This window comes from Stutzerimonas xanthomarina DSM 18231 (genome assembly GCF_900129835.1).
Classification (GTDB): Bacteria; Pseudomonadota; Gammaproteobacteria; order Pseudomonadales; family Pseudomonadaceae; genus Stutzerimonas; species Stutzerimonas xanthomarina.
This window is the reverse complement of record NZ_FQXA01000003.1, coordinates 112447-226401: the sequence shown is the minus strand read 5'-3', so window position 1 is coordinate 226401 and position 113955 is coordinate 112447. Positions and strand designations below refer to the sequence as shown.

General features: G+C 60.9%; 97 protein-coding genes, 7 tRNA genes and 2 pseudogenes (1 of these 106 only partly in view). 61 read left to right on the top strand and 45 right to left on the bottom strand.

Annotated features, from left to right (window positions below):
• Nucleotides 1-79 carry the 3' end of a hypothetical protein gene (locus tag BUE09_RS20245; RefSeq protein ID WP_156889446.1) on the top strand. Its footprint begins 89 nt before the window's first position, so only the last 79 of its 168 coding nucleotides appear in the window; its start codon lies off the left edge, out of view; the stop codon is at nt 77-79.
• Between the two features lie 31 nt (nt 80-110).
• Here the strand turns inward: BUE09_RS20245 and BUE09_RS08985 are convergent, their stop codons facing one another.
• Both BUE09_RS08985 and BUE09_RS08980 read right to left on the bottom strand, forming a co-directional pair.
• Complete coding sequence (locus tag BUE09_RS08985) at nt 111-1142, bottom strand: AraC family transcriptional regulator (protein ID WP_073300670.1); 1032 nt, start codon at nt 1140-1142, stop codon at nt 111-113.
• 4 nt (nt 1143-1146) lie between these two features.
• On the bottom strand, nt 1147-2061 hold the full coding sequence (locus tag BUE09_RS08980) for a GGDEF domain-containing protein (RefSeq protein WP_073300669.1): 915 nt from the start codon (nt 2059-2061) through the stop codon (nt 1147-1149).
• 394 nt (nt 2062-2455) lie between these two features.
• On the opposite strand from BUE09_RS08980, the gene BUE09_RS08975 reads away from it, so the two are divergent.
• From BUE09_RS08975 to BUE09_RS08945, 7 genes are all read left to right on the top strand, one after another.
• Nucleotides 2456-4939, top strand: coding sequence for a TonB-dependent receptor (locus BUE09_RS08975; protein WP_073300668.1), 2484 nt, complete (start codon nt 2456-2458; stop codon nt 4937-4939).
• A gap of 84 nt (nt 4940-5023) precedes the next feature.
• A complete protein-coding gene (locus BUE09_RS08970) occupies nt 5024-6955 on the top strand; it encodes a phytase (protein WP_073300667.1) in 1932 nt (643 codons plus the stop codon).
• Between the two features lie 87 nt (nt 6956-7042).
• On the top strand, nt 7043-7756 hold the full coding sequence (gene tolQ / locus BUE09_RS08965) for a protein TolQ (RefSeq protein ID WP_073300666.1): 714 nt from the start codon (nt 7043-7045) through the stop codon (nt 7754-7756).
• Between the two features lie 12 nt (nt 7757-7768).
• Nucleotides 7769-8230 (top strand): protein TolR, encoded by a 462-nt coding sequence (gene tolR, locus BUE09_RS08960; protein ID WP_073300665.1) that lies wholly within the window; start codon nt 7769-7771, stop codon nt 8228-8230.
• Complete coding sequence (locus BUE09_RS08955) at nt 8227-9078, top strand: TonB family protein (RefSeq protein WP_073300664.1); 852 nt, start codon at nt 8227-8229, stop codon at nt 9076-9078. The genes tolR and BUE09_RS08955 overlap by 4 nt, the downstream gene beginning before the upstream one ends.
• Before the next feature lie 34 nt (nt 9079-9112).
• Entirely contained in the window at nt 9113-11074 is a 1962-nt protein-coding gene (locus tag BUE09_RS08950) for a PhoX family protein (protein WP_073300663.1), read from the top strand.
• Between the two features lie 101 nt (nt 11075-11175).
• Nucleotides 11176-12162 (top strand): lipid A deacylase LpxR family protein, encoded by a 987-nt coding sequence (locus tag BUE09_RS08945; RefSeq protein WP_083380705.1) that lies wholly within the window; start codon nt 11176-11178, stop codon nt 12160-12162.
• A 39-nt stretch (nt 12163-12201) separates the two neighbouring features.
• Here BUE09_RS08945 and BUE09_RS08940 read toward each other — a convergent pair whose 3' ends face one another.
• The 3 genes from BUE09_RS08940 to BUE09_RS08930 are packed head-to-tail and all read right to left on the bottom strand — an operon-like array spanning nt 12202 to nt 15345.
• Nucleotides 12202-12546, bottom strand: a complete 345-nt coding sequence (locus BUE09_RS08940; protein ID WP_073300662.1) for a YdbL family probable chaperone protein — start codon at nt 12544-12546, stop codon at nt 12202-12204.
• Between the two features lie 8 nt (nt 12547-12554).
• Nucleotides 12555-12746: a YnbE family lipoprotein gene (locus BUE09_RS08935; protein WP_073300661.1), complete on the bottom strand. Its 192-nt coding sequence runs from the start codon at nt 12744-12746 to the stop codon at nt 12555-12557.
• A gap of 37 nt (nt 12747-12783) precedes the next feature.
• Nucleotides 12784-15345, bottom strand: a complete 2562-nt coding sequence (locus BUE09_RS08930) for an intermembrane phospholipid transport YdbH family protein (RefSeq protein WP_073300660.1) — start codon at nt 15343-15345, stop codon at nt 12784-12786.
• Between the two features lie 557 nt (nt 15346-15902).
• Here BUE09_RS08930 and BUE09_RS08925 point away from each other — a divergent pair.
• Both BUE09_RS08925 and BUE09_RS08920 read left to right on the top strand, forming a co-directional pair.
• The gene (locus BUE09_RS08925; protein WP_029404874.1) at nt 15903-16256 is read left to right on the top strand and encodes a tetratricopeptide repeat protein; all 354 of its coding nucleotides are present in this window, start codon (nt 15903-15905) and stop codon (nt 16254-16256) included.
• Between the two features lie 79 nt (nt 16257-16335).
• The gene (locus tag BUE09_RS08920) at nt 16336-17808 is read left to right on the top strand and encodes a DNA recombination protein RmuC (RefSeq protein WP_073300659.1); all 1473 of its coding nucleotides are present in this window, start codon (nt 16336-16338) and stop codon (nt 17806-17808) included.
• A 13-nt stretch (nt 17809-17821) separates the two neighbouring features.
• Here BUE09_RS08920 and BUE09_RS08915 read toward each other — a convergent pair whose 3' ends face one another.
• A complete protein-coding gene (locus BUE09_RS08915; protein ID WP_073300658.1) occupies nt 17822-19069 on the bottom strand; it encodes an MgtC/SapB family protein in 1248 nt (415 codons plus the stop codon).
• An 82-nt stretch (nt 19070-19151) separates the two neighbouring features.
• Nucleotides 19152-22616 (bottom strand): hybrid sensor histidine kinase/response regulator, encoded by a 3465-nt coding sequence (locus BUE09_RS08910; protein WP_073300657.1) that lies wholly within the window; start codon nt 22614-22616, stop codon nt 19152-19154.
• Nucleotides 22617-23124: 508 nt separating this feature from the next.
• Between BUE09_RS08910 and BUE09_RS08900 the strand changes: the two genes are divergently transcribed.
• The 4 genes from BUE09_RS08900 (at nt 23125) to BUE09_RS08885 (ending at nt 26920) form a co-directional block, all read left to right on the top strand.
• Nucleotides 23125-23691 (top strand): GNAT family N-acetyltransferase, encoded by a 567-nt coding sequence (locus BUE09_RS08900; protein WP_073300655.1) that lies wholly within the window; start codon nt 23125-23127, stop codon nt 23689-23691.
• A gap of 214 nt (nt 23692-23905) precedes the next feature.
• The gene (locus BUE09_RS08895; protein WP_073300654.1) at nt 23906-24619 is read left to right on the top strand and encodes an AzlC family ABC transporter permease; all 714 of its coding nucleotides are present in this window, start codon (nt 23906-23908) and stop codon (nt 24617-24619) included.
• Nucleotides 24619-24945 (top strand): AzlD domain-containing protein, encoded by a 327-nt coding sequence (locus BUE09_RS08890; protein WP_073300653.1) that lies wholly within the window; start codon nt 24619-24621, stop codon nt 24943-24945. Before BUE09_RS08895 ends, BUE09_RS08890 begins: the two co-directional genes overlap by 1 nt.
• 97 nt (nt 24946-25042) lie before the next feature.
• Entirely contained in the window at nt 25043-26920 is a 1878-nt protein-coding gene (locus BUE09_RS08885; protein ID WP_073300652.1) for an MFS transporter, read from the top strand.
• 19 nt (nt 26921-26939) lie between these two features.
• Here BUE09_RS08885 and BUE09_RS08880 read toward each other — a convergent pair whose 3' ends face one another.
• The 3 genes from BUE09_RS08880 to BUE09_RS08870 form a co-directional block, all read right to left on the bottom strand.
• On the bottom strand, nt 26940-27863 hold the full coding sequence (locus tag BUE09_RS08880; protein WP_073300651.1) for a MalM family protein: 924 nt from the start codon (nt 27861-27863) through the stop codon (nt 26940-26942).
• Nucleotides 27864-28021: 158 nt separating this feature from the next.
• Nucleotides 28022-29311 carry a maltoporin gene (locus BUE09_RS08875; protein ID WP_073300650.1) on the bottom strand — a complete coding sequence of 430 codons (1290 nt, stop codon included), beginning with the start codon at nt 29309-29311 and terminating at the stop codon, nt 28022-28024.
• 348 nt (nt 29312-29659) lie between these two features.
• Nucleotides 29660-30751: a protein kinase family protein gene (locus tag BUE09_RS08870; protein ID WP_073300649.1), complete on the bottom strand. Its 1092-nt coding sequence runs from the start codon at nt 30749-30751 to the stop codon at nt 29660-29662.
• 94 nt (nt 30752-30845) lie between these two features.
• On the opposite strand from BUE09_RS08870, the gene BUE09_RS08865 reads away from it, so the two are divergent.
• Nucleotides 30846-31178 (top strand): thioredoxin family protein, encoded by a 333-nt coding sequence (locus tag BUE09_RS08865; protein ID WP_073301017.1) that lies wholly within the window; start codon nt 30846-30848, stop codon nt 31176-31178.
• Here BUE09_RS08865 and BUE09_RS08860 read toward each other — a convergent pair.
• On the bottom strand, nt 31168-33243 hold the full coding sequence (locus BUE09_RS08860; RefSeq protein WP_073300648.1) for an alpha-amylase: 2076 nt from the start codon (nt 33241-33243) through the stop codon (nt 31168-31170). The genes BUE09_RS08865 and BUE09_RS08860 overlap by 11 nt on opposite strands.
• Nucleotides 33244-33502: 259 nt before the next feature.
• Here BUE09_RS08860 and malE point away from each other — a divergent pair, with 259 nt between their 5' ends.
• From malE to BUE09_RS08835, 5 genes are all read left to right on the top strand, one after another.
• Complete coding sequence (gene malE / locus BUE09_RS08855; protein ID WP_073300647.1) at nt 33503-34690, top strand: maltose/maltodextrin ABC transporter substrate-binding protein MalE; 1188 nt, start codon at nt 33503-33505, stop codon at nt 34688-34690.
• A gap of 67 nt (nt 34691-34757) precedes the next feature.
• On the top strand, nt 34758-36323 hold the full coding sequence (malF, locus tag BUE09_RS08850) for a maltose ABC transporter permease MalF (protein ID WP_073300646.1): 1566 nt from the start codon (nt 34758-34760) through the stop codon (nt 36321-36323).
• A gap of 11 nt (nt 36324-36334) precedes the next feature.
• Nucleotides 36335-37225: a maltose ABC transporter permease MalG gene (malG, locus tag BUE09_RS08845; protein WP_073300645.1), complete on the top strand. Its 891-nt coding sequence runs from the start codon at nt 36335-36337 to the stop codon at nt 37223-37225.
• A gap of 63 nt (nt 37226-37288) precedes the next feature.
• On the top strand, nt 37289-40033 hold the full coding sequence (gene malT, locus BUE09_RS08840; protein ID WP_073300644.1) for an HTH-type transcriptional regulator MalT: 2745 nt from the start codon (nt 37289-37291) through the stop codon (nt 40031-40033).
• Between the two features lie 83 nt (nt 40034-40116).
• A complete protein-coding gene (locus tag BUE09_RS08835) occupies nt 40117-40659 on the top strand; it encodes a sugar O-acetyltransferase (RefSeq protein ID WP_073300643.1) in 543 nt (180 codons plus the stop codon).
• Between the two features lie 47 nt (nt 40660-40706).
• Here the strand turns inward: BUE09_RS08835 and BUE09_RS08830 are convergent, their stop codons facing one another.
• Nucleotides 40707-41984 carry a hypothetical protein gene (locus BUE09_RS08830; RefSeq protein ID WP_073300642.1) on the bottom strand — a complete coding sequence of 426 codons (1278 nt, stop codon included), beginning with the start codon at nt 41982-41984 and terminating at the stop codon, nt 40707-40709.
• 334 nt (nt 41985-42318) lie between these two features.
• On the opposite strand from BUE09_RS08830, the gene BUE09_RS08825 reads away from it, so the two are divergent.
• Both BUE09_RS08825 and malK read left to right on the top strand, forming a co-directional pair.
• Entirely contained in the window at nt 42319-43938 is a 1620-nt protein-coding gene (locus BUE09_RS08825; RefSeq protein ID WP_073300641.1) for an alpha-glucosidase family protein, read from the top strand.
• Between the two features lie 105 nt (nt 43939-44043).
• Nucleotides 44044-45159 carry a maltose/maltodextrin ABC transporter ATP-binding protein MalK gene (gene malK, locus BUE09_RS08820; RefSeq protein WP_073300640.1) on the top strand — a complete coding sequence of 372 codons (1116 nt, stop codon included), beginning with the start codon at nt 44044-44046 and terminating at the stop codon, nt 45157-45159.
• A gap of 60 nt (nt 45160-45219) precedes the next feature.
• On the opposite strand, the gene sugE is transcribed toward malK, so the two are convergent.
• From sugE to rdgC, 3 genes are all read right to left on the bottom strand, one after another.
• Entirely contained in the window at nt 45220-45534 is a 315-nt protein-coding gene (sugE, locus tag BUE09_RS08815; protein ID WP_073300639.1) for a quaternary ammonium compound efflux SMR transporter SugE, read from the bottom strand.
• 137 nt (nt 45535-45671) lie between these two features.
• The gene (locus tag BUE09_RS08810; RefSeq protein WP_073300638.1) at nt 45672-46616 is read right to left on the bottom strand and encodes a bile acid:sodium symporter family protein; all 945 of its coding nucleotides are present in this window, start codon (nt 46614-46616) and stop codon (nt 45672-45674) included.
• Nucleotides 46617-46675: 59 nt separating this feature from the next.
• Nucleotides 46676-47596: a recombination-associated protein RdgC gene (gene rdgC / locus BUE09_RS08805; protein WP_073300637.1), complete on the bottom strand. Its 921-nt coding sequence runs from the start codon at nt 47594-47596 to the stop codon at nt 46676-46678.
• Nucleotides 47597-47809: 213 nt separating this feature from the next.
• Here rdgC and BUE09_RS08800 point away from each other — a divergent pair.
• The 3 genes from BUE09_RS08800 (at nt 47810) to bamJ (ending at nt 48979) form a co-directional block, all read left to right on the top strand.
• Nucleotides 47810-47885 (top strand) — tRNA-Val (locus tag BUE09_RS08800).
• A gap of 13 nt (nt 47886-47898) precedes the next feature.
• A tRNA-Asp gene (locus BUE09_RS08795) sits at nt 47899-47975 on the top strand.
• Nucleotides 47976-48214: 239 nt separating this feature from the next.
• Entirely contained in the window at nt 48215-48979 is a 765-nt protein-coding gene (gene bamJ, locus BUE09_RS08790) for a BamJ family beta-barrel-assembly machinery protein (RefSeq protein ID WP_167369776.1), read from the top strand.
• Nucleotides 48980-49355: 376 nt separating this feature from the next.
• Here bamJ and BUE09_RS08785 read toward each other — a convergent pair.
• Both BUE09_RS08785 and BUE09_RS08780 read right to left on the bottom strand, forming a co-directional pair.
• Nucleotides 49356-49431 (bottom strand) — tRNA-Asn (locus BUE09_RS08785).
• A gap of 50 nt (nt 49432-49481) precedes the next feature.
• Nucleotides 49482-50678, bottom strand: coding sequence for an amino acid aminotransferase (locus tag BUE09_RS08780; RefSeq protein WP_073300636.1), 1197 nt, complete (start codon nt 50676-50678; stop codon nt 49482-49484).
• Nucleotides 50679-51013: 335 nt separating this feature from the next.
• Here BUE09_RS08780 and uvrB point away from each other — a divergent pair, with 335 nt between their 5' ends.
• The 8 genes and pseudogenes from uvrB (at nt 51014) to BUE09_RS08745 (ending at nt 56085) form a co-directional block, all read left to right on the top strand.
• A complete protein-coding gene (uvrB, locus tag BUE09_RS08775) occupies nt 51014-53029 on the top strand; it encodes an excinuclease ABC subunit UvrB (RefSeq protein ID WP_073300635.1) in 2016 nt (671 codons plus the stop codon).
• 43 nt (nt 53030-53072) lie between these two features.
• A pseudogene (locus BUE09_RS20820) lies at nt 53073-53200 on the top strand (LysR family transcriptional regulator); the annotation flags it as partial.
• A 123-nt stretch (nt 53201-53323) separates the two neighbouring features.
• Complete coding sequence (gltX, locus tag BUE09_RS08770; RefSeq protein WP_073300634.1) at nt 53324-54805, top strand: glutamate--tRNA ligase; 1482 nt, start codon at nt 53324-53326, stop codon at nt 54803-54805.
• 166 nt (nt 54806-54971) lie between these two features.
• Nucleotides 54972-55047, top strand: a tRNA-Ala gene (locus BUE09_RS08765).
• Nucleotides 55048-55096: 49 nt separating this feature from the next.
• A tRNA-Glu gene (locus BUE09_RS08760) sits at nt 55097-55172 on the top strand.
• A gap of 50 nt (nt 55173-55222) precedes the next feature.
• A tRNA-Ala gene (locus BUE09_RS08755) sits at nt 55223-55298 on the top strand.
• A gap of 47 nt (nt 55299-55345) precedes the next feature.
• Nucleotides 55346-55421 (top strand) — tRNA-Glu (locus BUE09_RS08750).
• A 214-nt stretch (nt 55422-55635) separates the two neighbouring features.
• Nucleotides 55636-56085 (top strand): acyl-CoA thioesterase, encoded by a 450-nt coding sequence (locus BUE09_RS08745; RefSeq protein WP_073300633.1) that lies wholly within the window; start codon nt 55636-55638, stop codon nt 56083-56085.
• 14 nt (nt 56086-56099) lie between these two features.
• On the opposite strand, the gene BUE09_RS08740 is transcribed toward BUE09_RS08745, so the two are convergent.
• Nucleotides 56100-56375: a hypothetical protein gene (locus BUE09_RS08740; protein ID WP_073300632.1), complete on the bottom strand. Its 276-nt coding sequence runs from the start codon at nt 56373-56375 to the stop codon at nt 56100-56102.
• 347 nt (nt 56376-56722) lie between these two features.
• Here BUE09_RS08740 and dinB point away from each other — a divergent pair, with 347 nt between their 5' ends.
• The 17 genes from dinB to BUE09_RS08655 all read left to right on the top strand — a co-directional run bounded on the left by dinB (nt 56723) and on the right by BUE09_RS08655 (nt 76062).
• The gene (dinB, locus tag BUE09_RS08735; protein ID WP_073300631.1) at nt 56723-57805 is read left to right on the top strand and encodes a DNA polymerase IV; all 1083 of its coding nucleotides are present in this window, start codon (nt 56723-56725) and stop codon (nt 57803-57805) included.
• Nucleotides 57806-58154: 349 nt separating this feature from the next.
• A complete protein-coding gene (locus BUE09_RS08730; protein ID WP_073300630.1) occupies nt 58155-59075 on the top strand; it encodes a type IV pilus biogenesis protein PilM in 921 nt (306 codons plus the stop codon).
• Nucleotides 59075-59680 carry a PilN domain-containing protein gene (locus BUE09_RS08725; protein ID WP_073300629.1) on the top strand — a complete coding sequence of 202 codons (606 nt, stop codon included), beginning with the start codon at nt 59075-59077 and terminating at the stop codon, nt 59678-59680. Before BUE09_RS08730 ends, BUE09_RS08725 begins: the two co-directional genes overlap by 1 nt.
• Nucleotides 59673-60338 (top strand): type II secretion system protein GspM, encoded by a 666-nt coding sequence (gene gspM, locus BUE09_RS08720; protein ID WP_073300628.1) that lies wholly within the window; start codon nt 59673-59675, stop codon nt 60336-60338. The genes BUE09_RS08725 and gspM overlap by 8 nt, the downstream gene beginning before the upstream one ends.
• Entirely contained in the window at nt 60331-60663 is a 333-nt protein-coding gene (locus tag BUE09_RS08715; RefSeq protein ID WP_231975579.1) for a Type II secretory pathway component, read from the top strand. Before gspM ends, BUE09_RS08715 begins: the two co-directional genes overlap by 8 nt.
• The gene (gene mshL / locus BUE09_RS08710; RefSeq protein ID WP_073300627.1) at nt 60660-62261 is read left to right on the top strand and encodes a pilus (MSHA type) biogenesis protein MshL; all 1602 of its coding nucleotides are present in this window, start codon (nt 60660-60662) and stop codon (nt 62259-62261) included. The genes BUE09_RS08715 and mshL overlap by 4 nt, the downstream gene beginning before the upstream one ends.
• An 8-nt stretch (nt 62262-62269) precedes the next feature.
• On the top strand, nt 62270-63202 hold the full coding sequence (locus tag BUE09_RS08705) for an ExeA family protein (protein WP_073300626.1): 933 nt from the start codon (nt 62270-62272) through the stop codon (nt 63200-63202).
• Nucleotides 63199-64605 carry a tetratricopeptide repeat protein gene (locus BUE09_RS08700; protein WP_073300625.1) on the top strand — a complete coding sequence of 469 codons (1407 nt, stop codon included), beginning with the start codon at nt 63199-63201 and terminating at the stop codon, nt 64603-64605. Before BUE09_RS08705 ends, BUE09_RS08700 begins: the two co-directional genes overlap by 4 nt.
• Entirely contained in the window at nt 64602-66326 is a 1725-nt protein-coding gene (locus BUE09_RS08695; protein WP_073300624.1) for a GspE/PulE family protein, read from the top strand. Before BUE09_RS08700 ends, BUE09_RS08695 begins: the two co-directional genes overlap by 4 nt.
• A 379-nt stretch (nt 66327-66705) precedes the next feature.
• On the top strand, nt 66706-67944 hold the full coding sequence (locus tag BUE09_RS08690; RefSeq protein WP_073300623.1) for a type II secretion system F family protein: 1239 nt from the start codon (nt 66706-66708) through the stop codon (nt 67942-67944).
• A gap of 257 nt (nt 67945-68201) precedes the next feature.
• Entirely contained in the window at nt 68202-68747 is a 546-nt protein-coding gene (locus tag BUE09_RS20750) for a prepilin-type N-terminal cleavage/methylation domain-containing protein (RefSeq protein WP_073300622.1), read from the top strand.
• Nucleotides 68748-68782: 35 nt separating this feature from the next.
• Complete coding sequence (locus tag BUE09_RS20745) at nt 68783-69235, top strand: type II secretion system protein (protein WP_073300621.1); 453 nt, start codon at nt 68783-68785, stop codon at nt 69233-69235.
• Between the two features lie 154 nt (nt 69236-69389).
• Nucleotides 69390-69905: a pilus assembly FimT family protein gene (locus tag BUE09_RS08675; protein ID WP_073300620.1), complete on the top strand. Its 516-nt coding sequence runs from the start codon at nt 69390-69392 to the stop codon at nt 69903-69905.
• Nucleotides 69902-70375 (top strand): prepilin-type N-terminal cleavage/methylation domain-containing protein, encoded by a 474-nt coding sequence (locus BUE09_RS08670; protein WP_073300619.1) that lies wholly within the window; start codon nt 69902-69904, stop codon nt 70373-70375. Before BUE09_RS08675 ends, BUE09_RS08670 begins: the two co-directional genes overlap by 4 nt.
• A complete protein-coding gene (locus tag BUE09_RS08665) occupies nt 70366-71247 on the top strand; it encodes a PilW family protein (protein WP_083380707.1) in 882 nt (293 codons plus the stop codon). The genes BUE09_RS08670 and BUE09_RS08665 overlap by 10 nt, the downstream gene beginning before the upstream one ends.
• Entirely contained in the window at nt 71237-71665 is a 429-nt protein-coding gene (locus tag BUE09_RS08660) for a pilus assembly PilX family protein (RefSeq protein WP_073300618.1), read from the top strand. Before BUE09_RS08665 ends, BUE09_RS08660 begins: the two co-directional genes overlap by 11 nt.
• On the top strand, nt 71665-76062 hold the full coding sequence (locus BUE09_RS08655) for a DUF6701 domain-containing protein (protein ID WP_073300617.1): 4398 nt from the start codon (nt 71665-71667) through the stop codon (nt 76060-76062). The genes BUE09_RS08660 and BUE09_RS08655 overlap by 1 nt, the downstream gene beginning before the upstream one ends.
• A 357-nt stretch (nt 76063-76419) precedes the next feature.
• Here BUE09_RS08655 and BUE09_RS08650 read toward each other — a convergent pair whose 3' ends face one another.
• The 8 genes from BUE09_RS08650 to BUE09_RS08615 form a co-directional block, all read right to left on the bottom strand.
• A complete protein-coding gene (locus tag BUE09_RS08650) occupies nt 76420-76821 on the bottom strand; it encodes an META domain-containing protein (protein ID WP_073300616.1) in 402 nt (133 codons plus the stop codon).
• A complete protein-coding gene (locus BUE09_RS08645) occupies nt 76818-77255 on the bottom strand; it encodes a hypothetical protein (RefSeq protein WP_073300615.1) in 438 nt (145 codons plus the stop codon). Before BUE09_RS08645 ends, BUE09_RS08650 begins: the two co-directional genes overlap by 4 nt.
• A 495-nt stretch (nt 77256-77750) precedes the next feature.
• The gene (locus tag BUE09_RS08640) at nt 77751-78548 is read right to left on the bottom strand and encodes a dienelactone hydrolase family protein (protein ID WP_073300614.1); all 798 of its coding nucleotides are present in this window, start codon (nt 78546-78548) and stop codon (nt 77751-77753) included.
• Between the two features lie 201 nt (nt 78549-78749).
• Nucleotides 78750-79346, bottom strand: a complete 597-nt coding sequence (locus BUE09_RS08635) for a cytochrome c3 family protein (protein WP_073300613.1) — start codon at nt 79344-79346, stop codon at nt 78750-78752.
• A 10-nt stretch (nt 79347-79356) separates the two neighbouring features.
• A complete protein-coding gene (locus BUE09_RS08630) occupies nt 79357-79839 on the bottom strand; it encodes a nitrate reductase cytochrome c-type subunit (protein ID WP_073300611.1) in 483 nt (160 codons plus the stop codon).
• A gap of 11 nt (nt 79840-79850) precedes the next feature.
• Nucleotides 79851-82355 (bottom strand): nitrate reductase catalytic subunit NapA, encoded by a 2505-nt coding sequence (gene napA, locus BUE09_RS08625; RefSeq protein ID WP_073300609.1) that lies wholly within the window; start codon nt 82353-82355, stop codon nt 79851-79853.
• Nucleotides 82352-82612 (bottom strand): chaperone NapD, encoded by a 261-nt coding sequence (locus BUE09_RS08620; protein WP_073300607.1) that lies wholly within the window; start codon nt 82610-82612, stop codon nt 82352-82354. Before BUE09_RS08620 ends, napA begins: the two co-directional genes overlap by 4 nt.
• A gap of 74 nt (nt 82613-82686) precedes the next feature.
• Nucleotides 82687-82857 (bottom strand): nitrate reductase, encoded by a 171-nt coding sequence (locus BUE09_RS08615; protein ID WP_083380709.1) that lies wholly within the window; start codon nt 82855-82857, stop codon nt 82687-82689.
• A 278-nt stretch (nt 82858-83135) separates the two neighbouring features.
• Here BUE09_RS08615 and BUE09_RS08610 point away from each other — a divergent pair, with 278 nt between their 5' ends.
• Complete coding sequence (locus BUE09_RS08610; protein WP_073300602.1) at nt 83136-84320, top strand: MFS transporter; 1185 nt, start codon at nt 83136-83138, stop codon at nt 84318-84320.
• 16 nt (nt 84321-84336) lie between these two features.
• Here BUE09_RS08610 and BUE09_RS08605 read toward each other — a convergent pair whose 3' ends face one another.
• From BUE09_RS08605 to BUE09_RS08590, 4 genes are all read right to left on the bottom strand, one after another.
• Entirely contained in the window at nt 84337-84831 is a 495-nt protein-coding gene (locus tag BUE09_RS08605; RefSeq protein WP_073300600.1) for a SprT family zinc-dependent metalloprotease, read from the bottom strand.
• Nucleotides 84832-84885: 54 nt separating this feature from the next.
• Entirely contained in the window at nt 84886-85551 is a 666-nt protein-coding gene (locus BUE09_RS08600) for a Yip1 family protein (RefSeq protein ID WP_073300598.1), read from the bottom strand.
• 140 nt (nt 85552-85691) lie between these two features.
• On the bottom strand, nt 85692-86291 hold the full coding sequence (locus tag BUE09_RS08595) for a Yip1 family protein (protein WP_073300596.1): 600 nt from the start codon (nt 86289-86291) through the stop codon (nt 85692-85694).
• Between the two features lie 136 nt (nt 86292-86427).
• Nucleotides 86428-87057 carry a DNA-J related domain-containing protein gene (locus BUE09_RS08590; protein ID WP_073300595.1) on the bottom strand — a complete coding sequence of 210 codons (630 nt, stop codon included), beginning with the start codon at nt 87055-87057 and terminating at the stop codon, nt 86428-86430.
• Nucleotides 87058-87169: 112 nt separating this feature from the next.
• On the opposite strand from BUE09_RS08590, the gene ttcA reads away from it, so the two are divergent.
• The gene (ttcA, locus tag BUE09_RS08585) at nt 87170-87994 is read left to right on the top strand and encodes a tRNA 2-thiocytidine(32) synthetase TtcA (protein ID WP_073301013.1); all 825 of its coding nucleotides are present in this window, start codon (nt 87170-87172) and stop codon (nt 87992-87994) included.
• Between the two features lie 208 nt (nt 87995-88202).
• Here ttcA and BUE09_RS08580 read toward each other — a convergent pair whose 3' ends face one another.
• Complete coding sequence (locus tag BUE09_RS08580; protein WP_073300593.1) at nt 88203-89552, bottom strand: class II 3-deoxy-7-phosphoheptulonate synthase; 1350 nt, start codon at nt 89550-89552, stop codon at nt 88203-88205.
• A 117-nt stretch (nt 89553-89669) separates the two neighbouring features.
• On the opposite strand from BUE09_RS08580, the gene BUE09_RS08575 reads away from it, so the two are divergent.
• The gene (locus BUE09_RS08575; protein ID WP_073300591.1) at nt 89670-90419 is read left to right on the top strand and encodes a spermidine synthase; all 750 of its coding nucleotides are present in this window, start codon (nt 89670-89672) and stop codon (nt 90417-90419) included.
• 455 nt (nt 90420-90874) lie between these two features.
• Nucleotides 90875-92536: a DEAD/DEAH box helicase gene (locus tag BUE09_RS08570; RefSeq protein WP_073300589.1), complete on the top strand. Its 1662-nt coding sequence runs from the start codon at nt 90875-90877 to the stop codon at nt 92534-92536.
• 145 nt (nt 92537-92681) lie between these two features.
• Here the strand turns inward: BUE09_RS08570 and BUE09_RS08565 are convergent, their stop codons facing one another.
• The 4 genes from BUE09_RS08565 to minC form a co-directional block, all read right to left on the bottom strand.
• Complete coding sequence (locus BUE09_RS08565; RefSeq protein WP_073300587.1) at nt 92682-93317, bottom strand: RluA family pseudouridine synthase; 636 nt, start codon at nt 93315-93317, stop codon at nt 92682-92684.
• Between the two features lie 84 nt (nt 93318-93401).
• On the bottom strand, nt 93402-93659 hold the full coding sequence (minE, locus tag BUE09_RS08560; RefSeq protein ID WP_019341568.1) for a cell division topological specificity factor MinE: 258 nt from the start codon (nt 93657-93659) through the stop codon (nt 93402-93404).
• Nucleotides 93656-94471 (bottom strand): septum site-determining protein MinD, encoded by an 816-nt coding sequence (gene minD, locus BUE09_RS08555; RefSeq protein WP_073300585.1) that lies wholly within the window; start codon nt 94469-94471, stop codon nt 93656-93658. The genes minE and minD overlap by 4 nt, the downstream gene beginning before the upstream one ends.
• Before the next feature lie 91 nt (nt 94472-94562).
• Nucleotides 94563-95294, bottom strand: coding sequence for a septum site-determining protein MinC (minC, locus tag BUE09_RS08550; protein WP_073300583.1), 732 nt, complete (start codon nt 95292-95294; stop codon nt 94563-94565).
• Between the two features lie 160 nt (nt 95295-95454).
• Between minC and BUE09_RS08545 the strand changes: the two genes are divergently transcribed.
• Nucleotides 95455-96405 (top strand): lipid A biosynthesis lauroyl acyltransferase, encoded by a 951-nt coding sequence (locus BUE09_RS08545; RefSeq protein WP_073300580.1) that lies wholly within the window; start codon nt 95455-95457, stop codon nt 96403-96405.
• Here the strand turns inward: BUE09_RS08545 and BUE09_RS08540 are convergent.
• The 4 genes and pseudogenes from BUE09_RS08540 to BUE09_RS08525 all read right to left on the bottom strand — a co-directional run.
• A pseudogene (locus BUE09_RS08540) lies at nt 96395-96514 on the bottom strand (pirin-like C-terminal cupin domain-containing protein); the annotation flags it as partial. The gene BUE09_RS08545 and the pseudogene BUE09_RS08540 sit on opposite strands and share 11 nt — an antisense overlap.
• A 32-nt stretch (nt 96515-96546) precedes the next feature.
• A complete protein-coding gene (locus BUE09_RS08535) occupies nt 96547-97290 on the bottom strand; it encodes an MlaA family lipoprotein (RefSeq protein WP_417801225.1) in 744 nt (247 codons plus the stop codon).
• A 19-nt stretch (nt 97291-97309) separates the two neighbouring features.
• Nucleotides 97310-98602 carry a serine/threonine protein kinase gene (locus BUE09_RS08530; RefSeq protein ID WP_073300579.1) on the bottom strand — a complete coding sequence of 431 codons (1293 nt, stop codon included), beginning with the start codon at nt 98600-98602 and terminating at the stop codon, nt 97310-97312.
• A 353-nt stretch (nt 98603-98955) separates the two neighbouring features.
• Nucleotides 98956-99180, bottom strand: coding sequence for a DUF2061 domain-containing protein (locus tag BUE09_RS08525; RefSeq protein WP_073300577.1), 225 nt, complete (start codon nt 99178-99180; stop codon nt 98956-98958).
• Between the two features lie 269 nt (nt 99181-99449).
• Between BUE09_RS08525 and BUE09_RS08520 the strand changes: the two genes are divergently transcribed.
• The 5 genes from BUE09_RS08520 to BUE09_RS08500 all read left to right on the top strand — a co-directional run bounded on the left by BUE09_RS08520 (nt 99450) and on the right by BUE09_RS08500 (nt 104215).
• Nucleotides 99450-99764, top strand: coding sequence for a DUF485 domain-containing protein (locus tag BUE09_RS08520; protein WP_073300575.1), 315 nt, complete (start codon nt 99450-99452; stop codon nt 99762-99764).
• Nucleotides 99764-101419, top strand: coding sequence for a cation acetate symporter (locus tag BUE09_RS08515; RefSeq protein WP_073300573.1), 1656 nt, complete (start codon nt 99764-99766; stop codon nt 101417-101419). The genes BUE09_RS08520 and BUE09_RS08515 overlap by 1 nt, the downstream gene beginning before the upstream one ends.
• 181 nt (nt 101420-101600) lie before the next feature.
• Nucleotides 101601-102407, top strand: coding sequence for an SDR family oxidoreductase (locus BUE09_RS08510; RefSeq protein WP_073300571.1), 807 nt, complete (start codon nt 101601-101603; stop codon nt 102405-102407).
• 108 nt (nt 102408-102515) lie between these two features.
• Nucleotides 102516-103661 (top strand): MFS transporter, encoded by a 1146-nt coding sequence (locus BUE09_RS08505; RefSeq protein WP_073300569.1) that lies wholly within the window; start codon nt 102516-102518, stop codon nt 103659-103661.
• Nucleotides 103662-103792: 131 nt separating this feature from the next.
• Nucleotides 103793-104215, top strand: coding sequence for a hypothetical protein (locus tag BUE09_RS08500; protein ID WP_073300567.1), 423 nt, complete (start codon nt 103793-103795; stop codon nt 104213-104215).
• A 2-nt stretch (nt 104216-104217) separates the two neighbouring features.
• Here BUE09_RS08500 and BUE09_RS08495 read toward each other — a convergent pair whose 3' ends face one another.
• From BUE09_RS08495 to BUE09_RS08475, 5 genes are all read right to left on the bottom strand, one after another.
• The gene (locus tag BUE09_RS08495) at nt 104218-104448 is read right to left on the bottom strand and encodes a YheU family protein (RefSeq protein WP_073300565.1); all 231 of its coding nucleotides are present in this window, start codon (nt 104446-104448) and stop codon (nt 104218-104220) included.
• Between the two features lie 10 nt (nt 104449-104458).
• A complete protein-coding gene (locus BUE09_RS08490) occupies nt 104459-107224 on the bottom strand; it encodes a hybrid sensor histidine kinase/response regulator (RefSeq protein ID WP_073301011.1) in 2766 nt (921 codons plus the stop codon).
• Nucleotides 107225-107404: 180 nt separating this feature from the next.
• A complete protein-coding gene (locus BUE09_RS08485; protein ID WP_073300563.1) occupies nt 107405-108610 on the bottom strand; it encodes an osmoprotectant NAGGN system M42 family peptidase in 1206 nt (401 codons plus the stop codon).
• A gap of 140 nt (nt 108611-108750) precedes the next feature.
• The gene (gene ngg, locus BUE09_RS08480; RefSeq protein WP_073300561.1) at nt 108751-110493 is read right to left on the bottom strand and encodes an N-acetylglutaminylglutamine synthetase; all 1743 of its coding nucleotides are present in this window, start codon (nt 110491-110493) and stop codon (nt 108751-108753) included.
• Nucleotides 110494-110576: 83 nt separating this feature from the next.
• Complete coding sequence (locus tag BUE09_RS08475) at nt 110577-112349, bottom strand: N-acetylglutaminylglutamine amidotransferase (protein WP_073300559.1); 1773 nt, start codon at nt 112347-112349, stop codon at nt 110577-110579.
• A gap of 221 nt (nt 112350-112570) precedes the next feature.
• On the opposite strand from BUE09_RS08475, the gene BUE09_RS08470 reads away from it, so the two are divergent.
• The gene (locus BUE09_RS08470; RefSeq protein WP_073300557.1) at nt 112571-113044 is read left to right on the top strand and encodes a MarR family winged helix-turn-helix transcriptional regulator; all 474 of its coding nucleotides are present in this window, start codon (nt 112571-112573) and stop codon (nt 113042-113044) included.
• Between the two features lie 28 nt (nt 113045-113072).
• On the opposite strand, the gene BUE09_RS08465 is transcribed toward BUE09_RS08470, so the two are convergent.
• Complete coding sequence (locus BUE09_RS08465; protein WP_073300555.1) at nt 113073-113927, bottom strand: LysR substrate-binding domain-containing protein; 855 nt, start codon at nt 113925-113927, stop codon at nt 113073-113075.
• Nucleotides 113928-113955 lie beyond the last annotated feature (28 nt).

Below are 113955 nucleotides of genomic sequence, written 5' to 3'. Positions count from 1 at the left end.
GAGGGATCAGCGCGACGCGAATGAAGCGCAACCAACCCAAGCTAAGATCGCAAATCCCGATCTTCGGTCCGACCGATAACGCGGCAACAGGGGCGACACGCCTGATGGGCTCAGCTCTGGAATAGCTGGCGCAGGCTACTCGGCGCTAGCCCGGTCCAGCGTTTGAACGAACGGCGGAAATTGGTGGTGTCGTTGAAGCGCAGGTAGCTCGCCACTTCATCATTGCTGTAGCCCTTCATTTGGTACAGGTACAGCGCTACATGCTTGCGTACCTGATCCAACTGTTCCTGAAAGCCGGTGCCATGCTTGTGCAGTTTGCGCTTGAGCGAGGCGGGACTCATCTCGAAGGACTGGGCGACACGCTCCAGATTCAGCGGCTCTCGGATGTTCGCGTAGAGATGGTCGTACAGCTGATCGATAAAGCTGCCAGCCCAGCCAAGGCTCTCCAGCTGCGCGCAACTCGCCTGCTGCGCGACCTGCCCGGCGGTCGCCGAGGCGCCTGGCCAAGGCTTGTGCAGATATTCCAGCGGCAGGCTCATCATGGTCATCTGACTGGCGAAGGTCAGCTGCTCGCTCAGATGCACCCAGTACTGCTCGACATGCCGCGGCTGCGGATAGGCGAGGTGGAAGCGCCAAGGGAGGCGCTCGCCGGATAGCCGTCTGCTCATCGCCACCACGGCGGTCAGGCTGGCCTCGGTGAGAAATTGCTGCTGATCGCCTGCGCCGCAGCTGTCGGTCCAATACAGGTAGGCCTGCTGTTTGTCGAGCAGCAACCGGGGGGTGAGTAGCGGACTGAACAGGGCGCGAAATTGCTGCAGTTGTTCTAATGCCTGTTGCAACGTGCAGGCATGGGTCAGTGCGTGGCTGACCTCGCCGTAGTGGCCGGGTAACAGGCGCTGGCCGAACAGAAAGCTGCTGTCGTCAGCCTCAAGCAAGCGCTGCGCGTTTCCAATCAGGATCAGGAACTGCAGGGGACTGATCCGCGCCTGGCCACCGATGACGTCTTCATAGAACAGCCCACTACCACGCAGTAGCTGGTGGTTGTCGATCCCGCGTGACAGCGCCAGATCGATCAGCACGGCCGGCTGGTGATGAGCGGCGATGAAACGCGTATCGCAATCGTAACCAGTGGGCATGGCCATTTCCTCAGGCGCAGCGCGGCAACTGCTGCTTGGTTTTGGCCAGGTTCAAATTGAGACGTTTGAGCAGCTGTTCAGCATCCTCGTCGAACGCCATCACGGTCCCTGTACTTGCACGGAGGTGCACCCGTTCGCCGTGCTGTGCTGTTTTGTGCGCCAGGCTGGCCACCGCCTGTTGCAGTTCATCTGCGATCATCCGGGCCTGGGTCTCGCCCGTGTTTGGCAACACCGCCACGAAGCGATCCCCGGCCAGGCGGCAGAGTAGATCCTGACGGCGCAGATTGAGCAGCAGCTGCTGCGCGATGGCCTGCAAAACCGCATCCCCCTCTGCCTGGCCGTAGCGCTGATTGATTGTGTTGAAATCGTCCAGGTCCACGACCACCAGTGACAGTGGCTGCTGTTCCGCCTGGGCGTGACCGAGCGCCAGCTGCACTTGCTGGCGCAGGTATTCCGCGGCGCCCAATGGGGTCAGCTTGTCGAACAGGCGGTGCTCGCGGAAGCCTTTCTCACGCTTGCTCATCTGCTGGCTGATGGCACGCTGTTCCTGGTTGAGGTGATAGATGCCCAGCGTCAACAGCAGCAAGCCGATGGGCATCGGCGCGGTCTCCAGCCAATTGTCCCAGACGGCCAGCTCCGGCAGCTGAATGAACTCGTCCAGGGTGTCCATCCACCAGGAAAAGAACACGCAGGCCAGGCCCAAGGCGAGCAACCGTGTCACTCGACCGGCTGGACGGCTGTGCAGCAGCATGATCAACCAGGCGAGCGCCAGCACGGCCGAGCCGCCTTCGCCGGTAACGTCCATCCAGTTGATCTCGGCCCAGGTCTTGAGCTGGCCGGTCGCCAGGTAGACCTGCAGACCAAGATTGGCGACGAAAGCGAGGCCGAGCAGCGTGAGGGTGTGGAGCTTGAGCAGGGATTTCATCGGGTCTCCGTGGCGAGCCGCGCCAGTGCGTGAGGGCACGGAAACAGATGGATGTGACGGTTGGATGAATGGGGTGGGGGTTGAATTGGCTCAGTGTTTTTTCACGGTGTTGTTCGTTTCTTGGGGTGTGGCGGATTAGCTGCGTAGGGTGGGCTTCAGCCCACCGTGACGGAGTGGCGCTGTGCTTGTGGTGGGCTAAAGCCCACCCTACGGGTTGAGCGCTGCGTCCCGAGCCGGAGGCGGGTCATATCGGCTCACCTCATACCCCAAACCACCCCAATAGCCCCACTCTGGCGCCCCAGCAAAACCCCTGTCACAGAACCGCCATATCCCCGACCTACCGTCCGCTGCAGTTCCGGGATGGACCCGGTAAACAGCGTTCGGGGGATTGTTCATGAGCACATACCGCAGCGGCATTCGTCATGCAGGATTTCGCATCAGCCTGCTGGCCCTGGCTATCAGTGCCGGTTCGGCCTGGGCCGAGGAGCCGCTTGTCATGGAGCACGTCGAAGTGATCGGCCAGGCCGTCAGCATCGACGAGGCATTGAGGGAACAGCGCAGCTCCGACAGCGTGAAAAGCGTGGTGCACGCCGACGGCATCGGCCAGCTTCCGGACGACAACGCCGCCGAAGCACTACAGCGTATCCCCGGCCTGTCGGTCGAACGCGACCAGGGTGAAGGCCGCTTCGTTAGCGTGCGCGGCATCGCGCCGGACCTTAACAGCGTCACCATCAATGGCACCCTGGTGCCTTCGCCGGAAAGTGGTCGTCGCGCCGTTGCGCTGGACGTGCTGCCTTCCGAGCTGGTGCAGTCGCTCTCGGTGGTCAAGACCCTCACGCCGGACATGGATGCCAACTCCCTGGGCGGCACCATCGAGGTGGAGAGCCTGTCCGCCTTCGATCACGACGCCCTGTTCTACAGCCTCAGCACCGAAGCCAGCTACGACGAGAACGTCGGCGAGACCAGCCCGAAATTCTCCGGTGCCATCAGCAACCGCTTCAGTCTGGGCGACGGTGTCGACAACTTCGGCGTGGCCGCAGCCTTGAGTTGGCAGGACCGCGACTTCGGTTCGGACAACGTGGAAACCGGCGGAAAGTGGGATTTTGAAGACGATGGCGCCCGGCTGCGGGAGTTCGAGCAGCGCGACTACGAGATCACCCGCGAGCGCACAGGCTTTGGCCTGAACTTCGATTACCAGCCAGACGACCTCAGCAGCTACTACCTGCGCACGCTGTACAGCCGCTTCAAGGATACCGAGACCCGCAACGCAGCCGGCGTCGAGTTCGAAGAGGCACAACGGGCCGGTGAACTGGGCGATGCCGAGGGCTGGCGTGAGCTGAAGTCCCGCGAGGAAACCCAGACCATCCAGTCCTACGTGTTCGGCGGTGAACGCATGATGGGCTTCTGGACCCTCAGCGGTCAGGTCGGCTACAGCGAGGCCCGCGAGCGCAACCCGGGCGGTATTTCCAGCGCGACCTTCGAGGGTGACTTCGCTGACGTCGGTTTCTCCAGCACGGGCAAACCGCGCCTTACCGTCGACCCGTCTTTCTACGATCCTGCGAGCTTCGAGCTGGACGAGGTGGAGTGGGAGAAGACCGATGCGCGTGACAAGGAAAAGAACATTCGCCTGGATCTGGCCCGTGATTTCGACATCCAGGGCTATGCCTCGCAGCTCAAGTTCGGTGGCAAGCTCAGCCGGCGCGACAAGACCAATGACGCCGAGATCTGGGCCTACGACGATTTCGACGACCTGACCTTGGCCGACTTCCAGAGTGGCAAGGTCGACTACGCGCTGGACCGCTTCGGTTCGGGCGTCAGTGCCGGCGGCCTGGAAGGCCTGATTGGCGGCCTCGATGCGAGCGAGTTCTACGATCAAGAGGAGTCGCGCATCGGCGACTTCGACATGAGCGAAGACATCAATGCGGCGTATTTCATGAACACCCTGGACTTGGACAAGTGGCGCATCATCGCCGGCCTGCGCTATGAGGGCACCGAGTTCAGCGCCAAGGGCACCGGCCTGCGCGACGGTGAGTTCGAAGCCGTATCCAGCGACAACCGTTATGAACATTGGCTGCCGGGCTTGCATGCGCGCTATGAGCTGACGCCCGATACCTTCGTTCGGGCGGCCTGGACCAATACCGTGGTGCGCCCGACGTTCGAGCAGCTGGCGCCTGGCTTCTTCATCGATGGCGAAGATGCGGAGTTTGGCAACCCTGACCTCAAGCCACTGGAGTCGATGAACTACGACCTCGGCATCGAGCACTACATGGGCCGCGCGGGCGCTGTGTCGGCCTATCTGTTCTACAAGGACATCGACAACTTCATCTACAACACCGATCTGGCCGGCACGGGCCAATGGACCGAATTCGACGAAGCGCTGAGCTTCGAGAACGGCAGCAGCGCCAAGCTCTATGGTATCGAGTTGGCCTATTCGCAGAAGCTGAACTGGCTACCGGCACCTTGGAATGGCGTGCTGCTGGGCGCCAATGCCACCTTCAGCAAATCCGATGCAGAGATCGAAGGGCAGGGCAGCAGTCGCAGCATCGACCTGCCAAACCACTCCGATAGCGTCGGCAACCTCATGGTCGGCTGGGAAAATGACGTGTTCAACATGCGTCTGGCGGCCAACTACAAATCCGAGTACCTGGCCGAAGTGGCCGGTATCGATGACGCAGCCCACGACCTCTACGCAGACGATCAGCTGTTCGTGGACTTCAAGGCAGGCTACTTCATCACGCCGAACCTGCAGGTGACCCTCGAAGCGCTGAACCTCACGGACGAGTCCTACTTCGTCTACACCGGGCGCAGCAACTTCAACGCCCAGTACGAGGAATACGGCCCGACCTACAAGCTTGGCCTGACCCTGACGCACTTCTGACCAACTTCGACTTTTTGCCGCCCCGCCTCTGCTCTGTTCCCCTTTTAGAACGGTGGCGGTCAGCGGCTGCTGATTGGATAAACCATGTATATGACTTTGCATAAACCCATGCTGCTGAGCCTCTGCATTGCGCTGGCGGCCTGTCAGTCCGGAGCGGGCGTCGACTCCGACAAGCAGCCGGCGCCGAACCTGAGCATCGTGGATGCCGCACCGCTGGAAGCCGTGAGCGCTCAGCTGATTTCAGATGCGGACTTATGGCCCGATGCTTCCCAGCTGATTGTTCGCCCGGATTCTCGCGGGCTGCAGATACTCGACGCCAAGGGCGCAGTGATCAGCGATTTCAAAGGCCGCTTTGAAGGCCTGGATCATCGTGTCGGTGCGCAGGGCATGTTGATCGCCACCCTCGACCGCAAGCGCCAGCAGGCCGTGTTGCTAGGGCTTGACCGTCAGCATCGCTGGAGCCAGCCGCTGTACATCCCGCGAACGGGCTTCGCCATCGAGGGGCTGTGCCTGTTCCGCGACGCGGCGCGCAACAGCTTCCTTTTTCTGGTCGGTGAAGAAGGTATCGGCGAGCAGTGGCTGGTCGCCGCGAACATGCGCCCACTCGCAACCCCGCAGCGCGTACGCGGCCTGAGCCTGCCACCGGAAAGCGGCTACTGCCAGGTGAATGATCAAACCGGCGAGCTGATCGTCAACGAGGAAGGCGTGGGCCTCTGGCGTTACGCGGCGGATGCCGAAGCACCGCTTGTGCGCGGTCCGGTGGATATGGTTCAGCCGTTCGGGGGTATCGCCGAAGCAACTGCCGGCATGGCATTGGTGCCCGGCGGATTGCTGGCGCTAGACCCGGAAGCCGGCGCGCTGCACCTCTATGGGCGAGACGCCGACAGCTGGCGTAGCCATTCGGTACTGCCGCTCGAAGGCTTCGACGAGCCTGAGCAGATCAGCGCCCGATTGACCGAGGGTGGCCTCGAGCTGCTGCTGACCGATGAGCGTGGTGCCCACACGGCCCGTCTGGATTGGCAGCCACCATCGCCCACCGTGACGGCTGTCATCCCGATGTTGCCGGCTCAGGCTCAGACCGACCCGGTGCCGCACCTGGGGGATGCAGCCGATGACCCGGCGATCTGGGTCAATGCCCAAGACCCCGGCAGAAGCCGTGTGCTGGGCACCGACAAGAAGGGCGGGCTCGGCGTGTACGACCTGACCGGCAAGCAGCTCCAGTACCTGCCCGTCGGGCGGTTGAACAACGTGGACGTGCGCACTGGCTTTGTTCTTGGCGGCAAGCAGGTTGACCTCGCCGTGGCCAGCAACCGCGATCACAACAGCTTGCACCTGTTCGCCATCGATCCAACAAGCGGGCAGTTGAGCGACATCGGCCAGATCGCCACGCCGATCTCCGAAATCTATGGCCTGTGCATGTTCAAGGATCGCCAGGGCGCTATCCATGCGATCGCCAACGACAAGGACGGCACCTTTCTGCAGTACCGCCTGGAGGGTTCCAGCGGCTCGCCGCGTGGTGAGCTAGTGCGGCAGTTCACGGTCGCCAGTCAACCCGAGGGATGCGTGGCCGATGACCGCACCCAGCGGCTCTTCGTCGGTGAGGAGGACGAGGCGGTCTGGACGCTGGATGCCCGTGGCGATGCCCCAGCGAAGCTGGAAAGGGTCATCGGTGTCGGCGGCCCGTTGCATGACGACGTCGAGGGGCTGGCGCTCTACCAGGGTGCGAAGGCCGATTACCTGGTGATCTCGAGCCAGGGTAACGACAGCTATCTGGTACTGGATGCCGCCGCGCCTTACGCCGTTCGCGGCGCATTCCGCGTTGGTTTGAATGCCGAGCGCGGCATCGATGGCGCATCGGAGACCGATGGGCTGGAGGTCACTTCGGCCAACCTCGGCGGTATCTGGAGCCGCGGCGTGCTGGTGGTGCAAGACGGCCGCAAACGCATGCCCGAAGGCGCTCAGAACTACAAATACCTGCCGTGGGCAGCGGTTGCTGACGCGCTAGGGCTGGACTGACCTCGGTCGCATGAATGCATCAGGCGACGCCCGCAACGTAGCCTGAAAGTAATAAACGAGTGCCGCCCCACAGGGCGGCCGGAGGAAATACAGATGCAAAGTGAACATATGTCGGTCTGGGGCTTGGTCAGCGAGGCCAGCCTGGTGGTGCAACTGGTGATGGTGATTCTGGTGCTGGCCTCGATTGCCAGTTGGTACCTCATCATCCAGCGTGGCGCGGCCTTGCGCCGCAGCGAACGCCTTTTGAAAACCTTCCTGCAGCGCTTTCGTAGCGGCGCGGAACTGACGCAGTTGTATCGCGAGGACGGTGATCAGCCGCTGCCCCGCGAGGCGGCCCTGCAGCACATCTTTCTCGCCGGTTATCAGGCGTTCAGCCAGCTGCAGCGCCAGCCGGGCATTGCGCCGGATGCGGTGATCGAGGGGGTGGAGCGCAGCCTGTATGTCGCGATTTCCGAGCAGGAAGAGCGCTTGGAAGGCGGTTTGCAGTTCCTCGCCACGGTCGGTTCGGTCAGCCCCTATATCGGCCTCTTCGGTACGGTGTGGGGGATCATGAATTCCTTCCTTGGTCTGTCCATGGTGCAGCAGGCGACGCTCTCCACCGTTGCTCCGGGCATTGCGGAAGCGCTGATCGCCACGGCCATCGGCCTGTTCGCGGCGATCCCCGCGGTGATGGCCTACAACCGCTTTTCCGCCCGCGGCCAGACCCTGAGCGCGCGTTACTACAGCTTCGCCAACGAGCTGCAGGCGCGCCTGCATCGTCGCCTGCATGCCGGCTCGCCCAGCGTCGCCGCTGCCGCCTGAAGGAGCTTCGCCATGCTGGTCAAACCGCAGCGTAAACACGGCCCCAAAGCCGAAATGAATGTGGTGCCCTACATCGATGTGATGCTGGTGTTGCTGGTGATCTTCATGGTCACCGCGCCGATGCTGGTGCAGGGTGTGAAGATCGAATTGCCCAAGGTCGCCGCCGAGGCGCTGCCCATCGAGAATGAGCGGCAGATTCTGACCCTCTCGGTGAAGGCCGACGGCAGCTTCTACTGGCACCTTGGCACCGAGCTGAATGCCGAGGACCAGACGGACAGCGCCATCGACCTCGGGGAAATGCGCGAGAAGGTCGCCGCGATCATCGCCGAGCGCGGCGATACCCAAGTCTACGTACGCGCTGATGATGCTGCGGACTATGGCCGCGTGGTGGCGGGGATAGCCGAGCTGCAGCGCGGCGGGGTGGTGAACCTCGGTCTGATTACCGAGGCGCCACCTGGGCAGCCTACGCCATGAGCAGCCTGACCATGACGCTACCAATGAGCTTCCCGGTAGCGCGTCCGCAGTGGCGCAGCCATGCCGGTGCGGCGGCGGTCACCCTGGCGCTGCACGCTGGCGTGTTCGGTCTGTTGCTGCATGGCTGGACGCCCGAGCTGAGTGCTCCGAGCCAGACTCAAGTGCTCAAGACCCAACTGATCGGCCTGCCGACTCCCAAGCCGGCGGCGGAGGCTGTGATCGAGCCCGAGCCGACACCCGTCCCGGAGCCGCTGGTGGAGACAGTCATCGAGGAACCGCAGGTCGATCCGCAGATCGAACAGCAGCGCCTGGAACAGGCCGATCTGGCCTACAAGCGCGCCGAGCAGGAGCGACAGGCAGAGGAGGCGCGCGTCAAAGAGCAGCAACGAGCCAAGCAGCAGCGCAAAGAGCAGCTGGAGCGCGAACGGCAGGAACGCATCGAAGTCGAGCGGCAGCAGCGCGAAGCCCAGCGCCGCGAGCAGCTGGCTCGTGAGGAACAACAGCGCCAACAGGCGGCACGTGCCGAAGCGGCGGCCGCTGCAGAACGCGCGCGCCAAGCCGAAGCCGCAGCGGCTGCCAGTCGCCAGTACCTGCCCATCGCCAAGGACGCACCTGACTACCCAACGCGTGCGCTGGACAAGGGCATCGAAGGCACCTGCACCGTCAGTTATTCGGTCAACCCACAGGGTCGGATCGAAAACCCGAAAGCGCTGGAAGACTGCCACCCGCTGTTTATCCGACCGTCACTTACGGCTGCTAAAAGTTTTCGCTACCAACCTCGGATCGTCGACGGTCGCGCCGTGACCGTCCCCGAGGTCAAAAACACCTTTCACTACCGCATCCAGTGATGCGGACCAGACCCATTTGCTTAACGAGTTAATGATGAAACAGGATTTCCAAAGCTTTCACGCCAACCTTTCCGCGCTCGATGATCAGGCGATCAACCCGAGCGCCAACGTCTCGTTGGAGCAGCTTGTCGATCGTAGCCGGCGTAACCTGCTCAAGGGCGGGATGGGCCTTGCCGCACTGGGCTTTCTTGGCGGCAGTCTGGGCGCCTGTCGTAGCGCCGTACAGTCTGAGTCGCTGATCGGCTTCAAGGGCATCCCCACGCAGCTAGACCCAGCGTTCGACAGCGTGCAGGTTGCACCGGGCTACAGCGCGCGGACGTTCTTTTCCTGGGGTGATGCCGTCATGGCGGATGCCCCCGAGTGGAATCCGGACGCCACCGATGATTGGCAGGCCCAGCTCAAGCAGGCCGGCGACAATCACGATGGCATGCACTTCTTCCCGTTCCCGGAGAACCCCGACAGCCACGGCCTATTGGTGATGAACCACGAATACGTCAACCCGCCGCTGCATCCTAACGGCATGACGTTTACCGACGGCAAGCGCCCGCTGGATGAGGTGCGCAAAGAGCAGGCAGCTCATGGCGTCAGCGTCATCGAAGTGAAAAAGGATGCACAGGGCCAATGGCAACGGGTCATGCCGTCGCGCTACAACCGGCGCATATCGGGCATGACCCCGATGGCGGTGAGCGGCCCGCTGGCCGGCAACGACGCGCTGAAGACCGCTTCCGACCCCAGCGGCCGCGAAATCATCGGCACGCTGAACAACTGCTCCAGCGGCGTCACGCCCTGGGGCACTTACCTGGTGTGCGAGGAGAACTGGCACAACTACTTCGTCAACCATGACGCCGAGGACATGGCCGGCCGTGTGTCGCACAAGCGCTATGGCATCGAGGGCAAGAGCCTGAGCAAGCTCTACGGCTGGGAAACCGCCGACCTGCGCTTCAATGCCACGCCCGATCCGACGCAGCCCCACGGCGGCCATGTACACGAGCCGAACCGTTTCGGCTGGGTGGTCGAGGTCGATCCCTTCGATCCGCAGAGCAAGCCGGTCAAGCGCACCGCCTTCGGCCGTTATTGCCGCGAGTGCTCGGTGCTTTCGCTGGGCGAAGACGGGCGCATGGCCTTCTATTCAGGCGACGACACAAAAGGCGAGTACGTTTACAAGTTCGTCCCCAGCGGCCGCTATGTGGCGGGAAATGATCAGGCCAATCGCCAGTTACTGGATGACGGCACCCTCTACGTGGCGCGTTTCAACGCCGATGGCAGCGGCGAGTGGCTGGCGCTGGTGCACGGACAGAACGGGCTCACGGTAGGGAACGGTTTCGCCGACCAGGCTGAAGTGTTGCTCAACGCCCGCGCCGCTGGCGACCATGTGGGCGCGACGCCCATGGACCGGCCGGAGTGGGTGGCCGTGCACCCGCGCAGCCGCGAGGTCTATGTGACCCTGACCAACAACGACAACCGCGGCGTGAAATGGCTCACCGACAAGGCCAACCCGCGTCCCGTGAACCTGCACGGCCAAATTCTGCGCTGGAACGAGAAGGGCGCCGACCCCACCGCGACCGCCTTCACCTGGGAAGTCTTCCTGCTGGCCGGCGAGCAGCCCGGCGCCAAGGATGCAGAGGGTGAGCCAGTACCGGCCAACCTCACCGGCACCATCAACGGGGATATCTTTTCCTCGCCCGATGGGCTGGCCTTCGATAACGCTGGCCGGTTGTGGATTGAGACCGACTACGGCGACGACGAGCCCGCGATGCAGGCCATGGGCACCAATCAGCTGCTCTGTGCTGACCCGCGCACCCGCGAGGTGCGGCGCTTTCTGGTCGGCCCTCGCGGCTGCGAAATCACGGGTATCACCTGGAGCCCGGACTACCGCGCCATGTGGATCAACGTCCAGCATCCCGAACTGAGCTTTCCCGCCAGCGACGGCAAGACCCGAGCACGCGCCTCGACGGTGCTTATCACCAAGGACGACGGTGGCGTTATCGGAACCTGACCGCCGATGTCGGTAGCTCTTGTTGAGCTGAACGTTTGGTCTAGGGTCTGGCTCTAACATGCTGATACATACTCCTCTGCATGTAATCAAGGAGCTGGGCCATGGCCATCTCACCGCTGCAAGCACGACTGGCTCTTACTGTCGTTGTGTCCTGTATTCCGCTTGCGAGCCAGGCGGATCTCTACTCGCTGAAGGTTGAAAACGACATCATCGCCACCGGCAGTGATGGTCATTACACCAACGGTTTCGAGCTGATGCGCTCGTTCAAGCCTGACGCAGATCACTGGTCGCGACGGTTTGCCAATGCCATGCCGGGGTGGGACGCCGATCAGGTAGACAACGTCGCCTATCGGCTGGGCCACCAGCTCTACACGCCGAACGATATCGAGCGCACCGAACTGATCGAGGACGATCGGCCTTACGCCGCGCTGCTATTCGCCGGCATATCGATCTTCTCCGATGACCAGCACGAAGGGTGGCGCGACACCAACGGGCTGCACCTGGATGTTGGTATCGTCGGACCGGCGGCCGGCGGTGAAAAGATCCAGCGGCGGGTTCACGACGTGACCGACAGCGATGAGCCGCGTGGCTGGGGCAATCAACTGCGCAATGAACCCTTCGTCAATCTCGCCTATCAACATCGCTGGTGGCTACAGCACCGCCTGGCTGGGCTGGATGTTGAATACGGCCCGAGTGCCGGCTTTGCGCTTGGCAATCTCTATACGTACGGCTCTGCCGGGTTTGGGCTGCGCATCGGTCAAGGGCTGGGCCGCAGCTTCAGTATTCCCGCAGTGGCACCGGCGCAGAGCGGAAGCATGTTTTTCGATCAAGGCGGTGGATTCGCCTGGAGCCTGTTTGCCAACGTGGAAGGGCGCTATATGGCGCAGAACATGTTGTTGGAGGGCAACACGTTCAAGAGCAGCCACTCGGTGGATCCGAATGAATGGGTCGGCGACGCCAAGGCCGGCGTGGCGCTAACCTGGAACAGCTGGCAACTGGCGTTTGCCAGCGTCTGGCGTACTCGAGAATTCAAAGGTCAAGACGAGCATGATCAGTTCGGTTCGCTGACGGTCTCGACCTGGTTCTAGGATGAAGCGGGGAGCGAGCGCTCCCCGCTGATGCCTCGTTTACTTCTTCACCCAGCTGCCATTGAGCTGGATGATCTGCCCGAGCGGGGTTTTCTCGATCGCCTTTTTGCCGGCAATCGCCTCGACGTCGCTCACGTTGATGCCATTCTTCTGAGCCAGACGATGGTACTCAGCACGTCGGGCCTGGTTGATCTGGCTGGCGATTTCTTCGGCTTGGCCGCCGCTCTGCACGACGCCGAGATAGCCGTCTGGCCGCTCACCGAGCTGGCCGCTGGCCTTGGCCTGGCCCAGCGCGGACATGGCCTCGTTGAGCGACATGGCGGCGGCGGGTAGCGCCAGGCACAGCGCCAGGAGCAGGGTTCCGAGTTTCAGATAGGTTTTCATAAGGCTCCTCAGAACAGACCGCTGTCTTCGTTGATGATCGAGTCGAGCTGCTTGTCGACTTTGATGTAAATCTCGTGCTCGATTTTCACGTTGAGGTTGATGTTGATCGGCTCATTGGGCACGGCCAGTTCGACGCGTGGTGTACAGGCACTGGCGAGCAGGGCAAGCAGTAAAATGCTGATCGGGTGGGGCAACCGCATGACGGCATCTCCAGGTCGAGGACGGCGTTACAGTGCCTTATCTGAGGCGTTCCTGCACGCGCCGTTGAATGGTTTCGCTGACCCGGTCGGATAACTGAAGGCTGGTCAGCAGCGCTGGAATATCTTCCTCCAGATTGATCGAGAAGTTGATCGGGCGGCCGCCTTCCAGCGCTGGGTTTCGCCCATGCAGTTTCAGTCCCAGATCCAGCTTTCCGTCAGTGGCGTAATGTACGTCGCTGGCCAGAAGGTCGTAGTGGAAGTCATCTAGTGCCTCGGTCACCAGGCGCATTGCCGGGTTGGCCTGCCCCAGAGCCTGGATCTTCGGCGAGCGAAATTGCAACGCGCCGCCGGGTTCGCGCGCCTGCAGCGAGCCTTGCTCGATACTGATACCGGCTTCGCTGCGCTGCAGCTGCAATTCGCCATCGATCACGCCTGTGCCGGAGAGTCCTTCGGCCGGGTAGGCTTCGAGCAACAAAGGCAATTGCAGCCCGCGCAGATGGGCATGCAGTTGTTGAGCGCCTGACGCGAGGTCGGCCACGCCCGGTTCCAGCCATAAGCGACCACCCAGCAGCCGCACCTCGGCGATACTCCAGGCCAGGCGCCCCTGGGCGAGCGTGTCGAGCGGGGCCGCATATTCGCCGGCAAAGCGCAGGGGGCCAAAAGTAAAGCCGGGATTGGCTTCGCGCAGCGTCAGTTCAGTCAGGTCCAGCCGCAGTTGATTGCGCCGCAGGACGGCTGACAGCTCAGCATCGAGTCCACTCAGCTCGGTGCGGTCGTAAATACCGCCGAGCCCCTTGGCGCTGAGCTTGGCCGACGCTGCGACTGCGCCGCTGCCGGGCACGTCGAGTTGTGCTTGCCCTTGCACGCGGCCGTTGTTGAGTTCCAGCAGTGGTGGCCAGTCGGCAAGGGTCTCGTCCAGTGGGTTGCCAGCACGCAGGAATAGCTCTGGCAGGGTGATAATGAGGCGAGTCGCGCTGTCGACCCGGTTGTGGGTCAGCTGCAACGCCAGGCTGAGTCCGGCATCGTTGCCCAGCGGGCCGTCGAGCGAAATTTGGGACTGGTCCGCATTGAGCGTGCCGCTCCAGCGCCAGCCCTGAGGACGCAAGGCGGGCTGCTTCACTTCACCAACGGCGATGGCGGTCTTGCCGGTGACCGCCAAACTGTGAATCTGCCCATCGCTGAAGCCTGCTTCGGCGCCGAGCCCTGCCAGCTCCATCAACAGCGTGCTGGCTGTAAGGCCTGAGGCGACTGTCAGGCTGTTCAATTTCAACCTCGAGCCCTTCCTGAGGCGAATGCTGGCGTCCTGCTGCGAAAGCTCTCCGTTCAATCTCAGATCCGTTTCGAGCTCTTTCAAGCTGAAGTCCGCGCCTTTGATCGCCGCGCTGCGCAGCTTGAGCTGGGTGTGGTCAAAAGCCGCTTTATAGGGCGCAGCGGTTTGCAGTACCAGGCGTGTATCGAGCGTCATAGGAGAGGGGCCGCTGGCGGCCAGCTGCACATTCACGGCCAGTCCCTGAGCCGCTTCGTCAGTCTGTGTCGGAATGATCTTGAGGCTGACAGCACGTGGGCGCAGCGGCGCCGGCAATGCTGCGAACAGCTCGGTGACCGGCAGTAGGGAGAGATCGCCGGCCAGTTCGGTCGGTATCCAGAGGCCGTCATCGGCACGAGCGCTGAGGTCCAAGTGACCCTGTACCTGACCCAACCCGACCACGGGCCATGGTGCTGGCAGATTTGCCGACAATCGCAGTTCGCCGTTCAGTGCCTTCCAATCCTGCGGCAAGGCCTGCGTGTCGATCTGCAATGCCCAGCCCGCGCCGATCCGCATCTGCTCGGGCATTGCCGGTAACGCTGGCGGCGAATAAGCCAGCCATTCACTCAGCCAGCCCAGCAGCCAGGGCGCTTCCGGCAATTCGTTCATGGCCAACGTGCCGCGCCAGAGCGTCGAGTCGCTGCTATCCGTCAGCTGGTTTTGCATGCTCAGGCGCTGCTGGCCGTCCAGCTGCAGAGCGAGATCCAGATGGGTATCGCTGCCTTGTTCATAGGCTTGCAGCGCCAACGCCAGGCGATGCGTCTGATGGTTCAGTTGCAGGTCGAGCGTGGCGGGAAGGGGAGCCTGCTCGCCAAGCTGCCAGCCCAGTTGCCCCTGGGCCTGGCAGGTTCCGCTTGCGCAGGGTGAGGTCAGCTCCAGCGAAGTGATCTGCCCTTGTCTGGGTAGCCACGCCGACCAATCTTTCAGCTGCTGAGGGTTGGGCAAGGTTAGTGGCTGGTCATCGTCTTTGCTGGGGGCCGACTGCCAATGGACATCGAGGCGCTCGATGTTCAGCGACTGGAGCGGCAGCAGGCGCCAACCATCAGCAAACTCGAGACGCAGGCTGTCGAGAGTCACTGCGAGCCGTTCGTCGGCTGATGGCTGTCGAATGATGACGATCTGCTGCACGGCGAGATGGTTGAACGTCAGGCGCACTCCGCTCAGATCGAGCGTGACGATCCCCAGGTCGCGTTTGAATTGCTGCCAGCGGACCCCACCGTAAAACCCTAACCCAACAACGAGCAGAACCAGGCTGACAACTGCCCAGACGAGAATTCTCCGCCGCTTCGTCATGACCCGTTCCGCTGAAATCGATTCGCTAGCATAGGCCGCCATGTCGCGCTTGCGACAGGCTATGACAGGAATAGTGGCGTGACTGATACTCGCGGAAAAAGTTCCGCTTCAGGCCGCTAAAAGCCCCTAAGACGCGTCCAGACGGGCGTTTCGAGACGGTTGCGGCAAACTTGTGCACATTCGCTGTCGGGCCTTGTCAAGCGCTTATGACAATCTGTCGCAAATCAAGCGGAAGCTTATATCGACAATAACCTACTGAAAAATAAAGGTTTTTTACATTGGCGAAAAAACCGCCAGTTTAACTGCAGCCCGCTAACCATAGGCACTAGAGGAATTTGTAACCTGTTTGCCCACAGACTTATCCACAGCTTCTGTGGATTAAAAAATAGTGTGATCCAGATCGTGTATTTCCGATTTTTGCAAGACTTTAACTCTGTGAAAAAAGGAGTAGAGTGCGCGCCCTTGTCCCCCCGAACCATTCGGTGACCATGAGAACGCGTCCACTCGCCTCGAGCTCGCTCGAGAGCACTTCATCTTCTCCACGCCTGCCGATGCGCATGGCGTTGTGGCTGCTGGACAGCCAGCGTCTAGGACAGACCAAGAGTGTCAAACGTATCGCGGGTCGGATGCTTAAGCAGCCGGCACTCGAAGGTGTGGTCGAAGCACAGAGTCGCCTGGGACGGTTGCTCTGCCATGACTGCGACAGCCAGCGTGATCGCCGCATCGGTTTCGAGCTGCTGCGCCAGGCAGCAAGAGCTGGCGACCGCCAGGCCCAGCTCGAGCTTGGGCAACTGTACTGTCAGGGGCAGCACCGCGAGCTGTCCAAAGCGCGGCACTGGCTGGAACAGGCTGCGGCACAGGGCTCGACTGAAGCCTCGCGCATCCTCTTGCTGCTTCCGGCCAAGCGCTAGATTCGGCGTCGCAGACGGGCCGGCCTGACCTGTACGGGCTGGCTGGCTATACTGCCGGGCAGTTCAGCCGGAGCCGTTCATGCCTCTCGATCCTCTCTATCTAGCAGCCGGTCTCGGTGCCCTCTGTTTATTACTTGGCCTTGTCACCGTGTCGCTGCAACGGCGCTTGTCCCTGCAGCAGGCGGAGCTGTCATTACTTGATGAGCGGTTGAGCCAGGCGGTGATGGCGCAGGAAGGCCTCCGCGCGCAGTTGGAAACCAGCCGTCAGGAGCAGGCCGATCTGCATGAAGCCCGTTCGGCGCTGCAGGCTGAAGCCGCCGTGTTGCGGCGGGAAACCGAATGGCTGCAAGCCCAGCGGCTGGAAACCCGAGAGACGCTCGATGACCTGCAGGCCGAGCGCGATGCGCAGCAGGCCGAGCTGCGCGCACTGAGTGCCGCTCACGCTGCGGTCACAGCCGAGCTGAACGAACAACAGAAAACCCATGAGCAGCGCCTTGAAGATCTCCAGGGCGCGCGCGATGAATTGCGTGCGCAGTTTGCCGAGTTGGCTGGCAAGATATTCGAGGAGCGCGAGCAGCGTTTTGCCGAGACCAGCCATGAGCGACTGGGGCAGCTACTCGATCCGCTCAAGGAACGCATTCAGTCATTCGAGAAACGCGTCGAGGAAAGCTACCAGCACGAGGCGCGTGAGCGCTTTTCCCTGGCCAAGGAGCTCGAACGACTGCAGCAGCTCAATCAGCGCCTCGGCGACGAAGCGACCAACCTGACCCGCGCCCTGCAAGGCCAGAAGACCCAAGGTAACTGGGGTGAACTGATCCTCGAGCGGGTGCTCGAGCATGCCGGTCTCGAAAAGGGCCGCGAATACCATACCCAGGTCAGCCTCAAAAGCGCCGATGGCGAGCGCTTCCAGCCTGACGTCCTGATTCAGCTGCCCGGCGACAAGCAGGTGGTGGTGGACGCGAAAGTCAGTCTCACCGCCTACCAGGCACTGATCTGCGCCGAAGACGATTGCAGTCGCGCGCTTGCACTCAAGCAGCACGTGCTGTCGTTGCGCAATCATCTGAAAGGCTTGTCTCTCAAGGACTATCAGCGCCTTGAAGGGCTTCAGAGCCTGGATTTCGTGCTCTTGTTCGTGCCGATCGAGGCGGCCTTCGCGGCAGCCTTGCAAGGCGACCCGGAGTTGTTTCAGGAGGCGTACAGCAAGCACATCGTGATCGTCAGCCCGACGACATTGTTGGCGACCCTACGGGTGATCGACAGCCTCTGGCGGCAGGAGCGGCAGAGCCAGAACGCCCGCGAAATCGCCGAGCGTGCCGGGGCGCTGTACGACAAGTTCGCCGCGTTCATTCAGGATCTGGACGAAATCGGCAGCCGTCTACAGCAATTGGACAAGGCTTACCTCGGTGCGCGCAACAAACTCACCGATGGGCGCGGCAATCTGGTAAGCCGCGCCGAACAGCTCAAACTGCTGGGTGCGCGGGCAAGCAAACGATTGCCGGCCGACTGGCTCGAGCGTGCCGGCGCTGAGGTGCCGCTGGAAGCTGAGGAATAGCGCGCGTTTGGCGTCACAGCAGCCACAACACCGCCAGCCCGGCCAGCAAGCCGCTGAGCATGAACGGAAGGGTCAGTATCGCCAGGGCACGCCCACCGATAAAGATGATCAGGCCGCCCTTGATCAGGCTGTTGCTCAGGGCTGCTAGAAAAATCCCGCGCACCGCGACCTGTTCGGCCAGATCGGTCCGGGCGCTGTTGGCCAGCGACAGGGTGATTGCATCCACATCGGTCAGCCCGGAGAGCAGCGAGACCAGATAGACCCCCGCATCGCCCAGCCCTCTCTGCGCGCCTTCGACGAGGAACAGAATGATCACCAAAAGGCCGGCAAAGCGTAGTGCCGGGCCCAGTTCGAACGGGTTCTTCAAGGGTGGCTCGGCAGTGTTGTCGGGCTGCTGGCCTGCGCGCAGGTAGTAGAACAACGCACCGGCGGTATAGATCAGACCGGCCGCCAGCATCGGCGCGAGCAAGGCTGGCAATAGCGCCCGATTGATCACCCCGACTTCCAATAGCACCCGCGGGAACATCAGCGCCGAGGTTGCCAGAAGACCGGCGGCCAGCGCGTGGCGCATCTTGTCCGAGTCCAGTCGGGCGAGGGTGATCGTCATCGCTGTGGACGAAACGATGCCGCCCAGCAGCGCGGTGATCATCAATCCGTGTCGGGTACCCAGCAGACGGATGGCGACATAGGCGGCAAAGCCAATTCCAGCAATCAGCACCACCATCCACCAAGTGGTGTAGGGGTTGAATGCCTGCCAAGGCCCATAACCCTGGTTCGGCAGCGCCGGCAGCAGCACCACGGAAATGAACAGCAGCTTCAGCACGCCGCTCAGTTCCGCTTCGTTGAGATTGTGCAATGCGCCGTGCAGCCGGGATTTCAGACTCAACAGCAAGGCCACCACGACCGCCACGGCTGCGGCCAGCAAGCGACTTTCGGCGACAGCCAGGCTGCCCAGCAGGAAGGTCAGCAGCAACGCCATTTCGGTGGTCATGCCACGGTCGCTATTGGTGGTGCGGGACTCGATCACGTAGCCAGCAATCGTCATCAGGGCCAGCACGACGAACATCGCGATCCAGGCGTGCGTGCCGAAATGGCTGGCGCTCAGCGCAGCCAGGCCGCCGAACAACCCGGCGAGGCCGAAGGTGCGAATGCCTGCCATTTCCTGACCGTCCCTGTCACCGCTGCTCCAGCTGCGTTCCGTGCCGATCAGCAAGCCCACACCGAGGGCGGTTGCCAGGTTCAACAGTAATTCGAGAGTCATGGGCAAAGGCCGTCGGCAACATCTAATGAAGCCAGTCTAGCCGTCTCGCTGTGTTCGCGGCTTGCGCTGGCGCAACGCGACCTCAATGCAGCGGAACGTGGCGGCTCATCAGCGCGCGCAGTGCTGCCGGTTTGACCGGTTTGGTGAGAAAGTCCAGCCCCGCCGCATGGACCGCCGCGATCAACTCCGGACGCCCGTCGGCACTGATCACCACCCCAGGGACCGGTTCGCCGAGGCGGGTGCGCAGCCAGGCCATCAGCTCCGAGCCCGTCTCGCCGTGGTCCAGGTGGTAGTCGACCAGTACCAGTTGCGGGTGTACATCCTCGCGCAGCAGTACCTCACACTCGGCCCGGTTACTGGCCGTCCAGACCTGGCAACCCCAGCGTGACAACAGGCTGTTCATCCCCACCAGGATGCTGTCTTCATTGTCGATACACAGCACCTGAATGCCGGTCAGAGCGGTTTGCTGGGCTTCGCCGTTGGCCTTGACCTGCTTAGTCAGGTTGCTGGCGATCGGCACCGTCACGCTGAAAACGCTGCCTTTGCCGGGCCAGGAGCGCACCGCCAGCGGATGGTTGAGTACCTGGCAGAAGCCATCCGCAATAGCCAGCCCCAGCCCCAGCCCTTTCTCGGCGCGTGTCTGATGGCTGTCCAGCCGTTTGAATTCCTCGAAGATCACCCGCAGTTTGTCCTCGGCGATGCCCGGGCCGTGGTCCCACACCTCGAGACGCAACGAGGAGCCTTGGCGACGTACGCCCAGCACTACGCGACCCTTGGCGTAACGGAAGGCGTTGGTGAGGAAGTTCTGCAGCACCCGGCGCAACAGGCGGATGTCGCTGTCGACCCGCAATCGACTGCCGTGTACCCGGAAGTCGACGCCCTGTTCGGCGGCGAGCATGCTGAACTCGGTGGTCAGGGTGTCGAACAGGGTCGCCAGCGGGAAGGGGTTGCGGTCAGGAGTAATGCGGCCATTTTCCAGGCGCGAGATGTCGAGCAGATCGGAGATCAGGTCCTCGGCGGAGCGCAGCGAGCTGTCCAGATGGCGCACCAGATCGCGCGCTTCTACCGGCAACGCATCGTGCTGGTGCGAGAGCGCGGCGGAAAACAGCCGTGCCGCGTTCAGGGGTTGCATCAGGTCGTGGCTTACCGCAGCAAGGAAACGTGTCTTGGACTGGTTGGCCGCTTCAGCGGTGCTCTTGGCCGCGGTCAGGGCCTTGTTCAGCTCCGACAGCTCCTGGGTGCGCTCGCTGACCCGCTGCTCGAGCCCTTCGTTGGCGTCCTTCAGGGCACGTTCGGCCTCGCGGTAGGCGGTGATGTCGCTGAAGCTCATGACGAAGCCGCCGCCGGGCATGGGGTTGCCGATCAGTTCGACCACCCGGCCGTTGGGAAAGGTGCGCTCGGAGGTATGCGCGCGGCCCTGGCGCATCCAGTACAGCCGCTTGGCTACGTGAGTATCGGCGTCGCCGGGGCCGCAGAGTCCACGTTCGGCGTTGTAGCGGATGATGTCGGCGATCGGCCGGCCGATGTAGACCAGTCCGTCCGGGTACTCGAACATTTCCAGATAGCGGTGATTCCACGCCACCAGCCGCAGCGACTGGTCGATCACGCTGATGCCTTGAGTGATGTTCTCGATCGCGCCCTGCAGCAATGCACGGTTGAACTGCAGCACTTCGGACGCTTCGCCGACGATGCGCACTACGTCGTCGACCTGCATGTCGCGACCTTCCAGGGCGGCCTTGACCACCGCACGGGTCGAGGAGGCACCCAGGACGCCAGCGAGCAGGCGCTCGGTGTGGGCGATCCACTGGCCGTCGGCCTGCTGCTTGGGCGAATAGTCGTGACCGTGGCGCCGGGCGAAGCGCTGGAAGCTGAGTTCAGCGCGCTCGGCACCAACGAAACGTGAGGCCAGCAGGAGCAGATCCTCGACCTGCACGGCCAGCAGCCGGCGGGCGTTGGGCGTGGCGTGTATCTCCTGGCCGATGAACCGGCTGGCCTGCCAATGCTCGGCGACGCGGGTCTGTGACAGGATCGAGACCCAGAAAAACAGCGTCGCATTGCCAACCAGCGACAGCGTTACGCCGAGCGTCAGCGCACTGGTGTTGAACGGCAACTGCGTTGTGTACATCCACTGCAGGCCGGGGAACATCTCCAACGGCCAGCCGAGCAGCGGCAGAATCAGCGTATAGCCCCAAATCAGCGCGCCGGCGGCGAGACCGGCAAACACGCCGCGCCGGTTGGCCTGCTTCCAGTACAACGCGCCGACCATTGCGGGCGCCAACTGGGTCAGGGCGGCGAAGGCGATCTGGCCGATGGTCGCCAGGCTGGCACTGGTACCGAGCAGGCGGTAGCTGACATAGGCCAGCAGCAGGATGGCGACGATACTGATGCGGCGCACTGAGAGCATCCAGTGGCGGAACACCTCGAAGGGTTGTTCGGCCTCCTTGCGGCGCAGCAGCCAGGGCAACAGCATGTCGTTGGAAACCATGGTCGACAGCGCCACGCTGGCGACGATGACCATGCCCGTCGCCGCCGAGGCGCCGCCGATGAAGGCCAGCATCGCCAGCGCCGGGTGGGCTTCGGCCAAGGGCAGGCTGATCACGAAGGAGTCGGGTGTGACACCGCTCGGCAGTAGCATCTGCCCGGCCAGCGCGATCGGGATGACAAACACCGCAGCCAGCACCAGATACAACGGGAACACCCAGCGTGCGAGGCGGAAATCGCGTGGCTCGATATTTTCCACGACGGTCACGTGGAACTGCCGCGGCAGGCAGACGATGGCCATCAGCGCTACGGTGGTCTGTACGAGCATTGCCGGCCAGTTCACCGTTTCTTCCCAGTAGCCCGTCAGCTTCGAGGAATCGTAGGCCTGGTTGAAGAGGTCGCCGAAGCCGTTATACAGGCCGAACGTGACGAACACCCCGACCGCGATGAAAGCGAACAGCTTGACCAGCGACTCGAAGGCGATCGCCAGTACCATGCCGCGGTGATGCTCGGTGACATCCAGGTTGCGCGTGCCGAACAGCACGGCGAACAGCGCCAGTACCACCGACACGATCAGCGCTGTGTCCTGCGCGCCGGAACCGGCGGCCGCCTCGCTGTGATTGCCGATCAGCAGGTTCACGCCGAGCACGATGCCCTTGAGCTGCAGCGCGATATAGGGCAGTACGCCGACCAGGCAAATCAGCGTGATCACCACCGCCAGTAACTGCGACTTGCCATAGCGGGCGGCGATAAAGTCAGCGATGGAGGTAATGTTCTCCTGCTTGCTGATCATGATCATCTTCTGGATCACATGGGGCGCCAGCAACATCAGCAGTATCGGCCCGAGGTAGATCGGCAGGAACGACCAGAGCTGCTCGGCGGCCTGGCCAACCGCGCCGAAGAAGGTCCAGCTGGTGCAGTAGACCGCCAGCGACAAGCTGTAGACCCAGGCGCGCATACGTGGCGACATCGGCGTGTTGTTGCGATCACCATAGAAGGCGATGGCAAACAGTACGGTCATATAAGCAAAGGCGACCAGCGCGATCAGCCCACCGGACAACGACATGCGAACTCCAGAAACACATAAGTAAAGCGGGCTCCAGCCTGGCCATTTCCACAGAGTGGCCGAGTCATGCAGGCCGGCAGCGGTCACGTTCGCCGGTAGGTGGCCTGATTATGGTGGATGCGCGTCAGGCGCAGCCGATAAGAGGGGCGTACCGGGAGAGTGCTTGGGCTGCTCAAACTCAGCAGGTTTCGGATGGCTGGAAGCTGTCGCTCATTGATAGTTGATTGGGTAAAGTTTCGCAGTAAAACGGGGCGACGTGTTGCGGTTGCGACCATGGTCGCATGAGCCGCGCCGCACGACTGGATCAGGCGAAAAGCACTGCGCTAGACGATCTGCATGACGAAGCTGACGATTCGCAGGGCCGGCGCTGGATGTGTGCCGTTGATCCGATGCGAGCGGGCTCAGTCCCGTTTGGCCGCACCGCGCTGGTTGTCATGGCCGAAGGCAACTACTGTCGCCCCTGCAATCAAAACATTCCTCATTCCTTATACGCTTGGAGAAACGCCTGATGTTCATGCCGCGTCCGGTCACCCTGCAGCGCGGAGCCCTGCGCCTGGAGCCGCTTGTGGAGGCCGATATTCCTGCCCTTGTCGACCTGGCGACGCTCAACCGTGACGAATTGATCTACCTGAACGGGCCGTTGCGCCCGGATTGGTATCGACAGGCGCTTGCCGACCAGCATGACGGCCGCGCTGTAGTCTTCACCTTGCGCGTGGCTGAGCGCATCGTGGGCACGACCCGCTTCGCTGACTTCAACCCGGCGTTGCCAGCCGCCGAACTCGGCTGGACCTGGCTGGATAAAACCGAACATGGCAGCGGCCTCAACGCCTCGATCAAATACCTGCTGCTCAGGTATGCATTCGAGGACTGGCAGCTTGTGCGCCTGCAATTGAAAACTGCCGCAAGCAACCTGCGCTCGCAGCGTGCCATCGAAAAGCTCGGTGCACAGCGCGAAGGGCGCTTGCGTAACCACCGGCGACTCGCCGATGGCCGCCTGGATGACACCGTGATGTACAGCATCACCGATCGTGAATGGCCGGCCGTCAGCCGGTTGCTGGAGGCCGGCACGCGCTGAGCCGGGCCGAGGCTAATCAACCCAGGCGACTGGTCCAGCCGCTGGCCGCTGCACGCCAGATGACGTCGCCGTAGAGCCTTGACTTGAGGTAATGTTGGGCCCCTTCACGGACGCAGTGTCTGCGCTCATCAGCGTGTCTTCACTTTCCCTTACGCTCCGGCCTCGATGGCGGTGCGTAGCTCGTTTTGTTGCGGTGTACAGCTAAGGAGCCCCGATGTCCCGCTCGCAAGAGTTCTTGCACGGTTGCCGCGATATCCTGCCGCTGATCGTTGGCGCCATCCCCTTTGGCATCATTTTCGGAACGCTGGCGATAGGTGCCGGGCTGTCCGGCTGGCAGGCCATGGGTATGTCAGCGCTGGTGTTCGCCGGCTCGGCGCAATTCATCGCCATCACGCTGATTACCGGTGGCGTGGGTGCAGCGGTGGTGTTGCTCACCACCTTCGTGGTCAATCTGCGGCATGCGCTCTACAGCGCTTCGATGCAGCCGTTCGTTCGGCACCTGCCGAGCCGTTGGCGGGTGCCGCTGGCGTTCTGGCTGACCGATGAAGCCTTCGCCGTCATCCAGCACCGCTATGCCCGAGACGATGCTTCGCCGCACAAACATTGGTTCTTTCTCGGCGCTGCACTGACCATGTATCTGAGCTGGCAGTTGGCGACGCTGGCCGGCATCGCCTTTGGCCAGGCTGTGCCCAACGTTGCCAACTGGGGTCTGGACTTCGCGATGATTGCCACCTTTATCGGCATTGCCGTACCCATGATGCGCACGCGACCACAGGTGGCATCGGCGATGGTGGCAGCAGCCGTCGCGCTGATGACCTGGGAGCTGCCCTACAAGCTCGGCCTGATCGCCGCGGCGCTGGCCGGCATTATCGTTGGCGTCTGGCTCGAGCGACGGGCCGAGCGCCAGCTGCAAGGGGAGACCTGCTGATGCAGACCTGGTTGCTGATTCTCGGAATGCTGGTGATCACCTTTCTGACGCGATATAGCTTCTTCGCCTGGCCCAACCTGCGCTTTCCTCGCCTGGTGGAGCAGGGGCTGCATTACGTACCCGTCGCGGTGCTGACCGCCATCGTAGTGCCAGGGATGTTGATGCCTGCCGGCGAATGGGCGCTGGACTGGCACAACGCCTACCTGATGGCGGGTGTTCTGTCGATCCTGATTGCGGCCTTGACCCGAAACCTGCTGGCGACCATTGCGGGGGGGCTGCTGTTCTTTTTTCTGTTGCGCTGGACGTTCGGGCAGTTGCCTCTGTGACGGGCTGCCCAGTCGGCGATCCGGTCACGGCAGTGCTGTGCCTTTGCCGGACCCTAAAGGCTCAAATAGCCGACGTCTTGTCCATGGAAGCGGATCGATGACCAAGCCTCACTCGCAATTCACCCTGTTCGGCAAGCGGCGCTTCCTGCCGTTCTTTCTGACGCAACTATCGGGCGCCTTCAACGACAACCTGTTCAAGCAGGCGCTGATTCTGGCGATCCTTTACAAGATCGGCTCGAATGCCGACACCAGCTTGCTGATCAATCTGTGCGCGCTGCTGTTCATCCTGCCGTTCTTTCTGTTCTCGGCGCTGGGCGGCCAGCTGGGCGAGAAGTACGCCAAGGAGCGGCTGATCCGGGCGATCAAAGCTGGCGAGATTTTCATCATGCTCGGCGGTGCGGCCGGTTTGTTGTTGGGCAACCTGCCGTTGCTGCTGACCGTGCTGTTCTGCATGGGGACGCAGTCCGCGCTGTTCGGGCCGGTCAAATACTCGGTGCTGCCGAAGCTGCTTGAGAACCACGAACTGGTCGGCGGCAACGCGCTGGTGGAGATGGGCACCTTTTTGGGCATCCTCGCCGGCACCATCACCGCTGGCGTGATGATGGCCAGCGAAGGCTACGCTCAACTGGTCGCCGGCAGCGTGGTGCTGGTGGCGGTTGCCGGTTACCTCGCCAGTCGAGCAGTGCCTGTGACCGGTGCGTCCTTGCCGTCGCTTGAGATGGACTGGAACCTGTTTCGTCAGACCGGTGCGATCCTGCGGATGGGGCTGGGGCAGCGCCTTTCGGTGTCGCGCTCACTGATTGGCAATTCTTGGTTCTGGTTTCTTGGCGCGACCTACCTGACCCAGATCCCGGCCTATTCGAAGGATCTGCTGCATGGCGACGAAACTGTCGTCACGCTGATCCTCACGGTCTTCTCGGTCGGCATCGCTCTTGGCTCGCTGCTCTGCGAACGTCTCTCCGGCCACAAGGTGGAGATCGGGCTGGTGCCGTTCGGCTCCTTTGGTCTGACGCTGTTCGGCTTGCTGTTGTGGTGGTGGTCGGGCGGCTTTCCACAATCTGCGATGCCGTATGACTGGCTGGCGTTGCTGGGCATCGGTCAGGCCTGGTGGGTTCTTGCCTCGGTGCTTGGCATCGGTGTGTTCGGCGGCTTCTATATCGTGCCGCTGTACGCATTGATCCAGGCGCGCACGCCCGAGCATGAGCGGGCGAGGGTGGTGGCCGCAAACAACATCCTCAATGCGCTGTTGATGGTCGCATCGGCGCTGGTCGCCATCCTGCTGTTGAGCGTCGCGGAGCTGTCGATTCCGCAGCTGTTTCTCGTGGTGTCGTTGATGAACGTGGTGGTCAGCGCCTACATCTTCAGCATCGTGCCGGAGTTCAGCATGCGCTTTCTGGTGTGGCTGCTCGGCCACTCCATGTACCGGGTGCGTCATCGGGGGCTCGACGCGATCCCCGAGGAGGGTCCGGCGGTGCTGGTCTGCAATCATGTTTCCTTTGTCGATGCGCTGCTGATCGCAGGTGCCGTGCGCCGGCCCGTGCGCTTCGTCATGTACTACAAGATCTTCCGTATTCCGGTATTGAACTTCATCTTTCGCACGGCGGGCGCGGTGCCCATCGCTGCGCGTCATGAAGACGAAGCGATCTACACCAAGGCGTTCGAGCGCATCAGCCGCTATCTGAGCAATGGCGAAGTGGTGTGCATCTTTCCCGAAGGCAAACTCACCACCGATGGCGAGATCAACGAGTTCAAGGCGGGTGTCGAGCGCATCCTCGAGGCGAATCCGGTACCCGTGGTGCCGATGGCGCTGCGTGGGCTCTGGGGTAGTTTTTTCAGTCGCGATCCAGACAAGGGCTTCTTCCGACGGATCTGGTCGCAGGTGGAGTTGGTCGCCAGCGTGCCTATAGCTGCCAGCGAGGCAAACCGTCAGCAGCTTCGGGCACAGGTCAGCCTGCTTCGGGGCGAGCGGCGCTAGGCGCTGGCCGCCCCGGTTTCTATTTGATCTCGACGCGTTCCAGCAGATAGGCCTTGGCGCTGACATCGCCGACCCGCGCAGCCTCGTCGGCCAGGCGCAGCGCGCGCTCCAGATCCTTGCTCGCCAGCGCTGCGTCGATACCCTGTCGGTAGTACGCCTGGGTTTCCGGTAGAACTGCCGGTGCGGGCACTGAGGGCAAATCGTTACCCATTTCGCGGCCGATGCTATAGGAAGGCACATAAGTATTGGCCTGCTGGCCGGCGACCTTGTCCTCGATCAGCACCATCTTCACGACGCCGGTAGGTGAATGCTGCGCAACCGGGTCCGGCAGGCTCGGTGGCTCATTACCCAGCGCCCTGGCGTAGGCCTTGGCCGGGTGCTCAAGCGCCGTTTGGCCGTCTAGCTGGGCTCCGTCTGCATACAGCACCAGGTAGTACTCGTTGCCCGGGTTGTCCAGGTAGGTGCGATCAATGCGCAGCCGCGCGTCCAGGCTGTCGCCTTTAAGGCCGGAAGCGGGGGCATAGGTGAAGTCATCCGCATCCAGAATGCGGGTGGGCCGCAAGCGGCTGTCGAGCAGCATTACGCTGGGGGCCAAAACGGTCTTGCCGGCTTGGCTGTAGAGGCGGATTTCGAAGGACTTGCTGTCTTTGGGCAATGCAAAGGCGCGAAAGAAACTCTTGCCACTGTCAAAGCGATACGCCGGCGCCGAGGCGTCGAGCGTCACGTTCCCGTTGAAGCTCGTGGGAAGTGGGTGGAAGGGAAAATCAGCGATCGTGTCGCAGCAGATCGATGCATTGGCCAGTGCCTGGCGGGCAGTGCTCGCGGACTGTTCCAGCGGCGCGGGTGTATGAGTCAGCGCATCCACTCGGCGCAGGGGTTCGCTACCGCATCCGGCAGCCAGCGTAACGGCCAAGCCAAGCAGGGAAGTTTTCAGATAGCTCATAAGGGCAACTCCAGTCGCCAGTCGAAAAAAGACCCCGACCAGCCACGGTCGGGGTAAAAAACACCGCCGGAACGGTGGGAGCGGAACATGCAGTGCTGCCGATAGCAGCGGGCGATACGGAAGGAGACAACCGCTACGCCTTGCCGCACCTCAGGCGATTACCACCAGGCTTCGGCCTGCACGCCGAAGGTCAGACCATCATCTTCACCCGCGTCGATGGATTCGCTAGCGGCCTGATAGCGGCCGCCGTCCCACTGGGCGTAGGTGGCGAACACGCGAATCTGCGGACGCGCCCAGAAGCTGCGGCCAGCTGACCACTGCTGGGCGAGGGTGAGTTTCTTCAGGTCGCGGCTGCGTTCGCCATCGGCCTGTGGGTCGATTCGGTCATAGCCGAATTCCAGCGCGGTGCTCATGACGTCGGTCCACTTGTAGACGGGGCGTACACCGAAGGAGAGCCATTGCTGGCCGGACTCGTTGTCGAAGTCGCGGTCTTCATAAATCTGGACGTACATCATCTCGATGTTATCGGTAATGCCGACCACGCCCTGGTTGACCAGGCGCAGCATGTCGCCGTCGCTGTTGCCGGTGTTGTTGCGGCCGCTGGTGGCGATGATGCCGTCGGTGCCGTATTGAACGGCGAGCTTGTTATAGCCACCGAACCACCCCGCCTGGGTGTGTTCGAGCGTAACCAGGTGACCTTTCTGGTCCTGGTAGCCGTCGTCACGCTCCTGGAAATCGGTCAGGTTGGCCTTGCCGTAGTCGTAGCCAATCTCCAGCTTGCCGTTGGGGTTGAGGTCGATCTCGCCGATGCGGAAGTCCAGGGTGTCGTTAGCCAGGTTGGTGCCAGTGCCCGAGCCCTGGTAAGTCCATTCACCGTCGGTATTGCGCATCCAGGCGATGCTGGCCTTGCCGAAGCCTACGTCGATGTCCTCAATGCCCGCGCCCGGGCCGGACACGTCCCAGTAGTAATAGTCGTTGATGTGTACGTCGTGGCGCTTGTAGTAGCGCTTGCCAGCCCAGATGTCGGCCCCCGGCAGACTCTCGATGAGGTTGTGGCCTACCACGTTGAACTGGCGGATCGCGACGTCTCCGCCTTCATCGAAGGGATTGTTGGCATCGCCATTGGTGTCTGTGCGAGTCGCTTCCCAGTCGTTAGCCTGACGCGAGTTATAGGCGATCATGCTGTCGACATAAAAACTCTGTTCGCCTTCCTTCCACACTTCCTGGCCCAAGCCGATCTCGGCATAGGTTTCGCACTCATTGCCCAGGCGATACTTGGCCGGTGCGCCAGCGGCCTGGAAGCACGCCTGATCGCCACCGCCAGCGGTCGCACCGATGCCGGAGCGCATGTAGCCGTGAAAATCCACTGCATGCGAGGGCATTGCCGCCATGAGGGCGGTGCAGAGCAGGGTCGGTTGCAGAAGACGTACGGATCGTTGCGGGTTCATCGCGAAGTCCTTTGTTTTTGTTGTTGGTCTGTGCGGCCGGCGAGCTGCGGCCGGCTGGTCCACTGAAGCTGTCGGGTGCCACTTTCCAAGTTGCTGCGCCGGATTGGGGCGGGTGACGACCGAAAGCCTGCGGATCGGCGACGTTCGCAACATCCTCCCGGCTAACTTTTTTTGAGGCGGAGCGGCGGGGCGTAGCGGGGGATGAGAAAGGTGGGGCGGCGTGACGTCGGGCGTTACGCCTGGTAGGCGGGGCCGGAAAACCTGTGTTCCAACGGCCAGCCAGCACCACACATCGGGCTGAGCCGGCGGATGAACTTCAGCAGGTTTGCGCTCAGGACAGTCGGTTTCTCATGACGATTGCCGGACCTGCCACCTCATGGCATGCGTTTGGGCGAGCGTCAGCTGGTCCAGCAGGGCATCGCGCCGCCGATCGACTTCGCCGGCCAGGGCGCCACTGGACATGAGATCCGCGTAGCGGGTGCTGACCATGTCATGCAACCAGGCGAGCCGCTGCAGCGTGAGGGGCGTGCAGGTCTGGCCTTTCAGATCGTCGGCCAGGTCCAGGCGGTGCGAGCGCCAGGCTTCGCGCAGGTACAGCGCTTCGGCTGAGCCCGCGAGTGAGGTCTGCCAGCTGTGGATGATTTCATCGAGTCGATCCAGCACGGAGGTGGTTGCGCCTCGCCCGGCCAGATCGCGCTGCCAGTGCCTGTATCGATCGAGCGCAATGTGCTTTTCCAGGCGAAAGGCAGTTAGCGCCCGGTTGCCGCCAAGCTGTTCCTGGCTGAGCAGCCAGGCGAAGAACTGCCGCGTTTCGAAACGCTCGATCGGATGGAAAGCGGGCGAGACGAGGCCGTCGCTGTTGAATTCGCGTAACGGATCGAAGCGATACAGATAACCAAAATCGAACAGGCGGATGCGACCGTCATCGAGCACGTTGCCGGGGCACAGATCCCACTCGAACAGGCCCAGCGAGGCGAGGCTGATGACGGTATCGAACAGGTCTGTCAGGCGCGCTTCGTTCCAGTCCTCGACCACCTCACCGTCGATCCAGGGCGATAGCAGCACGCCGCGGCGAAAGCTTGCGTAACGGGTATCGACGATGCCGCTGAGGCGTTCAGACAGCTCCGGCCGTGCCTTGAGTTCGTGCAGTTCGGCGCGGCGTTGCACCTCGTTGAGAAAGGAGGTCTGGCCGTCGGCGCCTTGCACCAGGCACCTCTCGCGGGCGCGTTTGAGCGTCCAGCTCCGGCCCTGCGCCTCGATCCGGTAGACATGCGCTGTGAGCCCGCCGGAGAGTACGCGGCTGACATAGTCTTCGCTGCCATCGGTGCTCGCCAGGGTTGCCAGCGGTAGCGGACAATCGTCCGGGTGCCCGACTTCCAGTTCAGCATTGCTGGCGATGAAAGCCAGCTGCGCTTGCTGGCGCGTGTTCAACATGTTCATGGCGAGGTCTCCGCACAGGGTGCGCTATGGATGAGATTGCATGGATCGGTCGCGGCGTGTCGGGGTCGATAGGAGAACAGACGTGGAGGTGAACATGGCCGATGTGTACAAGACTGAAACCATCACGCGCGCCGAGGTCGACTCGCTCGACGGCGTAACGGTGCTCGACTTCGGCACCAACTGGTGCGGGCATTGCCGCTCTGCCGAGCCGCACATTGAGCGGGCGCTCGCCGAGTATCCGCAGATCAACCACATCAAGGTCGAGGACGGCCCGGGACGACCACTTGGGCGCAGTTATCGCGTCAAGCTCTGGCCAACCCTGGTCTTCGTGCGTCTCGGTCAGGAGCTAGCCCGAGTGGTGCGCCCGACCGACGCCAAGGTGGTCGGCGATGCCGCTGCTCAGGCCACCATCCCGCTCAGCGATTGACCAGAGCCCCCGCCTGCACCACGACAACCCTGTCGCTGCCCTGTACCCGCGAGAACGCGTAGGGCTGATTGGAAAGCTGTTGGTGCCGGCCGGCGCCAATGGCTGGATGCCGTGCGCGGAACTGACCGATTCGTTGCCAGTGATCGATTAGCGCAGCGATCTCGGGTTTGGTGTGCTCGCTCCAGTTCATGTCTGACCGTGTGCCCTGGTAAGGGTCGGAGCCGGTGGGGCCGAAAGCGCGGGCGCTCTCGTCGCCGTAGTAGATCTGTACGGCGCCGGGGCTCAGCAGAAGCGCGCTGGCAAGGCCGCGTTGACGCTCCAGGTCGTGCTGCGCGCTGAACAGCGCGGTGTCATGGGATGAGGCGTAGCTCATGAAGTTATGCCTGGGATTGTCCGCCAGCATGCTGGCGTAATGCCCGTAGCTTTTGTCGGCGCGGACCAGGCAATCGCTGGCAGCTCCGGCGACCTCCTGCTGGAAGGCAAAGTTGATCAGCGCATCGAAGCCGTTGCTCTGGTAATCGCTGATTTCCGGCCCGTGGCCAAAAACTTCGCCCACCATCCAGAACGGCTCACCTGCGAGGGGGTCGTCTGGATTGGCTTCAGACCAATCGCGCCGGGCCTGTTCCGCCTGCTGGCGCAGCTGCGCCCACGCGGTCGGCTCGACGTGCATGACGGTGTCGGCGCGAAAACCGTCGACGCCGAATTCGCGCACCCAGGTCGTCAGCCACTCGTTGAGGTAATCGCGCACGCGGTAACCGTCTCGCTCGACGGCGCGGGTCGGTTGCTTGTGACGAAGAAATTCCGGCAGGCGAACTGGCGTTTCTGATTCGGTGCGAAAGTCCGGCAAGAACGCCAGCGACCCTTTCAGCGGGTCCACCAGAACGCTGGGTGGCACCGGGTAGTCGGCAATACCGGCGCGCACCCAGTCCTTGCCCCACCAGCGAGACCAGGCCGGGTGATCATAATCGATCAGGTTGTGGTAGGCGTGCAGCTGCTCGTAGGGCTCCGGCTGCCAAGCGGTCCAGCGTTCGGGCAGGTATTGCGCCATCCCGTCTCGCAGGCCACCAAAGCCAAACTGCTGCATGTCCGCCAGGGTGGAGTAGCCAGCGTGGTTGAGCACGACGTCGAACAACACGCGGATGCCGCGGGCATGTGCCTGCTTGATCAGCTCTCGCAGGTCGGCTTCGGTGCCCATGTTGGCGTCCAGCTGGGTGTAATCCAATGGGTAGTAGCCGTGGTAGGCGTAATGGCGAAAGTCGCCTTTATCGCCGCCACCGACCCAGCCGTGAATCTGTTCATAGGGTGCGCTGATCCACAGCGCGTCCACGCCCAGTTTGGTCAGGTAATCGAGCTTGCTGGTCAGCCCTTTGAGATCGCCGCCATGGAAGGTGCCGATTTCCTGAGCGCCGTCGGGCTCGCGGCCATAGCTGCGGTCGTTGTTCGGGTCGCCATTGGCGAAACGGTCGGTCAGGGCGAAATAGACGGTCGCGTTGCGCCAGTCGCGCGCTGGTACCGGGCGCGCGTCGGCAGCTTCGATCAGCAGTAAGCCGTTGCTGCCGGGTGCCGGGGTCAGTTCGACCTTGCCGTCCTTCACGATGGTCGTGTTGCCGCTGTAAGCGTCGCGTAATCGCTGGTCATCCTCGAATACCCCAGCGACCGGAACCTGTACGGCTTCGCCATTCCATGGTTGGCAGGCCTGCTCGACCGGCTCCTGCGGTTGGAGACTGGGCAACAACCGCAGGTTGGCGTCATCGCCCGTCTGCACCAGCAGGCGGTAGCGCCCCGGTTTCACTACATCGAAATCGAAGCGATCGCCAGCGTTCAGCGCGTGCCGTTGAAACGGCTTGAGCGGCTTCTGTTCGGCCTCGCCAGTACCCAGTTCTAGGGTGCCTTTGGTTAGCTCCAGCTCCGCCGCGAAGCGATCCTGGGCTAGCGTTTCCCAGGTCGGTTGCAGAAACTGACCGTTGAGTCTGATAGGGACTTGCGGTTCCGCTTGTATAACGGGTGCGAGCAGTCCGAAACAAAGGGCTAGGATAGGTGGACTAAGGGGCGGCAGAGGGCGCATGTCCGGCTCCGGCTTGGCGGGGAAGAGGCGTTATTCAAGCCTGTTTTCGTCGACCCGTGCAGGCTGAGAAAGGGCGATTCGAGGGTTCTGCGGGTCCGGTGCGAATGCAAAACTACGCCCTGCTTCTACGCCCCTCATCCTCCCTTCGGGGAGGATGTTTTAGCCCAGCGGCAGGGCGAGTATGGATGCACTGCGAGACCGTCAGACGGCACGCAGAACGTTGTGGATCAAAAATAAGAAGCCACGAGGAAATACCTACATGAATAAAAAGCTGTTTGCAGCGGCCGCGTTCGGTCTCTCCGCAACTCTGAGCCTGCCGCTGTCTGTCCAGGCCGCCATCGAAGAAGGCAAGCTGGTCGTCTGGATCAATGGCGACAAAGGCCATAAGGGACTGGCCGAGGTAGGCAAGAAGTTCACCGAAGAAACCGGCATTCCCGTCGAGGTGGCACACCCCGATGCAGCCACGGACAAATTCCAGCAGGCCGCCGCCACCGGCAATGGTCCGGACATCTTCATCTGGGCGCACGATCGCCTCGGTGAGTGGGCCCAGAGTGGCCTGATCACTCCCGTCACACCCAGCGCCGAGAACAAGCAGGAAGTCGCTGACTTCGCCTGGGACGCCGTCAGCTACAACGGCAAGCTGTGGGGCTATCCAATGGCGGTCGAAGCGCCTGCGCTGATCTATAACAAGGCCCTGGTGTCGACCCCGCCCAAGACCTTCGAAGAAGTCCTGGCGATGAACAAGGACCTCGCCGCCGACGGCAAGCGCGCAATCCTCTGGGACTACAACAACACCTATTTCACCTGGGCTTTGCTGGCCGCCAACGGCGGTTATGCCTTCGAAGATACCGGCTCGGGCTATGACGTCAGCAAGACCGGCGTCAATAACGAGGGCGCCAAGCAGGGCGCAGCCGTCCTCAAGCGTTTGATCGACGAGGGCGTGATGCCCAAGGGCGCCGACTACAGCGCCGCAGAGGCCGCCTTCAATAAAGGCGATACGGCGATGTTCATCAGCGGCCCCTGGGCCTGGTCGAACATCAAGAAGAGCGGCATCGACTTTGGCGTGGCCCCGATCCCGGCGGTAGGCGATAGCCCGAGCAAGCCGTTCTCCGGTGTGATGGCCGCAACCCTCAACGCCGCCAGCCCGAACCAGGCGCTCGCCGTTGAGTTTCTCGAAAACTACCTGCTGGAAGTGGATGGCCTTAAAGCCGTGAATGCCGACGTGCCGTTGGGCGCGGTGGTGAACAAGGAATTCATGGCCGAGTTGTCCGACGATCCGATGATCAAGGCCACCTTCGAGAGTGCTCAGCAGGGCCGTCCGATGCCGAACATTCCGCAGATGGGCGTGTTCTGGTCAGCCATGGAGCCTGCCCTGACGAACATCACCTCCGGTCGCCAAACTGTGGATGCCGCCCTGGATGACGCCGCCAAACGCATCGTCAAATAACGACAACCCACAGCCGCAGTTGGAGACGCCTGCGTCTTCGGCTGCGCGCCCTGAGGCCCAGATTCCGATGTCCGCCGTGAATGTTCCTGCCGAAATGCCCGGCCGCGCTGTGCCGAAACTGTCGATACCCAAGCTGCCAGCCGCGATGCGTTGGGGCCTTTGGCTGCTGTGCAACGCCTTTGCCCTGTACCTGATCATCGCGCTCTATGCGCAGGGGCAAACCGTGTTCGCCCTGCTCGGGCTGGTGGTCGCCGGAATCGCCAGTTTCGTGTTCATCAACCGCCGTGCCTACGCCCATCGCTACATATTCCCGGCGGTAGCGGGGATGCTGGTGTTCGTGATCTTCCCGCTGCTCTACACCGTGGGCATCGGCTTCACCAATTACAGCGGCACCAACCTGCTGAGCTTCGAGCAGGCGCAGCGTTACCACCTCAATCAGACCTACCTTGCAGGCGAACGCTTCGGCTTCAGCCTGCACCAGAACGATGCCGGTGAGATGCGCCTGCGGGTCGACCGTGGCGAGCAGGGCGTCTGGGTTTCCGCTCCGCTGGCCGGTGAGCCGGTTGCGGGCGAGCCGCTTGGCATGAGCCGGGAGGCTGAGGTCGAAAACCTGGGTGCGGCCTTGCCGTTGCGTGATGTGATCCGCCAGCGCAAGCAACTGGAACAGTGGGTCATGCGCGGTCATGAAGGTCAGCTGCTGCGCCTTTATGGGCTGCGTGAAGTCGCCGCGGTGGAGCCGCTGTACCGGTTGCGTGACGACGGCTCGCTGGTCAACAACCAGACCGGTGAACGCCTTACGGCTAACGATGAGATCGGCTTCTACGTCGATGCCGAAGGGCAGCAGGTCGCGCCGGGTTACACGGTCTATGCCGGCTGGAGCAATTTCGCCAAGGTGCTGACCGATCCGAAGATTCGCGGCCCGTTTCTGCAGATCTTCGTCTGGACGGTGTGCTTCGCCGCGCTGACGGTGGTCTTCACCCTCGCGGTCGGCCTGGTGTTGGCCAGTCTGCTGCAGTGGGAGATGGTTCGCGGCAAGGCGTTCTACCGGCTGATGCTGATTCTCCCGTACGCGGTGCCGGCGTTCATCTCGATCCTCGTGTTTAAAGGCCTGTTCAACCAGAGCTTCGGTGAGATCAATCTGATGCTCGACAGCCTGTTCGGGGTGCGGCCGGACTGGTTCAGTGACCCGACCCTGGCGCGCAGCATGATCCTGATGGTCAACACCTGGCTCGGTTATCCCTACATGTTGTTGCTGTGCATGGGGCTGCTGCAGGCGATTCCGCGCGACCTCTATGAGGCCTCGGCAATGGACGGCGCGACGCCAGTCGACAACCTGTTGAAGATCACGCTGCCGCTGCTGATCAAGCCACTGGCGCCGCTGCTGATCGCAAGCTTCGCCTTCAACTTCAACAACTTCGTGCTGATCACGCTGCTGACCCGTGGCGGCCCCGACATCCTCGGCACCACAACCCCGGCGGGCACCACCGATCTGCTGGTCAGTTACACCTACCGCATCGCCTTCCAGGATTCGGGGCAGAACTTTGCCCTGGCCGCCGCCATCGCCACGCTGATCTTTATCGTCGTCGGCGCCATGGCCTGGCTGAACCTGAAGCTTTCCAAGGTCAAGGTCTGAGGATTACGCACATGGCCATGGTTCAACCGAAATCCGTCAAATACCGCGTCTGGCTGACGCACGCAGGCTTGCTCGCCTTTGTCGCGCTGATCGTGTTCCCACTGCTGATGGTGGTGTCGATCTCCTTCCGGGAGGGCAACTTCGCCACCGGTAGTCTGCTGCCGGACAATCCGACTCTGGAGCATTGGTCGCTGGCGCTGGGCATCCCTTACGTCCATGAAAATGGCGAAGTCAGCAGCCCGCCGTTCCCCGTGCTGACCTGGCTGTGGAACTCGATGAAGATCGCGCTGATCAGCTCGCTGCTGATCCTCATGCTTTCGACCACCAGCGCCTATGCCTTTGCGCGGCTGCGCTTCGGTGGCAAGAGTCCGATTCTCAAGGGCATGCTGATCTTCCAGATGTTTCCACCAGTATTGACGCTGGTGGCCATCTACGCCTTGTTCGATCAGCTCGGTGAGCACATCAGCTGGCTAGGCGTTAACACCCACGGCGCTGTGATCATCGCCTCGCTGGGTGGCATGGCGCTGCATATCTGGACCATCAAGGGCTACTTCGAGAGCATCGACGGCTCGCTGGAAGAGGCGGCCATCGTCGACGGCGCCACGACCTGGCAAGCGTTCGTGCACATCCTCTTGCCGATGAGCGTGCCGATCCTGGCGGTGGTGTTCATCCTCGCCTTCATCACCAGTGTCACCGAGTACCCCATTGCCTCGGTGCTGTTGATGGATGTGGACAAGCTCACCTTGTCGGTCGGTGCGCAACAGTACCTCTACGACCAGAACTACCTCTGGGGCGACTTCGCTGCGGCGGCGGTGCTCTCCGGACTGCCGATCACCGCGGTGTTCCTGTATTGCCAGAAGTGGATCGTCGGCGGGCTCACAGCCGGAGGCGTGAAGGGCTAATCGACCCAGGACAGCTCGATGCGTCACGACATCGGAACAGGGAACGAACAACGGGAGACGATCATGAACGCCGCACTACCTGCACCCTTGCCGCTGATACCGGCGAAGCTGAACATGCCGCTGTTGCCGCGCGGCCTGTTGGGGCGGCCACGCCTTGACGAGTGGTTTCAGCGTCTTGGCGAGGTGCGGCTGGCTGTACTGCACGCACCGAGCGGTTTCGGCAAGACGACCCTGGCGTGCCAGTGGGCAAGGGCGTTCGAGGGCCGTGTCGCCTGGTTGCAGCTGCATCCAGGCGATAATGATTCGCTGCAGCTTGGCCGCTATCTGCTTCACGCCCTCGACGCTCAGTTGGAGCATGGGTGTCCCCGCAGCCTCTTGCTGGCCGGTCAGGGCAGGGAGGCTTTCGATACGCTGCTTACGCATCTGCTGGCCGAATTGCCGGGCGAGCACGAACCGCTGCTGCTGGTACTGGATGATTTCGAAACGCTGTACACCGCAGAAGTCATCGCTGCGCTGCGCTTCTTCCTGCGCAACATGCCGAGCTGGATGACGCTATTGGTCTGCAGTCGCGGCCTGCCGGAACTGGGCGTGGCGGATCTACGGGTCAAGCATCAGCTGCTTACCGTCGACGCTCAGCACCTGGCCTTCGAAACCGACGAAGTTCAGGCACTGCTGGATCTGGGCCTGCCGGTTTCGATCAACCGCGAGCAGGTCGAGCGTTTGAACCGGCGTATCGGTGGCTGGCCGTGCGCATTGCAATTGGTTCTGCAGGAAGTGCAGACGGGCCGTGGTATGGACCTGTTTCTGGAAAACCTGCAGCTCGGCCATCCGTATATTCGCGATTACATGCGCGAGCAGGTCGTTGCCAACCTGGGCGCAAGCACGCTGGAATTCCTCCAAGCGACCTGTCTGCTGGAGCGCTTCAACGCAGCACTGGCCGACCGACTGACTCAGGGTAGCAATGCTCGCGGGATGCTCGAGCAATTGGAGCGTAACGGGCTGTTTCTGCAATCGCTGGATGGCCTTCGTCAGTGGTATGCCTACCACCCATTGTTCGCCACCTTTGTGCTGGGCGAACTGCGCACCCATCAGCCTCAGCGGCTATCCGATCTGCACTTGCGTGCGGCCGAAGCGCTGATGGCGGAAAACCTGCCGGAAGAGGCCGCGCGGCATGCGGTACAGGCCGGCTGCCCGACCCGCGTCGGCGAAGTGCTGGAGCGCCACGGCCGGCAGTTCTACCGTCAGGGCCGCCTTGAGCTGCTGCAGCAATGCCTGGAAACACTGCCGGAGGCGGTTATCGCCGGCTCGCCGCTGTTGACCCTGCTGCAGGCCTGGGTGTCGCAGAATTCCTACCAGTTCGATCAGGTCGAGCGCTGGTTCAAGGCCGGCGAAGAGGCCCTGCAGCAGAGCTGTTCGGAAGACGACTGGGCGCGCATCGTTGGCGAATTCAACGCCGTTCGCGCTCAGGTCGCCATGAACCGTGGTGATGAAGAGCAGGCAATCGCTCTGGCACGGGAAGCCTTGGTACGTGAGCCGTTGATCATGCGCACCTCGAAGGTCGCAGCCCTCTCGGGCCTGGCCGAGGCGCATTTCGTTCAGGGCCTGCTACCGCAGGCGCAGAAGCAGTATGAAGAGGCCGAACGCCGTGCCCGCGAGATTCGCGCCTCGCACCTGGTGGTATGGAATCTCGGCCAGCTTTCTGAAATCGCCATTGCCCAGGGCTATCTTCAGAAGGCCTATTCGCTGCAGGAACGGGCGATCCAGTACGTCGAACAGGCCGACCTGCAGGCGACCCCGATCATGGAGTTCATCTACCGCGTGCGTGGTCAGGTGCTGCTTGAGTGGCACCATCTGGATGCCGCCGAGCAGTGCGCGCTGCAGGGCATCCAGATACTCGAAGACGTCGGCGACCGCTGGCTGCTGCAGTGTTACGCCCTGCTGGCCGGGATCGCCCATGCGCGCGGCCAGCAGAGCGCCTGCGCGGACTACATAGGCAAGATCCAGAGCATGCTCGCTGACGACAATTACCATGTCGACTGGCTCGCCAATGCCCATGCAGTAATGCTCAGCTACTGGGACTCCACCCAGGACAAGACCGCGATCCAGCAATGGCTGCTGACGGCGCCAGCGCTCGAGCGCGGCCTCAATCACTTCGCCCAGTACAACGGCCGCAACCACGCACGAGCCCACCTTTCGCTGAAGCAGCCGGACAAGGCGCTGCCGATCCTCAGGCAGCTGCAAATCGATGCGGAGCAGCACGGCTTGATCATGGACTTGAACCGCAACCACATCCTGCTTGCGCAACTGCACTGGCTGCGGGAAGAGCGTCAGCAGGCGCTGGATAACCTGCAGCTGGCGTTGACCCTGGCGAGCAGCACGGGTGCCATCGGCAGCTTTCTGCGCGTCGGTAAACTGCTGATCGCCATGCTCAAGGCCTTGCAGCATGAACGTCGGCTCGATGAACTCGAAGCCCAGCGTGCCGACCGGCTGATACAGCTGGCGCAGCAGCAGCGGGACTTCAGCCGGGCGATTCGCATCACCCTCGACGAAGCGGTGATCCAGGACATCATCAACCGTCCGGATGTGCCGGAGCTCATCCGCCATTCGCCGCTGACGCGCCGAGAGTGGCAGGTGCTGAGCCTGATCCACGCGGGGCAGTCCAACGAGCAGATTGCGGAACACCTGAATGTCGCGCCGACGACGATCAAAACGCACATCCGCAGTCTGTATCAGAAGCTCAACATCACCCATCGCAACGAGGCCGTGCAGCTGGCGCGTAGCCTGCTGAGCAAAATCCAGGGCGAATAGCGGGTGGCTTACGAGCAATGGCGCATCCGGCCGGTCCAAGGCCGAATGCGTCATGTTCATTTCCAGTGGAGCCTGACAAGCCGATGACCGAAAAACAGAAGATGCTCGCCGGCGAACTCTACCGGCCCGGTGACGCCGAATTGCAGGCCGATCAAGCCGCGGCCAAAGCCTGGATGGTGCGTTACAACGCTGCGCTCGGCGAAACACCGACGGTGCGCCGTAACTTGCTGAAAGAGCTTTTAGGAAGCGTAGGCGAAGGCGCTGTGATCCGGCCGCCGTTTCATTGCGACTACGGCTACAACATTCACCTCGGCGACGATGTGTTCTTCAACTTCAATTGCGTGATTCTCGACGTGGTCGAGGTGCGCATCGGTTCGGGAGCGCAGATCGGACCGGCTACGCAGATTTACGCGGCGGACCATCCTCGAAGCGCGGAAGAGCGCCGCAGCGGCCTGGAATTCGGCCGTCCGGTGGTGATTGGGGAGAACGTCTGGATTGGCGGTGGCGCGATCATCCTGCCGGGCGTAACCATCGGCGATGACGCCGTGATCGGAGCGGGCAGCGTGGTGACTCGGGATGTGGCGGCGGGGACGACAGTCGTAGGCAATCCGGCCCGTAGTCGCTGATAGACGTAAGAATGGCAGCCGGCTCCGAGGCCGGCTGCCGGCACTGCTTACTGCTGGGTCACGGTGGCCATGTTGCCCGAGCCCATCTGCGACACCATTGCCGAGTCGCCCATGCCGCTCTGCATCAGCATCGCCTGGTTGCCTACGCCGCCCTGAAGCACGGTCGCCATGTTGTCCTGGCCAGCTTGCGTCAGGCTGACTTCGTTGTCCGAGCCATAGATCTGCTGGATGTCCGCCACGTTGAGGTCGCCGCCCTGTAGCACGTCGACACGGTTGTTGTCGCCGTAGCTGGAACCGGTCAGCTTGTTGCCAGTGCCGCTCTGGGCAACGGTGAGCAGGTTGTCGGCGCCATCCTGGGCGAAGTCGATCAGATGATCGGCGCCTTCCTGAGTGACGTAAGCCTCGTTGAACTGCCCGTTCTGCTGCAGCGAAGCAGTCATCATGCTGCCGTCTTGATCGACGATGGCATAGTTGTTGTTGCCGGTCTGCTCGGTGCTGGCGGTGTTGCTATCGCCAACCTGGAAGATGTCGGCGCTGTTGGCGGTGCCGTCCTGGTAGATCGACGCGGTCTGCAGCGAGCCGCTCTGATCGATGTAGGCTTCGTTCTGCAGTCCGTTGGACCGGATCTCAGCGCTATGCTCGGCGCCTTCCTGGGTGACGGACGCGACTTGCATATCACCTATCTGGTCGATGGTGGCGACGGAGTCAGAAACGTCCATCTGATAAACAGTGGCGTCGTTGCCGTTGCCTTCCTGATTAATCACGCCGTCGTTACGCGCGCCATTTTCCTGCCAGACCAGCGAGACGTTGTCATTGCCGATCTGGCGTTGTTCCGAAACGCTCAGTTCGGTATTGGTCTGGATGGACTCGGCAAAGTTGTCGTTGCCGTCCTGATCGATCACGGCGGTGCTCAGGTCAGCTGCGGTCTGCTCGATGTACGCAGTATTGAAGCTGCCCGCCTGATACTGGCGAGCGGTGGCGCCGGTGGAGTCGCTCTGGACGATGCTCGCGTCATGGTTGTCGCCACTTTGCAGCTGGATGGCTTCGCTCTGCACGGTCGAGGTCTGCACGATGTCCGCGCGGTTCAGTTCGCCGGTCTGCGTTTGCACGGCATCGGACATGGTGGCGTCGGTCTGGGTCACCATACCGTCGTTGCCGGTCCCGGTCTGGGACTGATAGGAAATGTTGTCCTGACCACCAGTCTGAGTCACTTCGACAACGTTGTCGGCACCGCTCTGATTCTGTTCTGCGCTGTTGTCTTGGGCGTGAGCCTGAGTGGCCAGAATCGCGATGATGGCGGCTGCGAGGGGCTTGCACTTGAACATTTAAATCTCTCCATGGATTTGGGATGCGTGTCGCTCCTGACTGGGCGGCTGCGCAGGTTGCTGAGCGGCGGCTACTGCGGATCAGTCCTGGAACTGCATCGATCCTAAAAGCCGCTCGTGACAGATAAGTGTCGATTCGCTTGTTTGTCGACATTTTTATGACGAATGACGGGGCGGCTATATGCGACTTCCGGCAGCCCGCTCTACGCCCCCCGCTCCGGCCGCCTCTACGCCCGAGCCATACGCCTCGGTATTACGCTGCCGGGAGGATGTTGCGGCGGGATGACGCACCTAGAGTGGCGGCGTGTTCTCCCAAACATCGAAGGTTGGTTGTATGAATCGCAATGACTGGTGGCGCGGCGGCGTCATATATCAGGTTTACCCGCGCAGCTTTTTCGACAGCAACGGCGACGGGGTCGGCGATCTGCTCGGTGTGGTCGAGAAGATCGACTACATCGCCAGCCTTAACGTCGATGCCATCTGGCTGTCGCCGTTCTTCACCTCACCGATGAAGGACTTCGGCTATGACGTGTCCGATTACCGCGGCGTCGATCCGCTGTTCGGCACGCTGGAAGACTTCAAACAGGTCATTGATGTTGCCCATGCGCGTGGCATTCGCATCCTGATCGATCAGGTGCTCAATCACTCGTCTGATCAGCACGCCTGGTTCAAGGAAAGCCGCTCGAGCCGCGACAACGACAAAGCCGACTGGTACGTCTGGGCAGACCCGAAAGACGACGGCACCGTGCCCAACAATTGGCTGTCGGTCTTCGGCGGTGCCGCCTGGACCTGGGACAGCCGCCGCAAGCAGTACTACCTGCACAACTTCCTCTCCAGCCAGCCGGACCTCAACTTCCATTGCGAAGCGGTGCAGCAACAGCTGCTCGAGGACATGGAATTCTGGTTGAAACTCGGCGTCGACGGCTTCCGTCTGGACGCGGCGAACTTCTATTTTCACGACCGCGAACTGCGCGACAACCCGCCGAACCATGACATTCGCGAGGGCAGCATCGGCGTGCGCGCCGACAATCCTTATGCCTTCCAGAAGCACGTGTACGACAAGACCCAGCCTGAAAACCTCGACTTCCTGCGGCGTATTCGCCAGTTGCTGGAACGCTACCCGGGCAGCGCCACGGTGGCCGAAATCGGTTGCGACCATTCGTTGAGCACCATGGCCGCTTACACGGGAGGCAGCGACACGCTGCACATGGCGTACTCCTTCGATCTGCTGACCGAACAGTGCAGCCCGGGTTTTCTGCGGCACACCATCGACTGCGTGGAACGCGAGCTGGTAGACGGCTGGCCGTGCTGGTCCATCGGCAATCACGATGTGGTGCGGGTCATGAGCCGCTGGGCGCTGGCCAATCAACCTGATCTGGCGCGCGGCCGCATGTTCATGGCGATGCTACTGACCATGCGCGGCAGCGTGTGTCTTTATCAGGGCGAAGAGCTGGGGCTGGATGAGGCCGAGCTGCAGTTCGAACAGCTGGTCGATCCTTACGGCATTCGCTTCTGGCCGGAATTCAAAGGCCGCGACGGTTGCCGCACACCGATGCCTTGGCACGACCAGGATCAGCACGGTGGCTTCAGCCGGGAGCAGCCCTGGTTGCCGATGGCCGATCGTCACTTGCCAATGTCAGTGGCCGCCCAGGAGCAGGACCCGAATTCGATGCTCAACATCTATCGCCGGTTTCTTGCATGGCGTCAGGACCAGCGCTTGTTGATCGAAGGAAGCATGCGCACCGTTTACCATGACGATGCGCTGCTGGTGTATGAGCGCCGTCTGGATGACGAGGTCTGGGTATGCCTGTTCAATCTGGGCGACAGTGCGCGGCACTTTGATCTGTCGGCTCCGGTCGAAGGCCTCGACGTGCCCTCGGCATCAGCCGTTTTCGAGGGGCACGGCGTACATTTGCCAGCGCATGGATTTGGATTTGCGCGTCGGCTTGGCTGAGCGAGTCGGTTGGGACGGGCGTCTGGTCCGTCTCGACCCGGTTGCTATCGCCCGTTTCGCTTGCCGCGATGCGTCGTGGCGGCTGTTTGAAGGAGAACAACAGTAATGGCCAGCGTAACCCTGCGGAATATCTGCAAGAGCTTCGATGACGTTCCTATCACCCGCAGTATCGATCTGGATATCGCCGACGGCGAATTCGTGGTGTTCGTGGGCCCGTCCGGTTGTGGCAAGTCGACACTGTTGCGACTGATTGCCGGATTAGAGGACATCACGGACGGGGAGCTGCGCATCGATGGCGAGCGGGTCAATGAGCTGCCGCCCATGGATCGTTCAGTGGGCATGGTGTTCCAGTCCTATGCGCTCTACCCGCATATGAATGTCGCGGAAAACATGGCGTTCGGTCTGAAGCTGGCGAAGATCGACAGGACTGAAATCAAGCGTCGCGTCGATTCGGTGGCAAAGATTCTTCAGCTCGATCAGATGCTTGATCGCAAACCCAAGGACCTGTCCGGCGGTCAGCGTCAACGCGTTGCCATCGGCCGGACCATGGTGCGGGAACCGAAGGTCTTCCTGTTCGACGAGCCGTTGTCGAACCTCGACGCCTTTCTGCGCGTGCAAATGCGTATCGAGATCTCGCGCCTGCACCAGCGACTGCAGTCCACGATGATCTATGTCACGCACGATCAGGTCGAAGCCATGACGCTGGCGGATAAGATCGTTGTGCTCAACGCGGGCAGCATCGCTCAGGTCGGGCCGCCGCTGGAGCTGTATCACTACCCGAAGAACCAGTTCGTAGCGGGCTTCATCGGTTCACCGCAGATGAATTTCCTGCCGGTAAAGGTGATACGCGCCGATGCGGGATCGGTGGAGGTCGCGATGCCAGGGGGCAGCGCATTACGGCTACCTGTCGACGGCAGTCAGGTTGCTCCAGGCGATGCCCTGACCCTGGGCGTCCGGCCAGAACATTTCGTCGACCCCGAACAGGCTGATTTCGTCTTCCATGGCGAAATTGCAGTGGCTGAGCGCCTCGGCGACCACAATCTGCTGCATCTGAACTTCGAAGGCGTGGACGAGATGGTGGCGGTTGCCAGTGACGGTAACCGCCGCGTGGCGGTGGGCCAGGCCTACGCAACGGGGTTGTTGGCCAACAAATGCCACCTGTTCCAGGCCGATGGTCAGGCTTGTGATCGGCACTATCGGGAGCCGGCACTGTTCGGCTGAGCGCCCTGTTTAGCGAAATTGCCCATGACGGCTGGCGTTCGGTCAGCTGTCAGGATGGCTTCAATGACTGAGCTTCAGACCCAGCAGTCCGATGCAGATCAATAGCACGCTGCCGAGGCGAAACAGGCTCATCGATTCCCCGAACAAGACGATGCCGGCGATCACCGTTCCCACTGCACCGACTCCAGTCCAGACGGCGTAGGCGGTGCCCAGCGGCAACTCCTTCATGGCAAGCCCGAGCAGGCCCAGGCTAGCGGCCATCGCAGCGACAGTAAGCAATGTGGGAAGAGGGCGGGTGAACCCCTCGGTGAACTTCAGCCCAACGGCCCAGCCAATCTCGAACAGACCGGCAAAAAACAGAATGACCCAAGACATGCGCACCTCGACAGGACGGTAATCAGGCGGGGCCGTCCCCGGTGAGTCTGTACAGCCTGAGGTCGTCCTCAGTAGGCGCTATTTTGCACACTCAGCAGGTCCGGGCAAGTGGTCCCGGACCCGTGGCGCTTCAATGGCTAACGAGCTTGTCGGTCATCGTCGTTCATTCGACGGTAGACCGTCGCCAGCAGCGCACCGGACAGGTTGTGCCAGACGCTGAACAGCGCGCTGGGCACCGCTGCCAACGGCGAAAAGTGTGCGCTGGCCAAGGCCGCACCCAATCCTGAGTTCTGCATACCGACTTCAATTGACAGTGTTTTGCGCTGTGCCAATGGCAGGCCGAACAGCCGCCCGACCAGATAGCCGATGCCGAGCCCAAGGCTGTTATGCAGAATCACCACCGCCATGATCAGCAAGCCGGATTCGGCGATCTTTGCCTGGCTGGCGGCAACGACCGCGGCCACGATAATTACAATGCTGACCACCGAAACCAGTGGCAGAATATCGACCACCTGATGCACCCGGTTGCCCAGCAGGCGGCGCGCGATCAGACCTAGGGCGATTGGCAGCAGCACGATCTGCACAATGGACATGAACAACGCTCCGAAGCTGACTGGCAGCCAGGCCGAGGCCAGCAGCCAGATCAGTGCCGGCGTCACCAAAGGGGCGAGTAAGGTAGTGACGGCCGTGATCGCCACCGACAGCGCCACGTCGCCGCGAGAGAACCAGGCGATCACGTTGGAAGCAGTACCACCCGGGCAACAACCCACCAGGATCACACCGACCGCAATTTCTGCAGGCAGCCCTAGCAGTTGGCATAGCAGCCAGGCGAGGGCAGGCATGATCAGAAATTGCGCGCCGACACCCAATGCCACCCAGAGCGGGCGGCGCGCGACTTCAGCGAAATCTGCCGCTTTCAGTGTCAGGCCCATGCCGAACATGATCAGCCCCAGCAGTGGCACGATCCAGGCGGTGGCGGGCAGGAACCAGCTGGGCTGGAAAAAAGCGAGAACGGCGAACAGCAGGACCCAGAGGGCGAAGGTGTTGCCGACAAAGCGGCTGAGGGCGGCGAGGGCACGCATCGGGCTTACCTTGTAGTTATGGGGGGATTGCCGTCAGCTGGGCTGACGGCTAGGGCAGTTTAGATGCCCTGTGGTATCTCCTCACCACCGAGGGCTTCGAACAGCGCGGGCAGGAATTCCTTGAAGGTCAACATCATCAGCAGGAAGCTGGCGTCCTGCTGACCGAGGTCGTCGTCGCCACCGTCCTGTTCGGCCTGGTCCTGCAGCAGCTCTTCGAAGCGCAGGCGCTTGATCACCAGCTTGTCGTCGAGCACGAAGGACAGCTTGTCCTGCCAGCCCAGTGACAGCTGGGTGACCTGCTTGCCGACTTCCAGGTGTTGCTGGATTTCGTCGCTGGTCAGGTCCTGGCGCTTGCAGCGCACCACGCCACCGTCTTCATGGGTGTCGCGCAGCTCGCACTCGTCGAGAACGAAGAAATCATCCGCGGCTTTCTGGGTCTTGACCCAGTCTGTCATGGTCGCAGACGGCGCGATCTTGATGGTCAACGGGCGAACCGGAAGCGAGCCGATGGCTTCACGCAGCGTAGAAAGCAGGTCTTCGGCGCGCTTCGGGCTGGAAGCATCGACCAGAATCAGACCTTGCTCGGGCGCGATGGCCGCGAAGGTGCCGGACTTGCGAATGAATGCACGTGGCAGGAAAGCCTGGATGATGTCGTCCTTGAGCTGCTCACGCTCTTTCTTGTAGACCTTGCGCATCTGCTCGTTTTCGATCTCGTCCACCTTATCCTTCAGCGCGTCCTTGACCACGCTGCCGGGCAGGATGCGCTCTTCCTTGCGCGTGGAGATCAGCAGGAAGCCCTGGCTGGCATGTACCAGCGGTGCGTCTTCGCCCTTGCCGAAGGGCGCGACGAAACCGTAGGTGCTCAGCTCCTGGCTGGCGCAGGGGCGGGCGGGCTTGGCGGCCAGTGCGGTTTCAAGTGCCTCGACATCGAAAGGGATGTTCTGAGTGAGACGGTAGACGAGCAGGTTGCGAAACCACATGGCGATTGAAACTCCGGTAAAAGCAAAGCGCGCATTATTCCCCTCCCTGTAACGCAGGCCAACCCTGAAAACTGGCAATGCCGATGGAAACCGCAAAAACGCGCATAAACAGTGGGTTTCCTAAGTCTTTGTAAGTTCTTCAATTTTTTTTTCAAAAGGGGGTTGCCAAGGTTCGAATCCGTCTCTAGAATGCGCCCCACTTCGAGAGCAAACGGGTGATTAGCTCAGCTGGGAGAGCATCTGCCTTACAAGCAGAGGGTCGGCGGTTCGATCCCGTCATCACCCACCACTCGAGGTTTAGCGCAGCGGTAGTTCAGTCGGTTAGAATACCGGCCTGTCACGCCGGGGGTCGCGGGTTCGAGTCCCGTCCGCTGCGCCATATTTGCCATCAAGGACCACTGAACGCCTTGATGACTCGAAGAAAGCGACCTTAGGGTCGCTTTTTTTATGCCTGCGAAAAACGTCCGTTCAGCGCTTCGCGCGTTTCGTGCGGCACTTCCTGACTTTGCATTGTCTTTACCTACTCCCCAGGTGGGTTCGGTAGCTACCGGCGAAGGTGGCTGTTAAGCTCCCGCAACTGTTTAGCTTCACCCCTTCAAAGCGTAATAAGGATAGAGAATGAGACCTCAACGTTTGGCGTCTGCGATAGCCCTGGTTGGCTTGGTCCTGGCTGGCTGTGATTCGGAGACCAGCGCCAAGCTGGAGACTCCGGCGCAGAAAGCCTCTTACGGCATCGGCCTGAACATGGGTAAGAGCCTGGCCCAAGAAGGGATGGCTGATCTTGATTCCGAAGCGGTCGCTCAGGGCATCGATGATGCCGTCGGCAAGAAAGAGCAAAAGCTGACTGACGAAGAACTGATGGAAGCCTTCGCCTATCTGCAGACGCGCGCCGAAGAGCGCATGGTCGAGATGAATAAGGAGGCCGTCGCGGCCGGGAAGAAGTTCCTCGAAGAGAATGCCAAGCGTGAAGGCGTGAAGACCACCGAATCCGGTCTGCAATACGAGGTGGTCAAATCCGCCGAAGGCCCTCAGCCGGGTCCGGATGATGTCGTCACTGTTCATTATGAAGGCAGCCTGACTGACGGCACCGTTTTCGATAGCTCGATCAAGCGCGGCACGCCCATTGATCTGCCTGTTGGCGGTGTGATTCCGGGTTGGGTAGAAGGTCTGCAGCTGATGCATGTAGGCGAGAAGTACAAGCTGTACATCCCGAGCGAGCTGGCCTATGGCGAGCAGAGCCCGAGCCCGCTGATCCCGGCCAACTCGGTGCTGGTCTTCGATCTTGAGCTCCTGGGCATCAAAGGCGAAGAGAGCGAAGCCGCTCCGGCCGCTGAGCCCGAGGCGGAAGCTGGCGAATCGGCTGAAAGCACCGAAGCGCAATAAGCTCTGCCGTATAACGAAAACGCCCCGCCGATGCGGGGCGTTTTCGTTTCGGGAACAGAAGCTTTAAGCAGACCTCTGCACGTCAGCATTGTCCGAGGAGCGAGCTTGCTCGCGATCAATGGGTCATACGGGCTCGGAGCAGTTGCTTAGCGTGGTTCGCCAGCAAGCTGGCTCCTACAAGATCGCGCAAGTACATAGCTGACCAAGGAACACCGGTCGGCCAAGCTTTTCGTAGGAGCGAGCTTGCTCGCGATCACTGGGGCATGCGGGCTCGGAGCAGCGGCTAAGCGCGGATCGTCAGCAGGCGGCCCTTGCAGGGTCGGGTGAGTCCAGTGGACACAAAAAAGCCCCAGGTTTTCACCTGGGGCTTTGAATTTGGCTCCGCGACCTGGACTCGAACCAGGGACCCAATGATTAACAGTCATTTGCTCTACCGACTGAGCTATCGCGGAACAGCGGTGCGTATCCTACTGTTTGCAAAGGGGAAGTCAACCCCTACGGATCAGAGGACCTGGACGATGGCGTCGGTAACGTGGTCCAGATTGCGGTGATTCAGAGCCGCTGCGCAGATACGTCCGGTGCCGATGGCGTATACGCCGAAGTCGATGCGCAGGCGCTCGACCTGAGCGGCAGTGAGACCGGAGTAAGAGAACATGCCGCGCTGCTTGGCGACGAAGTCGAAGTTCTGCTTGGCGCCTTTCTCGGCCAGCAGGCGAACCATGCTCAGGCGCATGTCCTTGATGCGGGTGCGCATTTCACCCAGTTCGGTTTCCCACATGGCCCGCAGTTCCGGGCTGTTGAGTACGGCCGACACCACGGTGGCGCCGTGAGTGGGCGGGTTGGAATAGTTGGTGCGGATCACGCGCTTGATCTGCGAGAGCACGCGTGCCGATTCGTCACGGCTCTGGGTGACCATAGACAGGGCGCCGACGCGTTCGCCGTACAGCGAGAACGACTTGGAGAAGGAGCTGGAAACGAAAAAGCTCATGCCTGATTCGGCGAACAGTCGCACCGCGGCAGCGTCTTCTTCGAGGTCGTCGCCGAAGCCCTGATAAGCGATGTCGATGAACGGCACGTGATCATTGGCGCGCAGCACTTCGAGGATCTGCTGCCAATCCTCTGGCTGCAGGTCGACACCGGTCGGGTTGTGGCAGCAGGCGTGTAGCACGACGATCGAGCGGGCCGGCAGATTCTTCAGGTCTTCCAGCATGCCGGCCCGGTCAATGCCGTGGCTGGCCGCATCGTAGTAGCTATAGTTCTGCACCGGAAAACCGGCAGACTCGAACAGGGCGCGATGGTTTTCCCAGCTCGGGTTGGTAATGGCCACGACCGCGTCTGGCAGCATGCGCTTGAGGAAGTCCGCACCGATCTTCAGTGCGCCAGTGCCGCCCAATGCTTGAGTCGTGACCACGCGTCCATCGGCAACCAGCGCGGATTCGGCGCCAAATAGCAGGCCCTGCACGGCCATGTCATAGCTAGCAATGCCTTCGATTGGCAGGTAGCCGCGAGGTGCGTTCAGCTCCAGCCGCGCCATCTCGGCGGCGGCCACAGCGCGCAGCAGAGGGATTCGACCCTCTTCGTTGCAGTAAACGCCCACCCCCAGGTTGACCTTGTTCTGCCGTGTGTCGGCATTGAAGGCTTCATTGAGGCCGAGGATAGGATCGCGCGGCGCCATTTCGACAGCGGAGAACAAACTCATGATGGGGAGGCTCGAAGAGAGGAGGTGGCTGATGCAGCACCCTCGCTTCGCGCTAAGGGCGGTGCGCAAACGGGGAAAGAGTATAACGGGACTGGCCTTGCGTCGCGATATGCTAGGCCTGTTTTTCTGTCGGATTAAGCCCAGCGGAAGCCTCGATTAGCCACTGCTTTGTGCGCCCGTCGCCCGGAGACTTGATATTACTGGGTGTGGCCGCATTGAAAGGGCTGTGATTGCTGGCGCCGCATCGCCAGCAATGAATATGCACGTCTGGAAATACCGCCACGGTGGCTCGAACGTTCAGCTTTCGAGTTGTCTCGCTATCTGAAGAGGTCGATATGTCGCAGTTCGAATTGGTCACGCGCTTCAAGCCAGCCGGAGACCAGCCGGAAGCCATTCGGCAGATGATCGAAGGCATCGAGGCGGGCTTGTCGCACCAGACGCTGCTCGGCGTAACGGGTTCCGGCAAGACATTCAGCATTGCCAACGTGATCGCCCACGTGCAGCGGCCCACGCTGGTGCTTGCGCCAAACAAGACGCTGGCGGCTCAGTTGTATGGTGAGTTCAAGGCGTTCTTCCCGAACAATGCGGTTGAGTATTTCGTCTCCTACTACGATTACTACCAGCCGGAAGCCTATGTGCCGTCTTCCGATACCTTCATCGAGAAGGACGCTTCGATCAACGATCACATCGAGCAAATGCGGCTGTCGGCGACCAAGGCGTTGCTGGAGCGGCCGGACGCGATCATCGTCACCACCGTTTCCTGCATCTATGGTCTGGGTGATCCGCAGTCGTACCTGAAGATGGTCTTGCATGTGGATCGCGGCGATCGCCTCGACCAGCGCGAACTGCTGCGTCGCCTGACCGGCCTGCAATACACCCGTAATGACATGGATTTCGCCCGCGCGACCTTCCGCGTGCGTGGCGACGTCATCGATATCTTTCCCGCCGAATCCGATCTGGAGGCGGTGCGCATCGAACTGTTCGACGACGAGGTTGAGAGTCTGTCCGCCTTCGATCCGCTGACCGGCGAGGTGATCCGCAAGCTACCGCGCTTCACCTTCTACCCCAAGAGTCACTACGTGACGCCGCGCGAGACCCTGCTGGACGCCATCGAGAAGATCAAGGCCGAGCTCAAGGACCGCCTCGACTTCCTGCGCAGCAACAACAAGCTGGTGGAGGCGCAGCGGCTGGAGCAGCGCACGCGCTTCGATCTGGAAATGATCATGGAGTTGGGTTACTGCAACGGCATCGAAAACTACTCGCGCTACCTCTCGGGGCGCGCGTCGGGCGAGGCTCCGCCGACTCTTTATGACTATTTGCCAGCCGATGCGCTGCTGGTTATCGACGAGTCGCATGTCAGCGTTCCGCAAGTCGGCGCCATGTACAAAGGTGACCGTTCGCGCAAGGAGACACTGGTTGAGTACGGTTTCCGCCTGCCTTCAGCGCTGGATAACCGGCCCATGCGTTTCGACGAATGGGAGGCGATAAGCCCGCAGACGGTTTTCGTCTCGGCGACCCCGGGGCCTTACGAGGCTGAGCATGCGGGGCGAGTGATCGAACAGGTAGTGCGTCCCACTGGCCTGGTGGACCCGCAGATCGAGGTGCGGCCGGCACTGACCCAGGTCGATGATCTGCTCTCGGAAATCAACAAGTGCGTGGTCAAGGAAGAACGAGTGTTGGTCACGACGCTGACCAAACGCATGGCCGAGGACCTGACGGACTACCTTGCCGACCACGGCGTGCGGGTGCGCTACCTGCACTCGGACATCGATACGGTGGAGCGAGTGGAGATCATCCGCGACCTGCGCCTGGGCGTCTTTGACGTGCTGGTGGGGATCAACCTGCTGCGCGAGGGTCTGGACATGCCCGAGGTATCGCTGGTGGCGATCCTCGACGCAGACAAGGAAGGCTTCCTGCGTTCCGAGCGATCGCTGATCCAGACTATCGGCCGTGCGGCGCGCAACCTCAATGGCCGGGCAATTCTCTACGCCGACAATATGACCGGCTCCATGGAGCGAGCTATCGGCGAAACCGAGCGTCGACGCAACAAGCAGATCGCCTTCAATGAGGCGCACGGTATCGTTCCGCAGGGGGTGTTCAAGGATGTGAAGGACATCCTCGAGGGCGCCACTGTGCCAGGCTCGCGCAGTAAAAAACGCCGCGGTGAGGCGAAGGCGGCCGAGGAAGCTGCGCGCTACGAGAACGAGCTGCGCTCGCCGAGCGAGATCACCAAGCGGATTCGCCAGCTGGAAGAAAAGATGCTCGCCTATGCGCGCGATCTGGAATTCGAGGCGGCCGCGCAAACGCGCGACGAGATTCACAAGCTGCGTGAGCGCTTGTTGCAGGTTTGACGGCTAGCGCTCAGCGCACGTCCTGGCGCTCATAAGCCTGCCCGGACGGCAGGCTCGCATGGATGTGACGTCGATCGGCGAGGTGTATGCGGTCTATCCCTCGCGTCTGTTCCAGGCGATGAAGGTCAAGGCCTTTTTCGGTTTCTGATGCAATCGCTGCCGGTTGTCTAAGGACGTCTGGTGGAGCCGGTAGAGGCACGCCTGCTAACATCGCGCCTTTACACGCGCTGGCTCAGCCGACCGAACCGGTTATTGCAGCCTCCGTGTCTTCCTGTGCCTTGATTCGAGAACATCATGACCACCGTTCGCACCCGCATCGCACCATCTCCCACCGGCGATCCGCACGTCGGCACCGCGTATATCGCGCTGTTCAATCTCTGCTTCGCACGCCAGCACGGCGGCCAGTTCATCCTGCGCATCGAAGACACGGACCAGTTGCGCTCTACGCGTGAGTCGGAACAGCAAATCTATGACGCGCTGCGCTGGTTGGGCATCGAGTGGGACGAAGGCCCGGACGTGGGCGGTCCACATGGTCCGTATCGGCAGAGCGAGCGCGGCGAGATCTACAAGAAATATTCCGACGAGCTGGTTGCCAAGGGGCATGCGTTCCCGTGCTTCTGCAGTGCTGAGCGTCTGGATCAGGTGCGTGCCGAGCAGATGGCCAACAAGGAAACGCCGCGCTACGACGGCCACTGCATGCGCATCCCGGCCGAAACTGCGCAGCAGCGCATCGCGGCGGGCGAGTCGCATGTGATCCGCATGAAGGTGCCGAGCGAAGGCGTGTGCCAGGTCGATGACATGCTGCGCGGTACGGTCGAGATCGGCTGGGATCGCATGGACATGCAGGTGCTGATGAAGGCTGACGGCCTGCCGACCTACTTCCTGGCCAATGTCGTCGACGACCACCTGATGGGCATCACCCACGTGCTGCGCGGCGAGGAGTGGCTGCCGTCGGCGCCGAAACTGATCAAGCTCTACGAGTATTTTGGTTGGGAACAGCCGCAGCTCTGCTATATGCCGCTGCTGCGCAACCCGGACAAGAGCAAGCTCTCCAAGCGCAAGAATCCGACCTCGGTGACCTTCTACGAGCGCATGGGCTTCATGCCCGAAGCAATGCTCAACTACCTCGGCCGCATGGGCTGGTCGATGCCAGACGAGCGCGAAAAATTCACGCTCACGGAAATGATCGAACACTTCGACATCAATCGCGTCTCCCTGGGCGGACCGATCTTCGACGTCGAGAAGCTGTCCTGGCTCAACGGTCAGTGGCTGCGCGAGCTGCCGGTTGAGCGGTTCGCGGCCGAGGTGCAAAAGTGGGCATTCAACCCTGACTACATGATGAAGATTGCGCCGCACGTGCAGCAGCGTGTCGAGACCTTCAGCCAGATCGCGCCATTGGCGGGCTTCTTCTTCTCCGGTGCGCTGAATCTCGATCCAGCCTTGTTCGAGCACAAGAAGCTCGACGCCACTCAGGTCCGTCAGGTTTTGCAGCTGACGCTGTGGAAGCTGGAAGCGCTGCGTCAGTGGGATAAAGAGCGCATCACCGAATGCATCCAGGCGGTTGGAACGCATCTCGAATTGAAACTGCGCGACGTCATGCCGTTGATGTTCGCCTCGATCACAGGCCAGGCCAGCTCGGTGTCGGTACTTGATGCGATGGAGATCATCGGGCCTGACCTGACCCGCTTCCGTCTGCGTCAGGCGCTGGAGCTGTTGGGTGGCGCGTCGAAGAAGGAAGTGAAGGAATGGGAGAAGCTCTTCGCCGCGATGGCTTGATCCCATGTGCGTGGCAGCGTAGCCATGATGCTGCTGCGCAAGCGTTGTCGCTTGCCACTCGTCGGCGGTAAGTATTTGTTCTGATGCCAAAAAATCTTCGGGGTCAGGCGAAAATATCGTTGACACTCCGAGAGGCCGCACCTAATATGCGCCCCGTCCTCGAGATGGGGCTATAGCTCAGCTGGGAGAGCGCTTGCATGGCATGCAAGAGGTCGACGGTTCGATCCCGTCTAGCTCCACCAATCTCGATTGCCACACCGGTTCACGCCGGTTGCCTTTGAAGGGCTTTGCGTCCCCTTCGTCTAGTGGCCTAGGACACCGCCCTTTCACGGCGGTAACAGGGGTTCGAGTCCCCTAGGGGACGCCATTATTCAGATCGCGATGCGACAGCGGCGCGAGTCGGGAGACGTTAAATTCGGGGCTATAGCTCAGCTGGGAGAGCGCTTGCATGGCATGCAAGAGGTCGACGGTTCGATCCCGTCTAGCTCCACCAATCCACGACAGGTCGTAGCGGGTTACGGTCTGTTCATCGAAGGTTTCGTCCCCTTCGTCTAGTGGCCTAGGACACCGCCCTTTCACGGCGGTAACAGGGGTTCGAGTCCCCTAGGGGACGCCATTTTTTTGCCCGTTTTGGGCATCGAAGGGTCATTTCTCATGAGATGGCCCTTTTTGTTTTGCCTGTAATTCGGTGTGGCGTCATCAGCCTGAAGCAGTCCTGCATGCTGAATGGTCTGCCATAGAAGTCCGCCGTATGCGTGACAATCATCCGTGCGTGGCTTCCAATAGGCGATCCGGCGGCATCGACCGCACACTGCACAGCGAGGGTACGCATGATCTGGGACCAGGCCGACGCATTTGTCATCGATATCGATGTGCAATCCGAACACATCGACGAGCTTGGCCACGCCAACAATGCCGTCTATGTGACCTGGCTGGAAACTTGCGCCTGGCGTCATTCCCAGAGCCTGGGGTTGGGGCTTGAGGATTATCGTCGTCTGGATCGGGCGATGGCCGTATTACGGCATGAGATCGACTACCTGGCTGCTGCGTATCACAGCGATCGATTACAACTGGCCACCTGGATCGTGGACTCCGATCAACGACTGAAGATGAAGCGTAATTTCCAACTGGTCAGGCAGGCAGACGGAGTGACGCTGTTGCGCGCGCAGACCACCTTCGTCTGCATTCAGCTCTCCACCGGCAGACCCAAGCGCATGCCGGGCGAGTTCGTCGAGGGGTATGGCAAGGCGTTGGTGCAGCCTTATCCCCTCGAACACTAAGTCTCCGGTACTGATCAGCGCTGTTCCGGTTTGCTGACGTCCGCCTCGCGGCGTTCTTCAGCGTCTTCGCGCCAATCTTCCTGTACTTCGTTTTTCATCTTCTGATCGAGCGTTTCGCTGTTGCTGTTGATGTTCCCCGTATTGGCGCGCTGATGGTTTTCGCTCATGGCGCTGCCTTGGGTGTCGCTTGTTGCGCCGTGGTTATCGTCTTTCATACCTTCCTGATTGGCGATCACGCCGGTTGCAACCAGGCTGGCAAGCACGGCGGCGCTAACAGTCAGATTCTTCATCGTAATCCTCCGGTAGTCTGGCTTTTCGTTTTCCTGCCTCACTAGATCGGACTGGGTGGCCCGAAAAATGTTCGTGGTGGACCTCCGGTGTTCCTCACTTCGGCGTGCTTGAGCGGTCTAGACCGGTTGCTGGGCTCGTTTGCCTCTGGTCGGTTTTTGCGGTGCCGTGGTATGCGCGACGAGTGGTCTGTAGGAGCGCTGGGGCACCGATGTCGGGTCGGGACCAGTCGTTTGGACGACGCTTCGTTCGTCCGCCCATGCGCACAGTAGCCTTCCGATGGGCTTGATCGGCCATAATATCGAGCGGTCCGCCTCGCTCAGTGCGTTGCCTCTGATGGGGCGGTCATATGTCCAACCAAGAGTGTTCGATCGTTATCCCGTCCAGAAAAATCATCCATGTCGATTGCGATTGCTTCTACGCCGCCATCGAGATGCGCGACGATCCCAGCCTTGCCAACCGGCCCATTGCGGTTGGTGGCTTGGCTGATCGGCGCGGCGTTATTGCAACCTGCAACTACGAAGCTCGCGCATACGGCGTGCGTTCGGCGATGGCCTCCGGTCATGCGCTCAAGCTCTGTCCGGATCTGTTGATCGTGCGGCCGCGCATGGATGCCTATAAGGAAGCGTCACGCGAGATCCACGGGATTTTCCGGACCTACACCGATCTCATCGAACCCCTGTCGCTCGACGAGGCCTTTCTCGATGTGAGTGGCTGCGAGCATTTTGCCGGCAGCGCCACGCGTATCGCTCAGGACATCCGCCGGCGCGTCTGGCAACAGCTGCGCATCACGGTTTCGGCAGGCGTTGCGCCTAACAAGTTTCTGGCGAAAATCGCCAGCGACTGGAACAAGCCGGACGGTCTGTTCGTGATTACCCCCGACCAGGTGGATGATTTCGTGCTCGCGCTGCCGGTCACCAAACTCCATGGCGTCGGCCGGGTAACGGCGGAGAAGCTGAAACGCATGGGTATTCACACCTGCGCTGATCTGCGCAGCTGGAGGCGTCTTGATCTGGTGCGGGATTTCGGCTCGTTCGGTGAGCGGCTATGGGGGCTGGCGCATGGCGTCGATGAGCGACCGGTCAAGGTTGAAAGCCGGCGCCAATCGGTCAGTGTCGAGAATACTTACGAGCGTGACTTGCCAGACCTAGCCGCCTGCCTGGAGCGGCTCCCGGAACTGCTGGAGCAGCTCGCCCGCAGAATGGCGCGGCTCGATAGTGGCTACAGGCCCGGCAAGCCGTTCGTGAAGTTGAAGTTCCATGACTTCACCCAAACGACCCTCGAACAGTCCGGCGCGGGACTGGACCTCGAAGACTATTCCGACCTCCTCGCGGGCGCCTTCGCCCGAGGCAAACGACCGGTGCGGCTGATTGGCGTCGGGGTTCGTCTGATCGATCTGCGCAGCGGCTTCGAGCAGTTGCGGTTGTTCTAGGCCGCCGCCCGTCGGTCAATCGTCATCCTCCAAACCTTTCCGGCTTTTTTGGTATGCCTGTTGCTGCAGGTGTTGCTGCGTGGCTGAAGCAGCCGTATTTACGGCGCGACTTCGGCTGATGCGTGCTCTGGTGACGGCTGGTTTGACCGAGGTGTAGCGATTGCCGATATGGCGCAAGTTTTTTGACGCGCTTCGTTGTAACGGGGCGCAAGTGACGGTGATTGGACTGGACAACGCTTTTTGTTAGGCTTCCTCGCGCAAGGGTGGCAATCTGATATCAATTAAAGCGTGTGTCCCGTCTCGTGTTTACAGTTCTGCAAGTCGCGAAGCGGCAGGAGTGCCTTCCCTGATGGGGCTATTTTTCAAGCGTCGCACAGCCGCTGCAGCTGGGCTGCTGGGCCTCGAGTTCGCGCCGCAAGGCGTTGCGCTCGCGCAGGTCCAGCGCGCTGCCGGCGGTGCGCCGCAGATGCTGCGTTGCGACTATCTTGAAGGTCAGCCGGAGGCGCAAGCCGAGTTGCTCAGGCAGATCGTTGCCGACCATGGCCTGACCGGTATGCCGGTCAATCTCTTGCTACACCCTTCGGCTTATCAGATGTTTCTGCTGGAAGCGCCCGAGGTTCCGGCCGAAGAGCTGCGTGACGCCATGCGCTGGCGCGTCAAGGATCTGCTCAGCGAGCCGCTTGAAGACGTCGTCATCGATTGTTTCAGCCTTCCTGAAGATGCCTATCGTGGACGCACACGCATGGTCTATTGCGTGGTGCTGAAAAAATCCAGGATGAAGGAATTTCGCGGGTTGGTGCAACACGCCGGTCTGACTCTGGCGAGCATCGATATCACCGAGATGGCCTTTCGCAACCTCGGGCTGCTGGCCGGTGCCGATGCCATCAATCTGGCGCTGTTGCGCCTGCGCACCAGCGAAGGCCTGATTAGCGTGCAGAACGGCGCCGACCTCTATATGGCGCGGCGTATCGAGCACGGCCTGGCGCGTGCCGAACAGGACCTGTCCAGCATGACGCTGGAAATCCAGCGTTCGCTCGATTACTACGAAAGCCAGCTGGGCAAGGGCTACATCAGCCGGTTGCTGCTGCTGCCGATGAAACAGGACGGTGAGCGGACGCATCAGGCGCTGGCGGCCGGATTGGCAGTCAACCTGCAGCGGCTGGATCTTCGCGATCTGTTCCCGGGCCAGCCAACAGCTGACCTTACCGAATCGAGCCAGGCCTTCTGTATCGGCGCAGTCGGCGCAGCCCTGCGTCAGGACGCACGCTGATGCAGAACATCAACCTCTATCAACGCGAGCGCCGTAGCGGCGGCGGACCACGACCCAGGCAGATGCAGCTCGGCGCCGCGCTGGTTATCGCGGTGCTGGCGATCCATGGCGCATGGCAGGGTTGGCAGCTGCATGCGGCCGGCCAAGCTGCCGTATCCGCCGAACAACAGGCCGCGCAGGCAGAGGCCAGGCTTGACGTGGTCAAGGCGGATTTCCGCGAGCCAATGCTCGACCCGCAGCTCCCGCTGCAGCTGGCCAAACGCGAAGCCGAGAACCGCGAACTGCAACGACTGGCCGATCACCTCAAAACGCTGGATGCGCAGCGCAGCAGCGGCTTTTCAGGGCTGCTGCAGGGCTTGGCTGATCGACACCCGCCGCAAGGGCTGTGGCTGACGCGGATTCGCCTGCAGGCGGGCGGGGACGAGTTGGCGCTGCAAGGTCTGACGCACGATCAGGAACTTCTCCCGCTGTATTTGCAGAGTCTGGGGCAGAGCAGCGCGTTCAGCGGACGCGAATTCGCCCGTTTCGATCTTCAGCGCGACGACCGCGACCTGCTGCAATTCCGCTTGTCCTCGCAAGCGATGACGGAGCAGAACGATGAATAAGCTCATCCAGCATTGGCAGGCTTTGGCGCCGCGCGAGCAATGGCTGACCTATGGCGTCGGGCTGGCACTGCTGATCATGCTTTACGTGCTATTGGGCGCCGAGCCGCTGGGCCTGCGCATTGCGGCCGAAACCAGTCGGCAACAGGACGCGCATACCCGCCTTCTTGCTGCCGACAACAGCTTGCTGGAAATCCAGGCCAAGCTCGCGGCCGATCCGAACCTGAGCTACCGCCAAGCCTTGGCTGCCGCCCAGGCCAACCATGACAACCTGCTGCAGCGCATCGACCTGGAAACCAGCACGCTGATATCGCCGGCCAGAATGAAGGGACTGCTGCAGGAGCTGTTGCGCAACCAGACCAAGCTGAAACTGGTCGGCCTGGAAAGCTCGAGCGGGCCGCTCGCCATGCCTGCGACCGCAACCGCCGAAGGCACGGAGCAGAAGAAACCGCCTGTGGTCTTCTATCGCCATGGCCTGCGCCTGACGCTCGAAGGTGGCTATTTCGAGCTGCTGGCGTATCTCAACGCGATCCAGACGAGTGGTTGGCGCCTGCATTGGGACAGCCTGAACTACGAAGTAGGCGAGGAGGGCGCCGGCCGGGCTCGCGTTATCCTCGACTTGCATACCTTGAGTCGCGATGCGGGGTGGGTTGGTGTTTAAGTTTGCCGTCAAGATCCTCGGCCTGGCTTCGCTGGTTGCCGCCCCATCCGTGCTCGCACTAGACCCGACCCAGCCGCCCGCCGGACGAAGCGTCAGCGACGCGCCAGTCGAGGCGACCTCGGTGTTGCGCTTGCAGGCCATTCTGCGCAACGGAGGTCGTGCTCACGCCGTGATCGATGGGCAGACCCTGAAGGTCGGTGATCATTTTGCCAACGCCCGTATTGCCGAGATCCGCGCGCACTCCGTCGTCATTGATCGCCAGGGTCAGCAGCAAGAGCTGCACCTGAGCGCCCCCATTATTCAAACGAGCCGTACCCAGCCATGATGCCGACCCAGATGTCTCGCTTCGGCGTGTTGAGCCTGTTCTGCCTGCTGTCTGCCTGCCAGACCTTCGAAGACGGCGACAAGCGCCTGTACGAGCAGAGCAATCGTTTGTTCGAGGAGAGCCTCGAACAGAATCAGCTGAAGGTTGTTCCGCCGGTTTCGGTACAGGCAGGTCTGATCCCACCGTTGGCGATGGGCGATGGCCGCATCGTAACGGGACCACGTTTTGATGTGGCGGTCAGCGACATGCCGGCCCGCGAGTTTTTCTTGAGCCTGATGGAAAGCGCTGGGGAGAATCTGCTGGTGCACCCTGGGGTGACCGGCAACGTGACCTTCAGCCTGCGTAACGTCACGCTCGAAGAAACCCTGGCGGCGGTCCGGGATAGCTACGGCTACGATTACCGCCGCACTGCCTACGGCTATCAGATCCAGCCCAATCAGGCGATCACCCGTACCTACGATCTGGACTACCTCAACGTTCAGCGCCAGGGTATGACCGATACGCGTGTGAGTTCGGGTCAGGTCACCAGCAGCGAAGATACGGGGGTCGGCGCGGCCGGTACCACGACCAGCACCAGCTCCTCGACGGTCAACGCCAGCCAGTTGCTGACCACCAGCAACGTCGACTTCTGGAGCGAAGTGCGCGCAGTGATCGAAATGATGATCGGCGCCGAGGAGGGTAATCAGGTCGTGGTCAATCCGCAGAGCGGATTACTGGTGGTGCGGGCCTCCAGCGCGGACCAGCAGGCGGTTGAGCGTTTTCTGGTTCAGGCGCAGCGCAACCTGCAGCGCCAGGTCATCCTCGAAACCAAGATTCTCGAAGTCAATTTGTCCGACGGCTTTCAGTCCGGCATCAACTGGGCGCAGCTCGGCAGCATGGGCAACGCCGATTTCAGCCTTGGCGTGCAAGGCGACACCCTGAGCGGGCCGAACAGTGTCGGCGGTGTGTTCAGTGCGGCTGTGCAGGTCGGCGATTTCAGCGGTGTATTGCAGCTGTTGGAGACGCAAGGCGAAGTTCGGGTGCTGTCCAGCCCGCGGATTTCCACCCTGAACAACCAGAAGGCGGTGATCAAGGTCGGCACCGATGAGTTTTTCGTGACTGATGTCTCGACCACCACCACTTCCCTGGTCGGTGGTACCACCGCGCCGGATCTGGATATCACCCTGACTCCGTTCTTCTCCGGAATCTCGCTGGACGTCACACCGCAGATCGACGAGCACGGCCAGGTCACGCTGCACGTGCGGCCCACCGTCAGCCGCGTACAGGACCAGAACAAGAGCATCCAGCTGGGCGGCTCGGACAACGTTTTCAATCTGCCGCTGGCGCTTTCGACCACGCGTCAGTCCGACTCCATCGTGCGCGCCCGCAGCGGCCAGGTTGTCGTCATTGGCGGTCTGCTGGAAAACCGCAATACCAACACCGATGCGAACATCCCCTGGGCATCGAAGCTGCCGGTGGTAGGCACGCTGTTTCAGCAGCAGCGCAAGGCCCTGCAACAGACCGAACTCGTCATTCTCATGCGCCCGCAGGTGGTGGACGACCAGGCCTGGCTGGATGATCTGCGCAAATCTGCCGAATCCTTTCGGTCGATCAGGTAACGGCCGGTATGTACGAAGCATTTTTCGGCCTGCGTGAGAAGCCATTCGCGCTGACGCCGAACACCGGCTTCATGGTCCAGCTGGCGCCGTATCAGGCCTGCCTCAATCTGCTGCGCGTGGCGCTGGGCGAAGGTGAAGGCTTCATCAAAGTCACCGGTGAGGTGGGCACGGGCAAGACGCTGCTCTGCCGCGCGCTGATGAATGAACTTGACATCGAACGTTATCAGGTCGCCTGGTTGCCGAACCCGACGTTGACGCCGATGGCATTGCGTCAGTCGCTGGCGCACGAACTGCATATTGCCGAGGCGGACGAACTGGACAACCACGGCTTGCTCACAGCGCTCCACGCGCGCCTGATCGAGCTGGCCGCGCTGGGCAAGAGCACCGTCCTGCTGATCGACGAAGCCCAGGCGCTGCCGACGGCGACGCTGGAAGCCCTGCGCCTGCTGACCAACCTCGAGACCGAGCAGCGCAAGCTGCTGCAGGTGGTGCTGTTCGGCCAGCCGGAACTGGACGCGACGCTGGCCCGGGAAGACTTCCGCCAGTTGCGTCAGCGCATCACCTTTTCCTATAGCCTGCGACCGCTGGATGTCAGCGATGCCATGCGCTACCTGCAGGAGCGGCTGGCCGTCGCCGGCTACCGTGGCGAGCCGTTGTTCAAGGCTGCGGCGGTACGTTTGCTGGTACGCGGCAGTGGCGGAATTCCACGGTTGCTCAACATCCTGGCGAACAAGTGCCTGATGGTGGCGTTCGGTGAAGGGTCTCGTCAGGTCCTGGCCCGCCATGTCCGTCGCGCGCTGGACGATACCGAAGGCGCGAAACCGTTCTGGCGAAACGCCTCACGAATCCTCGGTTGGAAAATGGCCGCTGGCTGCCTGTCGCTGGCACTGATCGCCGGTGCCTGGCCCTGGCTGGCGCAACTTGCCGAGGTGCTGCCGTGAGCCTGGTCAACGACATGCTGCGGGATCTGGAGGCTCGCCGTGCGGCGCCGGCTGAACGTGAACAGCTGGGCAGCCTCTATGCGGTGGACGAAGCCGCTGCAGCAAGACGCGAACGCTACGGACGCCTGCGTCGCGCGTTGTTGGTCGTTGCGGCCATTGTGGTGGCGGCCGTTGGGCTATTCCTGTTGTCCGAGCGCCTGCAGCTGGTTGCCCAGCCCAGCGTTGTCTCGGCCCCTGTTGTCCCGGCATTGATCGAAGAGGTTGCGCCGCCGCCGGAGGTTGTCCCCATGGCGCGACTGCTGGACGTGTTGCCGCAAAACGACGGGCGACGTTTCGTCCTGCAACTGCTGCTTGATCGATCCGTCAGTTATCAGCGTATCGATACGACCGGCTCGGTCAGCTTCCTGCTCAACGATGTCCAGTTCACTGGCGAGGCACGCACCGGGCGTATCGAGAAAGAAGGGCAGACGCTGTCGTGGCGCATCGAGGCGCAGGATGGCGACGTCCAGGTGCTGATCATCGGTTTCGGCGATCGGTTGAATGTGGCTGATCGGCTTGAGTCGATTGGCGATCGCTCACAGCTGTGGTTGGACGTGTCGTTTGACAGCGCGGCGGATGCCGACGCGCAATCCGTATCGACGCCGGCTGCCGAGGCGCCGGATCTGGACGAGGTGCAGTTGCCGGACTGGGTAACCCGTGAAGCCGAACCGGCAGAGGCGCCAAGCGAGCCCGCGCGTGTCAAGTCGACTCCCGAGCCCCAGGCTGTGCGCCGTACGGCGGCTGCCGTCGAACCCGCTGCCCCCGCAGTGGCCGGAAACGTCACGATCGGTGCGCATCAGCCCGATGCCCTTGCCCTTGCCCGCGACGCGTTGGATCGCGGTGATCATCTATTGGCCATTCAGCAACTGCAGGCACTGCATCAGGCACAGCCGGACAACCCAGAGATCAGCCGCTGGCTGGCCCGTGCGTACCTCAGCGCCGGCGACGCCGCCGCATTGCTGAAGTGGCTGCCGGCTCAGTTGCAGGCGCGTCCGTTCGATGCGCAGTTGCGCGAGCTGCTTGCACGCGGCCAGTTGCAGCTCGGCGATCAAGATGCGGCCATCACGACGCTGCAGCAGAGCGCACCATCCTTACAGCGCAACACGGCGTATCACGCGCTGCTGGCAGCCCTGTACCAGCAGGTCGGTGACTGGGCGGCAAGCGTGGCGACTTACCGTCAGTTGGTGGCTGTTCAACCCGGGCAGGGCGCATGGCAGCTCGGCCTGGCCATCGCGCTGGAACAACTCGATCAGCCGGCGCAGGCCGGTCGGCATTACCGGCTCGCCCTACAAGGGCAGGGGCTGGATGAAAGCGCGCGTCGGTTCGCCAACGAACGCGCCGGTTCCCTCGGAGGGACGCAATGACTCAGGACATCCGCCAGCGCAAGATTCGCCTCGGCGACCTGCTGGTCCAGGCTGGGCTGATCAGTGACGCTCAGTTGCAACTCGCGCTGCAGGATCAGAAACGGACCGGCTCCAAGCTGGGCCGCACGGTGCTGGACCTCGGCTTCATCGATGAAGGCCGCCTGCTCCGAGCGCTTTCCGAGCAATTGCAGATTCCGTTCGTCGAGCTCAAACACTACAAGTTCGACAATCAATTGACACAAAGCCTGCCCGAGGCGATGGCACGGCGTTTCCGCGTCATCGTACTGTCGCGCCAGGCTGAGGGCGTGCTGGTCGGCATGACCGATCCACTCGACCTGTTTGCCCAGGACGAGATGGAGCGCTTGCTGGGCAAGCGGGTGTTCCCGGCCGTGGTGCGCGAAAGCGAGTTGCTCGGCGCGCTCGACCAGCTTTACCGACGTACCAGCGAAATCGCGTCGCTGGCCGGTGAGCTGGAAGGCGAACTGCAAGACAGTGATTTCGATCTCTCGCGCCTCGGCGCAGACAGCAACAGCGATGCACCAGTGGTGCGTCTGCTGCAAACACTGTTCGAAGATGCCGTGCAGATGAAGGCGTCCGATATTCACATCGAGCCCGACGAAGGCGTGGTGCGGATTCGCCAGCGTATCGACGGCGTGCTCAACGAACAGGTGATGAAGGAGCACCGGGTCGCCTCGGCGCTCGTCATGCGCCTGAAAATCATGTCCGGCCTGGACATCTCCGAAAAACGCCTGCCGCAGGACGGTCGCTTCAATATCCGGGTGAAGAACCGCAACCTCGACGTGCGGGTATCGACCATGCCGGTGCAGTTCGGCGAATCGGTGGTGATGCGTCTGCTCGATCAGAGCGGGGCGATGTTCAAACTCGATGGCACTGGCATGCCGGCAGCGATGCTCGAACGCTTCCGTCGCTTGCTGCAACGGCCCCATGGCATGGTGCTGGTCACCGGCCCGACCGGTTCGGGCAAGACCACCACGCTGTACGCCGGCCTCTCTGAGCTGAACAGCCCGGAAAAGAAGATCATCACTGTGGAAGACCCGGTGGAATACCGCCTACCGCGGGTCAACCAGGTGCAGGTCAACGCCAAGATCGAACTGACCTTTGCCCGCGTGTTGCGCGCCGCCCTGCGTCAGGACCCGGACATCGTACTGGTCGGCGAAATCCGTGACCAGGAAACCGCGGAGATCGGCCTGCGCGCGGCGCTCACCGGTCACCTGGTGCTGTCCACGCTGCACACCAACGATGCGCTGACGTCGGCCATGCGCCTGATCGACATGGGCGTGGAGCCCTTCCTCGTCGCCACGGCGCTCAACGCGGTGCTGGCCCAGCGTTTGATTCGCCGCGTCTGCGAGAACTGCCAGGAAGATCATCAGCCGGATGCGCGTCAGCTGGTTTGGCTGGAGACGCTGCATGGCGGCTCGCTGGCCGACAAGCGTTTCCGTCGCGGCAGCGGCTGCCACCAGTGCCACAACAGTGGATACAGCGGACGTGTCGGTGTCTACGAACTGCTCGAGCTCGACGAGCCGATGATTGCGGCGCTGCGCCGTGGTGATCCGCAAGGTTTTGCCGAAGCTGCCCGTCTACAGCCGCACTACCGTCCGCTGGCCGAATGTGCGCTGGATTACGCCATCGGCGGCATCACCAGCGTCGACGAAGTGCTCAAGGTCTGCGCCACGTTGGCAGATGATGAGGTGAGCGCGTGATCGCCGTGCCCACTCCACGCCGCACTGCTCTTGTAGGAGCCAGCTTGCTGGCGAACCCGGGATGCTCGGCGGAGCACGGCGTTCGCGAGCAAGCTCGCTCCTACAACCGCGTGGGTAGCGCTACATCTCACCAGCGCACGGCCACTCCCCAGAATGTGGAGGGGCTTCGGATTAACCAAGTCCAACGTTCGGCTTTGATTCATGTTGATATCCAGGCGAGTTCCGCTGTTTTTGTAGGAGCCAGCTTGCTGGCGAATCCGGGATGTTCAGCGGCGCACAACCTTCCCGTGCGCGCTCGCGCCTACGGACACTCGGTCGGCTCGCCGGCTCTGGTTGGCATCACGCTTTCGGCGCTCCAAATTGCCGGAGGGTGCGCCTGATGCCTGCCTTCCGCTACACCGGCCGTAATGCCCAGGGCGTCAAGATCAGCGGAGCGCTCGAAGGCACCAGCGCTGATTCCGTCGCCGGCGAATTGCTGTCGCGGCAAATCACTCCGCTGACCATCGAGGCCAGCGAGAGCCAGACGGGCAGTGGCGATGCGTTGGCGGTGCTGCGCGAAAAGCTGCGGCGCAAGCGCGTTGATCTGGATGAGCTGATCATCTTCAGTCGCCAGATGTACAGCCTGAGCAAGGCTGGCGTGCCGATCATCCGCGCCATTGGCGGTCTGGCCGAGTCGAACCGAAACCTGTTTTTCCGGCAGATCCTGCAAGACGTGCGCGCCAGCCTGGAAAGCGGACAATCGATGGCCGTGGCGCTGAACGCCCACCCCAAGGTGTTCAACAACCTGTTCGTCAGCATGGTCAGCGTCGGCGAGAACACCGGCCAGCTTGATCAGGCCTTCAAGCAGCTGTCGGCCTACCTCGAGCTGGAGCGCGAAACCCGCAAGCGCATCAAGCAGGCGACTCGTTATCCCATCTTTGTCATGGTCGCCATGGGCGTCGCGCTGGCAGTGATCAACCTCCTGGTGATCCCGGCGTTTGCCAAGGTTTTCGCCCAGTTCCACGCCCAGTTGCCCTGGGCCACCCGCGTGCTGATCGGCACCTCCAACTTCATGCGCGATTATTGGTGGCTGTTGCTGCTGGGCATCGTTGGCGGGCTTTACGCCTTCTTCAAATGGATCGAGACCGATGCCGGACGACTCCAATGGGACCGCATCAAATTGCGCCTGCCCATTGTCGGCTGCATCTTCGAACGCATCGCTCTGGCGCGTTTCACCCGGACCTTCGCGATGATGTACCGCGCCGGCGTGCCGTTGCTGCAGACCCTCTCGATCAACAGCGCCAGCGTCGGCAACCAGCATATTGGCCAGGCGATTCTCGGCATCCGCGAAAGCGTCGAACGCGGCGAAGCACTGACCCGCTCGGCCCACAACTCTGGCCTATTCACTCCACTGGTCCTGCAGATGATGGCCGTGGGCGAAGAAACCGGCGCGCTGGACGACCTTTTTATTGAAGTGGCTGATTTCTACGAACAGGAAGTCGACTACGACCTCAAGCAACTGGCGGACGCCATCGAGCCCATTCTTATCGTTTGTATGGGCGTGATGGTGCTGGTACTGGCACTCGGTGTGTTTTTGCCGATGTGGGATCTCGCCTCGGCTGCAAGGGGAGGGACGTAACCGACGAAACCACAGGCGCTGCGACTGCCGTTCCGTTTGGCCGGCTGTTTGCAATGCTGTGCTTTCACTTGGTTAGTGCCAATTCCCTGGCGCATGTGGATCAGCGAGGCGCCCGCTGCACGGGGCATTGACGCACCACCGGCGGCCGATCAGGCAATAACAGGTTCACGAAGCCGGACGGATTCATGAACCTGAACTTAAACCCGTCCCGGCCGGAGAACTGGCCATATGGATAGACGCAACCGAGGAGCAAGGCAATGAAAAAACAGAACGGATTTACCCTGATTGAGTTGGTGGTGGTCATCGCCATTCTCGGCATCCTGGCGGCGGTTGCGCTGCCGCGGTTTATGAATGCGACGAAGGATGCGCATCGCTCCGCAGTCGCAGGTACTACGGGGGCACTATCCGCCGCCGTCTTGCTGGCTCGTGCCCAATTCGAAATAAACCGTGGCGGTGGCACGCTGGGATGTGAAACCGATAACTGTCAGCAAAACGTCCGCGGCTTCGGCAACGGCGACATCGATGTCAACGCCAATGGCTGGGCGATCGGGGCCGGAAGGACCGATGGCGCGGGCGCAACCGTCAACCTGACGGCCGCACATTGCGTGCAGGTTTTCGAAGGCGTTTTGCAAGGTACCGCTCCGGTGGTTTCCGAAACCGCTGGTGACAACGTCCAGTACGTTGCGGCCAGTGGCACCGGTACAGCTGCAAACGGCTGCCGTTTTACCTACCAGCCCGATGGTGGGGATGACGTCATTACCTACAACGCCGATCTTGGCGAAGTGACATACACGTTCAATTAAACAACCGGTTAACAAACCAATAGCAAGGTGCAGTTATGAAAAAGCAACAAAGTGGTTTCACCATGATTGAACTGATTATGGTGATTGTGATTTTGGGGATTCTGGCGGCATTTGCGTTGCCGCGGTTTGCGGACTTCGGGGGCGATGCTCGTAGAGCTAGTCTCGAAGCCGCTCAAGGAGCAGTTCGTTCAGCTAGTGCTATCGTCCATTCAGCAGCGTTGGCACAAAACCTTACAGCCGCAAGCGGAGAATTGGTCACGCTAGAGGGAGCGGATATCAACCTAGCCTTCGGATATATTGCGGGGAATGTAGCTGACGTAACCGCCGCTGCCCAATTGAGCAATGACTATACCGTCGCGCTTAATGGAACGAACGTGGACGTTACGCTTGGCACATGTAGCTTCAGCTATACGCCAGCAACATCCGCAATAAGTGGTGTCACAATAGGCAATATTGTTGACACGGACGCCACCGCCCCTGGTTGTTAATTCGATGTTGGGCGGGTGCAACCCGCTGAATCCTGGCGGCTTGCACAACGGTTGTAAGCACTCCGGAGGCGCAACTCGCGGGCTCATCACCCGGCGGGTTTCATCCGCCCTACGTTATGGCTGGCCTTAGCTTGTGTTTGAACAAGAGCTTCATATGAAATACCAACGCGGCTTCACCATCGTCGAGCTAGTCATGACCATCGTGATTATGGGCATTCTAGCCGCTGTGGTGGGGCCGCGTTTTTTCGACAGAAAGGTTTACGACGAGCGCTTGTTCTTTGAAGAAACAATTGCGGCGGTGCGTTATGCGCAAAAGTTTGCAATTGCCAGCGGGTGTGCCGTTCAAGTATCTCTCCATGACCGCGGTTATAACTTGTTAAAAGAACGCAACTGCGACTCGCTAGCCGAGCCGCCTGATTTCTGCTCAAACGATGAACTCCGTATTGTTTGCGAAATAAAGACATTAGCCGGGAATGTTTATGAAGGCATGAACATAAACGAAGTCAGCGTAGGGGAGCGTGGCTTCCCGCTTTATTTTGACTCTTTAGGCAGACCCAAACGGGCAGCTGATTTGGAATGTGAACAGGTGGCTGGATCAATTCCTGCCGGTTGCGCCACCATCGGTGCGTTCACCTTTAGCGTGACCGCCGAAACCGGGCTGGTGCAATGAAGCACCAGCGTGGCATGACGCTTGTCGAGCTGGTGATCACCATCGTGATCATCGGTATCGCAGCCGCAGCGCTGTTCACTGCCATGGCCTCGATAACGGCACATTCTGCCGATCCGCTGCTGCGCCAGCAGAGCCTGGCGATTGCCGAGGCATATCTGGAAGAAATCGAGTTGCAGGCGTTTACCACGCAAGCGAACGCCGCGTGTAGCCCGGTGCGTGCCTGTTTCAACGACGTTCGCGACTACGCGGGCTTATCTGAGGCGCCGCATGATGCCGTCGGTACCGCGATTGCTGACTTGGCAGCCTATAACGTCGCTGTTTCGGTGAACGGCCCAGACGCTTGGAGCGGCGTTCAGGCCCTGCGTATTGACGTAGGCGTAACCGATCCGGCTGGCGCCACATTGCAGCTGAGCGGCTATCGCACCTGCTACGGCGAAACGGACGCCTCGGGGGCAAGCCTATGCCCCTGAAATCGCGTGGCTTCACCCTGGTGGAGCTGGTTATGGTCATCGCACTGGCCGGCCTGGTGGCTGTGATGATTTCAACGGTGGTGGGTCGGCCAATGGAAAGCTTCATGGCGCAGAGTCGTCGTGCCGAGCTGGTAGACCTTGGTGCTGGCGCTATGCAGCGTATGGTGCGCGATGTGCGGCTCGCAGTGCCCAACTCGCTGAGGGTTGCAGCGGACGGCCAAGCCTTCGAGTTGCTGCTAATTCATAGCGCAGCGCGCTACAGGCCCAATCGCAACGACAGCGATGGGCTGCGCTTTGGCGAGGCCGCGACCAATTGCGGGAGCACCACAGCTGATAGTTCCTGTGATTCCTTGCAGGTCCTGACGCCTTCGCTCGATCTGTCCGGTGCACGCTGGCTGGTGCTCTATAACGTTGGCGCGCAATCGGGCACGACTCCTGTTGTAGGGGCAAATCTCTGGGCGGGCGGTAACCCCGGCGTGATCACGCCGACCGGCACGACCTTTACGCTGCGCAGCGGTGCGCCGACGAACGAGTCTCTCATCGCCCTCGGCAACCTGCCCAGCGGTGGCTTTCGTTTCGCCTTCGCTTCGCCGCAGCGACGCCTGTATCTGGCTGAGCGTGTGGTGGGTTATCGCTGCCAGAATGGGCAGTTGATGCGCTACAGCTATCACCAACTGCTGGCGAGCCTGCCTTCGTCACCGCCGCCCGGGTCCGTGCCCCAATTACTTGCCAGTGATGTCAGCCAGTGCGAGTTCAGCTACCGAGCCGGCACAGCGCAGCGCGGTGGACTGCTGAGCCTCTCGCTTGGCATGACCCAGGCTGGCGAAACCCTTCGGTTGAATCAGCAGGTCCATGTAAACAATGTCCCTTGATCGCCCCTTCCCTCGACGCTCAGCCGGCTTCGGGCTGGTCGCGGCGCTGTTTCTGATGGTGATCGTAACGCTGATCATCCTAACGATGGCTCGACTGTCGACAGCCCAACACGGGACTTTTAGCCTCGCCATTCAACAGACTCGTGCCTATCAGGCAGCTAACGCTGGACTCGAGTGGGGAATAGCGCGAGCGCTCGAAACCGGCGTTTGCGATCCGAACGCCTCTCCGCCGCTTAACGGCAGTGGTCTTGATGGCTTCTTGCTGCGCGTCGAATGCGACTGGGATGATTACCCTGAAGCCGACGGAGGAAGCCTTACCTTGTATCGCCTCGTTGCGACGGCACAAAACGGACAGCCTGGCGCGAAGCCGGACTACGCCTACCGACAACTGAGTGCCGTGGTGGAAAGGAAGCCCTGATGAAGAGAGCCGTGCGTAACGTCATGCTCGCCTTTTTCGCCCTGGTTTGCTCTGGGCTGGCTTGGAGCGCGGACCTGGGAATCTGCTCAGAGAACTTCCCTGACGGCGTGCAGAGTCACAGCCGTGGTCAGATCTCTTTTGACGGCTTCGCCCAATTGCAAGGTAGTCCTGATGGTTTGCTACATGCCGGGACAATCTACCGACATTGGCTTTGGTCGTTGTTTGCACCAACCTGTACGACGAAGCAGTGCCAAGCCAGCGGCACTAACGGCCCGTCGCAGTCGGCAGGCAGTTTTCCAAGTTTTGTAGGTCAGAAGAATGTGCTTGTTAGTCCAAACCGGGAAGAGCGGCTGGATGCTGATTCGAGCAATCGCTATGGAGCCTGGGATATTAAGAGGCGTGGGCGCTTGGCTATCAGCAGTAACGGCCAAAAAATTTATATCGAAGAGGTGCGGATGGCGGATGACGCCATTCTTGAACTTTCGGCTGGCGACTATTGGATCGGGTCGATCAATACCGGCAAGGCTTCGCAGATCCAGGTCATTGGCAACGGAAGGGTACGACTGTTCGTTCGTGACCCGGCTAACTTTGGCGAACGCGCATTGCTTAATTCACCTGCGAACGAAAGCACCGGGGCTCCGAGCAAGCTTTTCTTCTACGGCTACAAGAGTATCGGTTTTGGTGCTAACTCGACCATTAGCGGTTACTTATACGGTGAGCAAAACGTCACACTTGACGATACGTCATCGCTGTACGGCGGCGTGACGGCTGAGAACATTTCACTGGGTTCGAACGCAACCGTTGTGTATGTGGCGCCAACGGGTAGCTGTACCAAGCCCGCTGAACTTCGATTGAGCTGGTTGCTTGACGAAGGGAGTTGGACCGGAGCACTCGGCGAGGTCAAGGATGCGTCAGGAAACGGACTTGCGGGTAGGTCAGTAAATGGTGCTACGACCGACTATGCCGAGCCTGCATTAAAAGAAGAAGGTAGTCTTGGTACCTGTGGCTATGGGCGTTTCCGATCTGTTTCAAAACAATATGTTCAAACGCCTCACACTGATCTGCTGACGCTGCAAGATAGTTTCACGATCGGGTTATGGGTTAAGCCCAGAAGCCGCCCTTCTACCGATCTCATGTCGATACTTTCGAAAGATGAAAACTACGAATTTCATCTGAACCCCGACGGTACGGTGAACTGGTGGTGGCAGACGACCGGGCCGACTTCGACGGTTCATTTCAACAGCGAAAAAGAGCTCGAAATCGGAGCCTGGAATCATGTTCTGATCCGCTACACGCCGGGCGATCAGCGAATCTTCATTAATGGTGCAGAGGCTGGGAAAGCGACGTTTTCTGGAACACCGGTAGCCAATACCGATCCGTTGCAATTGGGATGGGACCAGCTGGCTGGGCGGTACTTCGATGGTGAGCTGGATGAACTCCGTATTTATGACGGCGCTCTCAGCGATAGTGAAATTGCCGTGCTGGCCGTTGAACGACACGCTTGCTCGCGTCGGCTCCAATGTTTCGGCGATACCTTCGATGACGCGCTCAGTAACGATTGGGTAGCGTCCAGCCGTGGCAGGACGGCGTTCACTCCAGCTGTTTACGACGAGCGCCTCCGGTTGACCAGTAACGCTACTAACGTAGCTACGGCCACAGCTCTTCAAAGACTATTCCCCGCACAGGGAAACTTCATTCAGGTCGAGTTCGATTATTACGGTTACAACGGCAGCGGTGCCGATGGCATAGCGGTCATCCTGTCCGATGCTACTCAGACCCCTCAGCCGGGTGGTTTCGGTGGCTCACTAGGGTATGCGCAACTCAACGACAACGCGAATAAGGTCAGCGGTTTTGCGGGCGGATGGCTTGGGATTGCTCTAGACGAGTACGGAAATTTCTCTACCCGGGGTGAAGGGCGCGAGGGGGGGCGAACCGATCGAATCCCAGACTCAGTAAGCATGAGGGGCGCGGGCAATGGGCTCGTTGGCTACCGTTACCTGGCCGGCACGGAAAGCTCGCTCCGCCTGGGCGTTGACGATGCCAAGAGTAAACGTGCAGCGCCTGGGCATCGGTATAGGATTACCGTCGATGCACGGAATGAAGGCCAGGCACTAGTTACGGTTGAACGCAAAACGGACTCGGGCTTCGAAGTGCTGCCCAACCTGAACAAGTACAACGTTATGGCTAGTGTGAACGGCCAGCCGCCGATGCCGGATCGGTTCTTTTTGTCGTTTACGGGCTCCACTGGCGCGTCGACCAACATCCACGAAATCGACAACCTGAATGTCTGTGCGACTGAAATTGAGGCCATCGGCCAGCAGATTCATCATTTCGACTTGCGCTATTCGCCAACTTCGCTGACCTGCAATCCGCAGGAGGTGGCGGTGACTGCCTGCCTGAATGCTGACTGCTCACAGGTCTACAGCGAAGCTGTAACGGCGACTCTTACGGCCGAAGATGCAGTATGGAAAGGCGGTAACCAGCTGAGTTTTTCCGGCGGGACTGCAAAAGCTATGGTTCAAGTAACCCGCCCCGGGGATGCGACAATTGGGGTCGGCGGATCTACACCCCCGGCTTTGTCCTTCGGCGAAACCACCTGCTCCACGGTTGGGTGCAAACTGGTAGGGGTGGAGAGCGGGTTTATCGTCGACGTACCGACGCTCATCGCCAACCGTCCTCAATCCAATGTCTGGTTACGTGCCGTAAAGGCCGATGCAAAGGACCCGCAGAAGTGCGTGGCTGGGTTTGGCGGCGGGAGCAAAAGTATCGGTTTTAATGCCACCTACGATTCGCCGAGTACCGGTAGCCGGGCGGTTAGCATCAACGACACGCCGATCAGTACGACGCCAACTGGTTCGGCAACCGAGTTCACGCCGCTGACGTTGAAGTTCAATGCCGAGGCCACAGCGCCTTTGACAGTCAGCTATTCCGATGCGGGGCGGATAAACTTCAACGTCCGGTATGCGCCCACCGAGGGAGATGAGCGCGGGCTGGTCATGGTGGCGACAGATCAGTTCGTCAGCAAACCGTACGGAATCCACATCGAGACCGATATCGACAAGCGCCCAGCGAACAAGCGCTGCAATGGAGCGACGATCGATGAATGTCGAGAAGTCTTCATCGCCGCTGGAGAGCCGTTTCCGGTGCGCTTCCGGGCGGTAGGGTGGGACGGCTCCGACAGCGAGCCGCGGACAGCACAAGCGCTGGTGGATAACATCACCACGCCCAACTTCGCACTGAGTGCCGCGAACGGTGCGTTCACGTTAGAGCAGACGCTGATGGCGCCAGCCGACGGCGATCTCGGGGCCCTTAGCGTGACGTCCTATAACCATGCACCAGGCGAAATGACTACTGTGGCGGCACAAAGCATTTCCGAGGTCGGGATCTTCCAGCTCACTGCCAGGCCGAACCAAGGCGTCAGTTACCTCGGTGAGTCCGTCGAAGGGGGAGTCAGCAATTTCATTGGTCGTCTTATCCCTGCTCGTCTTGGGGTAGTTGCGGCTGCCAGTCTTGCTCCAAGTTGCGGCGCATTCAGCTATCAGGGGCAACCTATCGACTTCGCCTCGGGTCTTGAGCCACAGGTGACGGTGACTGGTTACAGCAGCGCCGGGTCGGTCACGAAGAACTATGATCGCGAACCGTTCTGGCGGCTGGGCTCGCCGACCCGTGAGGCTTATCGATCAATCGTCGGCAAGAGCGCGCTGGATGATCGTCTGATAACACAGGGTTCTCCAGCTGCGCTAATCGAAGGTATCAACGATGGTAATGGTTCACGGAAGTTTCGTTGGTCCGGCGAGCAGCTTATCTACGAACCGGGTCCCGCGCCTTCGCCAGATGATCTTCCCTTCGTTGCTGTCGTGGAACAGACACTCCCGACAGAAGGCCTAACGGATCTGGATGGAGCCTGTCACTCGACGGCTGGCTTTGGTTGTCAGCCATACACTTACAAGTTTACGCAGAGTCCTGGCAGCGAAATTCGACTTGGTCGGCTATCACTCGGCAACGCTCACGGTTCGGAACTGCAGGGGCTGGATTTGCCGATAACTATCGAAACTTGGCAGGCACATGGAGCGGCCTCAGGCTTCAGGCCGGAGAGCGATCAATGCACAGTTTCTGCAACGGTAGGCGAGCCTTCACTGCAGACATTCAGCGGTGATCTTTCGCAGGGGGAAACCTTGGCGACGGTGAGCATGCTGGTTAGCGGCAACGGCGCCCTGGGGCTGAGTGCGCCGGGACAGGGCAATCAGGGCAGCGTCAAGGTTGCGCTGCCATTGATGCCCGAATGGCTTAAATACGATTGGGTCGGCGGAGGAAGAGAATCTGCAACTGGGCTGGCAAGCTTTGGCATATACCGCGGTTCGCCACCACTGATCTTCCGGCGCGAAGTCTATCGCTAGCGACGCCGAAGGGCTGCTGTTGCCGCCCTTCGGCTGAGAGATAAAAGAGGGAATCCCTGGCCTGCCTGTACCAGGGTCCCCAAAACTGGTTACCTGGGTTATTGCAGAGGGCGTGCCAAACATGGGAGCGTTTGCGATCGGTCACACTCAGAACCAGTCCCCAGGTTTTGCTGAGTGCCCTAGGTTGCAGTGGCTATGCGGGTTTCAGTGGGTTTTCAGATAACCGGGTGGAGACGCCTCCAAGCGCTACGCCTGATGCCTGAAGCGGGCCGCGGCGATTTATGTACTGGCTACGGATGAGACTTTGCGCTTGCTCAGGGGGCACACCCTAGCCGACGTGCCCACCTTTAGCGCAGTTCAGTTCTGTTCCGGCCAGACCCGCAGCGGTGCGCCTTCTGCGGGCCAGAAGCGCAGTTGATCGATCTTGGAAACGTCCCAGCGTTCAATCTGCGAGAGCAATTCGAGGAAGTGCTGTTCCTGCTTCATGATGTGTTCGGCGCACATCTTGCGCGTGCTGCCGATTTCGCTGAAGCGCAGCTTTTGGTCGTCTAGCTGGTAGCTGGCGAACCAGTGGTTACAACCGGCGTTGCCGTAGGCGCGGTCGTCGCTAAAGGTCAGCGAGACAGGGTTACGGCCTACCACGGGCTCGTCGCCGATCCATTCGGCGATATAGGTGACTTCGTTCTGCAGGGTCAGGGGTTCTACCGAGCAGCCCGCTACGGGCAAGAAGGCCAAGCTGGCCAGCAGGGCTTTTTTCATGGCTTTGCCCTCTGGCAGGCTGGGCAGAGGTGTCGGCCGGCGTCGTTCTTCCAGCCCAGTTCGGCGATCCGCGCGTCTGCCGCTGGCGCGCGGGCCGCTTCGCCCTTGGCGGCGTCCACAGCGAACTCGAAATCCAGCTGTTTGCCGCAGCTGTCGCAGTCGACCTGCCAGTTGATGATCGCCAGTTCCTTGAACACCGGCCCGTTCGCCACGGCCATCCACTGGCCTGGCGGGTTGATCAGGTGGCGAACCTTGTCGACGGTCAGGCGCTGGGAGAGGTCTCGGCTGCCTTTGAGGGTAACGATCAGGACGTCACCGGCGCGCACGTTGCCGCCGTTGCCGGTGACCTGATAACGGCCCGGTGCCAGGGCGCGGCATTCGGTGAGGGTGTGTCCGGGATTGAGCAGGGTGTAGCGGAAATCGTGTTCGGCCATGACTCGCGATCGATTTGGAAGGAGAAGAGAGTTGCGATGGAGGCAATGCTAGCACGGCGGCGGTGCTTAAGGCGGGTCAGGGGCCGGGGTGGGTTAGCCGCACCTTATCTGTGCGGGCGATGATCATGCATTCATCGTCGATGCTTGAAGGCTGGCAGACGTTTCGCTCGGACGTGGTGCTAGGCGTTTGAGGCAAAGCCGTTAGAGGCTAGATCAGCGGCTCGGCGCCGCTCGCCTCCGCCAAGGGGAGAGGGGCACCGCCCGCAGCCGTTGTGGTTGTGCTCGATTGCTGTCACGCCGCCGTCAGCATTCAACATAGTCGAAAGTTCGGAGCCCTCAGGATTTCCAGCACTCAGAGCGCTCAAGCACGTCACGGCATTCAGAACACTTCGGGACTTTTCAGGATATCCAGAGCACTCACGTTCCAGAACTCCAGTGCCCCTCGGTATCCGCCGTTCGCCAGCACTACGGTTGAGGCAATACGTCCGGGTAGCTTCAGCGGCCGTTCCCTTCGAAGGTCTCATCGAGAAAACGCTGCATATCATTCCATGAGCGCTCGTCTGCGGCTTTGTTATAGGCCACGTCGACGCCCTTTTTCTGAAACTTGTCAGCCCCTGGATTGGTGAAACCGTGTTTGGCGCCGGGCAGGTTGACAAACTGGTAGTCGGCGCCGGCCTTGACCATTTCGGCGCTCAGGGCTGCAACATCTTCGGCGCTGACCATACTGTCTGCGCTGCCGTGCTCGACCAGTACGCGGGCCTTGACGCTGCCCGGTGCTGCGCGGGTTTCGGTGGCCAGTGCGCCATGGAAGCTGACGACGCCTTCGAGTGGTACGCCCTGGCGGGCCATGTCCAGTACTACCTTGCCGCCGAAGCAGTAGCCGACTGCCGCAAGCTTGGCGCTGTCGGTCTGCTGTTGCTGTTTGAGCAGATCCACACCGGCGTTAAAGCGGGCTTTGGCCGCGTCGGCGTCGGCCAAGGCGGCTTTCATGAAGCTCATCGCGTCCTTTGGATGCTCGGTGTTCTTGCCCTCGCCATACATATCGATTGCCAGGGCGCTATAACCCAGTCCGGCCAAGTCACGGGCGCGGCTTTTGGCGTAGTCATTGAGGCCCCACCATTCATGGACCACCACGACGCCTGGGCGCTGGCCTTCGATCGCGTCGTCGTAGGCGTAGTAGCCAACCATCTTGGTGCCATCGGCGGCGGTGTAGGGTATTTCCTGCGTCTGGATCTCAGCGTGAGCGAAGGCGCTGACCGCCATCAGGGCTGCACCGAACAGGTGATATCGCATGGTGGACTCCTTGTTGTCGTTGATGTCGAAACGATCCGATAAACAGCTGGAGTTCGACACAGCTGCAACAGGGTTGTTCAGTGACTTGAAAGGAGGGAGAAGTGTAATCGGGGAGTGGGTTGGCCGACCTGAGCCCGTCCCTGCGCTCAGGTTCATCAATGGAGATCCGGCGTCGGTCTGGGCCGACGCCGGGTTTGACGTTTACCAGCCCGGCACGCCGTGCATGTCTGGCAGTCGGTGGGCGATGCCCTTGTGGCAGTCGATACAGGTCGCTTCGCCTTTGCCTAGCGCTTTGGAGTGGAACTCGGCGGCGCGTTTGCTTTGGCGGGTGAAATCCATGAACTCGTAGTTGTGGCAGTTGCGGCACTCCAGCGAGTCGTTGGCCTTCAGGCGACGCCATTCACGCTCGGCCATTTCCCGACGCATGCCGAGGAATTTCTCGCGCGTATTGATGGTGCCGAAGATCTTCCCCCAAACCTCCTTGGAGGCCTGCATCTTGCGCGCGATCTTGTCCGTCCATTCGTGTGGCACGTGGCAATCCGGGCAGGTCGCGCGCACGCCGGAGCGGTTGGTGTAGTGAATAGTGTCCTTGATCTCCATGTACACGTTGTCTTCCATCTCGTGACAGGAAATGCAGAAGGCTTCGGTATTGGTGGCCTCCAGCGCGGTATTGAAGCCGCCCCAGAAGATGATCCCTGCAAGAAATCCCCCGAGCGTCAAGACGCCCAGGCTGTAGTGCACACTCGGTCGGCGCAGGACGGTCCAGTAACGTTTGAGAAACGACAGTATCGACTTCATTCAGGCGTCCTCACTGTTCGTTCTGTTTGTTTTCGTGATAGAGCAGCTCGTCGATGTTCTCGAAGTTGTTCTGCACCAACGGCTTCACATCGTGCTGCACCACATGGCACTGGGTGCAAAAGTAGCGACGCGGGGCAACGGCGCCGAGCGTCTGGCCATCGCGATCGGTGAAATGCGTGATGCTGATCATTGGTGCCTGGGTACGTGCACTGGCCGCGCGGCTGTGGCAGGACAGGCACTTGTTGCTGTTCTTGTCGACCTGATAACCGCGAATGGTGTGCGGAATGGTTGGTGGCTGCTCCGGGTAGTTGCGCTCGCGCTTGAGGTCCTTGTTCTCCTCATCTCTCAGCGGCGGCGGGGTGAATTCCTGGGTGATGGTGCCGCCCGGCCGGCGCCCGTCGGGGGCAGAGGCATCCAGGGGATAATCCGGCCCGGCCGCAACGGCCAGGCCAAACACCGCGAGGAGCGTCAAAGGCAGTAAGCGAAATTTCATGGCGACTCTCCTCAGGCGATGCTGACCACTTCGATCTTCACGGCACATTTCTTGTAGTCGGTTTGCTTGGAGATCGGGTCGGTCGCATCGAGAGTGACCTTGTTGATCAGTTTGTTGGCGTCGAAGAAAGGCACGAATATCAGCCCTTTCGGTGGCTTGTTGCGGCCACGGGTTTCGATGCGGGCCTGCATCTCACCGCGACGGCTGATGACCTTGACCACGCTGCCGCGGCGGGCTTTGAGGTCACGCGCATCGTCGGGGTGCATGTACACCAGCGCATCTGGAACTGCCTGGTGCAGCTCGTCGACACGCTGAGTCATGCTGCCGGTATGCCAATGCTCGAGGACACGGCCGGTACTGAGCCAGAATGGATAGTCTTCATCCGGCATCTCGGCAGGTGCCTCATAAGGCAGTGCGAAGATGATCGCTCGCTTGTCCGGATAACCATAGAACTGCACACCTGAGCCTTTTTCCACGTAAGGGTCGTGGCCTTCACGGTAACGCCAGCGGGTTTCCTTGCCGTCTACAACTGGCCAGCGCAGGCCGCGCTCCTGGTGGTAGCGGTCGAAGTCGGCGAGGTCATGACCATGGCCGCGGCCAAACTGGGCATATTCCTCGAACAGGCCTTTCTGCACGTAAAAGCCGTAGGCCTCTGATTCCTGATTTCGGTAGCCTTCTTCGATATCCGAAACGGGGAAACTATCGACCTGACCGTTCTTGTACAGCACCTCGAACAGTGTCTTGCCCTTCAGACTCGGTGACTTGGCCAACAGCTCGGCTGGCCAGACTTCGTCAGTTGTGAAGCGCTTGGAAAATTCCATCAGCTGCCAGAGATCGGAACGCGCTTGCCCGGGCGCGCTAACCAGCTGATGCCACACGTGTGTGCGGCGCTCGGCGTTGCCATAGGCGCCTTCCTTTTCCACCCACATCGCTGCGGGGAGAATAAGGTCGGCGGCCTGGGCCGACACGGTGGGGTAAACGTCTGAAACGATGACAAAGGTTTCCGGGTTGCGCCAGCCGGGCAGCACTTCCTGCATGATGTTCGGCCCGGCCTGCATGTTGTTGGTGGCTTGGGTCCAATAGACCTTGAGGTTGCCATCCTTCAGTTCGCGGCTTTGCTGCACGGCATGGTAGCCGGGCTTTTCCGGAATGGTGCCTTCGGGCAGTTTCCAGATCTTCTCGGTGACTGCGCGATGCTTGGGATTCGTGACGACCATGTCCGCAGGCAAGCGGTGCGAAAAAGTGCCGACTTCACGCGCGGTGCCACAGGCTGACGGTTGCCCGGTAAGCGAGAACGGGCTGTTGCCGGGCTCGCTGATCTTTCCGGTCAGCAAATGGATGTTATAGATCATGTTGTTCGCCCAGACCCCACGGGTGTGCTGGTTGAAACCCATGGTCCAGAAAGACATCACCTTGGTTTTCGGATCGGCATAGAGCTCGGCCAGCATCTTCAGCCGTTCTGCTGGAACACCCGACTCGCGAGCGGCGCGTTCCAGGGTGTAGGGCTTGAGGAACTCGGCATAGTCGTCAAAGCTGATATCGGTCCAACCGCCTGCATCGGCGGCGTTCTCGGCCTTGATTTCCCGCGGATCGGTTGCCCGTAGGCCATAACCGATGTTGGTATTGCCCTTGGCGAACTTGGTGTGGTTCTTGATGAAGTCCTGGTTGACTGCGCCACTCTCGATGATGTGGTTGGCAATGTAGTTGAGGATCACCAGATCGGTCTGCGGCGTGAACACCATCGGAATATCCGCAAGATCGAAGCTGCGGTGCTCGAAGGTCGACATCACGGCGACTTTCACATGCGGCGCGCTCAGCCGACGGTCGGTCACGCGCGTCCAGAGTACCGGGTGCATCTCGGCCATGTTCGAGCCCCAGAGCACGAACGCGTCGGCCGCCTCGATATCGTCATAGCAGCCCATGGGCTCGTCCATGCCGAAGGTGCGCATGAAGCCGACGGCAGCGGACGCCATGCAGTGCCGTGCGTTCGGGTCGAGGTTGTTGGAGCGAAAGCCGGCTTTCATCAGTTTGCTGGCCGCATAGCCTTCCCACACGGTCCACTGACCGGAACCGAACATGCCAACGGCCGTGGGGCCGTGGTCCCGCAGTGCGGCCTTGTACTTCTCTTCCATGATGTCGAACGCTTGCTCCCAGCTCACCGGCTGGAATTCGCCTTGCTTGTCGTACTTGCCGTCCTTCATTCGCAGCAACGGCTCAGTGAGGCGGTCGGCGCCGTACATGATCTTCGACAGGAAATAGCCTTTGACGCAGTTGATGCCGCGGTTGACCTCTGCCTTCACATCGCCATGCGTGGCGACGACGCGGTCGCCGCTGGTGGCGACCATCACGCCGCAGCCAGTGCCGCAGAACCGGCACGGCGCCTTGTGCCACTTGAGTGCTGTCGCCTGCGGGTCAGTAACGAGGTTGCTGGCGCTGGTGGCGATCGGCAGGCCCGCCACGCTGGCTGCGATAGCGGCGGCGTTGGCTTTGGCGAATTGACGTCGTGTGAGGCTCATTCAGACTCTCCTTCGGGGCTGAGGAGTTCGTGGTAAATCAGGGCAGCGTTTAGGACGCCGGGTAATTGTTGGATGTGGCTGATGGTGTCAAGAATGCGGCTTTCATGCTCTGCCTCAAGGACCACCACCACTTTTCCGGCGGCGCTTTCCTGGTGCAGCTCTGCGCCAGGCAAAAGCATCATGTTCTGTTTCACGGCATCCATCAGCTCGGGGCGGCAGTGCACGAGCAGGCTCGCGATATGCAAGGCGTCGGTCATTTTTTATCAAGAAGCCCCGCCTGCCCTGAAACGAGCAAGCAAATATTGGAAGGGAGTGTTCAGGTCTCAGGCCATCAGCTCGGCGGGCCGGGCGGGCCAAAAAACAACTGGCTTATCCAGACGATGAAGCCGTAGCCCGATACAGTCAGGACGCTTAAAAGCGGAAAGAGAAAGACCAGCAGAAAGACGAATAGCCGTGTTTCCTCCGGCTTGCCCACAGGTGTGGGATCGGTATGGTGCGGCACTGCGTTCACCTTTAAATCGGAGTAGCGTTCGCCGAGTCTAGTTAGCCTTCTTTGCTTAATCAAAGTCAGCTGTCTATTTGACTTAGGGCTATATGGGCTAAAACTGATTTTATTGACCTGGGTCAAGGAATTGGCTCGCCCTGGCCGGGTCTGGTTGATCGGGCTCAGCAGTGGTATCGCGCTGGAACAGCTCTGGCAAGCGGCTTGGGCCACAGAGGCTGTGGTAGGCTGCACCGCTTTTTCAAGCTCGCGCTGTGGCGGGCGTAGAGATTGTACTCATGCCTTGTGACTCGTTTGATTCCCATCTGAAACGCGGCACCGTTGCTTATCACCGAGCAACGCTGGCGCTGTTCTGCGCTGGATTCGCAACCTTTGCCATGCTCTATTGCGTGCAGCCATTGCTGCCGTTGTTGGCCTCGCATTTTGCGGTCTCGGCAGCGACCAGCAGCCTGGCTTTGTCGTTAACGACGCTGTCGCTGGCGCTCTGCCTGTTGATCGCTGGAGGCTTGGCGGAAAGCTGGGGGCGCAAGCGTGTCATGGGCGTGGCACTCCTGCTGGCTGGCTTGCTCGGTCTTGCTTGCGCCATGGTGGAGTCCTGGGCGTTGCTGCTTGTGTTGCGGGCCTTGCTGGGGCTAGCGCTCAGCGGGCTTCCGGCATTGGCGATGGCTTACGTTGGGGAGGAGTTCGACCCCGAATCGTTGCCCGCAGCGATGGGTCTGTATATCGGCGGAACTGCGCTAGGTGGGCTTTTGGGCAGACTTCTGTCGGGTCTGCTAAGCGATCTTGGTGGATGGCAACTGGCGCTCGGCGGGATTGCCGGCTTAGGTCTGGTAGCGCTGGTAGCTTTCGTCTGGCTACTGCCGGCCTCCCGTCATTTCAAGGCGCAACCGTTGTCGCTGCGCGGGCTGCTGAGCAATTTTGCCGAGCACCTGAGCAACCCCATTCTGCGTAACCTGTTCTTACAGGCATTCCTGCTGATGGGCGGCTTCGTCGCCTTGTTCAACTACATTGGGTTTCGTCTGGCCGCGCCGCCGTTCAGCCTTTCCTCGACCATCATCGGCCTGCTGTTTACCGTGTACCTGGCCGGAATCTTCAGCGCTGGTTGGGCCGGGCGGCTGGTGCCACGCCTGGGTGCGAGAAAGGTACTGCAAGGCGGTGTCGCGCTGATGCTTTTGGGCGTGGGGCTGTGTTCAACGCCCTGGCTGATCGCGATCGTCGCCGGGCTGGCGTTGTTCACGTTGGGCTTTTTTGCCGCGCATGCCGTGGCCAGCGGGCAGGTTGGGGTGCATGCCAAAGGCGCAAAGGCGCAGGCGTCGGCGCTTTACCTGTGTGCTTATTACCTGGGTTCGAGTGTGGTGGGTTATGCCGCGGGTTACGTATGGGAGCATGCGGGATGGCTGCCGTTGATGGCGGTGCTCGCTGCGCTGTTCGTGATTGCCGCCTGGCGTGCCAGTCGCCTGTAACGCGCCAGCCAGCCAATCAGTCGATTCGCTGTTCACCGCTAAAGGCCAGGGTGGCACGGCAGCTGCGGCAGAAGTAACGGCGACCTTTGCGTACCAAGGCATGGCGCTGCGCTGTAAACGGAAAATCGCGCTCGGGGCAGGCGCAGCGATAGATGTAGGCGCAGGTCTGCCGTCGGGTAATCGCGTAGCTATGGCAGCGATCGGGAGTCAGTTCGTACACACCACGCATGATCAATTGCCACTCTTCACCATGGGGGCGAATCCGGCCGCCGAACATCTGGTGAGCGACCAGATGAGCCACTTCGTGAGCCACGGTCTGCTTGAGGAAGTGCTCGCGGTTTTCCTGATACAGCTGCGGATTGAAGCGCAGCAGATTGGTCGTCAGATGCGCAACGCCGGCTTTCTGCCCGCGCAGTTTGAAACTGACTTGCGGTCGTTCGAAGCGCTTGTTGAAAAAAGCTTCAGCCTGCTGATAACAGGCCTCGAGTCGGGCGTGTAGCTGATCGGGCATAGGGCCTCCGGAGAAGCCCCGAATTATGCCGCATCACGCCTGGCTGACAACCGTTCAGAGACCGCCGGGTTCACTCTGTGGCCGTTCCTCCTGGGTACCATATGCCTGGTCCTGCTGGTCGGTGCGCTCATAGTTCGGCTGGATGAACTGCGACCAGAACAAAATCATGGACACAAGAACAGTCACCATCACCAGCAACGCCACGGCCCAGATCGAGCTGGCGTAGAGAAAGCTCTGAGAACTGCGCTGACGCATGAATGCTGGCAGGCCGGTGAACAGCAGATACGTGGAATAGATACCTGCGATCAGCAGAACAATGGCGGCAAACCAGCGATTCGGATACAGGCCCGTCACGCCGGCGAGCAGGAAAGGTGTGATCACATACGCGACGAAGCCGATGCATTGGTTGAGGCTGGGCTTTACGTCGAACGCGCGAGCCATCCAGCGTACGAAGCAGCCCATGATCACCGTGCCGATGACGATGGCCAGATACAGCAATACGCACAATTGCAAAGCACTGGTATTGGCGAGCCGAACGCGTTCATCTTCGACCAGGCTCCAGCCCACGAACGTGATACCGATGAACAGGCACACCGCAGGAATCAGCGCCAACAACAGCAGATGCATCATGTAATGCAAGCCGTGAGCGTCTTCCTTCTGGCGAATGATCTCCCAGGCTCGGTCTGGCCGGGTAAACAGGCTGATGAATTCTGGGGTCATGGTGGCCTCCTGATACCGATGCTTGAGCGCGAACTTGCTGGTATAGACGCTCAAGCGCGGCAGGGATTCAACGCCACTGTGCCGCAGACGAAAACGGGCCGACGCTGAAAGCCATCGCGTCGGCCCGGTTGCTGGCGCGGTTAGCGGATGTAGATCGGCCCGACGCCCATCCCCCATGTAATTACCGACAGCGCCAGAATCGCTACCAGGACCACCAGCCCCACAGCCAATACCGAGCTGGAGAACAGGAAACCCTCGTCGGAAGGTATGTTCATGAATGTCGGCAAACCAACATAGAGCAGGTAGGTTGTGTAGCAGATCGCTGCCGTACCCACGATCATTCCCAGCCAGATATCCGGGTAGAGCGCGGCCAGGCCGCCAATAAATAGCGGTGTAGCGGTGTACGCGGCGAACACGATGCACTGGACAATCGTTGGGCTAGCGTCATAGGTACGAGACATCCAATGGATGAAGCCCCCCATGACGGCGACTCCCGCAAGCATCGCCAGGTAAGAAAGAATGGTCAGTTGTAGTGCACTGCTTTCGGTTAGCTTGACCGCTTCACCTCCGCCAATACTCCAGCCGATCTGAGTCGTGCCGATGAAAGCCGAGATGGCGGGAATCGCCGCCAGTGCCGCCACTTCTCCAAGGTGCAAACGGCCTACGGCGCGTTCTTCTCCGGTAATTTCCTGCCATTCCTGGCCAGGGTGCGCAAACAGTCCCCAAACGTGATTGATCATGCCAGCGTCTCCTCGGTTTTGGAGGTCGCTTCGCCTGGCGTGCCGTCAGTTGGACGGGCGTGCGACCTTATGTCGCAGTATAGGGAGGAGGTGGTACGGTGTACGGGGTGGGTTAGAGCAATTGGAAGCTACCAGCCTATCGGTAATAGCGTTGCAGTATTTCCATCGCCAGATTGATTGACTGCAGGCGTGTCGTGCTGCCGCCCCGGTCCGGGTGGTGAATGCTGACCAACTGACGATAGCGGCGTTTGATGGTATGCAGGCTCAACGACGCAGCCTCCTGATCAAGCTCGAACAGCTCCAGGGCTGCGCGCTTCTGCTCTGGATCCCATATTTCGTTGCGATCACCCTGGTGATCGCCGCGCATGCGCGACCAGAAGCTCGCCAGTAACCGTTCCACTTCTGCCTCGTCGGTATCACGGAGGTTTGTCAGGTCGAGGTAGTAGTCGCGCAGCGGATCGTTTTCAACAATACCGCTGAGGCCTGGCACGTAGGGTTGAAGCTGGACGCACAGCGGCGAAATATGCACGGTGTGGCTCGTCTCGCCCCAAAGCTGATCGCGCAAGCGGTACAGCGCATTGAACACGAGGAAATGGGTACGGAACAGCACCAGCTTGTCGAGCAGCGGCAGGTTGGGAATATGCGTGCTATGGCGGGCCTTGAGTTGCTGAATCAACTCATATTCGCTGCAGCCGTCCGGCTGTTCGCGCAGCAGTACGAATATCTGCTCGGCCAGGTCCATTTCGGGTTCGAGATCATCGTTCATGGCGCAAAGCCTAGCATAAGGCCAGCGTTGCAAATGGCTGGATGGATGGGGTGGGGCACCGGCGCTTTTTGCGCGTAAAATGCGCGCCTTTCGCATCTCACCGGACTCTGAAATGGGCAACCTCTCGGTCAACCAGAACAAACTGCAGAAGCGTCTGCGTCGCCTTGCTGGCGAGGCGGTCACCGATTTCAACATGATTGAGGAAGGCGACAAGGTGATGGTCTGCCTGTCCGGTGGCAAGGACAGCTACACCATGCTCGACGTGTTGCTATACCTGCAGAAGGTCGCGCCGGTCAGGTTCGAGATCGTCGCTGTGAACATGGACCAGAAGCAGCCCGGCTTCCCCGAGCATGTGCTGCCTGAGTACCTGAAATCCATCGGTGTCGAGTACCACATCGTTGAGAAAGACACCTACTCGGTGGTCAAGGAGAAGATTCCGGAAGGCAAGACCACCTGCTCGCTGTGCTCGCGTCTGCGTCGCGGCACGCTCTATACCTTTGCCGACGAGATCGGTGCGACCAAGATGGCGCTCGGTCACCACCGTGACGATATCCTCGAGACGTTCTTCCTCAACATGTTCTATGGCGGCACGCTCAAGGCTATGCCGCCCAAGCTGCTTTCCGATGATGGGCGCAACGTAGTGATTCGCCCGTTGGCCTACTGCAGCGAGGCGGATATCGAAGCCTACTCGCAGATGAAGGAATTCCCGATCATCCCGTGCAACCTCTGCGGCTCGCAGGAAAACCTGCAGCGCCAGGTAGTCAAGGAGATGCTGCAGGAGTGGGAGCGCAAGTCGCCGGGCCGCGTCGAGATCATGTTCCGTGCCTTGCAGAACGTGGTGCCTTCTCAACTGGCTGATCGCAACCTGTTTGATTTCACCAGCCTGCGCATCGACAACGACGCTACGCCACGCTTTCTCGATGTCATGAGTTTGTAGCGGCAGCCGCAGGCCTCAACCATAAAAATCCCAAACGAACTCTGTAGGGTGGGCTTCAGCCCACCACGCCAGTTGTAACTTGGTAACGGTCGGATAGCGCTCCGCTTCAGCTCCGTACTTCGGACACCAGCGATTTACGCTGTCGGTTGAACTGAGGTTCTGCCCCAGTTCGCCAACCGAGCCAGGGCTTATCCCATCTCAGGTGGTATCAGCTCGGCCGAACCTGTTTCAGCGTTTCAGCGATCATGAAGGCCATTTCCAGCGACTGATCGGCATTGAGCCGCGGATCGCAGTGGGTGTGGTAACGGTCGGAGAGGCCGTCTTCGGTGATCGGGCGCGAACCTCCGATGCACTCGGTAACGTTCTGCCCGGTCATTTCAATATGAATCCCGCCGGGGTAGCTGCCTTCGGTGCGGTGCACGTCGAAGAACTGCCGCACCTCGGCCAGCACCCGAGCAAAGTCCCGGGTCTTGTAGCCGGTGGAAGCCTTCATGGTGTTGCCGTGCATCGGGTCGGAGCTCCACAGCACCTGACGACCCTCGCCTTGCACGGCCTGAATGAGGCGCGGCAGGCCTTCTTCGACCTTGTCGGCACCCATGCGCACGATGAGGTTCAGGCGGCCTGGATCGTTCTCGGGATTGAGGATGTCGATCAGGCGGATCAGCTCGTCGCTGTCCATGCTTGGTCCGACCTTCACGCCGATCGGGTTACCGACGCCACGCAGGAATTCCATATGGGCGCCGTCCAGCTGCCGCGTACGATCACCGATCCAGAGCATGTGCGCCGAGCAGTCATACCAGCCGCCGCTGAGGCTGTCCTGACGGACAAACGCCTGCTCGTAATTCAGCAGCAGCGCCTCGTGCGCGGTGAAGAAGCTGGTCTCGCGCAACTGCGGTGCGTTGTCCATTCCACAGGCACGCATGAATCTCAACGCCTGGTCGATCCGCGCGCCCAACTGGTGGTACTTCTCCGCCATCTGCGAATTGGCGATGAAATCGAGATTCCATTGATGGACCTGATGCAAGTCGGCGAAGCCGCCCTGGGCGAAGGCGCGCAGCAGGTTCAGACTGGACGTCGACTGATGGTAGGCCTGCAGCAGGCGCTCCGGATCCGGCACGCGGCTTTTCTCATCGAAACCGATGCCGTTGACGATATCGCCGCGGTACGCCGGCAAGGTAACGCCGTCGATGGTCTCGCCGCCGGACGAGCGCGGTTTGGCGAACTGGCCCGCCATGCGCCCGACCTTGATTACCGGGCAGCCCGCGGCAAAGGTCATCACCACCGCCATCTGCAGCAGCACCTTGAACGTGTCGCGGATCTTCGGCGCGGAAAACTCGGCGAAGCTTTCTGCGCAATCGCCGCCTTGCAGCAGAAACGCGCGACCCTGAGTGACTTCGGCGAATTGCCGGCGCAGCTCCCGTGCCTCGCCAGCGAACACCAGTGGCGGCAAGCTCGCTAGAGTCGCCTCGACGCGCTTCAGATGAGCGGCGTCCGGATACTCAGGCTGCTGCTGGATGGGCTTGTTTCTCCAGCTGGTGGGGCTCCAGGCTTGGCTCATGGAAATTTATTCCGTCCGTAAAAAGTGTGCGGATTTTACCTGATGCGCCAGCTCGGCGCTGATAGCCCGTGCCAATCGGGCTGGTAAGATGCGCCGACTGGTCTGGGAGTGAGCGCAGTGGACAAGCAGGAAGTGTTGTTAGCCGAAGTGCATGACGCGTTCGGTTTGATCCGTGTGCTGGAAGTAGGGGAGTACCGGTTTCTCGAGTTCGGCGCAGCGGTCGAGCAAAGCTGCGTGTTCACCCGCGACCCGAGCTGGCTGGAGTATGACTACACGCGCGCCATGTTGATGGGCGGCTTGCTGCACGCGGCGCCGGAAACCGCGCTGTTTCTCGGGCTGGGTGCTGGCACGCTGACCCAGGCATGCCTTGAATTTCTGCCGCTGGAAGACGTTGAGGCCATCGAGCTGCGGCCGGACGTGCCTGAGCTGGCGATGCGTTATATGGGCCTGCAGAACGACTCGCGGCTTTACATTCGTATTGGCGACGCGGTGGAATTGCTCGATTCGGCCGAAACTGCCGATCTGCTATTCGTTGACCTCTACACCGATTTAGGCCCGGCAGCGGCGCATCTGGCGTGGCGCTTTCTCGAGCGCTGCCAGCAGAAGCTGAATCCGGATGGCTGGTTGGTCATCAACCAATGGGGCACCGACGAGGACAAACCGCTGGGTGCGGCGCTGCTTCGCGGTTTGTTTCATCGTCACTATTGGGAATGCCCGGTGAAGGAGGGCAACGTCGTGCTGTTCGTACCCGCCGATCTAGAGCAGACGCTTGACGAGGCCAGCCTGCGTGAACGCGCCGCGACGCTGGCGCCGCGGCTGGGCTACTCGCTGGAATCATTGATCGGCGCGCTAAGGCCGGCCAGCTGATTGCGCGATGCTGCCGTCAACGCTGTTTCGATGCATAGGTCACGCAAACAACGGCTCAGCGCGTTGCCCGGTAGGCGCGAGCTTGCTCGCGGAGGCTGACTCGAACCCTTCGCCATTAGTCGCGCGCCCTGGTGAGGCCGCCGTGGGGCATTCGCTAGCGTCGGGCTGCGAGAAAACCCACATTGATGAACCTAACTCCAAAGACAAATTACACGCACAGCTTCACATAATTCCGGTATAGTACGCGCCGGCTGAAACTCAGCCTGCGTTCAGGTACTGCAACACACGAAGCGCTGCTTCGGCTGCTTTCCGCTTCTCGCGGCTGTCCTAGACGATTCATCATTCATTACGTTTTCGCAAACCCCGCCGACCAGGCTGCCAGGGTGACCTTCGGGTTTTGCATGGCATGCGCAGCTTCGGAACATGGGTCTTTGCGGAGCATCAGGAAAAGACCCATGACCCAGGAAATCGGCGGCTTTGCCGCACTCGGTATTCATCCATCCGTACTCGCTGCAGTCATCGCAGTGGGCTACGAAGAGCCTTCGGCCATCCAGAGCCAGGCTATCCCGGTAATCCTCGGCGGCCACGACATGATCGGTCAGGCCCAGACCGGTACCGGCAAGACCGCTGCATTCGCGTTGCCAATTCTGTCCAAGATCGACCCGGCCAAGCGTGAACCACAGGCGCTGATCCTCGCGCCGACTCGCGAACTCGCCCTGCAGGTCGCCACCGCATTCGAAACCTACTCCAAGCAGATGTCGGGCGTTGGCGTTGTCGCCGTCTACGGTGGCGCTCCGATGGGCCCGCAGCTCAAGGCCATCCGCCAGGGCGCGCAGATCATCGTCGCCACGCCAGGCCGTCTGGTCGACCATCTGAGCCGCAACAGCGCGCTGCTGTCGACCATCCAGTATCTGGTACTCGACGAAGCGGACGAAATGCTCAAGCTGGGCTTCATGGATGACCTCGAGGTGATCTTCGAAGCCATGCCGGAAAGTCGTCAGACCGTGCTGTTCTCCGCGACCCTGCCGCATTCGATTCGCGCCATTGCTGAGAAGCACCTGCGCGAGCCGCAACATATCAAGGTCGCGACCAAGACCCAGACCGTCGCCCGCATCGAGCAGGCGCACCTGATGGTTCACGCCGACCAGAAGATCCCTGCCGTGCTGCGCCTGCTGGAAGTCGAAGACTTCGACGCACTGATCGCCTTTGTACGTACCAAACAAGCTACGTTGGATCTGGCTGCCGCACTGGAAGCCAAGGGCTACAAGGCTGCTGCGCTGAATGGCGACATCGCCCAGAACCAGCGTGAGCGCGTCATCGAATCGCTCAAGGATGGTCGCCTGGACATCGTTGTCGCCACCGACGTCGCTGCCCGCGGCCTCGACGTATCGCGTATTACCCACGTGTTCAACGTCGACATGCCTTACGACCCGGAATCCTACGTACACCGTATCGGTCGTACCGGCCGTGCCGGTCGTGAAGGTCGCGCATTGCTGCTGGTCACGCCGCGTGAGCGTCGCATGTTGCAGGTTATCGAGCGTGTCACCAATCAGAAGGTTGCCGAAGCGCGTCTGCCGAACGCTCAGCAAGTGCTGGATGCGCGCATCAAAAAGCTGACCAACAGCCTGTCGCCGCTGGTAGCCGATGCCGAAGCAAGCCACGGTGAGTTGCTCGACAAGCTGATCGCCGACATCGGTTGCAGCCCGCGCGCCCTGGCTGCCGCGCTGTTGCGCAAGGCCACCAATGGCCAGGCGCTTACCCTGGCTCAAGTCGAAAAAGAGCAACCGCTGGTGCCGACCAGCAGCCCGCGCGAGCGCTCCGATCGCCCAGAGCGCAGCGGCGACCGCGAGCGTCGTGCCCCGATCCCGCTGGCCGAAGGCCGCGCCCGCTGCCGCACTGCGCTCGGTGCTCGCGACGGCATTGCCGCGCGCAACCTACTCGGCGCCATCCTCAATGAAGGCGGCCTGGCCCGTGAAGATATCGGCCGCATCCAGGTGCGAGACAGCTTCAGCCTGGTCGAACTACCGGAAGAGGGTCTTGAGCGCCTGCTCGGCAAACTCAAGGACACCCGCGTTGGCGGCAAGCAGCTGAAGCTGCGTCGCTATCGCGAAGATTGATGCTTAGCTGCAGCGGCACGCGCTAAGGCTGGGCTTCGTTAGAAACAAAAAGGGTGGACTTCGGTCCACCCTTTTTTGTTCTTCGTGGAGCCTGAGATAAGAGCGAGCTGACAGTAGGGGCGTAGGTAAATTGGCAATTCGCCAACTAGAACGGCGCCGGGCAGTCGAAGCGCATACGTTCACCGGTTTGAGGGTGGGTCAGGGCGAGCATGCTGGCGTGCAGGCAGAGCCGGTCATGTGCGGCGAGGGCTTGCTCGTGCGCGTAGAGGCGATCGCCCAGTAGCGGATGGCCGATCGAAAGCATGTGCACGCGCAGCTGATGGGAGCGGCCGGTGATCGGGGTGAGCTCGACCCGGCTGTAATCACCGCAGCGTTCCAGGACGCGCCAATACGTCAGGGCGTGTTTGCCCAGTTCATGGTCGACCACATGCCGTGGTTTGGTCGGAGGGTCATAGCGCAGCGGTAATTCGATACTGCCGCTGCCCTGCTCGGGTTCGCCCCAGCATAAGGCGGTATAGGCTTTTTCTGTCTCGCGGTCATGGAACTGTCGCGAGAGCTCGCGGTGGCTATCGGCGTCACGCGCCAGCACGATCAGGCCTGAGGTTTCCCAATCCAGGCGGTGGACGATCCGCGCCTCTGGATAACCATTTTCCTGCAGGCGGGTAACCAGACAATCCTTGTTGTCATCCGCGCGACCGGGCACCGACAGCAGCAGGGTAGGTTTGTTGATAACCAGCAGCGCGGCGTCTTGATGAACGATCTGGATGTTGCTGAGGGGCATTTTCGAATTCCGCAAACGACATCGGCGACCGAAGTCGCCGATGAATTGGCGCAGCACATGCGAGCCTGCTGCCTGGCCTGACGGTTAACGATCCGGCAGTGTGATGTTCAACTCGAGGATCGAACAGCTACCCTGATCTTCCAGGGCTACCTGCACCTGATCGCTGTCGATGTTGACGTACTTTCGAATCACCTCGACCAGCTCTTTCTGCAGGGCCGGCAGGTAATCCGGTTGCGTTCGCTGGCCGCGCTCGTGGGCGACGATGATCTGCAGGCGTTCCTTGGCGATGTTGGCTGGCGTTTCCTTCTTCTTGCGTTCACGAAAGAAGTCGAGAAGGTTCATTCGCGGCCTCCAAACAGACGTTGCAGGAAGCCCTGCTTCTTCACATCGAGGAAGCGATGGTTCACTTCCTTGCCCAGCAGTCGATCCACGGCGTCGCTGTAGGCCTGGCCGGCGTCGCTCTGGTCATCAAGGATGACCGGCACGCCCTGGTTGGAGGCTTTCAGCACGGCTTGGGATTCGGGGATAACGCCAAGCAGACGGATCGAGAGGATTTCCTCGACGTCCTCGACACCGAGCATCTCGCCCTTGACTACGCGCTCGGGGTTGTAGCGAGTCAACAGCAGATGTTCCTTGATAGGTTCTTCACCGTTTTCAGCACGGCGGGATTTGCTGGCCAGCAGGCCGAGCATGCGGTCCGAATCGCGAACCGAAGACACTTCCGGGTTGGTTACGACGATGGCTTCGTCGGCGAAGTACATCGCCAGGTGCGCGCCTTTCTCGATACCAGCTGGTGAGTCGCAGATGACGAACTCGAAGGTCTTGGCCAGCTCATCGATGACCTTGCCGACGCCTTCGAGCGTCAGGGCATCCTTGTCGCGGGTCTGGCTGGCGGCAAGGACGTAAAGGTTTTCGAGACGCTTGTCCTTGATCAGTGCCTGGGTGAGAGTGGCGTCGCCCTGAATGACATTGACGAAGTCATACACCACGCGACGCTCGCAGCCCATGATCAGGTCCAGATTACGCAGACCGACGTCGAAGTCGACGATGACGGTCTTGTGGCCGCGCAAGGCGAGGCCGGTACCGATGGCGGCGCTGGAAGTGGTTTTACCGACGCCACCCTTGCCGGAAGTGACTACGAGGATCTTGGCCAAGGTGATTCACCCTAAATATGATGTCGGGACCGTAGCCGAGTCGGCTTACAGTACGCCCGTTTTGGTGCTTGAAAATTCGCGGCAGTATCCGTTAAAGGCGGGTGATGTTCAACACATCGCCGGATAGCTTCATCTGCACGGCTTCGGTCCACAAAGGGTCGCGTCTAAGATCTTCGGCGACCTTGTAATGCCCTGCAATCGAGACCATTTCAGCCGCTAGCTGCTGACAGAAAATACGTGCATTGGCGTCGCCCTTGATGCCTGCCAGCGCACGCCCACGCAGCGGGCCGTACACATGGATGTTCCCATCGGCGAGAAGTTCCGCTCCGGGACTCACCGCGGCAAGCACGATGAGATCGCCACCCTGGGCATAGACCTGTTGGCCGCCGCGGATGGGGGTGGTGATCACCCGTGTCGGCCGGTAGATAGGTTCTGCCGGTTTGGCGGGCTCGGCTGGCGCCTTGCTGGCGATGTCGAGCTTGCGTTCGCGAGCGCCCGACGGCGGCAGTATAGGCAAATCGAGTTGACCGGCCGCTTCGACAATCTGCGGATCGCCTGCACGCAACGCCAGGGTACGCAGACCGTGCTTGCGGCAGAGCGCGATGAGGGCGGGCAGGTCAAGGTTGCAATCGGCCGGGAGCTTGTCTAGCGCCAACACCAGCGGGGTGTTGTTGAAGAAATCCGGGGCTTGTTCGACCTTGACGGCGAGCTGTTGATCCAGACGCTGCAGATCGTTCTGCGTCAGCTCCAGCACGGTGATGGCGAGCATGCTGCCCTTGAGCTGGAACACGGGGGCTTGGTCGGTGAGATCGGCTTGGCTCATGGTCTGCCTGCTGCGGTAAATGGCGAGGACTTATAGCGGGGGAGACTGCCGCCTGCAAGTCTCACCAGCACCGTCGAACGGATGCCGTGCATCGCGATGCTGCCGCATTGGCGGGCGATTTATCGCTAGAATGCGCGCTTTTATCGGTTCGGGCTTGCCAATGGATCGTCCTCGTTTCCGCTCATCATTTCTTCACCCGCGTTTCTGGTTGCTGTGGTTTGGCCTCGGTTTGCTGTGGCTGGTGGTGCAATTGCCCTATCGGATGCTGTTGCTGCTGGGACGAGGGCTGGGCGCACTGATGTATCGGGTTGCGCGCTCGAGACGGCAGATCGCACGGCGCAACCTGCAGCTGTGCTTTCCAGAGCTGTGCGAAGCGGAGCGTGAGCGACTGCTGCGCGAGAACTTTGCCTCGACCGGCATTGCCTTCTTCGAAATGGCGATGAGTTGGTGGTGGCCCAAGTTGCGTTTGCAGCGACTGGCGCAAATCCAGGGGCTCGAACATCTGCAGCAAGCACAGGCGCAAGGCCAGGGCGTGATCCTGATGACGCTGCATTTCACCACGCTGGAAATTGGCGGAGCGCTGCTCGGTCAGTGGCACACCATCGACGGCATGTACCGGGAGCACAAGAACCCGGTGTTCGATTACGTGCAACGGCGTGGCCGGGAGCGGCATAACCAGGATGCGACAGCGATCGAACGCGAGGATGTGCGTGCCATGCTCAAGGTCCTGCGTGCGGGCCGGGCGATCTGGTATGCGCCAGACCAAGATTACGGCCGTAAGCAGAGCATCTTCGTACCCTGGTTCGGTATTCAGGCGGCAACCGTGACCGCTACGACCAAGTTCGCCCGCCTGGGACGGGCTAAGGTGGTACCTTACACGCTGGAGCGCCTGCCTGACGGAAAGGGCTACAGCCTGGTGGTGCATCCACCATTGGACGACTTCCCCGGTGAAAGCGAGGAGGCTGATTGCCGCCGAATCAACGAGTGGATCGAAGACTCGGTCAGGCAACACCCTGAGCAATACCTGTGGGCCCACCGGCGCTTCAAGACGCGACCGGCGGGGGATCCGAGCCTTTACCGCAAGCGCCCGAAGAAACCGGTCAGTCCGTAAAAACACCGTCGCGGAAGCCGCGTAGCGCCTGCTCGATCTCTTCGCGGCTGTTCATCACGAACGGCCCGTACTGCCCAATCGGCACGCCGATTGGGCGGCCTGCCAGGGCGAAACTCGAACCTTTCGTATCGGACAAATCGATCATTCTCCGATCTGCAGCTCCCGTGCACGGGTATAGACGTAGCGGACCTTCTCGTACTCGAACGGCGAGTTGAGCTGGCCGTAACGCAGGGGCGTGGTGTGGCGGATGTCGATCAATCGCAGCGCCGTGAGGCCGAACTCCCCACCGCTGGCTTCGGCATAGCTGAAGTAGTCGACCTGCCGCTCGACACCGAAATCCACCGCCTGGCCCGCCGTGTCCCGCAGGTTGGACGGGCCGAGCGCCGGCAGGATCAGGTACGGGCCGTGGGGTACGCCATAGAAGCCAAGGGTCTGGCCGAAATCCTCGTTATAGCGGGGCAAGCCCATGCGCGATGCAGGGTCCCAGATGCCTCCGATGCCAAGGATCGTGTTGAACAGCAGGCGCGCCGTGGTGGTCATGGCGCGCTCGCCCTTGAGCTGAGCGACGCTGTTAAAAAGTGTCGGGATTTCCCCGAGGTTATCGAAGAAGTTGCTGACGCCGGTCCGCACGATTTTCGGCGTGACGTAACGGTAGCCGCGGACGGCAGGCAACATCACGAACTGATCCAGTCGATAGTTGAAGTAGTACATGCGCCGGTTCAGCGACTCCCAGGGGTCATAGATGTTCAGCGCGTCGAAGGTGGCGCGCTCGAATTCGCGCTGGTCGAGGCCGGGGTTGAACTCCAGGTCACGCAACGGATGGGTAAATCCATCTTCATCGACAGTTCCCGTCTGGGCATGGGCCGCGCCACTGAGCAGCAACATGACGGCAAGCAGAGAGCGTTTAGCCACGGAAAAACTCCAACATATCGTGGGCATTGACCCGGTAGGTAAGGTTGCCGCAGTGGCCACCGCGAGGGTAAAGCTTCATCCGGTCACCGAAGGTGCGTCGAAGGAAGCCCAGATCGCCCGCGCCGAGAATGATGTCATCGGCGTTATGCATTACGCCGATCTTCGGGCTGCTGCGCATGTAGTCTTCCAACGCATACAGACTGACCTGCTGTATCAGTTGCGCCATGCTTCCGCCGTCCTGCTGCGCCCGCCACATGGGGATCAGTTGCTCGGTGATATAGCAATCGAAGTCACAGAGCAGCGCGCGGCGAAAGAACGGCTCGAGGCTGGTGCCTTCATCGATTGGGTATTTCGGTGGCACGATCAGGCCGCGGCGGTTGATCAGATCCGAGGTGAACGCAATATCGGCCGCCGAGAAGCGGAATACTGACCCAATCAGCATGGCCATCTGTTCGTCCGTCAGCCGCAGCGCCGATTGCTGGAAATCGAACAGCATTGCCTCGTCCAGGTTGATCGTGCCTTGCTGGCGGTAGTACCGAGTGAGCTTTTCCAAGACGACTTCGTAGAACGTAGTGGTGCTGTCGATGGCATCGACCTGTGTCTGCACCAGCTTGTCGAGGTTGCTGATCGAGGTGTAGAGGTTCACCGGTGGGTTGACCATCAACACGCGCTCGAAGTTGAAACTCTGCCGCGTCTCGTCGAGCTTGCTGACGAAGGCGGCGTGGAGCGCGCCGAGGCTGTAGCCCAACAGGTTGAATTCGGTTACCGGTAGATCATGCTGCTGGGCGCGAATGGCTTGCATCACGCGGTAGAGGTCCTTCGCATCGCCTGGGCTATAACCTGGCGTCGCGTAGCGCGAGGCGGCAGCGATAAAGTCGAAACTGGTCGGGGAGGACAGTTGCACCACGTGGTAGCCAGCCCCATAGAACAGTCGCTTGAGCGACTCGGTCTTACCGGCGGAGTAGCTGGCACCCGTGCCAGAGATGATGAACATCAGCGGCGCTGGCCCAGGTTGTTTTGCCAGCCTGTAGGTCAGCCGTTTTACCGCCCAGAAATTATCGGGCAGGGTGAACTCACGCTCGGGACGTAACCGGATGCTGTAGTCCGCCTGGTCAATGTCATCATCGCCTGGCAGCTCGGCGCGCAGTGCCACCGGTGTTGTGGCTATCGTTGCCTCGAATGGGTTGCTCAGCGGATAGCCGTATTGTTCGACGCTGATGTCGGCCGCGTGGGCAGGCATAACGATCAGTGCGAGCAGTGCGCTCAGACACAGCAGCAAGCGCATATGTGGGATCTCCGGTGACTACGGTGGGGTTCGGTTTGTCGGGTGCGAGGATGATATCGGCTGCGAAGGGCGTTCAGTCTTTCGTGGAAGGTTTGAGCCTCGTCCTGTCGCTCTTCGTGGGATCGCGGCTTTGCCTGCCGAGAAAAATAACGCACCTGTACCGATAGTGCCTGCAATCGCTCATGGCATGTTGCTTCGCTAAGCATTGACCATAACTAAGCCGGCTGGTTGCGTCCTCCCGCTAGTTCATAGCTAAAAGCCTTGTCGGCGAGCTGCAAGCTCTTGTAGTGACCATTTGGTCATGCGTACAGCTTTTGCCCGTCATGAAGTTCGGCTGCGGCTGCGACGGGAGTTCACGCCTGGTGATGGAGCCAGGCGTGGGGCGGTATCTTTTCCGCTTGCGCTTGGTCTTTGCCCAGGCGCTGCCAGATTTTCTCGTGGAAATAGAAACCGACTGAATTGCACAGAGGCTCGATAGCCGCCACCAATCCGCCAGCCGCGACGCTTCCGGTCAGAGCATAAGTAACCGTAAAAGCGATGCAGAAGTGCATCAGGGTGAAGGTTACGGTCTTGATCATGGCAGCGCACTCCAAAGGTTTTCGAGAAGCGTTCTCGAATGCAATGGAGTTTGGTCCTCTTCGTGCGAGTCAGGAAATCGTCGCGGTTGATAACCGGCATAGCGATGTTCTATAGCCCCGCGGCGAACAAGGGAAACCGCACCGACGCGTCTGTTCCGGGCGTTTGGCGAAATAAAAACAAGACTATGGTCGAGTGGTGTTCGAACGGGCCGGCCCTAAAGTAGCCGCCCTGCCTTCATGTGTGGGCAGAGGCCCGTGTGGAGACCCCAATGAACAACGAGACCGTAATTCAGCAAATCAATGCTGACCCACGATTCCAAGACCTGGTTACCAAGCGTGGTCGTTTCGCCTGGATGCTGGCGGCCATCATGCTCACCGCTTACTTCGCGTTCATCCTGGTTATCGCATTTGACCCTGCGGTTCTGGGAACACCCTTGACTACAGGCTCCGTCACCACCTGGGGCATCCCGGCGGGTCTGGGCTTGATCTTCCTGTCGTTCGTGCTGACCGGCGTTTACGTGCAACGCGCCAACGGCGAGTTCGATCGCATCACCCAGGACATCCTCAACGAGGCTCAGAAATAATGCTTGCTCGCCTGCTGACCGCAACTGCTCTGATGGCAGTTGCTCCGGCACTGTTTGCTGACGCCCTGACCGGCGATGTGCAGAAACAGCCGACCAACTGGACCGCCATTTCCATGTTCATCGTATTCATCGTGTTCACGATGGGTATCACCAAATGGGCGGCCAAACGCAACACGTCTACCTCTGATTACTACACGGCCGGCGGCAGCATCACCGGCTTTCAGAACGGGTTGGCGATCGCTGGCGATTTCATGTCCGCGGCGTCATTTCTCGGTATTTCCGCGCTGGTTTTCACCAGTGGTTATGACGGCCTGATTTACTCGATCGGCTTTCTGGTGGGCTGGCCGATCATTCTGTTCCTGATGGCCGAGCGCCTGCGCAACCTGGGCAAGTTCACCTTCTCCGACGTCGCCTCCTACCGCCTGGGGCAGACGCAGATCCGTATCCTTTCCGCATGCGGTTCGCTGATCGTGGTGGCCTTCTACCTGATCGCGCAAATGGTGGGAGCGGGCAAGCTGATTCAGTTGCTGTTCGGCCTCGACTATCTGGTCGCGGTGGTGATGGTCGGCGTGCTGATGGTCATGTACGTCATGTTCGGCGGCATGCTAGCGACCACTTGGGTACAGATCATCAAGGCTGTCCTGCTGCTGGCTGGCGCAACCTTCATGGCCGTCATGGTCATGTATAACGTCGGCTTCGATTTCAGCCGCCTGTTCTCCGACGCGGTAGCGCTGCACCCGAGCCATCAGGCGATCATGAGCCCGGGCGGCCTGGTTTCCGACCCGATCTCGGCGATCTCGCTGGGCCTGGCGTTGATGTTCGGCACTGCCGGTCTGCCGCACATCCTGATGCGCTTCTTCACCGTTGCCGATGCCAAGGAAGCGCGCAAGAGCGTGTTCTACGCAACTGGCTTCATTGGTTACTTCTACATACTGACCTTTATTATCGGTTTCGGCGCGATCCTGCTGGTCAGCACCAACCCAAGCTTCAAGGACGCCTCGGGAGCCATCATCGGTGGGACCAACATGGTCGCCATCCACCTGGCTTCAGCGGTCGGCGGCAACCTGTTCCTGGGCTTCATCTCCGCAGTGGCCTTCGCCACCATTCTGGCGGTGGTCTCGGGCCTGGCGCTGGCTGGTGCTTCCGCCGTTGCCCATGACCTCTACGCCTGCGTGATCAAGAAGGGCAAGGCCAGGGAAGAAGATGAGATGAAGGTGACCAAGCGCACCACGCTGGCATTGGGTGTACTGGCCATCCTGCTCGGCGTCGCGTTCGAGAATCAGAATATCGCCTTCATGGTCGGCCTGGCGTTCTCGGTTGCCGCCAGCTGCAACTTTCCGATCCTGTTCCTCTCGATGTACTGGAAGAACCTGACTACACGCGGTGCGCTGATCGGTGGCGCGATGGGCCTGGGTACGGCATTGCTGCTAACCATTCTCAGCCCGACGGTATGGGTCGACGTGCTGCACTTCGAGAAGGCCATCTTCCCGTACAAGTACCCGGCTCTGTTCGCCATGATTGCGTCTTTCGCCGGCCTGTGGTTCTTCTCGGTGACCGACAAGTCCAAGATGGCTGCCGAAGAGCGGGCGCGCTTCTTCCCGCAGTTCATCCGCTCGCAGACCGGTCTGGGTTCGAGTGGCGCAGTCGCACACTGATTCCTGGTGTCGTGATCTAAAGGCAGCCTTCGGGCTGCCTTTTTTGTTCTGACGGGGACCTGCCTCAGCAGCGTCAATCGGGAGCGGAGCATGGCTGTCATTCAGCATTTCGATAGAGGCCGGAGCCTGCAGTAGCTTTCGCTAGACTCGTGGCAACCCAACGAACAAAAGGTTACAAACGATGCAAAATCGCATGATGGTCACTGGCGCCGGTTCCGGTCTGGGTCGTGAAATCGCTTTGCGCTGGGCGCGCGAAGGCTGGCAACTGGCATTGTCGGATGTCAACGAGGCCGGTCTGGCAGAAACCCTGAAAATGGTCCGTGATGCGGGCGGCGACGGCTTTACGCAACGCTGTGACGTGCGCGACTACAGCCAGCTCACGGCGCTGGCGCAGGCCTGCGAGAGCAAGCTTGGCGGCATCGACGTGGTGGTCAACAACGCTGGCGTTGCCTCGGGTGGCTTCTTCGAGGAGCTGTCGCTGGAGGACTGGGACTGGCAGATCGCGATCAACCTGATGGGCGTGGTCAAGGGCTGCAAGGCCTTTCTGCCATTGGTGCAGAAGAGCCAGGGCAAGATCATTAACATCGCGTCCATGGCGGCGTTGATGCAGGCGCCAGGAATGAGCAACTACAACGTGGCCAAGGCCGGCGTAGTAGCGTTGTCCGAGAGCCTGCTGGTGGAACTGAAACAGCAGGAAGTCGGGATTCATGTGGTCTGCCCGTCATTTTTCCAGACCAATCTGATGGATTCTTATCGCGGTCCGACGCCCAACATGAAAGCGCAGATCAGCAAGCTGCTCGAAGCGTCGCCTATCTCTGCTGCAGACATCGCCGACTATATCTACCGTCAGGTCGACGAGGGTGTGTTCATGATCCTGCCGCATGATGAAGGCCGGGCAGCTTGGAAAATCAAGCAACAGAATCCACAGGCGATCTACGACGAGATGGCGCTGCTGGCAGAGAAGAAACGTAGTAAGCGCAAAACCTGACCGATAGGTCCGTTTTGCTTGCCCTGATCCAGGGGCGGGAGTAGGGTTGCCGGTCCTACCCAGTTTGCCTCTGGATTAAACGTGAAGAACCCGTCTCGCTGGCTACTCATGCTGGCTCTCGTGCTGGCTGCAATCAACCTTCGGCCCGGCATTACCTCGTTCGCACCACTGATCGAACGCATCGCCGAGGAGCTGAGTCTCAGCCGCAGCGTGATCAGCCTCACCACGGCCTTGCCAGTACTGCTGATGGGCTTGCTGGCGCCTTTGGCGCCACGTCTGGCCGTGCGCTTCGGGTTGGAACGCACCATCAGCCTGTGCCTTGGCTTGATCGGTCTGGCGCTATTGCTGCGTCTGTTTGGTAGAAGTGCGCCGGTGTTGATTGGCACCGCCGCCATGGTCGGCGCCGGAATCGCGGTTGCCGGGCCGCTGTTGTCGGGCTTCATCAAGCGTTATTTTCTCGAGCAGATGGGCAAGACTGCCGCCTACTATTCCTTGAGCATGGCCGTTGGCGGCACCGTCGGTGTGGTGCTTACCGCACCTGCGGCCGAGCTGCTGGGCCAGCGCTGGACCTGGGGCCTGGCGCTGTGGGCGATTCCTGCGATGCTGGCGCTACTGATCTGGTGGCGTTTGCCGAACCAGCCGGAACCGGCCGTCGAAAGCCGCGCCGGTCTGCCGTGGCGCGAGCCGCGCGCCTGGTTGGTAAGCATCTATTTCGCGCTGCAGGCCGGTCTGTTCTACGCGCTGGCGACCTGGCTGGTAGCGCGTTACCACGAAGCTGGCTTCAGCCTGTTGCAGAGCAATGCCTTCTTCAGCGGTTTCATGCTGATCGGTTTACCCAGCGCATTCATCATGCCGTGGCTGGCGCAGCGCTTTGGTCGGCGGCACCTGCTGATGTCTTGCTGCGGCGTGCTGGCAACGGTCTGTCTGCTGGTCATCGCCTGGCTTCCGCAGGTCAATCCATTACTGGTGTGCATGTTGCTGGGCGTAGCCTTGAACGGCACATTTTCCATGTCGCTGGTTTTGCCGATGTACGAAGCGAGCACACCGCTTGCGGTTAGTCGCTTGACGGCAATGATGCTCTGCACCGGTTATTGCCTGGCCTGTTTCACACCGGTGCTGACCGGGTTGGGCCGAGATATCGCCGGCGACTATCGTCAACCCTTCTTCGTGCTTGCAACCATGTCGGCGGCGATGTCGCTGCTCGCCTTGCGGCTGGCACCCCGTCGCGATCTGGCCGCAGCGAGCACTCGCTGAAGCGACTCCACCGCGTTTAGGTTGTGGTCTGCGTCACCTCTGCAGCGTGTGCCCTGACCTTGGCTGCACGGGGCGCTGGAAGGCTGGGCGGATTTGATCGAACATGTCGGGCTTTCGCCTGGAGTGTTTCTGTGGAGCCGGAATCCATTGTCTACGGCAGCATCCGCGACTGGCCTTCTGCCGACGCCGAGCAGTGTCGATTGCGCCGCGCGGTCAACCGCCGTGCGCTCTACAGCCTGCCGCAAGGCGAGGGTTGGCCTTTTCTCGGAAGAGAGATGTTCTCCTGCTGCATGGACCAAGGCGTGTATCAGACGCAGGTCATTCACTTCGGCGCCAGTTACCGCGCGGTCGAATATGAGTGGGCGCTCTGGGTAAATCATTTCGAGGCGCTGCTGAACGAACTCTATTGGACCAGCGCCGTGGTCCACCTGGAGACCGAACTCAGTGGAATTCATACCTTCCGCTGGGAAACCGAAAGCGGTTCCCACAGCCCCCATCAAAGCGATCTGCGCATGCGCTGTGCCTGGGAGCGTGACGGTGGCGTGCTCAGCTGAGGCTAGTCCTCCAGCCACTCCTTCGGTACGTCGCGCCTGAGTGCCAACTGGCACTGCTGATGATCAACGTCGAACACAATGACTGCGGTGCCTTTGCGCAGTGCCTGGCGTACCCGTTCAACGCGGGTTTCCAGCGGCGTCTCGTCGCCATTATCGGTGCCCTCGCGGGTCACGAAATCTTCGATGAGGCGGGTCAGGGTGTCAGGTTCGAGCTGGTCGTAAGGGATGAGCATCGGTGTCGGATCAAGTGGGATGGTGCAGGTCGGGTTCGTTGATCGGTGCGTTGAGGAACCGATCCAGGTAAGCATACAGCTGCTCGCTGTCTAGCGGCTTGCCAATGAACTCATCCATGCCGGCCTCGCTGCCAGCGCGGCGATGCTCATCGAGTACGTGGGCGGTCAGCGCGATGATCGGCACCGGCCGCAGCTGCAATTGCGCCTCGAGTCGGCGGATTTGTCGGCTGGCCTCGAAGCCATCCATCTCGGGCATCTCGCAATCCATGAGAATCAACTGCACCGCGGATGGGTTCTTGCTGTATGCATTGATCGCCTTGCGCCCGTTCTCAGCAACCATGACCTCGTAGCCCCGTTTGCGCAGCAGGCTGGACACCACCATCTGACTGACAGGGTTGTCCTCGACGGCGAGAACGAGCGGCCTGGAGCCTGTCAGGTTGTCAGTGGCAAGCGGTGCGCCGCCATCAGACATATGAGTCGCCTGATAAAGGCGATGAAGCGCTTCGCGTAGTGGGCTGAGCAGCAGCGGCAACGGCAAATTGGCCAGGCGCAACGATGACGATGCCGGTGAAGGTTCGCTTTGTGGCGGGTAGAGCAGTAGCACCTGCTGATTCGGTTCGAGCTGGTCGGCCACGGCGTTGAGCCAAGCCTGTGGTTGGCCAAGCCATGGCGCCATAATTACCAGCAGTGGGGTTGTAGCTTGCTCGTCGAGGTAACGTCGCAGTCGTTGTGGCTCCTCGCAGCGGACGATTCGCATGCCCCAGCGGTGCAGCAGGTTGCCCATCGCGTCCAGCGCGCAGATATCCCTGGATGCGATTACGGCGGTTCGACCTTCGAGTAGTGCTGTGAGTGGGTCGAGGTTGTCGCTCGCTTCATGCAGCGGAATATCGAAACTGAATTGGCTGCCCTGGCCGGGGGTGCTCTGCACATCGATCTGGCCGCCCATCATTTCCACCAGCTCCTTGCTGATGACCAACCCCAGACCACTGCCACCGTAGCGCCGCGTGGTGCTGGAATCACCCTGGGCAAAGGATTCGAACAGCTGCGCCAGAACCTCCGCGCGCATGCCGATGCCGCTGTCGGTGATCGAGAAAACCAGGCTTCGATCGCCTTCCGGGCCCTGACAAATGACCTTCAGCACTACGCCGCCATGTTCGGTGAATTTCAACGAGTTGCTGAGCAGGTTCATCAGGATTTGCTTGAGGCGGGTTGGATCGCCGCGCAGGCGGCGCGGCACACCCGGCGCGAGGCTGAGATGCAGGCTCAACTGCTTCTGCAGTGCCTGGGCCGTGAACAGGCTGATGGTCTCGGAGACCAGCGCTTCCAGGTCGTACTCGATGTCTTCCAGGACCAGCTTGCCAGCGCCAATCCGCGCATAGTCGAGGATGTCGTTGATGACTGTCATCAGCGAGTTACTGGAGCTGGACACCGTATCGAGATAGAAACGCTGGTTACGATCCAGCGGCGTTTCACGCAGCAATTGCAGCATGCCCAATACGCCGTTCAACGGCGTGCGGATTTCATGGCTCATTTTCGCCAGGAAGCGGCTCTTTGCCTGGTTCTCGCTTTCTGCCCGCTCGGCTGCCTGGCGTGAACGGAAGCCTTCTTCCTTGAGCAGGTTGATACGATCGGCGAGCCCGATCGACAGGGTGATCAACTCGAAGGCAATACCGGCTTTAACGATCGAGGCGCCATACAGGCCCAGCAGGTTGAACCCCAGGGAACCGGCTGTGACGATGACGAAAGTCGCGAGCAGTACGCCCCAGGCCAAGGTGTAGTACAGGCCATAACGCACACCGCGGCTCCAGACGAAAGCGCCGGTCAGCAGCAGACCGATAGACGAGCTGATGACCATCACACTGGCGAGTACGCTCCAGACCTGGGTTTCCAGAACGAAGCCGGACAGCAGTGCGGCCGCCGACAGCAGCAGCGCCACACGTAATGTGAAGTCCAGGCGCGGAAAATACTCGCGGGTATGCAGGAAGTGGCGGCTGAATTGCACTGCGATGAGGCAATGACTGAGCATCAGTGCATAAATGCCCAACGCGACCACTCCGCCCGCATCGTTCAGCCACTTGACCAGCAAGCCGTCGAAGCTGAGCGCAAACAGGCCAACGTTGACGTTGTAGATCAGATACCAGAAGTAGGCAGGCTCACGCAGCGAAAGGAACAGGAAGAGGTTGTAGCAGAACATCGCAAACAGCACGCCATAAAACGCACCGGACAAGCCCATCGTGTCCTCGGCTGCTTCGGCGTTGGCGGCATAGGTGCTGAAATACAGGGGTACATAGAGCGTGCTGGTGCTTTCCACACGCAGCAGCAAGGTCGAGGTGCCGGGCTCCAGCGCCAGAGGGAACAAAAAGTTGCTGACCTTGACCGCGCGCTTGTCGAACGGATGGGTGTCGCCAGAACGCTGCCGGCTGATGCGCCCGTCCGGGTGACGCAGATACAACTGGATATCGTCGAGCAGCGGATAGTTGATTTCGACGAAACCGCCGATGGGGTCGTTCAACTGGTTGTTCAGCTCGACCCGGAACCACCAGACCGATTCGTTCTTACCCTTGTTGGGATGCAGGCCAGACACGGGCTCGAAGGTCTTTTCGGGTAGTTCGAAGACCTCGCTCACGCTCAGCTCGGCGGCTGGGTCTCGCAGAAAGTAGCTCCAGCTACCCAACGCCTGGCGGAAATGCTGAGAGCCCACCGGCACGGGCTCGAACGCCGATACCGGAGCAGTCAGACAAACGAGTAGGACGGCCAGAAAAAGACGCGGCAGCATGTTATTGACCCAAGGCGTGCACACCCGCAAGCGCAGTATCCAGTCGCGCGAAGGGCAAAGCTGTTCGCTTCACGCCAGACTGGCCAAACATTCATATGATTCAGAGGTTGGCGACTTTGCCCGGATCAACGCCGCCTCGCAATCGGCAATTGCCTCAAGTTGGCGGCGCATCATGAAACGTTACGATCTGTCAGACGAATCATCAGTTTGCTTGTCGAAGATTGAATCGACTGCCGGCACGCGCGTGTCGTTTTCCATCTGAGTCACGTGTTCGAGTTGATGACTGAAATTTTCCAGCGAGTCTTGGCCGGCGTGAGCGTCACTGGTGAACACCGGCGGGCTCAGCAAGTAGGCCGAGATCAAGCGGCTCATGGCGGCCAGGCTGTCGATATGGGTGCGCTCATAACCGTGTGTCGCGTCGCAGCCAAAGGCAAGCAAGGCTGTGCGGATATCGTGACCGGCCGCGATCGCCGACTGCGCATCGCTGTGGTAGTAGCGGAACAGGTCACGTCGAACCGGAACGTCGTTGCCTTCTGCCAGTTTGAGCAGATGCCTCGACAGGTGGAAATCGTACGGCCCACCCGAATCCTGCATAGCCACGGTGACCGCGTGCTCGCTGGATTCCTGCCCCTTGGCCGTCGGCGCGATGTCGATGCCGACGAACTCACTGACATCCCAGGGCAGGGCGCCGGCCGCGCCAGAACCGGTTTCTTCGGTGATGGTAAACAGCGGATGGCAATCGATCGGTGGTTCCCGGCTGCTTTCGACCACAGCTTTGAGCGACGCCAGCAAAGCTGCCACGCCGGCTTTATCATCCAGGTGGCGTGAGCTGATGTAACCGCTGTCTGTGAACTCGGGCATCGGATCGAACGCGACGAAATCGCCCACATTGATGCCTAGCGCGAGGGTGTCCGCGCGGCTCGCGGTGCAACCGTCCAGGCGCAGCTCGACGTGGTTCCAGCTGATTGGCATTTCGTCGACTGCGGTATTGAATGCATGTCCCGAGGCCAGCAAAGGCAGCACACTGCCGCGTACCACGCCGGTGTCAGTGAACACGCTGACACGGCTGCCTTCGGCAAAGCGGCTCGACCAACACCCCACTGGGGACAAGCCGAGTCGGCCATTGTCCTGGATTTCGCGGACGCTGGCACCGATGGTGTCCAGGTGTGCGGCAATGGCGCGATCCGGACTGTCACGGCGGCCTTTGAGCGTGGCACGGATGGTTCCGCGACGCGTCAGTTCGAAGGGAATACCAAGCTCCTGCAGCCGCTCCGCCACATAACGAACGATAGTGTCGGTGAAGCCGGTGGGGCTCGGAATGGCGAGCATCTCCAGCAGCACGCGTTGCAGGTAGTTGAGGTCCGGTTCTGGAAGTTTGGCAGTCATGATCATTCCTTAGCGGCGAAAAACAGGCTGCCGCCATGTCAGTGAGTGAAGTTGAGCTGCGGGAGCACCGCAAGCGAAGCGGCGGAGCCGCTCCGACACCTGCGGGTGTCGGAACCAGGCCATGACCGGCCTGGAGGCCGCTAATGGGTGCCGTAGCTGAGTGGAAAGAGCAGGTCGACAAAACGCTCGGCGGTGGGCTGGGGATGGTGATTGGCCAGGCCGACTCGTTCGTTCGCTTCGATGAAGACGTACTCGGGCTGGTCCGCTGCGGGCACCAGCAGGTCCAGGCCAACCACCGGGATATCCAATGCGCGGGCGGCCCGAACTGCAGCGTCGATCAGCTCGGGATGCAACTGATCGGTCACATCATCGAGCGTGCCACCGGTGTGCAGGTTGGCAGTTCGGCGGACCGCCAAGTACTCACCGCGCGGCAGAACGCTATCGTAGTCGAAGCCGGCTTCGCTGAGGCAGCGCTGTGTCTCCTCGTCCATAGGGATTCGGCTTTCGCCGTCGGTCGCAGCCTGGCGGCGCCGGCTTTGGGTCTCGATCAGCTGACGAATGCTGTGGCTGCCGTCACCCACCACTTCAGCCGGACGGCGGATCGCCGCAGCCACGACTTCATAGCCAATCACGACGATGCGCAGATCTAGCCCGGGGTGAAAGCTTTCCAGCAACACGCGCTGATCGAATTGACGTGCGCGGGCGATGGCTTCTTCAATGGCCTGACTGCTGCGCAGGTCGACCGAGACGCCTTGGCCCTGTTCGCCATCGAGCGGCTTTACCACTACGCCGCCGTGCTGCTCGAGAAACGCAGCATTCTCTTCGGGCGAGCCGGCCAGCTGCTGGGCAGGCAGTTTAAGCCCGGCGCGGGCAAGGGTACGGTGAGTCAGGCTCTTATCCTGGCACAAGGTCATGCTCACCGCTGAGGTGAGGTCCGACAGTGACTCGCGACAGCGCACCCTTCGGCCGCCCTGGGTCAGGGTGAAAAGTCCGGCTTCGGCATCGTCGATGGTAATCTCGATGCCGCGGCGGCGTGCCTCGTCGACGATGATCCTGGCGTAGGGATTCAGCTCGGCTTCCGGGCCTGGGCCAAGAAACAGCGGCTGGTTGAAAGTGTTCTTACGCTTGACCGTGAAGGTCTGCAGATCGCGGAAGCCGAGCTTGGCGTACAGCGCTTTGGCTTGCTTGTTGTCATGCAGGACCGACAAATCCAGATAGGCCAGCCCGCGGCCCATGTAGTGTTCGATCAGATGACGGACCAGTGCTTCGCCAACGCCAGGGCGTGTGCAGTTTGGCGCGACCGCCAGGCACCAGAGGCTGGAGCCGTTCTCCGGATCGTTGAAGGCCTTGTGGTGATTGATCCCCATGACGCTGCCGATGATCTCACCGGAGTCGTCGTCTTCGGCCAGCCAGTAAACCGGACCGCCTTGCTCTCGCGGGGTGCACAGCTCCGGGTTGACCGGCAGCATGTGGCGCGACTGGTACAGGCAGTTGATCGCCTTCCAGTCCTCATCGCTCTGGGCGCGGCGAATACCGAAGCCGCGGAAGCTTCGGCGCGCCGGGCGGTAATCGGTGAACCAGATGCGAGAAGTGTCCGATGGATCAAGGAACAGCTGCTGCGGGGCATAGGCGAGCACCTGATGCGGCGCGGCAACGTACAGGGCAATGTCGCGCTCCCCGGCCTGTTCGTGGAGCAGGTCGGCAGCAAGCTTTTCCGGGTCGGAATAGGTGTGGCCAATCAAGATGCGGCCCCAGCCGCAGTGCAGTGTCACGGGTGCCTGGGGTTCTTCCTGACCATCCTCGGCGAGTCGCTGCTGCAGGCGTTCGTAAGTGGGTGTCTGGCCGCGCAACAGCCGCTGTCCATAGGCTTGAGACTTCTGCATGGTAGGTTCCTTGGAGCTGGTCATGACGTCAAAGCGGTTGCCGCATCAGTCGGCCTGAGCGCCGTGCCGTCATGATCGGGTTCTTAGAGGCCTTGTTCGCTCAACCATAGATTGACCGCTGCCAGCTGCCACAATTTCGAGCCGCGCAGGGGTGTCAGTTGACCCTCGGGGTCTTTGAACAACCGGTCCAGCATGGCCGGGTTGTACAGCCCGCGGTCCTGGCTCGGATCGGTCAGTAACTCGCGCACCCAGTTCAGCGTGTCACCCTCGAGATGCTTGAGCCCGGGTACTGGGAAATAGCCTTTTGGACGGTCGATAACCGCTGCTGGGATGACTTTGCGTGCGGCTTCCTTGAGCACGTATTTGCCGCCGTCCGGCAGCTTGTACTTGGCCGGGATTCGCGCTGACAGTTCGGCCACGTTGTGGTCGAGAAACGGCACTCGAGCTTCGAGGCCCCAAGCCATGGTCATGTTGTCGACGCGTTTGACCGGATCGTCGACCAGCATCACTGTGCTGTCGATGCGCAGGGCTTTGTCGACCGCTGCTTCGGCGCCGGGTTGGGCGAAATGCTGACGTACGAAGTCGCCGGAGAAGTCGCCCTTGACCCACTGCTGCTGCACGGTGTCGGCGTATTCCTCGAAGCTGCGGTCGCGGAAGGCATTGAGATAAGCCTCGACCGGGTCCGCGGCGCCGTCCACCTGGGGATACCAGTGGTAGCCGGCAAACAGCTCGTCTGCGCCCTGGCCGCTCTGCACCACCTTGCAGTGCTTGGAAACTTCCCGCGAGAGCAGGTAGAACGCGATGCAATCGTGGCTGACCATCGGTTCGCTCATGGCGCGGAAGGCGGCGGGCAGCTGTTCGAGGATTTCCTTTTCCTGAATGCGCAGTTGGTGATGACGCGTTCCGTAGTGCTGCGCGATCAGATCCGAATACTTGAACTCGTCGCCGCGCTCGCCGCCAGCATCCTGAAAGCCGATGGAGAAGGTCTGCAGGTTATCCGCAGCGCCGGCTTCGCGAAGCAGGCCGACCAGCAAACTGGAATCGACACCACCGGACAGCAGAACGCCCACATCGACTGCCGCGCGATGACGCAGGGCGACGGACTCACGCAAGGTGGTCAGGGTGCGCTCTTGCCAGTCTTCGAAGCTGTAGCCTTGTTCTTCCTCCGATGCGCCGAACTCCAGCGTCCACCAGCGATGTTGACTGCTCTTGCCGTTCGCGTCGACCCGCATGAAGGTACCGGGGGGCAGCTTCTCGATTCCGGCGATCAGGGTATCCGGGGCCGGCACGACTGCATGGAAGCTCATGTAGTGATTCAGTGCCACCGGGTTCAGCACACCTGCAATGTCACCGCCCTTGAGCAGTGCCGGCAGCGTGGAAGCAAAGCGCAGGCGCTCACCGGTGCGTGACAGATAGAGCGGCTTGATACCAAGACGATCGCGCGCGATGAACAGTTCTTGCACGTCTCTCTGCCAGATGGCAAAGGCGAACATGCCGTTGAGGCGCGGCAATAAGGCTTCGCCCCAGGCATGAAAGCCCTTGAGCAACACTTCAGTGTCACCCTCGGAAAAGAAGCGATAACCCAGCGCCTCGAGTTCGGCGCGCAATTCCGGATAGTTGTAGATGGCGCCGTTGAACACCATGGACAGGCCGAGCGCCGAGTCGACCATCGGCTGACCCGAGGCCTCGCACAGGTCCATGATTTTCAGGCGTCGATGACCCAGCGCAAGCGGGCCTTGGCTGTTGAAGCCGCAGGCGTCTGGGCCGCGAGCAGTCAGGGATTGGGTGATGCGTTCAACCGCGGCCAGATCGGCCGGTTGATTATCGAAGCGAAGTTCGCCAGCTATGCCACACATAGGATCCTTACCGGTATTTCCGTTGGGGAGTGTGACTGACGCTCGGACCGCGAAGTTCAGGATTTCAGACGGGCGTGTACCGCTCTGGCTCGGTGGCTGAGGGGCGTGTTCATACGCGTCTCGCCTAGGCTGAATCGCGCTCTGCTGCGTCAGTCAGGTTTTACAGGGAAACAGGAATAGTGATTTCATGTCAAACCGTACTCGGCACGATTTACCTGTCTATGAGTGGAAAAAACATTCGATCTGAAACTATTGAAACGACGGAGGCCAACCTCGAGTTGTCTCTGTTCCAGGCCTTGCGCCGGTTGCAACAGGACGCCGAAATGCATGCCAAGCGACTGGCGCGCTTCGGTGGACTGAGCCCGGTGCAGTTGATGATCCTGCAGGTGTTGGCCAGCGAGCGGCAGCTCACCGCCAGCGCATTGAGCAAGCGTGTCAGCCTGACGCCCGCGACGCTGTCCGGACAGCTCGACCGGCTCGCCGAGCGCGGTTTGCTGTTGCGCCAACGGGATGATCTGGACCGCCGCCGCCAATGGTTGTTACTGACGGATGAAGGGCGCGCACTGCAACAGCAGGCGCCATCACTGTTACCGCCTGAATTTTTTGCGCGCTTCTCGTCACTGCCGGATTGGGAGCAGCACGGGATCGCCGCGGCACTGCTGCGGGCCGCGTCGATATGCGGTTCCGCAGAATAGTTGCCGCTGCGCTTAAATTTCCGCCCTGTTACAGGCGAAAGCCTTCGACGATATGCTCGGCCAGGGTTTCGCTGACCTGCGACTGATTGCGCTCGTTGCGCAGCAGGACAATGCTGCACGAAGGCAGCTCCGGCATGCCCTCGGCTTCTCCCAGCAAGCGCATGTCGGCGGTCACCAGGCTTTGCAGCTGCGCGGTCACAGCGAGTCCTGCGTTAGTCACCGCCATCAGCGCCGAGAGACTCGGGCTGGTATAGGCAACCCGGTAGGGGATATCCAGGCTGTCCAGCGCATTACAGGCCCATGCCCGGCAGAAGCAGTCGGTATTGAACATGGCCAACGGCATGGGCCGTTGTTCATGGGCATTGAAGCCCGGCGCTTCGGCCCAGACGAAGCGTTCGCGGCGCAGCATTTGGCCAATCTCCGTCCCCGGCTCGCGGGTGACGATTGAAAGATCCAGGTCGCGCCGATGCAGCAGCTGGTAGGACGGTTCGCAATGCACTTCAACCTGCACCAGCGGATAAGCCTGGGCGAAGCGCGAGAGAATGCCGGGCAGGAAGCGCATCACGTAATCGTCCGGGGTGCCGATGCGCACCGAGCCGACCATGTGCGGTTCGCGCAACGTCGTTAGCACTTCGCCATGCAGCTTGAGAATCCTGCGCGCGTAACCGAGCAGGATCTGGCCCTCTGCGGTGAGCTTGACCTGGCGCCCGTCGCGCTCGAAGACCGAACGTTGCAGCACGTCTTCTTCCAGGCGCTTCATCTGCATGCTGATCGCCGATTGCGTGCGATTGACCGCTTCCGCTGCACGGGTAAAACCGCCGTGATCGGCAATCGCCACAAAGCTGCGCAGCAGCTCGGCATCGATACTGGGGTAATTCGCCATTCATCAATCTCCGAGATGTACATCATCA

What these genes read in the sequence shown, in the direction of transcription:
- BUE09_RS08985 (WP_073300670.1), bottom strand. Translation starts at nt 1,142, where the DNA reads ATGGCCATGCCCACTGGTTACGATTGCGATACGCGTTTCATCGCCGCT.
- BUE09_RS08980 (WP_073300669.1), bottom strand. Translation starts at nt 2,061, where the DNA reads ATGAAATCCCTGCTCAAGCTCCACACCCTCACGCTGCTCGGCCTCGCT.
- BUE09_RS08975 (WP_073300668.1), top strand. Translation starts at nt 2,456, where the DNA reads ATGAGCACATACCGCAGCGGCATTCGTCATGCAGGATTTCGCATCAGC.
- BUE09_RS08970 (WP_073300667.1), top strand. Translation starts at nt 5,024, where the DNA reads ATGTATATGACTTTGCATAAACCCATGCTGCTGAGCCTCTGCATTGCG.
- tolR (WP_073300665.1), top strand. Translation starts at nt 7,769, where the DNA reads ATGCTGGTCAAACCGCAGCGTAAACACGGCCCCAAAGCCGAAATGAAT.
- BUE09_RS08955 (WP_073300664.1), top strand. Translation starts at nt 8,227, where the DNA reads ATGAGCAGCCTGACCATGACGCTACCAATGAGCTTCCCGGTAGCGCGT.
- BUE09_RS08950 (WP_073300663.1), top strand. Translation starts at nt 9,113, where the DNA reads ATGAAACAGGATTTCCAAAGCTTTCACGCCAACCTTTCCGCGCTCGAT.
- BUE09_RS08945 (WP_083380705.1), top strand. Translation starts at nt 11,176, where the DNA reads ATGGCCATCTCACCGCTGCAAGCACGACTGGCTCTTACTGTCGTTGTG.
- BUE09_RS08940 (WP_073300662.1), bottom strand. Translation starts at nt 12,546, where the DNA reads ATGAAAACCTATCTGAAACTCGGAACCCTGCTCCTGGCGCTGTGCCTG.
- BUE09_RS08935 (WP_073300661.1), bottom strand. Translation starts at nt 12,746, where the DNA reads ATGCGGTTGCCCCACCCGATCAGCATTTTACTGCTTGCCCTGCTCGCC.
- BUE09_RS08930 (WP_073300660.1), bottom strand. Translation starts at nt 15,345, where the DNA reads ATGACGAAGCGGCGGAGAATTCTCGTCTGGGCAGTTGTCAGCCTGGTT.
- BUE09_RS08925 (WP_029404874.1), top strand. Translation starts at nt 15,903, where the DNA reads ATGGCGTTGTGGCTGCTGGACAGCCAGCGTCTAGGACAGACCAAGAGT.
- BUE09_RS08920 (WP_073300659.1), top strand. Translation starts at nt 16,336, where the DNA reads ATGCCTCTCGATCCTCTCTATCTAGCAGCCGGTCTCGGTGCCCTCTGT.
- BUE09_RS08915 (WP_073300658.1), bottom strand. Translation starts at nt 19,069, where the DNA reads ATGACTCTCGAATTACTGTTGAACCTGGCAACCGCCCTCGGTGTGGGC.
- BUE09_RS08910 (WP_073300657.1), bottom strand. Translation starts at nt 22,616, where the DNA reads ATGTCGTTGTCCGGTGGGCTGATCGCGCTGGTCGCCTTTGCTTATATG.
- BUE09_RS08900 (WP_073300655.1), top strand. Translation starts at nt 23,125, where the DNA reads ATGTTCATGCCGCGTCCGGTCACCCTGCAGCGCGGAGCCCTGCGCCTG.
- BUE09_RS08895 (WP_073300654.1), top strand. Translation starts at nt 23,906, where the DNA reads ATGTCCCGCTCGCAAGAGTTCTTGCACGGTTGCCGCGATATCCTGCCG.
- BUE09_RS08890 (WP_073300653.1), top strand. Translation starts at nt 24,619, where the DNA reads ATGCAGACCTGGTTGCTGATTCTCGGAATGCTGGTGATCACCTTTCTG.
- BUE09_RS08885 (WP_073300652.1), top strand. Translation starts at nt 25,043, where the DNA reads ATGACCAAGCCTCACTCGCAATTCACCCTGTTCGGCAAGCGGCGCTTC.
- BUE09_RS08880 (WP_073300651.1), bottom strand. Translation starts at nt 27,863, where the DNA reads ATGAGCTATCTGAAAACTTCCCTGCTTGGCTTGGCCGTTACGCTGGCT.
- BUE09_RS08875 (WP_073300650.1), bottom strand. Translation starts at nt 29,311, where the DNA reads ATGAACCCGCAACGATCCGTACGTCTTCTGCAACCGACCCTGCTCTGC.
- BUE09_RS08870 (WP_073300649.1), bottom strand. Translation starts at nt 30,751, where the DNA reads ATGAACATGTTGAACACGCGCCAGCAAGCGCAGCTGGCTTTCATCGCC.
- BUE09_RS08865 (WP_073301017.1), top strand. Translation starts at nt 30,846, where the DNA reads ATGGCCGATGTGTACAAGACTGAAACCATCACGCGCGCCGAGGTCGAC.
- BUE09_RS08860 (WP_073300648.1), bottom strand. Translation starts at nt 33,243, where the DNA reads ATGCGCCCTCTGCCGCCCCTTAGTCCACCTATCCTAGCCCTTTGTTTC.
- malE (WP_073300647.1), top strand. Translation starts at nt 33,503, where the DNA reads ATGAATAAAAAGCTGTTTGCAGCGGCCGCGTTCGGTCTCTCCGCAACT.
- malF (WP_073300646.1), top strand. Translation starts at nt 34,758, where the DNA reads ATGTCCGCCGTGAATGTTCCTGCCGAAATGCCCGGCCGCGCTGTGCCG.
- malG (WP_073300645.1), top strand. Translation starts at nt 36,335, where the DNA reads ATGGCCATGGTTCAACCGAAATCCGTCAAATACCGCGTCTGGCTGACG.
- malT (WP_073300644.1), top strand. Translation starts at nt 37,289, where the DNA reads ATGAACGCCGCACTACCTGCACCCTTGCCGCTGATACCGGCGAAGCTG.
- BUE09_RS08835 (WP_073300643.1), top strand. Translation starts at nt 40,117, where the DNA reads ATGACCGAAAAACAGAAGATGCTCGCCGGCGAACTCTACCGGCCCGGT.
- BUE09_RS08830 (WP_073300642.1), bottom strand. Translation starts at nt 41,984, where the DNA reads ATGTTCAAGTGCAAGCCCCTCGCAGCCGCCATCATCGCGATTCTGGCC.
- BUE09_RS08825 (WP_073300641.1), top strand. Translation starts at nt 42,319, where the DNA reads ATGAATCGCAATGACTGGTGGCGCGGCGGCGTCATATATCAGGTTTAC.
- malK (WP_073300640.1), top strand. Translation starts at nt 44,044, where the DNA reads ATGGCCAGCGTAACCCTGCGGAATATCTGCAAGAGCTTCGATGACGTT.
- sugE (WP_073300639.1), bottom strand. Translation starts at nt 45,534, where the DNA reads ATGTCTTGGGTCATTCTGTTTTTTGCCGGTCTGTTCGAGATTGGCTGG.
- BUE09_RS08810 (WP_073300638.1), bottom strand. Translation starts at nt 46,616, where the DNA reads ATGCGTGCCCTCGCCGCCCTCAGCCGCTTTGTCGGCAACACCTTCGCC.
- rdgC (WP_073300637.1), bottom strand. Translation starts at nt 47,596, where the DNA reads ATGTGGTTTCGCAACCTGCTCGTCTACCGTCTCACTCAGAACATCCCT.
- bamJ (WP_167369776.1), top strand. Translation starts at nt 48,215, where the DNA reads ATGAGACCTCAACGTTTGGCGTCTGCGATAGCCCTGGTTGGCTTGGTC.
- BUE09_RS08780 (WP_073300636.1), bottom strand. Translation starts at nt 50,678, where the DNA reads ATGAGTTTGTTCTCCGCTGTCGAAATGGCGCCGCGCGATCCTATCCTC.
- uvrB (WP_073300635.1), top strand. Translation starts at nt 51,014, where the DNA reads ATGTCGCAGTTCGAATTGGTCACGCGCTTCAAGCCAGCCGGAGACCAG.
- gltX (WP_073300634.1), top strand. Translation starts at nt 53,324, where the DNA reads ATGACCACCGTTCGCACCCGCATCGCACCATCTCCCACCGGCGATCCG.
- BUE09_RS08745 (WP_073300633.1), top strand. Translation starts at nt 55,636, where the DNA reads ATGATCTGGGACCAGGCCGACGCATTTGTCATCGATATCGATGTGCAA.
- BUE09_RS08740 (WP_073300632.1), bottom strand. Translation starts at nt 56,375, where the DNA reads ATGAAGAATCTGACTGTTAGCGCCGCCGTGCTTGCCAGCCTGGTTGCA.
- dinB (WP_073300631.1), top strand. Translation starts at nt 56,723, where the DNA reads ATGTCCAACCAAGAGTGTTCGATCGTTATCCCGTCCAGAAAAATCATC.
- BUE09_RS08730 (WP_073300630.1), top strand. Translation starts at nt 58,155, where the DNA reads ATGGGGCTATTTTTCAAGCGTCGCACAGCCGCTGCAGCTGGGCTGCTG.
- BUE09_RS08725 (WP_073300629.1), top strand. Translation starts at nt 59,075, where the DNA reads ATGCAGAACATCAACCTCTATCAACGCGAGCGCCGTAGCGGCGGCGGA.
- gspM (WP_073300628.1), top strand. Translation starts at nt 59,673, where the DNA reads ATGAATAAGCTCATCCAGCATTGGCAGGCTTTGGCGCCGCGCGAGCAA.
- mshL (WP_073300627.1), top strand. Translation starts at nt 60,660, where the DNA reads ATGATGCCGACCCAGATGTCTCGCTTCGGCGTGTTGAGCCTGTTCTGC.
- BUE09_RS08705 (WP_073300626.1), top strand. Translation starts at nt 62,270, where the DNA reads ATGTACGAAGCATTTTTCGGCCTGCGTGAGAAGCCATTCGCGCTGACG.
- BUE09_RS08695 (WP_073300624.1), top strand. Translation starts at nt 64,602, where the DNA reads ATGACTCAGGACATCCGCCAGCGCAAGATTCGCCTCGGCGACCTGCTG.
- BUE09_RS08690 (WP_073300623.1), top strand. Translation starts at nt 66,706, where the DNA reads ATGCCTGCCTTCCGCTACACCGGCCGTAATGCCCAGGGCGTCAAGATC.
- BUE09_RS20750 (WP_073300622.1), top strand. Translation starts at nt 68,202, where the DNA reads ATGAAAAAACAGAACGGATTTACCCTGATTGAGTTGGTGGTGGTCATC.
- BUE09_RS20745 (WP_073300621.1), top strand. Translation starts at nt 68,783, where the DNA reads ATGAAAAAGCAACAAAGTGGTTTCACCATGATTGAACTGATTATGGTG.
- BUE09_RS08675 (WP_073300620.1), top strand. Translation starts at nt 69,390, where the DNA reads ATGAAATACCAACGCGGCTTCACCATCGTCGAGCTAGTCATGACCATC.
- BUE09_RS08670 (WP_073300619.1), top strand. Translation starts at nt 69,902, where the DNA reads ATGAAGCACCAGCGTGGCATGACGCTTGTCGAGCTGGTGATCACCATC.
- BUE09_RS08665 (WP_083380707.1), top strand. Translation starts at nt 70,366, where the DNA reads ATGCCCCTGAAATCGCGTGGCTTCACCCTGGTGGAGCTGGTTATGGTC.
- BUE09_RS08660 (WP_073300618.1), top strand. Translation starts at nt 71,237, where the DNA reads ATGTCCCTTGATCGCCCCTTCCCTCGACGCTCAGCCGGCTTCGGGCTG.
- BUE09_RS08655 (WP_073300617.1), top strand. Translation starts at nt 71,665, where the DNA reads ATGAAGAGAGCCGTGCGTAACGTCATGCTCGCCTTTTTCGCCCTGGTT.
- BUE09_RS08650 (WP_073300616.1), bottom strand. Translation starts at nt 76,821, where the DNA reads ATGAAAAAAGCCCTGCTGGCCAGCTTGGCCTTCTTGCCCGTAGCGGGC.
- BUE09_RS08645 (WP_073300615.1), bottom strand. Translation starts at nt 77,255, where the DNA reads ATGGCCGAACACGATTTCCGCTACACCCTGCTCAATCCCGGACACACC.
- BUE09_RS08640 (WP_073300614.1), bottom strand. Translation starts at nt 78,548, where the DNA reads ATGCGATATCACCTGTTCGGTGCAGCCCTGATGGCGGTCAGCGCCTTC.
- BUE09_RS08635 (WP_073300613.1), bottom strand. Translation starts at nt 79,346, where the DNA reads ATGAAGTCGATACTGTCGTTTCTCAAACGTTACTGGACCGTCCTGCGC.
- BUE09_RS08630 (WP_073300611.1), bottom strand. Translation starts at nt 79,839, where the DNA reads ATGAAATTTCGCTTACTGCCTTTGACGCTCCTCGCGGTGTTTGGCCTG.
- napA (WP_073300609.1), bottom strand. Translation starts at nt 82,355, where the DNA reads ATGAGCCTCACACGACGTCAATTCGCCAAAGCCAACGCCGCCGCTATC.
- BUE09_RS08620 (WP_073300607.1), bottom strand. Translation starts at nt 82,612, where the DNA reads ATGACCGACGCCTTGCATATCGCGAGCCTGCTCGTGCACTGCCGCCCC.
- BUE09_RS08610 (WP_073300602.1), top strand. Translation starts at nt 83,136, where the DNA reads ATGCCTTGTGACTCGTTTGATTCCCATCTGAAACGCGGCACCGTTGCT.
- BUE09_RS08605 (WP_073300600.1), bottom strand. Translation starts at nt 84,831, where the DNA reads ATGCCCGATCAGCTACACGCCCGACTCGAGGCCTGTTATCAGCAGGCT.
- BUE09_RS08600 (WP_073300598.1), bottom strand. Translation starts at nt 85,551, where the DNA reads ATGACCCCAGAATTCATCAGCCTGTTTACCCGGCCAGACCGAGCCTGG.
- BUE09_RS08595 (WP_073300596.1), bottom strand. Translation starts at nt 86,291, where the DNA reads ATGATCAATCACGTTTGGGGACTGTTTGCGCACCCTGGCCAGGAATGG.
- BUE09_RS08590 (WP_073300595.1), bottom strand. Translation starts at nt 87,057, where the DNA reads ATGAACGATGATCTCGAACCCGAAATGGACCTGGCCGAGCAGATATTC.
- ttcA (WP_073301013.1), top strand. Translation starts at nt 87,170, where the DNA reads ATGGGCAACCTCTCGGTCAACCAGAACAAACTGCAGAAGCGTCTGCGT.
- BUE09_RS08580 (WP_073300593.1), bottom strand. Translation starts at nt 89,552, where the DNA reads ATGAGCCAAGCCTGGAGCCCCACCAGCTGGAGAAACAAGCCCATCCAG.
- BUE09_RS08570 (WP_073300589.1), top strand. Translation starts at nt 90,875, where the DNA reads ATGACCCAGGAAATCGGCGGCTTTGCCGCACTCGGTATTCATCCATCC.
- BUE09_RS08565 (WP_073300587.1), bottom strand. Translation starts at nt 93,317, where the DNA reads ATGCCCCTCAGCAACATCCAGATCGTTCATCAAGACGCCGCGCTGCTG.
- minE (WP_019341568.1), bottom strand. Translation starts at nt 93,659, where the DNA reads ATGAACCTTCTCGACTTCTTTCGTGAACGCAAGAAGAAGGAAACGCCA.
- minC (WP_073300583.1), bottom strand. Translation starts at nt 95,294, where the DNA reads ATGAGCCAAGCCGATCTCACCGACCAAGCCCCCGTGTTCCAGCTCAAG.
- BUE09_RS08545 (WP_073300580.1), top strand. Translation starts at nt 95,455, where the DNA reads ATGGATCGTCCTCGTTTCCGCTCATCATTTCTTCACCCGCGTTTCTGG.
- BUE09_RS08535 (WP_417801225.1), bottom strand. Translation starts at nt 97,290, where the DNA reads ATGTTGCTGCTCAGTGGCGCGGCCCATGCCCAGACGGGAACTGTCGAT.
- BUE09_RS08530 (WP_073300579.1), bottom strand. Translation starts at nt 98,602, where the DNA reads ATGCGCTTGCTGCTGTGTCTGAGCGCACTGCTCGCACTGATCGTTATG.
- BUE09_RS08525 (WP_073300577.1), bottom strand. Translation starts at nt 99,180, where the DNA reads ATGATCAAGACCGTAACCTTCACCCTGATGCACTTCTGCATCGCTTTT.
- BUE09_RS08520 (WP_073300575.1), top strand. Translation starts at nt 99,450, where the DNA reads ATGAACAACGAGACCGTAATTCAGCAAATCAATGCTGACCCACGATTC.
- BUE09_RS08515 (WP_073300573.1), top strand. Translation starts at nt 99,764, where the DNA reads ATGCTTGCTCGCCTGCTGACCGCAACTGCTCTGATGGCAGTTGCTCCG.
- BUE09_RS08510 (WP_073300571.1), top strand. Translation starts at nt 101,601, where the DNA reads ATGCAAAATCGCATGATGGTCACTGGCGCCGGTTCCGGTCTGGGTCGT.
- BUE09_RS08505 (WP_073300569.1), top strand. Translation starts at nt 102,516, where the DNA reads ATGCTGGCTCTCGTGCTGGCTGCAATCAACCTTCGGCCCGGCATTACC.
- BUE09_RS08495 (WP_073300565.1), bottom strand. Translation starts at nt 104,448, where the DNA reads ATGCTCATCCCTTACGACCAGCTCGAACCTGACACCCTGACCCGCCTC.
- BUE09_RS08490 (WP_073301011.1), bottom strand. Translation starts at nt 107,224, where the DNA reads ATGCTGCCGCGTCTTTTTCTGGCCGTCCTACTCGTTTGTCTGACTGCT.
- BUE09_RS08485 (WP_073300563.1), bottom strand. Translation starts at nt 108,610, where the DNA reads ATGACTGCCAAACTTCCAGAACCGGACCTCAACTACCTGCAACGCGTG.
- ngg (WP_073300561.1), bottom strand. Translation starts at nt 110,493, where the DNA reads ATGCAGAAGTCTCAAGCCTATGGACAGCGGCTGTTGCGCGGCCAGACA.
- BUE09_RS08475 (WP_073300559.1), bottom strand. Translation starts at nt 112,349, where the DNA reads ATGTGTGGCATAGCTGGCGAACTTCGCTTCGATAATCAACCGGCCGAT.
- BUE09_RS08470 (WP_073300557.1), top strand. Translation starts at nt 112,571, where the DNA reads ATGAGTGGAAAAAACATTCGATCTGAAACTATTGAAACGACGGAGGCC.
- BUE09_RS08465 (WP_073300555.1), bottom strand. Translation starts at nt 113,927, where the DNA reads ATGGCGAATTACCCCAGTATCGATGCCGAGCTGCTGCGCAGCTTTGTG.